This is a genomic window from Ancylobacter koreensis (genome assembly GCF_023016525.1).
GTDB lineage: Bacteria > Pseudomonadota > Alphaproteobacteria > Rhizobiales > Xanthobacteraceae > Ancylobacter > Ancylobacter koreensis.
Genome location: NZ_JALKCG010000008.1, coordinates 111,770 through 198,637, shown reverse-complemented (window position 1 = coordinate 198,637; position 86,868 = coordinate 111,770). Strand labels below are relative to the sequence as shown.

The window sequence follows — 86,868 nt, the reverse complement described above, 5'->3', positions numbered from 1 at the left end:
GCCTCATGTTCTGGTCCTCTCAGTGGGCCAGAACGAACTTCAATCTGGATTAGCCAGGAGGGGCAACGTCACCGCCGATAGCCGAAGCGGCGGCGTTCGCCGGCCACGGCCCTCATGGCCTCCCGCAGACTTGCATCGTCGGGACGGATGCTTCGGTAGCGCACGCTGGTGCGATCGACGCCCAGCGCCTGGCACGCCCGACGCTGGCTCACCCCGTGCGCGACGCAGGCACGAGCCACGGCTTTGCGCCTTGCATCGGGCGTCACCATTTTTTTGAGCTGACATCCCTCAGGATCGCATTGTCCAGCATCTGCTCGGCCAGCAGCTTCTTCAGCCGCGCGTTCTCCTCCTCGAGCGCCTTCAGCCGCCGGGCATCGGAAACGTCCATGCCGCCGTACTTGGCCTTGAACTTGTAGAAGCTCGCCGAGGAGATGCCGTGCTTGCGGCAGACGTCCGCGGTCTTCGCGCCCGCCTCCTGCTCCTTCAGCATCCCGATGATCTGCTCTTCCGTGAACCGTGAGGCTCGCATCGTCCGTCTCCATGATCGACGGACTCTACTCAAATCTGGAGGAGGACTAGGGTCTCAGGTCAGACGTCACCGACCTTGGGGCAGTGGCATGACATCGCAAGGGAGCGACGTCGAGCACATGCATATCGATTGGGAAGAACAGGCTTCGCTGCGGTATTCCTGCATCCGTTTCGAGATGTCCCGTGACGATCTGCAATTCATGGCGACTCTGCTGTAATCACCGGGACCAGAAGGCGCAGCTTATTCCGGTCAGTGGCGGTCCGGGGCAGCTAGCCCGACCGACTGCTTTACGCCGGCCAGGGAGACGATCTCCTCGATGCGAAGAGGAGGAACGAGGATCACGACGTTGGTGCCTTCGATGTTCTTGGTCGACGCATACCGAATCGCGCCGTAGCCGGCCGCACGGGCGCAGTCGGCGACGAACCGCGAGAAGACATATTGCTTCTTCAGCCATCCCTCTCCGCTTCGGGGTGCGGCCAGGAGCGCGGAGCTCGCCAACGGTGCCATCACCTCGTGCCCCGGATCATCCTCATCGATGTCGACGAGATCGAGAAGAACGAGCGGACGGGACGTCACAAGCTCCGCTATCAGACAGGGCTCTCCGGGTGCGCCGATTTCGGCGCCCGCAACCTCGGGCGAACTCGCCAGATAAAGCATCGGCGTGCCGGCATGGTTGAACCGTCCTTCGCCGACCAGCCGTGTCGGCGGCGGTGCGTAGGCCTGGAGATCGCCGACGTCCTGACCTGAAGAAGATATGCTTGCCGCCGTACGTGCGCGGAACAGCGACGTACCGGCAGCCAATGTACCGGCTTTCTCGAAGGCGCTTCGGATGTGCGCCAGCACGCGTCGGGCGAATTCGTGTTCGAGCAGCAGGAAAGGCGTTTCGTTGCCGATCGTCAGCAGTTCGTCGATCTGGCTTTCGATTGCCGCCACGTCGCTGAATGTGTGCTCGTAGATCCATATGTAGCCAGCGACGTATTCACCGCATCTTTCACATCGAACGAAATGGCGCAGGGTCGAGATCTCCGCCGGACTCCAGACACCTGGCAGGCGGGTGTTGTCGACCGCGTAGAACACGCTCATGGACTGGGTCTGGAACTCCATTCTGCGGAACGGCACGTCCGGCCAATGGTCCCTGAAATCGTCGAAGCACGCGTCGCAGCAGCAGATGCTCGATGCGAAATCCGAGTCTACCTCGTCCGAGAACGCATCGTTGAAGCTTTCGATTTCGGCTTCGGTGACGGTCAGGTACGGGCCGATGGCATGCTCGGGCCTGAAAGACTCGTGCTCCGCTGTGTCGTCGGTGATCCACCGAAGCCCGACCCTGTTCAACATGTTCTTTTCGCTCCGTGCAGGCCCTGCACCAGTGGGGTGCTCGTCAGCGCCCCAGCCCCTGAGGCTAAGATATCGGCCGCCAGTCATCTATGCTGAAGTGATCATCGCGTAGCGCGGGCGGCGAGAGATTCGCACATCAGGCGTTCTACCCTCACGCCGCCTCCCACACCTTGTTGAGAATCTGCGCCGCCAGAGCGGCCTTGTCCTGGGGCAGGAAGCGCCCGTAGTGCTTGGCGACCATCTCGGGGGTGTCCTGGATGGCATAGCTCGCCTGCTCGTAGGAGCCGGTCTTCTTCAGGATGTGCGTCGCCAGCACGTCGCGGACATTGTGCGGGCCGTGGGGCAGCAGGCCCTTGATGGCACCACGACCGGTATAGGGGTTGTGGATGCCATAGCGTTGGATCGCGAGGCGCCAGGCCTCATAAAAGGTGTTCTGGCAGTAGGCGGCATCCTTGCTGGTGAGCTTCACCGTCTTGACGAACAGCGTGCCCGGATCAGCAGCGTGCTTGAGCAGCACTCGCCGGTGCCGGTCGATATAGGCCTCCAGATAGTGATAGAGGCTGCCGAGATCCGGCAGGATCAGCCGGAACGGTTTGCTGCCGAAGAAGGACGAGTTCGCGTTCTTGAAGGCGACAGCGGGGATGAGCACCTCCCATCCCTGGTCGCGCTCGCTCCAGCGCAACTCGCCACGCTTCATCTCCGCAAGGCGGCGCTCCGAGGTCGGTAGCCGGCCGCGCGGACAGACGAGCAGCTGACGCAGGTTCTTCTGCCGCAACCCCAGATGCAGGCCGAGCCGCAGCATGAGGAAGGCGCGCACGGCCTCGGCAGCCGCGCGCGGATAGCGCTTCTCGTCCGGCATCAGCCGCAGGATCTCCTCGGTGATCTTGCGATACTCGGCGACCGGACTGTCCGCCTCCAGCACCACCATGATCGGCTCGAAGGGATCCCGATGGATGCGGGCTACGCGCTGCACCTCCCGTGCGCGGGCGAGGCCGTGGCGATGCATCTGCTCGCAGGCTGCGTCCCAGTCAGCACGGGCAGCGGCAATGTCGCGCTCCGTGATCAGATTAGGAATGGGGCGGATGCGTTCCGCCAGCTGCGGGTTCTGCCGCAGCCAGCCTGTCTCGGCGCGGGTGAGCGCGGCAGCGATCCGCAGCATGTCGACCTCCCATGCGGTGTAGAAGCCGCGCCGACGCTCACGCCATTGGATGTACCAGTCCCACACGATCGGGAAGAGCAGCAGGCCGAAGCTCAGATTCTCCAACGGTACGCCGAAGCCATGGACAGCGCCGCTGGGTGAGGCTGCCAAGGCGCCGAACATCAAGCCGATATGCTCGATCTTCTGGGATGCCGTCTCCTCCCCCCAGACACCGTTGCGCTGATAACCGTAGGCGGTCAGCGTCGCCGTCTTGAACCGGACGAGATCGGCCATCTCCTCGGCCAGCTGGGGCGGCGCATCGAGCGCCGCACTCGCGAGGTCCGGATCCGGCAGCGATCCATCCTCTTCCCGGCAAAACCGGTACAGCCCGCGCGGCCGGGAAGACTGATCGAGCAGACCGGGAAAGCGGATTGAGTAGCGCTGCTTCATGGCGGCAGCCTGGAAGCGCCGATAGTCGGTCGTTCCCGTGATCACCACGCGCTGCACCCATTCAAGGATCTCCTCCCTCTCCCTCAACGGGCGCCGATCAAAATCATGCGGCAGGTGCCAGGCAAGGCGTCGCCGCTCGGCTCTACTGATGCCGGCGATTGTCCCCGCCGATGTGCACCGATCTCCGTTCGGCAGCTTCGAACGGAAGTAGCCCAGCGGCAGAAGGTAGCGCCGCTCGATGAGCTCCAGCGCCGCGAGGCTTCGGGAGGCGCGCGGCACCTTAACGCCGCGGCGCCACAGGTTGAGTGCTGTGGCATCGACCTGGAAGGCGCTCGCCTCAAGGACACGAGCGAGATGCTTCGCGGTGTCGCCATAGCGGCGCATGTGAAGATCGAGCGCATCGGCGAATGAGGGCGGGTCCGTCCATGGCCGGCCGTCGCTCTCGGGGAATTCGACAATGGGCTTCGCCCGCGGACCGCGTCGGCGCGGCACAGCGTCTAAGCGGTCGGCATCACGATGGAGCGCGTCCCGCTCCGAGCCGGACGATTGCCGGCGCGCCGCGGCACGCTTCACCGTGACGTGGCCGCGGCGCGCCAACTCACGACGTAAGGCATCAAGGCCGGGCGCCAGCACGGGGCCGGCACGCTGCAGATCGGCGTGATCCACATCACAGGCGTGAGCAATCGCACGCCAGTCATAGTCGCGCTCCGTGAGGGGCGGTGGTACGCGCGCGGCGAGGAGATCGAGGAGCCAGTTCTGGAACAGGTCGGCGTCGCGGGGCAACAGGACGGTTGGTGCACGCTGCTGGCAGAACTTCACCAACATGCGCGCGAAGCTCGTACGGGGCATCGGCGGTCAGTGCAGGCACGTTATGGAGAGGCGACTCGCCTCGGTCAGGGGCGGCGTTTCTGCCGAGAAGCCCTTCTCTCAGCCACGATCCAGAAGTGGCAGGCTTCGCGATCCAAAACCAAGAGGCGATGGTCCGCAGGCCGGCATCAGACGGCAACAATGTGCGGCTAATCGTTCAGCCAACAAGATTCCAGATAAGCCCACACATTGCTCGAGAGCGGCGCAATGTGTTGAGATCTAGAAAATATTCATAGAAATCAACGACCCGACCGCCGCGCAATGTGCGCGCTTTTATCCTGCCCTCAAGCTGCCCCGCCCAGCCGGGCCAAAACGAGATCACCTCACATCGCTGCGATACTATGACAGAGCTGCAGAAAACGCTCCGTGGGCGCCTAGAGCTACCGGCTGTACGGCAAGCTCACTGAAAATGCTACCTCAGACAGGTGCAGGGGCGGCCACCTGGGGCAGCGACGTCACCATTCAGCGCCTTACCTGACGCGAAGCGGCTGTCGGTGACGTGCAGCCGAACCGCTGCAGATCGGCGGGCGCGGTGCAGAGAAGCTGCAAAGGAAATGCGGCCGAACCGCAGTCGGACTGCGCAGAGGTCGCTGTTTCTCGCGCACCTTGCCGCAGCAGATGTGGGACTATCCGGACGTCGGTGGCTTCCGAAGGCGCACACCGGCGCCGCCACCATTCTCGGGGGTAAACTCTATGCCGGCTTGCTCGAGCGCTGCGACGATGGAAGCCAGATTACCCGCGTGTGGAACGCGAACGCCGCGCTCAAAGTCGACAATGGTCGGACGAGACACCTGTGCCGCTGCCGCAAGCTCAGCCTGACTCCAACCGAGCATGCCTCGCGCTCCACGGCATTGGGCGGGCGAAATTTCCGTCACGTTCAAGGCACCGTCAAAGTTTGACTTTTTGAAAAACAACTGCATTCTGAGATAGCCGCCAATGGCAGCTAAGCGGTCGGAAAAGGTGTTTGCGCCACCTCTCCCGACCTGACCACAATCAAGCTGCTTGGAGCTCGGATCATGGCTGATTCTGAGATTAGCACGAGTCTGTCCCGGCCATCCCGGAGGGACGTTCTTTCTGCCGCCCTGATGACGATCGGCGGCACTTCCTTCAACAGTTCGGCTGCGGCCGAACCGCAGGATCATGGCGGAACGGACGCGGCTGTCCTTACATGGAGAGCGTGGCGCGCCGCGCATCGGCGCACACTCGCCCTTTGCCGGAAGCAGCAGCGTCTTGAGTCGGAGCTGGCGCGGACGATCGGCTTTCCGCAGGTGGTTCTGGCTGCAGCCGAGGTGCCGTCTGCGGTGCGCATCGGCTCGCTGCAGCAGTTCGATGAGCTTGCAGTCAATCGGCCGGCGCTTTGCTCACGGCGCGCCGAAATCGCCGAGGCGTTGCGCGCACATCAGCAGCGCTGGGACGACGCAGACCGCGCCATCGGCTATTCCGTCACCCGGCAAGAAGAGGCGGCTGCCTCCGACGATGAGGAGCGCTTGATCGCGAGTCTCCTTGCGGCAGACGCCACGTCCCTGCGCGGTCTCTCCGCAAAGCTCGACGTGCTGATCGCAGTCGGGGCGGATGGCGCCGAGGGGCGGCATTTCCCATGGCCCGAACTGCGGCGCATCCGCCGGGATGTTGCGCGCTTGATGCAGTTGCAGCGTCACGATGCAATCGACCTCACTGCTTGAGGCAGCGCTCCCAATGCCAACGCAGGAAGTGCGGATGCGGAGGCTTGAACGTCTGTTGCGGGGCGAGGGCGTAAGGAGCTGGGTCGCGCCGTTTGCCGACTTTTGGATCGCTCCAGTTTCCGAACGTCCAAACCTCGGCCGCTGACCCCAGGGTCGCTGAGACTTCAATCTGCCGCCGTTACATTTCATAGTCATCGGCGCGACAAGATCTGCAATTGATCGGCCCGGATCGCCGAGTTAGACAGGCCTATGAGGCCAAGGTTGAAAGACGAGGATCTACGGGCGGCTGCCCTGCGGCGTTTGCTAGCCGGTGCCCAGAAGTGCGCCGAAACGCTGGTGCTCGAAGAGCTTGGTCTGACCCATGGGGCATCCCGTGTCGATATTGCCGTCATCAACGGCCACATTCGGGGCGTGGAGATCAAGGCCGAGGCGGACAGCCTCGAACGGCTTCCCCGGCAGGTGCAGGCCTACGGCCTGGTCGTTGATCGCGCGACTTTGATCGCATCGGAGCGGCACCTGCCGGCCGCTCTTGAACTCCTGCCGTCCTGGTGGGGGGTCGTCTCCGCTCGACGTGCAGCGAACGGATCGGTTGTTTTCCGACGGCTTCGGAACGAGCGCGCCAACCGTGAAACCGACGCGATTAGCTTGGCGCAGCTGATGTGGCGCGACGAAGTCCATGCTGTGCTATCGGGCATGGGATGCGCTCCGCAGCTATTGCGAGCACCGCGCGCTTCCCTCTATGCGGAGTTAGCGCGTCGCTTGCCCAAACCGCAGCTGGCGGCGCTCGTTCGCGCTACGCTCAAGAGCCGAACAAACTGGCGAGATCGTCCACGACCTTCGTGATGTGATGGTTGGTCCCGACCCACCGCCAGGTGGTGAGGTTGCCGGTCTTTTCCGTTCTTCCGTGGCAACCGCGAACATAGTCGCTGCCCGCCGAATAGCCGGGTGGGAATGCCCTGCCGGAGTTCACCACGTCGCCGCATCGGTCGCGGAACTGCTCGAATCCGTTGTCGCGGACATTGCTACCCTTGGTGATCAGCCAAGCGTCGTCGATGGTGTAGCGCACGGACGCCGCCGGCTTCAGGAGCCGCATGTCGCCACCAGGAATGTCCACCGAGGAAATGGCATAGTCTCCAAAGGTCGGTGGCTCAAAGCCGTCCGGCAGGCTCGCGATCAGCTGTTTGTAGAGCTTCCATTCCATCCGCGTGACGATCTGGCCCGGGGGTTTTATGTCGCCCATCGACCCGGGAAAAGACGTCCCGATGAGGATGAGGCTACGAACTTCGTCGTAGACCGAATCCGACTGCAGCAGGGCCGACACAAGATCGACGAGGTCGTTGAGCGGTTCAAAATTCTTGGCTGCAAGGTCGATGATCAGGTCGACATCCCCCGTGTCAACACCCAGCTGATCGACCACACTCCTAAACGTGGTCGAGAAGTCAGGATCGGCGATCTCGTCTAGGCTGCACCGCACCGCAATGCCCAAGCCATCGATGAGGATTGCCGCCGCAACTGCGTTGTAGTGGGCCAAATCCCGCTCAAGGCCCGTCACCGGGGTAAGCTGCGCGCCGTCCGAACGAGCGCCGTCCAAAAGGTAGGTCAGGGGATGCCCCCCGTCCGGCATTCGGTCGGTTGGTTTCAGCAGATGGGTGTCCAGGAAAGCCGGCTGGGCACCCCACTTGGCCTTCAAGCGGCGCGCAAAGGGCTCGAGTTGCTGTGCGAGGGTCTTCTTGGCCCGGCCCTCCTCGAAATCCCACTCTGGCGGCGTCACCTCGATTAGGGGAATGACGTGGCGCCGATGGGCCTCGTCCAAGCGCATCAAAGCCTGGTACTCCCCCTGCCGCCATTTCAAGACTGGCACATAATCGAGAGCCGTGATCGCCATGGTGATTCGCTCAGGTCAGCTGCGGCCTGACTTGGCCAGAACCGACCAAGTTGGCCAAAAGGGTGTAGTCGTTCGCCTCTCGGCGGATGCGGCCGGCGACAATCGCGGGGTGGATACCGAGCTTAGCGGCATCCGCGCGCACCGCCCGGTCAGTCTGAGTGAACCGCGACACGCATCTCCGCCATTGGGCAGCGGGAATCAGCGCCTCCTGGGCAAAATTGTCGGCTTCGTCCTCGATCGGAGAGTTCCCCGGACTTTCGATCGCGTCGAAGATCGCGCGGTAAGGCCCCTGTGCGACGTGGAGGCGCAAGTGCGCGACCTCATGCAGCAGGGTGAACCAGAAATTGTCCAGGCGGTCATGGCGCAGAGTCATAGCTACGACGAAGATGTTCGACGTCGTGTGCAGGGCGGCGCCGTCCAGTAGCGTCCCGGGCAGATGAGGTTCGACCACCAGGACGACGCCTGAAGCGCGCAAATGCTCCACCGCGGCCTTGGGACCGTCATCCCGGGCGCTCAAGCGCACGAGATAGTCCAGCCATTCGTGCGAAATCACCTCCTTGCGGAAGGCGACTTGCGGCGCTCGCCGCTCGGCCAGAATGGAGACCCGCGCCTCCCACGCGGCCAGGGCGGCCAGTTGCACATTGCCATGGGCGCGGACCGACCGGCGATGCAGCGCCGTCTGTGTCCAGTCATAGGCAGCATGGCGGAAGAAGTCCGGGATGAGGTGCGCGGCTTCCTTGCGAGCCTGTGCCGCAGAGCCGCTGAAGTCCTCGAAATAGCCCCGCTTGAACATCTCGGTGACCGGGAAGGACCAAGCGCTCTCGGGTCCTGTCTCCGTTGGCGGCGCGGTGCGCAGCTGCGCGCTTTCCTTCACCGTGATGTCGAGCGCCGCCGCGATCTCGGCCAGGCGCTCCAGGCTGGCTGATCGGTAACGCTCAGCCTCGTAGCGTTGGATCTGCTGCTCAGCGACTCCGACAAAGGTTCCAAGGTCGCGCTGGCTCATACCGCGTGCGATCCGCGCCCGGATCAGGAGGTCTGGAAGGTCGACCAAGCCTTCCGCCTCGAATGTGGTCACCGCGCCGGACTGGAGATGCTCGTATTCTTGCACCTGGTCTTCCAGCTCGGCGACTTGACTTTCCAGACCGGCGATCTGGGCGCGCCGCAGCGCCGGATGCACGCCGTCATGTGCGTTTCTCAGATCGGCCATCTCAGCGCCAAAACGTTCGATAGCGGCGCGGGCTGAACGGTATTGCTTTTCGTTGGTGATCATATTGTCGCTCCATGCGCAGGCCTGGGCGAGATTCTGACGATGCCCTTGGGCGCGTCGGAGAATTTTTCCTTTTGGAAGAAGGGCAGCAGGCCGGGCTGGTGCGGCAGCTGCGTCAGAAACATCTCTCCAAAATACTTCGCTTTCTGCGCTGCGCGCATGTTGTCGAAATCAAGCAGAACGGGGTCGAGTGCGTAGGGATCGACGCCGTCCAGATCCCACAGCCCGTCGAAGTCACCGGGATGGGGCTTGGCGGTGATGAAGCTGCCGTCAAGGAAGATCGTCGAGCAGCCCGCAAATCGCAGCGCCTCCACCGCCCTGACAAAGCCCCCGAACAGCCAAGCCCGATGCGGAGTCGTCGCAAAACGCGCCGCCACCTCTTCCAGGGTGGCGTCGTGAATGCCGGGAGGAAGCACCGGCCAGGGCGCCGAAGCGCCGACGCTGACGAAGTCGGGTATCATAAACACAAGATTATTGTTGTGTATGATGATTTGTCAATCAGGTCTCACCGGTGAACGCCAACGATCTCCGCGGACGCTGTCCTATCGCTTATCCGGCGCGGGCGGACGGCACCGGCGAGTTCGCCATGGCTTTTACGGGCGAAGCCGGGCTGCCCGGCTTCGTGAGCGCTTGACCCCGGCCAGTGCTTCCTAAGTCAATGAAATATCAAGAATATAGGTGTTCGCAGTTTCACCTTGGTCGGCGCGCCATTACCGTTTCAAAAATCAGCAATTTGTAAACGAAATGCCGGGAGCGGCCGCGCGCCACTGTCGGCTATTGTCGCCAGCATGTCGCCGCGCTGGTCGGCCCGGTCATCTCAACCGTCCACACCACCGGCACCTGCAACCGCGCGGACACGGCGTGCGCCAATGCTTCCGCCCGCACCGCGTGCCTGCGGGGCCGGCGTCCGCAATCGGCTAAAGCCCAGCCTGCGGTCCTTGCCGCACGCTCGCAGGTCCGAGCACTGCCAGCGCCGCCCCCCGACGTGCGAGAGGCGGCTGTCCGCCAGCGTCAGAAGCGCCACGTCAGGTTTGCCTGCAGGGCGTTCACGGTGACGTTGTCGGAGAACTGGCCGACATAGGACAGGCCGACCGACGCCTGCTCGCTGAGGCGCAGGTCTGAGCCGATCTCGACCAGGGCGGTGTTCTGCGCGAGCGGCACGCCGGCTACCGTGAAATTCGCTCCCGGCGCGCTCAGGAACGCCATCTGCGCTTCCGGCGCGACGTCGCCGAAGGCGTATTGCCAGGCGACCGAGGCGTGGGGCTGCAGCGCCATGCCGTTGGCGAGATCCATCGTCGTCGCCATGCGCAGGCCGAGCGAGGAATAGCCGACACCCATGGAGTTGGCCGAACCCGTCAGGCCGGCGGAGGCGCCGGTCTCGGTGAAACCGTCCGTGTCGACGTAGATATAGGCGAGGCCGGCAAAGGGCTCGAACGCCACCTTCTGAACCGCGACGCTGTAGCCGAGCTCCACGAAGGCCTGCGCGGTGCCGCCGTCATAGTCCGCGCTCGCCTTCTCCGCGTAGCCGGGATAGGCGATGGTGCGGTCCGTCTCGATCTGGTTGAAGGCGTAGGTCGCGCCGAGACGCAGGCCCCACGGCCCGGCACTGGTGCCGGCATAAAGCCCCAGGATCAGGCTGTTCACCTCGGACGAGCTGTCCAGCGCGTCGGCATCCGTGTTGGAACGGGAATAGCCGAGCGCCGCGCCGACCAGCCAGTCGGCCACCTTCACGTCCACGCCGGAGATGATGCCGCCCAGGGTGGCATCGACGCTCGCCGTGCCGGCGCCATCGTCATAGTTGCTCCAGCCGCCGAAGCCCTGTGCCCATACCGTGCCGGCAAAGCTCGGCTCGGGCGCGGGCGCCGCCTTGGTGGGGAAGGGCGCCGGGGATTTGGCCGGCGGCGCATAGGCGAGCGCGGGGCCGCCGAACGCCAACCCCGCCGTCGGGCCGCTGTCGCTGGAATGGCCGCCCTGGCGCAGACGGGCCAGCACGGCCTGCCGGCTGTAGAGGCTGTCGCCCACCAGCACGGACTGCTCGCTGGCATAGGCTTCGCCGGACAGCGCATCGAGCGCGCCGGGCAGCTGGCTCTCGCTGAGCCCGTAGAGGGGGCTCAGCGCTTCCGGCAGGCTGGTCAGCACGTCGGCAGACGTGTTGTTGACGATGCCGTCGATAGCGGCGCCGACCGCGCGCTGGTTGCGCGTGTTGCCCGCAAGGCCTGCCAGATCGGCGGCGACGTTTACCGTCACCGTCGTCGGCGCATAGTCGAGGGTAGCGTCGAACAGGGCCGGAAGATCGGTGGTGAAGGTCCGGAATCGGTCGGCGATCCCGTCCGTCGCGCGCAGTATCGTCGAGGCCTTGGCGAAGCTTGTGCCCTGGAAGTCGACGTCGAGTGTGCCGGCCAGCCGAAGCGTGTCGGTCACGGTGAGTTCGTCATTGCCGTCGGCCATTACCCGCGGGGCGAAGGTGCCGGCGGCGGTCTGCACGAAGGTGCCGCCGAAATAGCTGACGATCTTGAATCCGGTGCCGGTGGCGCCGAGCCAGCCGCTGTTCTCGAAGCGCTTGTCAGCTCCCAGATTTGCGGCAAGGCGCCCGTCTATGACGCCGGTGTTGACGATGATGCTGCCTTCGGTGTCGACCCCAGTGCGCAGGGCATCGGACTCGGCGGTTGCGTACAGCGTGCCGGCGTTCAGCAGCGTGCCGTAGAGGCCGTGCATCTCGACCGCCGCGCCGGCGATGCCGCTGGCGTTGACGGTGCCGGAATTGGTGAGCACGCCATAGGTTTCGCCGCGGATGGCGATGCCGAGATTACCGGTGACGTTGATCGTACCGCTGTTGACGATGTCGTCGCCCTTGCCGCCGTCGAGGGCGGCGGCGTTCGCGTCGGCGAAGTTCAGCGTGGTGGTGTTGGTGATCGGGTTGTAGAGGCCCGGCATCGTGGCGAGGTAGCCATGCACGCCCTCGGCGTCGGTGTACACGCCGACCACCTTGTCGCCATACATGGAATTGGCCGACACGTTTTCCTGGGGTATGTCGATCTCATACCAGGTCCCGTGCCCTAACTCGTTGATGTGAAGGACGGCGGGATGCACATTGCCATCGGCGTCGATCCAGTTCACGACGAGATTGTATTGGCCGCCCCTGCCGGCGCCGGTGATGCCCTCGAAATGCGTGGCGACCGCGCCGGGATGGTCGTAGTTCCAGAAAGTTTCCGTCAGCTGGTCGTAGACATAGCCGTGTTCGGGGCCGATGCCGCCGCCCATCTCGGCCTCGTAATAGCCGCCCGCGATCTTGTCGCCATAGACGCCGTAGATCGTGGTGCTGACCGCACCGGGAGCCTTGTACGTGTCGTAGGTGCCTTCCTTGATGTTGTAGATGAAGCCGTGCCCGGTATCGAGCTGGGTGTCGTAATTGCCGACTGCCTGGTTGCCGAAGGTCGAGTGGGCAATGGTGAACAGCGTCGGCGTTTCCGGGCTCGGGTCCGGAAATTTCAGCTCGACGAGCTGCTCGCCGGGCGCGGCGGCGGCATCGTAGAGGTAGCCGGTGTCGTAGTCCGAGCCCTCAACCTTGTAGCTGCCGACCACGCGGATGACGCCGCCCGGATTGCCGAAGTTCGGCCCGTAGGGAGACGAGCCTACGGCGCCGGGATAATTCGCGCCGTTCGGCGTCGTCACCGGCATCGGCGACCAGGTCTGGGTGGTCATGTTGTAGTAGAGGCCGCCGGTTTCACCGACCCCGGGGATCTTGTAATTGCCGACGATGTTCTCGCCGCGAATGCCGGTCAGGAACGTGTCGTTCTCGCCGAAATCCAGCGTCTGATAGGTGGTCGGCTCCGTTGGGGGCAAGGGACCCGCCTGCACGGCCTGGGCGAACCCGCCGACACCAATACCGAGCGCAACGAGCCCGTGCGTGCGCGCCCTGGACGCGCCGCCGAAAGCCGACCTGAATTTCATGAAATGCCTCGTGCCCCAAAATCATGGCTGCCTGGCAACCTATGCTGCCTGGCAACCTATCGGTCGCCCGAGGCGATAGCGACGACATTTCTTGGGTGCTTCCCGTGGCATTGGCGGCGGGATCGCTCGCTTCTCTGTCGCGGCGCGCACTCTGTTAGGGCGCGCAACGGCGGAACGGCGCGTGCGACGCGGAAGATTGGTCGAACTTGTCCCGGGCGCGGTCGGTCGACAGGAGATCGCAGCTGCGTGGTCTTCAGCCGACGCCAAGCCTGTCACTCGGTCATGCCCGGCGACCTGCTGCGGCGGGACCACCGCTGCAACGCCCACGGCCCCACCGCGACGAAGAGGGCCAGCGCCCACAGAATGAGCGAGATGTGGCTCTGGAACAGGATGCCGAGTTCGCCGCCGCTGATGGCGAGCGCGTTGCGCAGGTTCACTTCCATCACCTTGCCGAGCACGAAGCCGAGGATGATGGGTGCCATGTCGAAGCCGAGCTTGCGGAGCACCCAGCCAAGGCAGCCGATGGCGAGCATCAGCACGATGGATTCGACGCTGGCATGTGTCGAATACACGCCGACCACCGACAGGACGAGAATGCCGGGAACCAGAATCCAGTTCGGCAGCAGCAACAGGCGCGAGAAGATGCCGACGAACGGGATGTTGAGCAGCAGCAGCAGCACGTTGCCGATATAGAGCGAGGCGATCAGGCCGCCGACGATCTCCGGGCGCTCGGCGAAGAGCTGAGGGCCGGGCTGGATATTGTAGAGCATCAGCGCGCCAAGCATGACGGCGGTGGTGCCGCTGCCTGGCACGCCCAGCGTCAGCATCGGCACGAAAGCGCCGGCCGCGCAGGAATTGTTGGCCGCCTCCGGTGACGCCAGGCCGCGCATGTCGCCCTTGCCGAAGGTGCCGTCGCGGTCGGAGACGCGCTTCTCAAGCGTGTAGGACACGGCGCTCGCCACCGAGGCGCCGGTGCCGGGCAGGACGCCGACGACGAAGCCGATGATCGAGCCGCGCAGGGTCGCGCCGATCGTGAAGACGATGTCCTTGAAGCGCACGAAGGTGCGGCCGACCTTGCCGATGACCGAAGCGCCCATGGCGTGGCTCTCCAGCATCAGCATGGCCTCGGAGATCGAGAACAGGCCGATCACCAGCACGACAAAGTCGATGCCGTCGCCCAGTTCCGGGCTGTCGAAGGTGAAGCGGTAGGCGCCCGACGTCGGGTCGAGGCCGACGGTCGCCAGCATCAGGCCGAGCACGCAGCCGATCAGCGTCTTCACCGGCTGGCTGCCGACCATGGAGCCGAGCGTGGCGAAGGCGAAGACCATCAGCACGAAATATTCCGCCGGGCCGAAGCCGATGGCGAGGCTGGCGAGGAAGGGGGCGAACAGGGTCAACCCCACGACGCCGATGATGCCGCCCACGAAGGAGGAAATGCCGCTGATCATCAGCGCCTCGCCCGCGCGGCCCTGGCGTGCCAGCGGGTTGCCGTCGAGCGCGGTCATCACCGCGCCGGCGTCGCCGGGCACGTTGAGCAGGATCGAGGAGATGCGCCCGCCATATTCCGAGCCGGAATAGATGGCGGCGAGCAGGATCATCGTGCTCTCCGGCGGCAGGCCGAGCGTGTAGGCGATCGGCAGCAGCAATGCGATGCCGTTGATCGGACCGATGGCCGGAAGCGCGCCGATGATCGTACCGAGGAAGCAGCCGATAAGGCCGATGAGCAGGTTCTGCCAGCTGAGGGCGACGGCAAAGCCGGTCCAGAGATAATCGAAACTCATGACTGTCCTAGCCCCGACGCGATGCGGCGAAGAGCTCGCCAACCGGCAGATAGACCTCCAGCAGGTAGCCGAAGACGACGTACCAGAGCGCGGCCTGGAGGAACCCGCCAATGAGGGAGGCCTTCCACGAGGCCCCGAAGATGCGGGCGATCCCCGTCGTCATGACGAACATCGAGCCGGCGAAGCCGATCGGTTCGAACAGCAGGGCGGCGATGAGCACCAGCGCGGGCAGCGCGATGCAGCGCATCAGCACCGTGCCCTGCGGCCATGCCTCGCCCTGGCCCGGCGCGAAGAGGTAGATCAGCGACAGCAGGCCGAGGACCGCCGCCAGCAGAAGCGGGAACACCCGTGGCCCAAGCGGATCCGAGGAGAAGGAGAATTCGATCACGCTGCCGGCGTAGCCATACAGGAGGCTGAACAGCAGCAGGACGATGGCGGCGATCCTGTTGCTCAGCCTGTCCTGAGCGGGATTTCGATGGGCGTCCATGGGGCGTTTCCTGGCAAGCGAAGTCCAGCGGCCCCGCCGTGCGCGAGGCCGCTGGCCGTGTCTTTCGGAATCAGAGGCCGGCTTCCTTCGCGAGCGCCTTGAAGCGCTGCACGTCGCTCTTCACCTTGGCGTCGAAATCGGGGCCGATGAGCGTGTAGGGGAACAGGCCGCGGGCGGCGAGTTCCGCCTTGAACTCGGGCGTCGCGACGAGCTTCCTGAACGTGTCCGCCCAGGCCGTGTAGTCGGCGTCGCTCACCTTGCCGCCCGTGTAGTAGCCGCGCCAGATCACCCAGTCGAAATCGTAGCCCTGCTCGCGGGCGGTCGGGATGTCGGCGAGGTCGCCCGCGAGACGCTCGGGCGACATGACGGCGAGGATGCGGACCTTGCCGGCCTGATGGTGCTTGACCATTTCGGAGGCGTCGCCGGCGCCGATCTTGATGTGCCCGCCTTCCAGCGAGGTCAGCACCGCGCCGCCGCCTTCGAGCGCCACATAGCGCATCTTCTTCGGGTCCTGCCCCGCGCCCTTGGCGATGAGCGCGGCCTTCATCCAGTCCTGGCTGCCGACGGCGCCGCCGCCGCCGATGGGAAACTGGCCGGGATTGGCGGCATAGGCGTCCGAGAGTTCCTTCAGCGTCTTGTAGGGCGAGTCGGCGCCGACGACGATGACGCCGTAATCCGCGCCCAGAGCGCCGATCCAGCGCACGGCGTTTTCGTCGTGGTTGCCGAACTTGCCCTGCGCGAGAAGGAGCGCCGAACCCGTCGAAGCGGCGACGATCAAGCTGGGGTCGGCAGCGCGCTTGCCGACGACGTGGTTATAGGCGATGGCGCCGACGCCGCCTTCCATATAGGTGACGGCCATCGGGGTTTCGATCAGCTTGGCGGCCAGCAGCGAGTTGGCGGCGAGGCGGCAGGTCACGTCGAAGCCGCCGCCGGGCTTGGCGCCCGCGAGGCATTCGGTCTTCTGCGGGAGCGCAAGCGCGCCCCCGGTGAGCATGGCGCTGACCACGCCGACCAAGGCGAATTTCGTGAAAATGGCGTTCATGGGCTCGTCCCTCCGAGGACTCTTTGCAGCATCGTGCCTGCGTCACGGTTCGGCGCAGATGGATAGACGTGCGAAGCTGAGCGGCAGCCGGCGGACAAAGGCGGGCTTTTGCCGGACGTTTCTCCATCTGTTTGCGCACCGTCTGCGCAGTGCTTGAGGATGCTTTGCTAGAGGGCTTTCCTGTCATACAGCTGTCTTTGCGACAGGCGCCGAGCCTTGGGAACGAGATGCGCATCCTGCTGGTCGAAGACACGAGGGACGTCGGCGAAGCGATTGTCGGGCGCCTCAGCCGGATCGGCCATGCCGTCGACTGGGAGCTGGATGGCACCGCCGGCATGGAGGTGCTGGGCGCCACGGCTTATGACCTCGTGATCCTCGACGTCATGCTGCCCGGCATGGACGGCTTCAGCATCCTCTCGCAGTTGCGCGCACGGGGATCGACCACGCCGGTGCTGATCCTCACCGCCCGGTCGCGCGTGGAAGATCGCGTGGACGCGCTCGACATCGGCGCCGACGACTATCTGGTGAAGCCGTTCGATTTTCGCGAACTCGAAGCCCGTGTCCGGGCGCTCATGCGCCGCAACAGCGGCGAGGCGACCAACGTGCTGCGCTGCGGCGACATCAGCATAGACCGCCTGACGCGGATGGTGCGGGTCGGCGACTGCGAGGTGCATCTGAAGCGGCGCGAGCTTACGCTGCTCGAAATCCTGTCTTCCCGGCCCGGGCGCGTCTTCGGCAAGGACGAACTGCTCGACCGCATGTTCGGTCATGACGAAGCGCCGGCGCCGAACGCTGTCGAACTCTATATCGGCCGCCTGCGCCGCAAGATCGACGGTGCGCGGGCCCAGATCGTGACCGTGCGTGGATTCGGCTATCAGATGGTGATCGATGGCCCGGCGTGAGCCTTCGCTCTTCATCCGCCTGTTCGCGCTTATGTCGCTGGTGCTGGTGTTCGGTGCGGCGGTTCTGATGACCGCCGCGTGGTACTCGGCCCGCCAGGCGGCGGACGAGGCCTATGACCGGCTGCTGCTCGGTGCCGCCTATCAGATCGCCGACGCCATCCAGATACAGGACGGACGAGCCGAGATCGAACTGCCGGTCTCCGCCTTTGAACTGCTGGCCCTGTCGGACCGCGACCGCATCTTCTACCGCGTGCTGGACCCCGCCGGGCACACGATGACCGGCTATGAGGGCCTCGACGATCCGGCGGCGGAGAGCGAGACGCCGGACCGCGCGGTCGTTGAGAATGCGGAGTTCGACGGCGAGATCGTGCGGGTGACGCGGGTGGCGCGCCGCTTCGACGATGCCCAGATGCGCGGCGACGCGGTCGTCATCGTCGCCCAGACCGTCGAGGCGCGCCGCGCGCTCGCCCGCGAACTCACCCTGCGTTCCTTCATCCTTGTCGGCGCCATGGGGGCCATCGCCATCGGCGGGACGATTTTCGCGGTGCGCCGCGCGCTGGCGCCGATCGGCCGGCTTGAGACCGCAATCCGCCAGCGCGATCCCCTCGACCTGACGCTCGTCGACGTCTCCACGCCGCGCGAACTCGCCCCCTTCGTCGCCGAGATCAACGGGTTCATCGAACGGTTGCGGGGCCGCGTGGAGCTGATGCAGCAGTTCATCGCCGATGCCGCGCATCAGCTGCGCACGCCGCTGGCGGCCCTTGAGGGACAGGTCGACCTGCTCGCCAACGACGAGGTGGCGCCACCCGCGCGCAAGCACCTCGATCGCATCCGCGACCGCACGCGGCAATTGTCGCGCCTCGCCAATCAGTTGCTGAGTCACGCCATGGTGGCGCACCGCGAACGTGCGGTGGCCAATTCCCCGGTCGATCTCACCGAGCTGACGCGGCGGGCGCTCGACGAGGCGATCCCGGACACGCTGGAGCGGGACATTCTGGTCACCTTGCACGCGCCGCCCGAACCGCTGATCGTCAGCGGTGATCCGGTCAATCTCGCGGAAGCGATCAAGAACATCCTGGACAATGCCGTTCGCCACGGTGCCCCGGCGCGGATCACTGTGCGCTTGCTGAGACGGTCGGACCGGGCGGTGATCGAGGTCGAGGATGACGGCCCCGGCATTCCCTCCGGACAATGGCCGCGGGTCGTTCAACGGTTTGGCGCCCCGTCGTCCGATGGCAAGGGGTCGGGGCTGGGTCTTTCGATCACGGCCGAAGTGCTGGCCGCCCATGGCGGTACGCTGTCCTTCGTCGAGAAGGGCAGCTTCGGCTTCGTCGTGGTGATGTCGCTGGCACAGCATGAGCGGGAGGTCGCATGAAAGGTTTCGTCCTTCGTCTCGGCTCCGCGCTTGCTGTCCTGCTGTTCGCCAGCGCCGTCGCGCAGGCCCAGACCACGACGCGCTTTCCCGCGCTCGCAAGTCAGGTCGACACTCTGTCGATCCACGCCGCGACCGATCTTTATGCGCTGGAGCCGCTTATCCGGGACTTTCAGCAGCTGTCCCCCGGTACCATGGTCGAGATCGTGGAATATGTGACCAACGATCTGTTCTCGGCTGCGGCGCGGGTCTGTCACGAGGGCGGCGCGCTCGGCGACGTCTTCCTGTCCTCGTCGGTGGACCAGCTGGTGAAGCTCGCCAATGACGGCTGCGCCCAGCGCATCGAGGGGCAGGACCTTGCCCGCGCCCCGCGCTGGGCGAACTGGCGCGACGAGGTGTTTGGCTTCACCTTCGAGCCCATCGTCATGGTCTATAATCGCGACAGCGTATCTGCAGCCGAGGTTCCGCGTACGCATCTGGAACTGGCGGAACTGCTGCGGCGCGACGCCGACCGCTATCGCGGGCGAGTGGGCACCTACGATGTGCGGCTCTCCGGCATCGGCTACCTGCTGGCGTTCAACGATGCCCGGCAGACGACCACCACTTATGGGCGCCTGCTGGAAAGCCTCGGCCGTGCGCAGGTGGTCGTTCGGTGCTGCACATCGCAGATACTGGACGAGGTGGCGACGGGCCGGCTGCTGATCGGCTACAACATGCTGGGCTCCTACGCCTATGAGCGCGTGCGGCGCGGCCAGCCGATCGGCATCGTCATGCCGTCGGACTACACGCTCGTGCTGAGCCGGGGCGCCATGGTGCCCATCCGCGCGCCCAACCCGAAACTGGCGGCCCGCTTCGTGAACTATCTGCTGTCGGAGCGCGGCCAGTCGGTGGGCCGGAGCCAGTCCTTCTTCTTCGGGCTGGACGGTTCCGCGCCTCCGGGCATCGAGGGGCCCGACGTGGTGACATCGGGCATCGCACGCCCCATCGCGGTCGGTCCTACGTTGCTGGCGGTGCAGGACGCGGCCCGCCGCAAGCGGTTTCTTGAAGACTGGTCGAAATCGATGATCCAGAACACCCCTTAGGACGGGGGATGAGGGCGGTGGAGGCCGCCGCGCCCTCCGCGCTCACATCGTCGCGCCGATCTGCCAGGGCACGAATTCGTGGTCGCCATAGCCCAGCTGTTCGGATTTCGTGCGGCGCCCCGAGGCGACGTCCAGTATGTGCTCGAAGATCTGGCGGCCTTTGTCCTCGATCGGGACGCCGTCGAGAATATCGCCGCAATTGATATCCATGTCCTCGACCATGCGCTCATACATCGGCGTGTTGGTGGCGAGCTTGATCGTCGGCGTCGGCTTGGAACCGAAGGCGGAGCCCCGTCCGGTGGTGAAGGCCAGCACATTGGCCCCGCCGGCGATCTGGCCGGTCGCGGCGACCGGGTCGAAACCCGGCGTGTCCATGAAGACCAGCCCCTTCGCCCTGACGGGCTCGGCATAACGGTACACCTCCGCGAGGGCAGAGAAGCCCCCCTTGGCGGCGGCACCCAGCGATTTCTCGAGAATGGTGGTCAGCCCGCCCGCCTTGTTGCCGGGAGAGGGGTTGTTGTTCATCACGCCGCGGTTGCGCGCGGCGTAGTCCTCCCACCAGTGGATCAGCTCGACCAGGCGCTCGCCGACGGCGCGGCTCGCGGCGCGGCGCGTGAGCAGGTGTTCGGCGCCGTAGATTTCCGGCGTCTCGGACAGGATCGCCGTGCCGCCATGGGCGACGAGCAGGTCTGCCGCGGCACCGAGCGCGGGATTGGCGGTGATGCCGGAATAGCCGTCCGACCCGCCGCATTGCAGGGCGAGCACCAGCTCTGAGGCCGGCACGGTCTCGCGCCGCGCCTCGTTGGCGAAAGGCAGCATGTTGCGGATCGCGGCGACGCCGGCCTCGACGGTCCGGCGCGTGCCGCCCGTCTGCTGGATCGTCAGGCTGCGGAAGCGCTCGCTTTCGGCGATGCCATAAGCTTGCTTCCAGCGGTCGATCTGGAACGCCTCGCAGCCCAGCCCGACCATGATCACGGCCGCCATGTTGGGGTTGGTGGCATAGCCCCACTGCGTCCGCTTCAAGACCTCGAAGCCTTCGCCTTCCGTGTCGATGGCGCAGCCGGTGCCGTGGACCAGCGGCACCACCCCGTCGATATTCGGGAAGTCGGCGAGCACACCCGAGCGCATGATCTCCTCGGCCATAAAGCGCGCCGCCGTCGCCGAGCAGTTCACCGAACTCAATATGCCGACATAGTTGCGGGTACCCACCCGCCCGTCGGCCCGGCGAAACCCCTCGAAGGTCGCGGGCGCTTCGGCCCGGAGCGAGGGGAGGCGGCCGGCGTCCTCCGCGAAACGGTAGTCGCGCTCGAAATCCTTCAGGCCGATATTGTGCTCGTGCAGCCATTCGCCGGGGGACACCGCGCTCAAGGCGAAGCCGATGACCTGGCCGATTTTTATCACCGGCGCGCCAGCGTCGATTGGCGCGAGCGCCATTTTGTGGCCACGCGGGATTCGCTCCACGGCGGCGACGCCATGAACCGCGACGCCGCGCTCGATCGCATCGACGGCCACCGCCAGATTGTCGTGGGGATCGAGCCGAACGCTGCGCGGCGCCACCTTTGCGGCCAGACCCTGCTCACCCATGGCCGATGACCTGCTGGCGCTGGGCGCCGAGCCCGTCAATGCCCAGTTCGACGCGATCTCCCGGCTTCAGATAGCGCGGCGGCCTGTGCCCCATGCCGACGCCCGGCGGCGTGCCGGTGGTTATGACGTCACCGGGCAGCAGCCGCATGAAGCGCGAGACATAGGACACGAGGAAATGCAGCGGGAAGATCATGGTCGCGGTCGAGCCCGTCTGCATGCGCGCGCCATTGACGTCGAGCCACATGGCGAGGTTCTGCACGTCGCCGAGTTCGTCCGGCGTCACCAGCCACGGGCCGAGCGGACCGAAGCCCGGCGCGCTCTTGCCCTTGGTCCACTGCCCGCCGCGTTCGTTCTGGAACGCGCGTTCCGAGACGTCGTGGCAGATGCAGTAGCCGGCGATTACGGTGGGCGCCGCCGATTCCGGAATGTCGTAGGCCGTCTCGCCGATGACGATGGCGATCTCCACTTCCCAGTCGAGCTTGGTCGATCCCGGCGGAACCGGAATCGGATCGTCCGGGCCGGCAATCGAGGATGCCGCCTTGTTGAACAGCACCGGCTCGTCGGGGATCGGCAAACCGCTTTCGCGGGCATGGTCGGCATAATTAAGCCCGACCGCGATGAAGTTGCCGACACCGGCAACGCAGGGGCCGAGCCGCACGGGGTCCGCCACAAGCGGCAGCGTGGCGGGATCGAGCCGCCTCAGCGCCTCGAGGCCGGATTGCGACAGGGCCTTGCCGGAGATGTCCGGAACGATGGCGGAGAGGTCTCTCACGCGGCCCTCGCCGTCGAGCAGGCCGGGGCGCTCTTCTCCGGACGGGCCGTAACGCAGCAGTTTCACGTCGGTGTCTCCAAATGCCCCGCCGCCGGCCGCCTCAGGCGACCGTTCCCTTGCGGATGATGACGTTGCCGTAGAACAGCCGTTCGCCGGTGGCGATCACGGCGAAAGCCTGCCGGGCGCGCTCGTAGAAGGCGTAGCGTTCGATCCGCCTGAGCCGGACCGCGCCGCCCGTCACCTCGCCGAGTATCGCCTCGATCTCGCCGTGCGCCGGCATGAGGGTGTCCGGCTCGCCGATGACCTCCATGCCGAGCACCGGGTCGGGCTCGGATTCGTCGATCGGCAACACGCTCAGCACGGCGCGCAGCATGCGCGGCATGTCGCTCGCCTCCATGCGCACCAGCCGGCGCGCCACCGTCTCGGCGGGAAAGCTGCCATCGGCGATGACGAGTTCGTCGCCGTGCCCCATGGCGCGGAGCGCGTGCAGGATGTCGGGGTTCAGTATGGGGTCGATGCCGATCAGCATGGTGTCCGCCCTCGTTGTGTGGCTGTTTTCACGAGAGATCGTGCAGGTCGCGCTCGGTCGGCGGCAGGATGCGGAACTCCGAGAAGGCGACGTCGAGCCCGCCGCGCTCCGGCGTGCAGGCCATCGGGCCGACGTGATAGGCCGGCGCCACCGGGAACGGCGCCAGGCGCAGCAGCGGCCATGTCGTGCCATCGGTCGAGAACTGCACCCGCAGCGCGCCGCCCTTCACGGTGAGGCGGAGCCGAACGTCGGCGGCATCCCCGTCCAGCCGCGTCACCGACCAGTCTGAGCGGCCGTCAGTGACCACGACGCTGAGGCAATGATGACCGTCGTTGAACTCGATCCCGGCCTTGACCCAGCGCGTCTCGTCGAGACGCAGCATTAGGCCGGCCTGGTCGTACAGCGAGCGGTAATCGGCCTGGACGCGAACCTCGGCGGTGAAGGCCTCGCCGGTCGGCAGGCCGAGGAAATGGCCGTTGTCGCGGACGAAGCCGTAATGGGTCTCCCGCCAGAAGTCGGTCGACGCGTCCGTGGTGAGGTGAAGCGTGTCCCCCTCGAAGGACCATTTCGCAGGCTCGTTGAGCCATTGGCCGGCGGCAAGATCGGTCATGGTGTCTCCGTGTGGCAAAGGCCGAACAGGGGTTCGAGGCGATAGGCGTCAATCGCATTGCGGGCGAACAGGCGGCTCTCGGCCTCCGGATCGTCGGGGAAGCATCGTGCGGCGATATCCTTGACCGCGCCATAGTCGGCGGCGAGCGTCGCGACCGGCCAGTCGGAGCCGAAGATCAGCCGCCGGTCGCCGAAGGCGCGGCGCGCGAGGGCGATGTAAGGGTCGAACGTCGCCGGCGACCGGTCGGCCCAATCGGCCTCGGTGACGAGGCCGGAGACCTTGCACCAGACACGGTCGAACGCCGCGATCTCCTCGAAACGCTCCGCCCATTGCGCATCGAAGCCGCGCGCGATGGGCGGCTTGGCCATGTGATCGAGCATGAAATGCGCTTCGGGGAAACGGCGCACGCAAGCGATCGCCGACGGCAGTTCGCGGGTGCGCACCAAGAGGTCGAACGTGAGCCCGGCCGCGAAGACCGCCTCCAGTCCGCCCAGCACGCCTGGGCGGCTCAGCCAGCCCGGATCGGGCTCGTCATGGACGTTGTGTCGAATGCCGACCAGATGCTCGCCGCCGGGCAGGTCGCGCAGCCGCGCGATCTCGCGGGCGACATCGCGCGCTTCGAGGTCGACCCAGCCGACGACGCCGGCGACGAAGGGCGTCGCGGCGGCGATGCGGAGAAACTCCTCAGTCTCTGCCGCATCGTGGCGACACTGCACGAGGATGGTGGCGTCGACGCCGGAGGCCGCGAGCAGCGGTGCGAGATCGCCGGGCCCGTAAGGCCGACGCAGCGGGGCCATGGAATCGCCGGCCATCCACGGATAGGCCGCGCGCGACGGGTCCCAGAAGTGCTGATGGGCGTCGATGACGAAAGGCCGGTCCGTGTCGCTCATGGTGTGGGCGCCGCCGGATCGATCAGCGCGCGCTCGCGCAATTCTTGCCACAGCGCGGGCGGGATCGGATGGCGGAAGAGCGCCTCGTTCTCGACGATCTCGGCCTCGTTGCGGGCGCCGGTGAGGATGGAGGCGACCGCCGGATGCGCGGCGGGGAACTGGATCGCCGCCGCCTTCAGCGGTACGTCGTGGCGCCGGCACACTTCATCGAGTTCCAGCGCGCGGGCGATGAGCGCCGGGTCGGCATCGGCATAGTTGAACTTGGCCCCGGCGGTCGGGTTCGCCAATATCCCGCTATTATAGACACCGCCGATGATGACGCCGATGCCCTGCTGCTCGCACAGCGGCAGGAAATCGGCCAGCGCGCCCTGCTCCAGAAGCGTGTAGCGGCCGGCCAGCAGGAAGCAGTCGAAGCGCCCGGCGCGGGCGAAGTCGGCGAGCATCTCGCTCTGGTTCATGCCGGCGCCGACGGCGGCGATGGCGCCCTCGCTGCGCAGCCGGTCGAGCGCCCGGTAGGCCCCGGCGACGGCCTCGTCATAATGGTCGTCGGGATCGTGGATGTGCAGCACGTCGATGCGGCCGGTGCCCAGCCGCTCCAGGCTTTCCTCGAAAGAGCGCATCACGCCGTCATAGCTGAAGTCGAACACCGGCCGCTCCGGCGGCGTTGCCTTGTAATAGGCATCCTCGCCCACCGCCTCCGCCGGCCGGCGCAGCAGCCGGCCCACCTTGGTGCAGAGCACGTAGCTGTCGCGCGGCTTGGCCGAGAGGAAGCTGCCCAGCCGGCGCTCGGAGAGCCCGTTGCCATATTGCGGGGCGGTGTCGAAGAAGCGCAGGCCGAGGTCCCACGCCTTGGCGATCGTCGCCTCGGCGGCCTCGTCGCTCACCGGCTGGTAGAGCCCGCCGAGCGGCGCGGTGCCGAGCCCCAGTGTCGTGGTGCGGAGCCCGGTCGAACCGAGCGGCGCTGTTTCCGTGGCGAGGGGCATGCGTGTTCCCGTGGATCGCGTTGCGGATGGTGAGGCAGATGTCGCCGTCTATTGCCGATATGTCAAACAATTTTTCGTATATGAAATTTATGTTGCCAATCGGATATCGGCTTGGCATCATCCTGACCTGCAAGGCGCCTCAAGCTCCGCCTCAACGCCGCCTGAAACCCGCGCAGGACATTCGACGCATGACCTCCGACGCTGATGACTTCTCCCTAGGCGCCGCCTTCGTCGAAGGCCGCTATGTGCCCGCGAGGGAAGCCCGGGTCTCGCTCCTCGACTGGGGCTTCACCCGTTCGGACGTGACCTATGACGTCGTCCATGTCCGCGAGGGCGGCTTCTTCCGGCTGGACGACCATCTCGACCGGTTCGAGCGCTCTCTGGCCGGCTTCCGTCTGACGCCCCCCTACAACCGCGCCGAGATCGCGGCGATCCTCGATCGCTGCGTGGCGCTCACCGGCCTGCGCGACGCCTATGTCGCCATGATCTGCACCCGTGGCCGTCCTCGGGTCTTCGGGTCGCGCCGGCCGGCGGACTGCGACAACCTCTTCAGCGCCTACGCCATTCCCTGGATCGACGTCATACCGTTGGACGTCCAGGCGCGCGGCGCGCGTCTGCACATCGCCTCGGTGCCGCGCATTCCGGCCGCCTCGGTCGACCCCACCATGAAGAACTATCACTGGGGCGACCTGACGCGCGGCCTGTTCGAGGCGCACGATGCCGGGGCCGACACCGCCGTGCTGCTCGACGCCGAGGGCTTCGTCACCGAAGGGCCGGGCTTCAACGTGTTCATGGTGCGCGGCGGCGAGGTGCTTACCCCGGATCGCGGCGCGCTGGAGGGCATCACCCGCCGCTCGGTGCTGGAGCTGTGCGCGATGACCGGGGTGCCCGCCCGCATCGCGCCGCTGCGCCGCGAGGACCTGATGCAGGCGGACGAGATGTTCTGCACCACGACCGCGGGCGGCGTGATGCCGGTCTCGCGCGTCGATGGGCACATCATGAGCAACGATGCCCCCGGGCCGCTGAGCCTCCGGCTGAAGGAGCTCTACTGGCAGAAGCATGCCGAGGGCTGGCACCGCACCGACGTGAATTATGCCGGCGCAGAAACAGTGCCTGCGTCTCCGGCCGCGTGAACGGACAATCCGAGAACAATCCAGAGGACGACTTCCATGCACAGACGCGATTTCATGACCGGCGTCACCGCCGGTCTTGCCGGCCTGCTTTTGTCCAGCGCCACCCTGCCCGCGACGGCTGCCCCCAAGGAACTGCGTGTTCTCACCTGGGAGGGCTATGCCGACGAGCCGTGGGTCAAAGCCTTCGAGGCCAAGACCGGGGCGAAGGTGAAGATCACCTATACCGGCAGCGTCGACGAGATCTTCGCCAAGATGACCGCCTCGAAGGGCGAGGATTTCGACGTCATCGCCATCGAGACCTCCTCCTACAAGCGCCTCACGCAGGAAAAGCTGATCCAGCCGGTAGACCTGACCAAGGTGCCGAACGCGAAGAACCTGCTGCCGGCGTTCCGCGAGGTCTCCGCCATCGTGTTCGACGGCAAGCCCTACGCCGTTCCGTTCGCCTGGGGGTCCATCCCGCTGATCTACGACAAGAAGGCCTTCCCGCAGCCCCCCGCGAGCTGGAGCGTGCTGTGGGATGACAAGTACAAGGGCCGCATCATCGCCATGGACGACGCCAACAACGCGATCGTCACCACGGCACTGCTGCTCGGCTACAAGGATCCGTTCAACCTGACGGACGCGCAGTTCGCCGAGATCAAGGCCAAGCTGCTCGACCAGAAGCGCTATGTCTCGACCTATTATGCCGGCTTCGACGACGGCGTCAGCATCTTCGCCCAGGGCGGCGTCGACCTGATGATGTCGATGGGCGAACCGCAGGCGCCGATGCTGCAGAAGAAGGGCGTCGATGTCGGCCTGACCATTCCGAAGGAGGGCGCCATTGGCTGGATCGACTGCTGGGCGATCAGCGCCGGGGCGCGCGATCCTGCCCTTGCCCTGGCGTTCATCGATTTCATGCTGGAGAAGCAGGTGGGAACCTACATCAGCGAGAAGACCGGCTACGGCAACACCACCAATGCCGACGCCAACGCGGCCATCGGCCTGACCTATGCCGACAAGCTGGTGTTCCTGCAGGCGCCCGAGAATTTCGCCCGGCGCATCGATCTGTGGAACGAGATCAAGGCGACGCCGGTCGAATGATCGGCGCCCCCAGCACCGGAGCAGATGCCGGCATGAGCTTCCGCAATCTCATCCATCTTGCCGGGGTCGGCAAATCCTATGGCGCGGTGAACGTTCTGAAGCCGGTCGACCTGACGATCGGCGACGGCGAGTTCCTCACCATCCTCGGGCCCTCGGGCTCCGGCAAGACCACCATCCTGCGCATGCTCGGCGGCTTCACGCCGCCGAGCACCGGCCGCATCCTGCTCGATGGCGTCGACATCACCGACATGCCGATCTTCGAGCGGCCGTTCAACACCGTGTTCCAGGACTACGCGCTCTTCCCCCATATGAGCGTGGCGAAGAACGTGGGCTACGGGCTGAAGATGCGCCGGCGTCCGCGCGCGGAAATCGATGCCAAGGTCGCCGATGTGCTCGCCATGGTCGAACTGTCCGACAAGGCCGGCCGCTATCCGGCCGAGCTCAGCGGCGGGCAGCGCCAGCGCGTCGCCCTTGCCCGCGCCATCGTCTGCGAGCCCAAGGTGGTGCTGCTCGACGAGCCGCTCGGCGCACTCGACGCCGAGCTGCGCCGTTCGATGCAGGACTTCCTGAAAGCCCTGCAGCGCCGCATCCGCACCACCTTCGTCTTCATCACCCATGATCAGGAGGAGGCGATCTCCATGTCGGATCGCATCGTGGTCATGGATCACGGCAAGGTCGAGCAGGTCGGCACGCCGAAGGACATCTACTATCGCCCGCAAAGCGAATTCGTGGCGAAGTTCTTCGGCGAGAACAACATATTGCCGGCGCGGCTGACCGCCGGCGCCGATCCGGCTATCGAGAGCCCGCTCGGCGGACACGCCCTGCACGGCGCGGCGCCCGCCGGCACCTGCTCGGTCGCCATCCGGCCGGAGAGCTTCAGCCTCGGCGAGGCCGCCAACACAGCCGCCGGACAGCGTTCGATGGTCGGGCGGCTGGAGAGCCTCACCTTTCTCGGCGCCACGACCCAGCTGGTGGTGCGCCTGGGCGACGGCTCGCCGCACACCGTCAAGGTGCGACTGCCGACGCCGGATCTGGGCGAGGGTGTCGGGATCGGCGAGGCGGTGTCGCTGCGCTGGTCGACCGCCGATGTCAGCGTCCTGAACGCGTGAGGCGCTCCATGACCGATCTCTCGCTCGCCGCCTCCGGCGCCGATCCGGCGATCGCCGGGGCGCGCGCCCCGCATCGACGGTGGCTGCGCCGGACCGCGCTCCGGCTGGCGGTCTATGGCGTGCCGGCGCTGCTGATACTGGTGCCGCTGGCGACCTTCCTTGTCTACAGCTTCTGGACGACGGTCGACGGCCGGGTGGTGCAGAGTTTCACCCTGGCGAACTACGTCGATTTTCTCGCCAAGCCGGTCTATCGCGGCGTCTTCACCGGCACCCTGTGGCTCGCCAGCATCGTGGCGACCACCAGCCTGATCTTCGGCTATATCATCGCCTATCTCGTGTGGCGGCTGGAAGGCCGGCTGCGCTACTTCCTGCTGCTGCTCAGCGTGATCCCGCTGGCGATGAACTACATCGTCAAGATCTACGCGATGCGCAACATCCTCGGCTATAACGGCTCCCTGAACTGGCTGCTGGTGCATGCCGGCCTTATCGAGGCGCCGAGCAAGCTGTTCATCTTCAACCAGACCGCGGTGATGATCACCATGGCGGTGATCTATCTGCCCTATGCCATCCTGCCGATCTTCCTGTCGCTGGAGCGCGTCTCGCCATCCTTGCTGGCGGCTTCCGCCGATCTCGGCGGCCGGCCGGGCCAGACCTTCCGCAACGTGGTGCTGCCGCTCAGCCTTCCCGGCTCGATCGTCGGCGCGCTCTTCGTCATGGTGCTGGCGCTGGGCGACTACCTCACCCCGCAAATGGTCGGCGGCAATCAGGGCTTCACCTTCGGCCGCGCCATCTGGAGCCAGTTCGGCATGGCCTTCAACTGGCCGTTCGGCGCCGCGCTTGCCGTGGTGCTGCTGCTCTCCGTCGTGCTCATCATTCTGGTCGCCGCCGCCATCTCCCGCCATGCGAGGGTGAAATGACAGCCGCCGAGCGCATCACCATCACGCTGCTGTGGGCGGTCGGCGCCCTCGTCTTCGTGATGCTCTACGGCCCCGCCTTCATGGTGGTGGTGCTGTCGTTCTTCGACATCAGCCGCGACGGCATCGACTGGGGCAGCTTCGGCTTCCAGTGGTACGCCCGGCTCGGCGACAATCCGCAAATGCTGGCGGCGCTCGGCAACACGCTGCTGGTCGGCGCCTGCGCCGTGGTGCTCGCCACCGCGCTGGCGCTCGGCCTCGCCTATTATATGAAGACCGGGATCCGCCGTGGCCGGCCCCTGCTGGAATTCGTGATTTTCCTGCCGTTCGTCCTGCCGGCTATCATCACCGGCATCTCGCTGCTCGTCGCGTTCCGCGAGCTGGGACTGGAACGCAGCCTGATCACCGTCACTATCGGCCACGTCGTGCTGATCCTCGCCATCATCTACCGGATGGTGATGATCCGGCTGGAAAGCCTTGAGGACAGCCAGATCGAGGCCTCGCTTGATCTCGGAGCCAATGGCTGGCAGACCTTCCTGCACGTGGTGCTGCCGCAGCTGCGTTCGGCTCTCGTCACCAGCGGCCTGCTCGCCTTCACCTTGTCGTTCGACGAGACACTGGTGACGTTCTTTCTGGTCGGCGGTGAACCGACCCTGCCGATCAGGCTTTGGGCGATGATGCGGGTGGGCTTCACGCCGGAGGTGAACGCCCTCGTCTCCATCGTTCTCCTTGTGACAATCACACTTGCCGTTCTCGGTGCCATGTCGCTTAAGGAGACGATGGCGCGCAGATGATCGCTCTTCTCAGGCAACCGCATATCAGTAGGACGTGACGTGGCAGATCAGGACCCTCCGACCGCCAGTGAAGCTCCGGAACTCGGCAAGTTGCTGCGCGACCGCCGCGCGCATCACAACTGGACGCTTGCGGATGTGAGTTCGATGACCGGCATCTCCACTTCGACGCTGTCGAAGATCGAGAACGGCCTGCTGTCGCCCACATTCGACAAGATCCTGCAACTGAGCCGGGGTCTTGGCGTCGAGATCGCCGACCTGTTCGATCCGCCCGCAACGGCCAAGAATGCCCCGGCCTTCGTCGTGGCGCGCCGCAGTGTCAGCCGGCACTATGACGGGCAGCAGCTGGACACCAAATATTACACCTACCGCTACCTCTGCTCGGACGTCGCCCACAAGCGCATCATTCCGATTTACGTCGAGATCCGCGCCAAGACTCTCGAAGAAGCCGGTGAGATGACCTCCCACGTGGGCGAGGAATTCGTTCACGTGCTGAAGGGCGGCATCATGCTCTATACGGAATACTATGAACCCATCGAGCTCGCGGCCGGCGACAGCGTTTATCTCGACAGCACCATGAAGCATGCCTACGTCTCACTGACCGATGCGCCCAGCGAGATCATGATCACCTGTTCCAGCGCGACGCCGAACCTTGCCCAGACGCTGCGCGAGATCATCAAGGACAAGATACTGGCGGAAGGCGGGAAGGCTGCGGCGCTGCCGGAGCCCGCCGGCCAATCCCAGAAGAAGCCCCGGACGCCCCGGCGCTGACGCCGAGCGCGACCAACGGGATTGTGCTTCCTGCGCCCGACGACCGTTCACATCCCGACCGTTCACCGGGCCGGACGCAACCAAAGTCGCTCGATGAGCGCATCGACGGACAGAAGGCCCGGCCCGCGCGCGATCAGCAACAGGAAGCAGGTCGCCCACACGCCATGGGTCGGCCAGGCATCGGGATAGACGAAAATCTCGATCACCAGCGTCATCGCGAGCAAGGCGGCGGCGGAGAGGCGCGTGGCGAGGCCGAGCACCAGCAATACCGGGAAGAAATGCTCGGCGAAGGCGGCGAGATGCGCGGCGAGCCACGGATCGACCAGCGGCAGCCGGTATTCCTCCTGAAACAGCGCCACCGCGCCGTCGGTGACCCGCCAGCCCTCCACCTTGGTCTGACCGGACTGCCAGAAGACGGCGGCCGGGAAGAGGCGGGCGCAGAATGTCAGCACCGACATCGGGATGGCGTCGAGCCGCTCGCGCAGCCGCAGCAGCGACGCAACGAGGCCGGAGCCGGGGAAATCCGCCGGTCCGGCGGCGTTGGAGGGTCGGGTGGCCATATGCGGGGTCATGTCAAAGACTCCTCCGGGAGGTGAATTTGGATCGCAAGCGCGCCGCCGATGAGGTCGAGGAGCGCGGCGGTGGGGTTGAAGGCCGGATCGGCGGCACTGGCCGAGGTCGCGGCGTCGCCAAGCGGGGCGTCGGCTGCGAGCGCGGCGAGGAAGGCGGCGGTGCCGACCGGGAGCGGGCGCATCACCACGTCGAGATGCGGCCGGTCGATCAGCACCGCCTGCGGCGTCCATTCCGTCACGTCGCCCGCCCCGCTCGCAGCGGCAAGGATGTCCCATACCGGGTGGATCGAGCGGACGACCGTCGCGGCCGGGTGCAGCGTGATACGCAGCCGCTCCAGCGCGTCCGGGGGCAGGGCGGCGAAGACGGATGCGTCGAGACGCGCCAGATCGGCCGCGTGATAGGCCCGCGTGCGTGCCGCCTCGATGCGGGCGATGTCGGCGAGATAGGGCAGATCGGCGGCGGGCTCGAAGCCGGCGAGGAATCCCGGAAGCTCGTCGCCGAACCCCGCCAGCACGGGCGAGGCCGGCGGATGGCTGCGGATGAAGTCGCGCGCCATGGCGCCGAAGAATTCCTCGCCGACCAACGAGCGCACGGCGGGAAACCGCGTCTCCAGCGCCCGGATCAGGCCCACCGCGACATTGTTGCGGTAGACCGCGAAGCGGCGTTCGGACGGCCCGGCCAGCCCTGCCGGCGGCCGCCGTTCCGGCGCGGTGAGGCCGGCGGCGAAGATGGCGAATCCGCTCATGGCTCAGGCCGCCCGGCTGCGGAGGTGGCGGGCCAGTACCGTTCCGGCGCGCGCGGCTTCGGCCCGCAGGATCGGCCATTCCGGTACGTCATTGTCCCATTCGATCAGGCTCGGCAGAGGCCCGGTGCGGGCGATCACCTCGACGAACAAAGTCCACACCGGGTCGGCGACGGGGCTGCCATGGGCGTCGATCAGCAGCGGCGCGCCGGTCTCGTCGGCGTCCTCGTCATGGCCGCCGAGGTGAATTTCGCCGACCGCCTCGAAGGGGAAGTCGGCGAGGTAGGCCCGTGCATCGGTCCCGTGGTTCACGGCCGAGACGAAAACGTTGTTCACGTCGAGCAGCAGACCGCAGCCGGTGCGGGCGACCAGCGCGCCAAGGAAGTCGACCTCACGGATCGTGCTTTCCGCGAAGCGCACATAGGTCGACGGGTTCTCCAGCAGCATGCGCCGGCCGAGCGTGTCCTGGACGCGCGAGATGTGGCCGGCGACCCGCGCCAGCGTTTCCCGGGTGTAGGGCAGCGGCAGCAGGTCGTTGAAGAAGGCTCCCTCATGCGTCGACCAGGCGAGATGCTCGGAAAAACTCTCCGGCCGGTAGCGGTCGATCAGCCGGCGCAGGCGGGCGAGATGGGCGGCATCGAGCGTCTCGCCACCGATGGAGAGGCCGACGCCGTGAACGGAGAGGGCGAAGCGCTCGCGCAGCATGGCGAGCTGGGCGTGCGGCCTTCCGCCGTCGCCCATGTAGTTCTCGGCATGGATCTCGACGAAGGAGAGGGGGCTCGCCTCATCCGCGAGGATGGCGTCGAAGTGCTCGGGCTTGAAGCCGACGCCGGGGCCGGCGGGAAGCGTGGCGGGCATGGAAACCTCCTTGGCGGGGGGAGGGCGCCGAGGGGCGCCCTCCCTTGGTCCGGGCCTCAGCCCGGTGGCGCGATCTCACATGGGCTGCAGGTGGCCCATGCCCTTCGGGGTCTTGATGGTCTCGCAGGTGCCCTTGGCGACGTATTTCCACGCCTTGGCGTCGTAATTGACCTTCGAGGTGCCGGCGCAGGTGGTGCCCGCGCCTGCGGCGCAGTCGTTCTGGCCGGCCATCGAGATGCCGTAGCACTTGTCCATGGTCGGCTGCGGCGCCACGGGGCCGGCGGCGGCGCTGGCGACCATGCCGAGGGCGGCGGCGAGCGAACCGGCAAGGGTGGCCGCGGCGAGGGTGTTCTTGCTGAAGGTCGTGGTCATCGGGGGATTTCCTCTATGAAGGGTCTGTCCGGTGCCGGGGCGTTCGAGCCCAACCGGCGCCATCTCCTTCTTCGGAGGCACCCGCCATTGCGTTACGGCGGCGAGCGACGAAATATGCGGCCGTAAGAATTCGCTTCGGTCGCTTCACCCGGTGTAACACCGGGCCCCCGGCTGACGAATTGACCTTCGGGAACGTGCGGATGGACGAGCGCGAGCGGCGCTGGGCGCAGTTGATGCAAGGCGCACTCGCCGGCGACAGCGCTGCCTATGAGCGGCTGCTGCGCGAGATCGCGCCGGCGCTACGTCTCGTGGTGCAGCGCCGTCTGGCGCGCCTTGGCGCGCCGACGGCGGAGTGTGAGGACATCGTGCAGGAGACGCTGCTCGCGGTTCACCTCAAGCGCCAGAGCTGGCGGTCGGGCGATCCGCTCGGCCCGTGGCTCTGGACCATCGCGCGCAACAAGATGATCGACCATCTGCGGCGGCGCGGTCGGCGGGTCGAGGTGTCGGTGGAGGATTTCGCCGAGGTGCTGGCGGCGCCCGAGGAGCGGCCCGGCACCGAGGCGGCGGAGGTCGAGAAGCATCTCGCCCTGCTGCCGGAAAAGCAGCGCGATGTGCTGCGGGCCGTAGCGGTGGAGGGGAGCTCCATCGGCGAAACCGCAGATCGCATGCAGATGACGCAGGGCGCCGTGCGCGTCTCCCTGCACCGGGCCTTCGCCAGCCTTTCGGCCCGGCTGAGAAACGACGGATGAGGGACGAGCGGGCGTGAAGACGGACGATCTGATACGCGGCCTTGCGGCCGATGCCCGCCCCACGCGGGGGCTGGGGACGGGGCTTGCCCTGGGGCTGGCCGTCGGCCTCGCCGGGGCGTTGGCCCTGTTCGCGCTCATATTGGCGCCGCGCGCCGGCATGCCGGGCCTCCTCGTCGAGCCGCGCATTCTCCTCAAATTCGCGGTCACGCTCTCGCTTGCCGCTGCCGCCGGACTGACCGCGCTGCGTCTGGTGCGGCCGGGCGCCCGAGTGGGGGAGGGAGCCTGGCTGCTTCTGCTGCCGCTGGCGGTGCTTGCGGCGGGCGTCGTGGCGCAACTCCTCGTCACACCGCCCGAGAGCTGGATGCCGGGGCTTATGGGCCATTATGCGCTCTACTGCGCGACGCTGGTGCCGCTGCTGTCGGCGCCGCTGCTCGGGGCGGTGCTGCTGGCGCTGCGGCGGGGCGCGCCCTCCCATCCTGCGCTCGCCGGCGCCGCCGCCGGACTTCTGGCCGGCGGGCTCGGCGCGGCGCTTTATGCCCTGCACTGCATCGACGATTCGCCGCTCTTCGTGCTGGCCTGGTACGGTATCGCCATCGCCATCGTCACCGCCGCAGGCGCGCTGATCGGGAGGCGCCTGCTGGCGTGGTGAGCGGGACGCACACTTCCCATTCCGGGAGTTTGGCGCCGTTGATCTCAACCACCTCGTTCCACCAGCTCATGGCGCCTTTTGAGGTGACGGCCCTTCCATCTCGCCGGACGCGACTCCGATGGCATGACGTGCGGCGATGTAGGCGAAGGTCATGCCGGGGCCCAGTTGCCCGCCGGGTCCCTGATACTCGCCTCCCATCGCGGCGCTCATGTCGTTGCCGCAGGCATAAAGTCCGGGGATCGGCCGGTCCTCGGCGTCGAGCACCTGCGCCTGCGTATTGGTGGCGAGGCCGAGGCTCGTCGCGACGGGCGTCGGATAGACCAGCACACCGTAGAGGGGCGGCTTCTCCAGCGGCGCCATGCATGGGTTCGGGCCGCGGGCGGCATCGCCATTGGAGCGGTCATAGAGATTGCCGCCCTTCCCGAAATCCTCGTCGTGCCCTTCGGCGCACATCGCGTTCCAGCGGGCGATGGTCGCCGCCAGCCCGCCGGCATCGACGCCGAGAGCCTCGGCGAGCTGCGCGGGCGTGTCGCCGCGCTTGAGATAGCCATTGGCGAGATGGGGACGCAGCCGCAGGCTCATCGGGCGGATCATGCCGAGCCCGTAGCGCCAGAGGAAGCGGGCATCGCAGACGAGCGCGGCCGGAAGGGTCGGGCGGCTCGCCTCCGCCTCCCGGATCGCGCGCGAGAACCGGTCATAGGAGGCCGCCTCGTCGGCGAAGCGCCGCCCGGCGCGGTCGACCGCGATCAGCCCCGGCTTGGCGCGGTCGAGCACGATATGAGGATAGACGGCGGTCGAGCCGTCGCCGCGCGGGGCGATGGAACTCGGGAACCACACTGCGTTGCCGCCGCCCGGGGCGCGCAGCGCGGCGCCGGCGTCGAGCGCCAGCTGCAGGGTCTCGCCGAGGCAGGACGGGCAGGCCGGGCTGTGCGTGGGCACCGGGGGCGGAATGTAGCGCCGCCGCCAGTCGGCATTGGCGGGAAAGCCGCCGCCGGCGAGGATCACCCCGTCGCGCGCCGCGATGCGGCGCAGGCCGGAGCCGGTCCGCACGCTCACGCCACATACCCGCCCCTCGTTCACGAGCAGGGCGGCCGTCTCCTGTCCGCACCGCACCTCCCCGCCGCGCTCCAGCAGCGAGGCCAGCAGCCGGGCCACCAGCGCGTTGCCGAGAACGAGCCGCGTGCCGCGCCGGCGGCGCAGCCGGTCGCGGCCGTAGCGGGCGATGAGCCGGGCGGCGAGCGCCAGACCGTCGAGCGAGCGCCACGCCTTCAGCAGCCGCGCCGCCTCGCCGCGGGTGACCATCATGCCGCCGAACAGCATCAGTTCCGGAATCGGGTCGCGCAGCCGGGCGAAGTCGGGGCCCAGGGTGCGGCCGTCGAAGGGCAGGGGTTCATGAGCCTGCCCCCCGGCGCTGGCGCCGGCCAGCTCCTGATAATAGTCGGGGCTGGTCGGGTAGGTGCGGAACGCTGCCTGCGTGCGCGCGGCGAGATAGCGCATCATCCGCGGCCCCTCGCGCAGGAAGGCCAGCCGCATCTCGCGCGGCGCCTTGGCGCCCACGAGAGCGTCGAGGTAATTCAGCGCGTCGACGGAGGCGCGCTCCTGCTCTTCCGGCGCGGCGAAGCTGCTGAAGCCGGGCACCCACAGCGTGCCGGAGGAATAGGCGGTGGTGCCGCCGATGCGCTCGGTGCGCTCCAGCACCAGCACCCGCCGCCCTTCGACCGCGGCGACGACGGCGGCCGTTAGGCCAGCGCCACCGCTGCCGAGCACGACGATGTCGGCGCTTTCGTCCCAGTCCCCGCTATTGTCCATCGTCGGCTCAGGCCGTTTCGCGCAGCCGCTCGGCGAGCGCCGCGCGCATCCCCGTCGGCGCGGTGAAACCGAGTAGCCGCGCCGCCCCCGTCATGTCGAAGATCGGCGCGTGGGGATTTTCCTCGTAGAGGCGCGGATCCCGGATCTCGGGCAGGTCGCCGAACAGGGCGCGGGCGCGTTCGAGCGTCGGCTGGGGATGCAGGGTCTCGCCGGCCATCACGAACGCCTGTTCGAAGGGCTGCGTCATCGGCGCGTCCACCGCCTGGCGGAAGGCGCGGGCGGCGTCCTCGGGCGTTACATAATGCCAGAACGGGCCGCCACCCGCCTTGGGCGACACCGGGTCGGGCGGCGGGACATAGCTGGCCGGATCGCGGGCACGGCGGAGCACTTCGTCGACGACGCGCGGATAGAGGACATAGACGGGCCGCAGCGCCATAACTTCCATATTGCCGCGGTCGGCCATGCAGCGTCCCGCCTCTTCACCCAGCTTCTTGCTGAGACCGTAGGCCTCGGTCGGATGGCAGGGATGGTCGATGTCGATCGGCAGATAGCGCGGCGGCTTCATGCAATCCGGCCGCACGGTAAGGCCGGTCACGGAATCGCTCGAGCACAGCACGACGCGCCGGACGCCCGCGGCTTCGGCGGCTTCGAGGACGTTCCAGGTGCCGACCGTATTGACGCGCACGATCTCCGAGGGGGAGCCGGCGAAGATGTTCGCCATGGCGGCGAGATGGATGACCGCATCGACCCCCTCGCAGGCTCGGCCGAGGCTGTCGGTGTCGAGCACACTTGCGCGCCATACGCGCGCCGCGCCGGGCGGCGCCGGCGTGTCTTCCCCCGCAAGGTCCAGCGCGGAAACGGTGCCGAGCGCGCAAGCCTCGCGCACCACATGCCGGCCCAGATGGCCGAACGCCCCGGTGACAAGGATATTCCGGCTCATGATCGCTCCGTGCCCCATCCTGTGACGGCGCGACGCTATCTTTTCAAAAACTCGGATGTCAATCTATATTGTCGGAAGCATTCGATGGGAGGTGGCGTTGCAGTCGAAAGGCGTTCTGGCGATCTGGCACGATATCGAGCCGGCTTACGAGACGGCGGTGCTCGAATGGTACAATCGCGAGCATCACATCGAGCGTGTGTCGATCCCCGGATTCGTGCGGGCGCGCCGGCACAGCGCGCTGGCCGGCGCGCCCGCGCTTTTCATCTATTACGAGACCGTCTCGCCGCAGGTTCTGGGCAGCGCGCCCTATCTCGCCCGCGTGAACGCGCCGACCGAGTGGACACGGCTCTGCATGCCGCATTTCCGCGCCAACTCCCGCACCGTGTGCCGCGCAAGCCTTGTCCTGCAAGGGCCGGAGGGCGGCTGCGTGCTCACCCTGCGGCTGCGGCCGGAGGCCGGTCGCGAAGAGGATCTGAGGCGCCATGTGGGCGAGGAACTGTTCCCCCGTCTGCGGGAGGAGCCGCTCTTTCTCAGGGCCGAGCTGTGGGAGGCGGTGGACGACATCACGACCATCCGCTCGACGGAGCGCGTCATCCGTGGGGCCGAGGACCGCACCGAAGCCTGGACGCTGGTGGTCTGGGCTTCCGACCCCCTCACGATCGCGCGGATCGCCGCCCGGCTCGCCGATGCGCAGGAGCTTAAGGCGGCCGGTGCCAGCCCGGAGATGCAGTGCGGCCAATATCGGCTCGATCTCGCACTGGAGCGGGAGTTTATCCCACAATGAGAGTTGACATGCTAAAATAAGAAAATAGACTTCCCTCATCGGAAGGAGACGGACATGCGACGCATCCGGCTGGCAACCATCGGCACAGGCTTCTTCGGCCGGTATCACTACGAGGCCTGGAATCGGATCCCGGAGGTCGAGCTGGTGGGGCTCGCCTATGCGCGGAACCGCGAGCGGGCCGAAACCTTCGCGGCCGAATACGGGGTCGCCGCCACCTTCGGCGACGCCGAAGCCATGATGGACGCGCTGAAGCCCGACCTCGTCGACATCATCTCACCGCCCGAGACGCACCTGCCTCTGGTGGAGGCGGCGCTGCGGCGCGGCATTCCCGCCATTACCCAGAAGCCTTTGGCGCCGACCCTGCCGGACGCGCTGCGCATGGTGGAGATCGCGCGTGCCGGCCCGGTTCCGGTGGTGGTGCACGAGAACTGGCGCTTCAAGCCGTGGTTCCGCGAGATCCGCCGCCTGATCGAGGGGGGCTCGCTCGGCGCCGTCTACAATATCGCCTTCCGCATGCGTCCCGGAGACGGGCAGGGGCCGGCGGCCTATCTCGATCGCCAGCCCTATTTCCAGCAGATGCCGCGCTTCCTCATCCATGAGACCGGCATTCACATGATCGACGTGTTCCGTTTCCTCGTCGGCGAGATCACCGGCGTCTCGGCTCGCCTGCGCCGGCTGAATCCGGCCATCGCCGGGGAGGATGCGGGCTATGTCATCTTCGATTTCGCCGGTCCGACGGCCGGCCTGCTCGACGGCAACCGGCTGGCCGACTGCGGCGCGCGCAATCCGCGCCTCACCATGGGCGAATTCGCGCTCGACGCAGAGCACGGGGCGGTGCGCCTCGACGGCGAGGGCCGCATCTTCGTGCGCCGGCGCGGCGAGGAAGAGCGCCAGCATCCCTATGAATGGCACGACCGCGGCTATGCGGGCGACGCGGTCTACGCGCTGCAGCGCCACGTGATCGACCATCTCACGCGGGGCGCGCCGCTGGAGAACCGTGTCGAAGACTACATCCGCAATGTGATGGTGGAGGAGGAGGTCTACCGCTCGGCGAGCGAACGGCGCCACATCGCCATGGACGAGATCGAACGCCGGCAGGCCGCCTGAGGCAACGCCTCGCACGTCTGCCGGAACGAAAAAGAACAGGAAACGGGACCCAAGGACATGCATCTGGGAAAAGTCGCCGTCACCGGCGGCAGCGGTCGCCTCGGCCGCTTCGTCGTCGATGAACTCGCCGGCCGCGCCGACGTCACCGTCATCGACATCCGGCCGCCGGTTCAGAAGGACGTCGCCTTCATCGAATCGACCGTGCTCGATTTCGAGGGGCTGAAGCGCGCCTTCGCCGGCCACGACGCGGTGATCCATCTCGCGGCCATCCCCAACCCGCGCACGGCGCCCGCGGACATCACCTTCAACACCAATGTGCAGGGCACCTGGAACGTCCTGCAGGCGGCGGAGGATGCCGGCGTCAAGCGTGTGGCGGTGGCGTCGAGCGATGCGGCGACCGGGCTTCATTACAACCCGCCGGACTGGGATCCCCAGTACCTGCCGGTCGACGAGGCGCATGTCCTGCGCCCGATCGAGTTCTATTCGCTCAGCAAGGAAGTCACCGAGGTCATGTGCCGCTGCTATGCGGTGCGCGGCAAGATGTCGGTGATGGTGATCCGCCCCACCCATATCGTGTTCGAGCCGGAATGGCCCGAGCTGGAAGCGCGCGGCGCGGACCCCCAGAACTACCACTTCTGGGCCTATGTCGAGCCGGAGGACGTCGCCCAGGCCTTCCGCCGCAGCCTGGAGCTGCCCTCCAGCGCCCGCCACGACACCTTCTTCATCGCCGCCGCGGATTCGCTCGCGGCAAAGCCGACCCTCGACATGATGCGCGAGCGCATCGGGCGCGATCTTCCGGTCAAGAACGCTGCGGTGTTCGAGAAGGACCCCTACGCCTCGATCTTCGACATCAGCCACGCCCGCGAGGTGCTGGGTTACGCGCCGAAAAGCGACTGGCGCAAGCTTTACGCAAAGGTGCCGGAAGCCCGGCGCTGGGGGCCGAAGGCGCCTGCCGCCTGACGCCTTTCCCCGCCCGCCATGACGCCCGGAGAAAACCGATGGCCCGCTCCGACTACGTAATCAATCTCTATTCCTACACGCTGAACCGCACGGCGCAGCAGGCGATGACCGAGCTTGCCGATCTCGGCTTCAATGCCTTCGAATTCATGATGTATCCCGGTCATCTCTGGATGCCGGACATGGACGCCGCGGCCCGTGACGGGCTGCGCCGCTTCATCGAGGGCCGTAATCTCCACATACAGTCGGTCAACCAGCCGAACATCGACATCAACATCGCGGCGGCCGCGCCCGAGATGCGTGATCATTCGATCGCGATGATGGCCCGCATGATCGAGTGCGCCGGCGCGTTCGGGGCACGCCAGGTCATCATCGGTCCCGGCAAGGTGAACCCCCTCATGCCCATGGCGCGCGAGGCGCTGATCGGCCATTTCCACCGCGCGCTCGACGCGCTGGTGCCGCTCGCCCGCAAGGCCGGCACGCAGGTTCTGGTCGAGAACATGCCCTTCGCCTTCCTGCCCGACGTCGAGGGCCTGCTCGCCGCCGTCGAGGATTACGGGTCGGACGAGGTCGGCATCCTCTACGACCTCGCCAACGGCGCCTTCATCAAGGAGGATATCCGCGCCGCGCTGACGCGCTGCGGCGACCGGCTCAAGCTGGTCCATCTCTCCGACACCGGGACGCAGGTCTACAAGCACGACCCGATCGGTCACGGCACGATGGATTTCGGCGCGCTGATCGAGGATCTCGCGGCCATCGGCTGGACCGAGCGCCCGGTGCTCGAGATCATAGGCATCTCCGAACAGCCGAGCGCCGAAATCCTCGACAGCATCCGCCGTCTCGAAGAAGTCGGCTGGGCGAACCGCTTCGCGGCCTGAGCCGCGCCGGGCCAGCGCCCCACGCCCATTGACGATCATCTGATGTCCCGCCGTGAACGGCGACGGGCAGGAGGGAAGTTCATGCCTCGCATGAAGGGAGCCGAAATCATCGCGGACACGCTCATCCAGGAGCAGGTCCCCTATGTCTTCGGCATTTGCGGCCACGGCAATGTCGGCATGCTCGACGCGCTCTACGACCGTCAGGACCGGATCAAGCTGATCTCGCCGCGGCACGAGCAGACGGCGGGGCACATGGCCGATGCCTATTTCCGCGTCGCCCACCGTCCGGTGGCGACGCTCACCTCCTGCGGCCCCGGTTCGGCGAACATGCCGATGTCGCTGGCCTGCGCGCAGGCGGATTCGTCCGCCTTTCTGGCGATCACCGCCAATGTGCCGACCTCGCAGTTCAACCGCGCACCATTCCAGGAATCCTATCACCACCATCAGGCGGATTTCCCGTCCGTGGTGCGGCCCTATGTGAAGCGCAGCTTCCAGCCGAGCCGGGTCGACATGCTGCCGACGGCGATGCGCCAGGCCATGCATCTGATGACGTCGGGCCGCCCCGGCCCGGTCAATCTCGACGTGCCCTACAACGTCTTTCAGGAAGAGGACGACGTCGAGCTGCCGGCGCGCCGCGCGCTCACCGGCGCCAGCCGCACGGGGGCAAGCGAGGAGGGCGTGGCGCGTACCGTCGACCTGCTCCTCGGGGCCGAGCGGCCGCTCCTCTTCGTCGGCCACGGCGTCACCCTCTCGGAGAGCGGCACGGAGCTGACGGCTCTTGTCGACGCGCTCAATATCCCGGTCGCTATGTCGCCGAACGCCATGGGCACGCTGGACATGGCCCATCCCCTCAGTCTCGGCTTCATCGGCCGCAACGGCACCTGGGCCGCCAACGAGGCCGGCCGGCGCTGCGACGTGCTGCTGACGATCGGGGCGCGCTTCGATGACCGCTCGTCGAGTTCCTGGGTGCCCGGCTACTCCTGGAACATCCCGCCCACGCGCCTCATCCATGTCGACATCGATGTCGCGGAGATCGGCCGCAACTATGAGCCGGAGCTCGGCATCGCCGCCGATGCGCGCACCTTCCTGCGGCAGGTGCTGGCAGAACTCGGCCGGCGCGGGGGGGTAGAGGGAGCCCGCGCACGCACCCGTGCCTGGGGCGAGCGCATCGCGGGATGGAAGCGGGAATGGGAGCGCCACACCGCGCCGCAATTCGCCCTCGACACCAGCCCGATGCGTCCCGAGCGCGTGGTGGCGGATGTGCAGAAGGTGGTGCCGGACGACACCATCCTGGTCTGCGACTCCGGCGTTCACCACAACTGGTTCATGCAGTACTGGTGCGCCCGCCGGCCGCAGCGGATGCTGAATTCCTGGGGCTTCTCGGCCATGGGCTTCGGCGTCTCCGGCGTGCTCGGCGCCAAGCTCGCCGCGCCGCAGAGCCCCTGCGTCGCGGTGGTCGGCGACGGCGGCTTCACCATGACGCCGCATGTGCTGTGCACCGCCGTCGAATACGACATCCCCGTGGTCTGGGTGATCTGGAACAACTATGCCTGGGGCGCCATCCGCGACCTTCAGCTCGGCGCCTTCGGCGGGCGCGAGATCGGCACGAGTTTCCGGCACGGACCGAACGGGGCCGCCTACAATCCCGATTTCGCCGCCATGGCCCGCAGTTGCGGCGTGGAAGGGGTGAAGGTCGGCCGCTCCGACGACTTCGCCGACGCGCTGAAGCACGCCATCGCGGCCAACCGGCCCTTCGTCATCGACGCGGAAGTCGACGCCGATGTGAAGCCGACCTCGGTCGGCACCTGGCAGCTGCCGCCGCTGCCCCACCCCGAGCCGGCCTTCGGCCAGCCCTGGCGTCCGTAGCCGGAAGGGAGCCGTACATGACAAATGCCCCGTCTCGCGAACCTGCCGCCGCCCCCACCGGCGAGCCGGTTCTGGCCGTCCGCCACCTCGTCGGCGGCGAATGGCGCGATTCCGACACCCATGCCGAGGGCCGGGATCCGTATCGCGGCGAAGTCGTCACCCGAGTGCCGCAAGGCACCGCCGCTCTCGTCGACGAGGCGGTGGGCTGCGCCGTCGCCGCGGCGCCGCAGGTGGCGGCGCTGGCGGCCTACAAGCGCGCCGCCATTCTCCAGCGCGCCGCCGAGCTGATCGTCGAGCGGGCCGACCGGATCGGGCGCCTGATGGCGCGCGAGACCGGCAAGGCGGTGAAGGACGCCATCGGCGAGGTACGCCGCTCGCAGGACACGATGACGCTGTCCGCGCAGGAGGCGATCCGCATCGAAGGGGCCCACATCCCGCTGGACGGCAGCGAGATGGGCGCGGGCAAGATCGCCTTCATGCTGCGCTTTCCGGTCGGCGTCGTCGGCGCGATCACCCCTTTCAACGCGCCGTTCAACCTCGCCTGTCACAAGGTCGGACCATCCTTCGCGGCGGGAAATGCGACGGTGCTGAAGGCGCCGCCGCAGGCGGCCGGGGTGGTGCATCTTCTCGCCGAAATCCTCGTGGACGCCGGCATGCCGGCGGGCGCCCTCAACGTCGTTCACGGCGGGCGCGAGGCCGGGCAGGCGCTGGTGCGCGATTCCCGGGTCGATTTCGTCACCTTCACCGGCTCGACGCCGGCGGGGGCGGAGATCAAGGCGGCGACCGGCCTTCGCCGGGTGGCGCTCGAACTCGGCGGCAACGGCCAGACCATCGTGCACGAGGATGCCGACATCGACGCCGCCGCGAAGGTCTGCGCCCGCAATGCCATGCGGCTGGCCGGGCAGAGCTGCATCTCGGTGCAGTCGGTCCTCGTCCATCGCTCGCGCTACGAGGCCTTCGTCGCGGCGGTGGTCGCGGAAGTGCGCCAGCTCAAATGCGGCGATCCGCTCGACCCGACCACCGATGTCGGCACGATGATCGACGAGGCCGCCGCGCGGCGCGTCGAGAGCTGGATCGGGGAGGCGGTGCGCGGCGGTGCCACGCTCCACGCCGGCGGTGCGCGCGAGGGCGCGCAACTGACCCCGGCGGTACTCACCGAGGTGCGCCCGGACATGAAGATGTTCTGCGACGAGGTCTTCGGCCCGGCCGTCAGCATCCTCGCCTATGACGATCTGGACGCGGCCTTTGCGCTGGTGAATGCCGGCGCGTTCGGCCTCCAGACCGGCATCTTCACCCGCTCGAACGAGGTAACGATGCGGGCCGTGCGCGGCCTGCGCACGGGCGGCGTCATCATCAACGGCTCGTCGACCTGGCGGACCGACCAACTCGCCTATGGCGGCGTCAAGAACAGCGGCATCGGCCGTGAAGGCCCCCGCTATGCCATCCGCGACATGACGGACGAGCGTCTCGTCCTGTTCAACATGTGAGGCAGCGATGCGGGTTCTGGTGACCGGAGGGGGCGGTTTCGTCGGGGCGGCGCTGGTCCGCCGGCTGGCGGCGCGCGGCGATACCGCAATCGCCTTCGACCGCGGCTTCGCGCCCGATCTCGAAAAGGGCGCGGACGGGCGGATCATCATCGTCGGCGGCGATATTACCGATGCCTTCAGCATCCTGTCGGCCGTCGAGCAGCACCAGCCGGACGCCGTGATCCACTGCGCCGCTATGGTCGGCGTGCTCGCCTCGCTGTCGCCGGCCGAGATGCTGCGCGTGAACATCGGCGGCAGCGTCAACCTGTTCGAGGCGATGGCCCGTCGCGGCATTCGCCGCGTAGTGCATCTGAGTTCGGAGGAGGTGCTCGGGGATTTCCTCGTGGACCGGGCCGACGAGGACCACCCGACGCGGCCGGTGATGGCCTATGGCGTGAGCAAGCTGGCGGTCGAGGGGCTGGGGCGCACCTGTCGCGCCACCCACGGGATCGAGTGCATCAACCTGCGGACGTCGTGGGTCTACGGGCCGGGGCTGCCGCGCTCGCGCGTGCCGAAGAACTTCATCGATGCGGCCCTCGCCGGGCGAGGCCTGCATCTTCCCCGCGGGGCGGATTCGGCCATAGACCACACCTATGTCGACGACCTCGTGGACGGCGTTCTCGCCGCTCTCGACCAGCCCCGGCACGCATTTGACACCTACAACATCGCCAGCGACAGCGCGCCCACCGTCGGGCGCATCGTGGAGATCGTGCGCGAACTGGTGCCGGGCGCCGACCTTTCCATCGGGCCGGGCCGGCTGCACCATCGCGACGACATTCCCGTGGTGCGCAAGGGCGCGCTCGCCACCGACCGGGCGCGCAGATGCCTCGGCTATTCTCCCCGTTTCGACATCGCGCGCGGGCTCGCCGCCTATGTGGCGGCGCTGCGCGCCCAAGCTTTCTCCAGCCAGGACGCGGCAGCATGAGCACGGAACAGCGCAAGGAACAGCGCAAGGCGACGATCAGGCGGGGTGCGGAGGTCTTCTGGGAGGAGCCGCCCGCGCATTTCGGCGCCTATTCCAAGATGCTGGTGCGGCCCGAGAACGCCGACACAAGGCTGATGGACTTCCGCATATCGAGCTACCAGCCCAAGGGCTATGTCGGGCCCCACAAACACGCCGTCCAGGAGCAGATCTATTACATTCTGGAAGGCGAGGGCCTGATGGAGATCGACGGCGAACGCACCGTCGTCCAGCCCTGGACGGTGATCTTTCTGCCGCCGGGCGTCGAGCACGCCATCTACAACACCGGCATGGTGGATCTCAAATTCGTGGTGGTGACCACGCCTCCGGACGACACCGCGCCCGAATGAGGGCTCCTTTGCGTCGGCGACCGCACCCTGTATGTTGACCTGAGAGGTCTTCCCATATTGTCGTAAAGAGGTGCTCGATGCCCAAGGTCAAATCTGCCGACGCCGAGCTCGACGCCGCCATCGTCGGCGTTACCGGGGGGGTGCAGTCGCTTCACCGGGCGATGGCGATCCTTCAGTCCGTGGCGCGGGCCCGGCAGGGCATCGGGCTGGCGGAGCTGAGCAAGGAGGTGGGCCTGCACAGCAGCACGACCTTCCACCTCGCCAAGACGCTGGTGACGCTCGGCCTCATGCGGCAGGAGCCGGAGAGCAAACGCTACCGGGTCGGCCCACGGCTCTTCAGCCTGGCCTCCGGTGCGCTGGACGAGCTGGAACTGCTGAATGCGGCGACGCCCTTCCTCACCGCGCTGGCGGATGAGACGGGAGAGAACAGCCACATCGCGGTGCGCGCCGGCCGGGAGGTGGTGATCATCGGCAAATGCGACGGCACGGCCTCCATACGCCTGGCCGAACGCATCGGCTCGGCCCGCCCGCCCCATGCCACGGCGATCGGGAAGATCCTGCTTTCCGCCCTTTCCGATCCGCAACTCGACGCCTTTCTGGCCTCGATCTCGCTGACCGCGATCACCGCCAAGACGATCGTCGACGCCGATCTGCTGAAGGCGGCGATCCGCGAGGCGGGGCGCAATGCCATCGCGTTCGACGACGGCGAGTTCGACCCGGACGTGCGCTGCCTGGCGGCGCCCGTGTTCGACTTCCGGAACCGGATGATCGCGGCGATCGGCATTTCGGCGCCTGTCTGGCGGCTGGGCCTGAACCGCATCGGCGAGATTTCCGCGCTGGTCCAGCAGGCCGGGCGCGATCTGTCGGTCCAGCTCGGCCATGTGTCCGATCCGACCAAAATGACCGCGGGGTGAGAGATCGCCGCGCTGCCTTCGCCGGCCGGCGAAAGGCAGGAATTTTCGATGTCTATTTCTTCTTATGAATTGACTTTCTATAATATCAGAATAGCCTTCGACTTTAGGGTGAGACGAGTCCGCAGAGACCCGCCCGCCGGAAGCGGCCGTAGAGCCGGACATCTGGGAAATCCGCATCTCGGGCGCCGAAGCCGTCTGCAGAGCGGAGAGGAGGAAACGCCATGATTATACGTCCTAGCTGGGTTCAGGCGCTCGCGGGTGCCGTCGTCACCCTCGCACTTGCCGTCCCCGCCCATGCGCAGAACTGGCCGAACCGTCCGATCGAGGATTCTGTCTGGTCGTCGGCCGGCGGCGCGACCGATCTTGTCAACCGCCTCATGGCGAAGGCGCTGGAGCCGCATCTCGGCGTCAAGGTGAACGTGGTCAACCGCACCGGCGGCGGCGGCGCGGTGGCGATGAATTATGTGTGGTCACAGCCACATAACGGAAATTACTGGCTGGGTGCCTCGGAGGCGATGCAGACCACGGCCGTCATGGGCTTCCACCCGACCAAGACCAAGGACTGGCGCTGGTACATGGTCGCCGGCGCGCCGGGCAGCCTGGCGGTGCCGGTGAATTCGCCGTTCAAGACGGTCGATGATTTTCTTGCTGCGGCGAAGGCGGACCCCGGCAAGGTCAACGTCTCGCACAGCGCGCTCGGTTCGGTGTGGCACCTGAAGGGCGTCGCCCTCGCCAACGCGACCGGCACGCAGCTCAATCTCATCCCGTATGAGGGTAGCGCGCCCGCCATGGTGGCGGCGATGTCCGGTGAGACGGCGGCGGTCATCTCCAGCGTCTCCGAGCAGGCGGAATACATCAAGGGCGGGCGCCTGCGCTCGCTCGGGCTGGTCGAGATGACCGATCAGGAGTTTCCGGGCCTGGGCAAGATATCTGGCATTGGCAAAGCATATCCGAAATTGAAGGATATTCCGGCCCGTCAGTGGGTGGGCTTTGCGTTGCCGGGGGATGTGCCCGCGGAGGTCGTGAAAAAGGTCGATGCCGCCTTCGACCTTGCCGTCAAGGATCCTGAACTCAAGAAGATCGCCGACGACAAGCTCCTCACCATCTTCGGCACGCGCGGCGACGCCTCGCAGAAGGAGCTGCAGGAGATGGAAAGCGCGCTGAGCTGGACCCTGTGGGACCTGAAGGTCGGCAAGGTCGACCCGACCACCCTCGACATCGCGCGGCCCTGACGGCGCCAGCCGAGCCGGGGCTCGCGTCCCGGCTCTCCCCCTTCGTGCGATCACGGAGCCGAACACATGTCTTCCGAGAGGCCGCTCAGAAAGGCCGATTTCGTCACATCGATCGCCTTCATGCTGCTTGGCACCGTGATGATCGTCGCGGCGAGCCGCATGCCCTGGATCGTCCAGTCGGGCGGGTTGCAGCAGGACTGGTACCTTTCCCCCGGGCTGTTCCCCGCTGTCCTCGGCGTTCTCCTCATCCTCTTCAGCGCCAACGTACTGATGCACGCCGTCCGGGCCGGAGGCCATCGCGGGCTCGGCCAGGTCGCGGCGCAGGGACTTCGGGCGATCGGGAGCAACCGCGACCTCCACCGCATGGCGGCGGCGGCGGCGCTGGTGGGCCTCTACGTCTTCGTCGGTATCGGCAGGTTCGAATACCACGTGGCCTCGACCACCTTCCTGTTCGTCACCATGCTGGCCTTTCACCGCGCACCCGATAGGCCATTCACCGTGTGGGCCGTGCTCAAGATCGCGCTGATCGCGCTGATCGCGCCGGCCGTGATCGGGTACATCTTCACCGAATTCTTCCAGGTCCCGATGCCCTGAGCCCGACGGCCCGTCGAGGGAGACCCAGCATGTACTTCATCGAATTCCTCCATCAGGTCGTCGCCACCGTCACGCCCATCAAGATGGGCATCCTGTTCGGCGGCGTGATGCTCGGCATCATCTTCGGTGCTCTTCCGGGTCTGACGGCGACGCTCGCCGTCGCGCTGCTGAGCACCGTCACCTTCAACCTGCCGACCGACGTGGCGATCATCGCGCTGATCGGCGCCTATGTCGGCGCGGTCTATGGCGGGTGCCAGTCGGCCATTCTGATCGGCATTCCCGGCACCTCGGCGGGCGCTGCGAGCGTTCGTGACGGACACCAGCTGGCCAAGCAGGGCCGGGCCGGCGAGACGATCGCCAACGCCACGCTCGGCTCGGCCCTCGGGACGATCTTCGGGCTGACCATGATGCTGCTCGTCATGCCGCTCATGGTGGCGCTGGCGCTTCAGTTCACCTCGATCGAGTTCTTCCTGCTCGCCGTCTTCGGCGTGCTGATCTGCGGCTCGCTGACCTCCGACGATCTGCCTGCCAAGGGATGGATCGCCGGCATTCTCGGCCTTGCGATTTCAACCGTCGGCATCGAGACCATACAGGGCTACAGCCGCTTCACCTTCGGCGTTCCCGAACTTGCCGGCGGCATCGAGTTCGTTCCGGTCATTCTCGGCGCTTTCGCCATTCCGCAGATCATCCGGGGCTTGCGCGATTCCGACGGTCGCCTCGAGCGCAGCACCCTGCTGTCGAAGGTCTGGCCCGACTTCAAGTTTTTGGGCAAATGCAAGATGCTGATCGCCCGCTCGGGCCTCATCGGCGTCGGCGTCGGTGCCATTCCCGGCGTCGGCGAGGACGTTGCCGCCTGGAGCGCCTATGACGCGACCAAGCGCGCGGCCAAGGATCCCGAGACCTATGGGCGGGGCAATATGCGCGGCGTCGTCGCTCCGGAGGTCGCGGCCAATGCCTGCATCGGCGGCGCCATCGTGCCGGTACTCACCCTTGCCGTGCCGGGTTCGCCGCCCGCCGCCATGCTGCTGGGCGCGATGTGGCTGCACGGGCTGCGGCCGGGGCCGATGCTGGCAATCGAATCTCCCGAGGTGATCCCGCAGATCGCGGCCTTCCTGTTCTGGTCGGCCATCGCCATGGCGATTTGCGGACTGGCGATGGCGCGTCTGTCCGTTCTCGTCCTGCGCCTGCCGCCCTTCATCGTCCTGCCGATGGTGGCGATGATTTCGATCCTCGGCTCCTATTCGCTGGGCCTGAACGTCTTCAACGTCTATCTGATGTTCGGCTTCGGCCTGCTGGCCTTCGTGCTGGAGGAGATGGAGTACCCGGTCGCGCCGCTGGTAATCGGGCTGATCCTCGGACAGATGGCGGATATCGGCCTGCGCCGGGCCCTGCTCTCCGCGCACGGCGATGTCTTCTCGTTCTTCGAGCGGCCCCTGGCGCTCGTCTTCATGGCGCTGATCCTCTACTCGCTGTTCGGTCGCAGCCGGATCGTGCGCCAGGCTTTCGGCGCGGTCTTCGGTCCGCTCCGGCGCAGAAAGGCCTCCGAGGTCTGAGGGCGGCGATTGGCGCTCGGGCGGCCGTTCGCCCCCACTGCGGCCGCCCGACAGGGCCGTCTCGCTCCCGGGACGACGAGCGGTGCGGCGCTGTCCCGGGATGCACGGCGCGTCAGTAGACGGCGCGGGACGCCGGCCTCGGACGCCGAATATGCGAGGCGTTCGGATCGCCCTCCGTGCCGGCGATGGAGGCGACGTTGACGATGCCCGCCCTCACTCAGCCCGCCGCGACGGTCTTCTGCCTCTGTTCGCCGAGGCCGGAGATGGCGAGGTGCATGGTCTGGCCGGGCGTGAGATAGGCGGGCGGCTTGAGGCCAAGCCCGACGCCCGGCGGCGTGCCGGTGGTGATCAGGTCGCCCGGCTGAAGGCTCATGAACCGGCTGATGTAGGAGACGATGGTCGGCACGTCGAAGATCATGGTGCGCGTCGAGCCGGTCTGCCGGCGCACGCCGTCGACCTCCAGCCACATGTCGAGCGCGTGCGGGTCGGCAATCTCGTCGGTGGTCACGAGCCAGGGGCCGACGGGGCCGAAGGTGTCGCAGCCCTTGCCCTTGTCCCAGGTGCCGCCGCGTTCGAGCTGGAAGGCGCGTTCGGAGACGTCGTTGACGATGCAGTAGCCGGCGACATGGTCGTAGGCGTCCTCGACCGACACGTATTTCGCCGGCTTGCCGATGACGATGCCGAGTTCGATCTCCCAGTCGGTCTTGGTCGAGCCGCGCGGGATCTCGACGTCGTCATTCGGGCCGACGATGCAGCTCGTAGGCTTCATGAACAGCACCGGCTCCTCGGGGATCGGCATGCCGGCCTCCGCAGCGTGGTCGGTGTAGTTGAGCCCGACGCAGACGAACTTGCCGACCTGGCCGACGCAGGCGCCCAGGCGCGGCTGACCGTCGACCGCCGGCAGGCCGGCGTGATCGAGCGCGCGCAGCCGCGCGAGGCTGTCGGGCAGCAGAGCGCCGCCGGCGATGTCCGGCACGAGGCCGGAGAGATCGCGCAGCACGCCCGAGGCGTCGATCAGGCCGGGCCGCTCATGGCCGGCTTCCCCGTAGCGGACGAGTTTCATTGAGGTTTCCTCCTGGTCTGTCGCGGGAGCCACGTGTCGGGCTCCTCGGCACGAATGGGCCCTGGGCGGGGCGCGAAGGGAGTCGCGGGGGCATTGTTGAAGGGGCGAGGGCGTCGGGATCGAGGATAACACCGAGGCCCGGCCGGTCGGGAATGCGCAATTCGGCCTCCGCACCGACGACGTAGGGATCGGCGACGATGCCATCGACATAGAGGCTGCCGCCGATGAACTCCACCAACCCGCATCGCGGCAGAGCGCTCGCGAGTTGCAGATCGGGCGAGGCGGAGAGGGATATTCCGCCATGGCCGATAGGATCGATGCCGAACTTGCCGGGGGCACGCGCGGGTTCCGGCGCGTTCTCGCCGCGCCAGAACCGCGCTAGCCCGCGAGGATACGGTAGGGACCGAAGGGCAGGCCCGTGTCGGGCAGCAGTGCGCCGTCGAAATGTCCGGCGAGCTCGCACAAGGCCCAGGAATGCCCGTCCGCGGGCACCGCCAGCGTGGCCGCCTTCATCGCGGGATGCGCCGCCAGCATCGCCTCCTGCGCGCGACGCTGGCGCGGCGTCGGCATGGTGCGTCCTTCGAGGGTCAGCGCCAGCGCGGAGCGGCCGGTCCAGAACAGCACGTCGACCGCTACCGGGTCGGCATCGCCGGGCATCGCGACATGGACCTGCGGCACCGGCAGGAGCGCCGAGAACACCCAGTCGCGATAGGTGGGGAATCCGTCATCGGCCGGCAGGCCGAGGGCGCGCAGCCGCGCCTCCAGCTCGTCGCGTCGGCGCTCCACTTCGGCGACCGCGAAATCGACATAGGCGGAGAGGAAGGAGCGCAGCGCCAGCGCGAAGACCGACACGCGGTTGAGCAGGCGCGCGCGGCAATACTCCGTCAGCGCCTGCGTTCCCGCCACGCCCTGCACGATGTCCGGCCCGGCATTGATCCAGCCGGGACTGTTGAGCCGGAAGGCCGGCGTGCCCCCGGCGATGGTCGCCGCCATCGGGCCGAGGCCGCCATTCCCCGCCGGCCTCGCCGCCTCGCGCGCAAGTGCGGCCGAGGGGGATTCGATGATTCCGTAGACAAGGCTGATCATCGGCATCCCGCCTTCGCGCCCTTACCGCCTCAGATATCGGCCTCCAATATGTAGAGGCCGCCCGACCAGCGGTCGCCGGAATAGATGACGCCCCGCTCGTCGACATAGATCTCGTTCATCTGCGCGGTCGGCACGGGCGAGCCGGCCGGGCCGGGCGGGATGAAGCAGGCGATCTCCTCCGGCCGGTACGGGTTGCGGATGTCGAAGATGCGCACGCCCGCATTGAAGAAGCAGCCGAAAATGATCTCCTCGCTGCGGAAGGAGGGACCGGGCCGGTTCTCGTGAATGTTGTGCGAGCCGAACCGCCCGCCCTTGTGGCCGAACTCCTCGACCGGCGGCATGGGGAAGGTGGCGATCGGCACGAGGTTCGATTCCAGCCGCGCATCGACCATCCAGGTCAGCTTCGGCCAGTCCTCGGCATCGTCCAGCACGCACTCGTCCGTCACCACGAGCAGCCCGCGCTCGAACAGCGGCATCACCGTGTGGGTGAAGCCGGGGTAGGGCGGGTGCGGGTTCCACGAACCCACCACCTTGGGGCTCGCCTTGTCGGCGATATCGAGGATGAAGGCGCCGCCGTCGATATAGCCGATATAGGCCCGGTCGGGATGGTCGGGATAGACGTTGGCATTGTGCAGGCGGAAGGCGTCCGGCCCGCGCAGCGAATCGAGCGGCCGGGCGCGCACGCGGGCCGGTGGCGGCGCCGCATCGCCCTGTCGCGTGCCGGGATACCACCAGCGCCCGCATTCGCGCGGGCGGGCGGGATCGCGCACGTCGATGATCTGGTAGAACTGGTCGTCGCGCGGGTGGGTCGGCACGAAATCGGCCGAGCCGCTGGAGGCGTGGATATATTCGCCGTCGACGAACCACAGGCAGTGGACGCCGCGCGAATGCGGGCCCGACGTGTCGAAGAACGAGATCGAGCGCGGTTCCTCGGGCACCGAGACGTCGAACAGCTCGATGCCGGCCGGCTTGTCGCCCGGCTTGTTCACCTGATAGGCGACCGCGAGCAGATTGCCGCACACTTCCAGGGAGTTGGACCGCATCCGGGGATGCGGCAGGTCGAGCTGGCAGACGACGCGCGGCGCGCGCGGATCTGACACGTCGACCCCGCTGAAATTCTTCGGCGCCCCTTCATGGGCGATCCAGAGGATGCGGCGCCCGTCGGGTGCGATCTGCAGGCTCATACCCTCGCCGACACCGCCGAACCCCCGCAGCGTATCCTGTGACAGCAGCTTGATGTTCTTCTGTACTGCGCCCTGCATCGCGTCCTCCCGGCTGATGCAGTCCATATAAATAATCGCAAAGGATGCAGCAATTTATAAATTAACTTGACTTGCCGCAGGGCCGCCCGCTTAACTGAAGGACGCTGGAACGTGCTGACAAAGGCGCGGCAGCGAAAGGGAAACGCTCGGAGAAAAACGATGATGCGCGCGATCAAGCTCGCAGCAGGCGCCTGCGCGCTGCTGACGACCCTGAGTCTGGCTTCCGCCGAAGATGCCTCTCGTTGGCCTGAAGGTCCGATCGAATTCGTTTGCGCCACCAATGCGGGTTCCGGTGCCGCAAACTGGTGCCTGCTGATCTCGGAAATCGTCGGCGCCGAGCTCGGCAAGCCGATCTCCGTGCTGTTCAAGCCCGGCGGGGCGGGCAATGAGGGGGCGAGCTATGTCGATAGCCGCCCGGCCGACGGCTACACCTGGCTCCAGCGCAACACCTCCTATGCCGGTTACATGAACCTGCCGACCTTCCGGCCGAACCCCGATGATTTCGAAGTGGTGGCGGATGTCGAGAAGTTCCTCTTCGTCGTCGCCGTGCCGGCCAGCAGCAAGTACAAGACCTTCCAGGACCTGATCGCCGACATGAAGGCGCGTCCCGGCCAGGTTACGGTCGCCGCCAACAAGCCCGGCTCCGCCCATCACCTGCACCTCGACAAGCTGTTCCGCGCCGCCGGCGTGACCTGGAGCTACGTGCCTTATGACGGTGCCGGCGACGCCATGAAGGACGCGCTGGGCGGCCATGTGGACGCCGCCATCGGCCCGCCCGGCATCTGGCAGCCGCATGTCGATTCCGGCAATGCCCGCTACCTCATACTGATCAACGAGGAGCACGTGCAGCAGCCGGGCCTGAAGGACGTTCCCATCCCGGCCGATCTGGGCCTCGTCTATCCCATCACCCATCAGGTGCAGGGCATCTTCGTCAAGAAGGGCACGCCGCCGGCCATCGAGGCCAAGATCGCCGCCGCCGTGACCAAGGCGATCGGGAGCCCGCGCTACAAGGACTATCTCGAAAAGAACAGCCACGTCGTTCCGGCGCTGAACACGGACGCTGCGGCCGCCACCAAAGCGTTCCAGGACGAGCGCAAGACCATGGGCGACACGCTCAGGGCCGCCGGCCTGCTCAAGTGACGCACGCCTCGGGAGCGCCGACGGGCGCTCCCGACGATCCCGCTTTCCGCAAAGGCGCCGCCGTCCCATGTCCGCCCAGAAAGCCTCCGTCCAGAACCTCATCCTCTACGGGCTGTTCGCCCTGTTCGCGGCGTGGGTCTTCTCGCTGACCGCCGACTTTCCCCAGCCGCTGCTGCCGGGCTACCCCGGTTCGGCGATGTTCCCGCGCTTCGCGGTGGTCCTCATGGGCGTGCTGAGCCTCATCGGGATCGCGCGCGAAGTGCTGCGCCTTTTCTCTGCGCGGGCCGGCGCGGTGCCGGTCCCGGCCGAGGGCGAGCCGGACGCGTCGTTGAACGTGCGGGACGTGGTGCTGAGCTGCCTCGCGCTCGCCGCCTTCGCGGTCGCGCTGGAATATCTCGGCATGGAGGTCGCGGTGTTCGGCTTCTGCGCCGCGATGACCTATGTGGCGACCCGCCATGTCGTCGCCTCGCTGGTCTCCGGCGTCGGCTCGGTCGCGGTGGTCTACATCGTCTTCGTACAGGGGCTGTCGGTCTTCCTGCCGCTGACCTTCCTTCCCCGCCACATCGCCTGGTGACGACGGATGATCGAGCAATTCATTCCGGCCTTCTGGCTGGCGGTCGACCCGGTCAACATCGCGCTGATCGTGCTGGGCGTATTCATCGGCACCGCCTTCGGCATCCTGCCGGGCTTCGGCGGCTCGCAGGCGCTCGCACTGATGTTCCCCTTCACCTATTTCATGGAGCCGGCCGGCGCCGTGATGTTCATGCTCAGCATCTATTCCGGTGCCGAGTATGGCGGCTCGATACCGGCCATCCTGATCAAGACGCCGGGCACCAGCGCCGCCATCATGACGATGCTCGACGGCTCGCCCATGGCGATGAAGGGCCGGCCGCGCCGCGCGCTGCAGATCTCGAACGTGTCGGGCGTCGTGGGCGGGCTGCTCTCCAGCGTCATCTTCATCTTCACCGCCAGCGGCCTCGCCTGGGTGGGCCTGCAGTTCGGCCCTTCCGAGCTGTTCGCGGTGGGCATACTGGGCCTGACCATCGTCGGCGGCTTCGTCGGCAAGGAACCCATCAAGGCCTTCATCGGCTGCGCGCTCGGCCTGCTGCTCTCCACCGTCGGCGATTCCTCCTTCGGCGGCACGCGGCTGACCTTCGACCAGCCCTTCCTCTATGACGGCATCCCGCTGATCGTCATGATCATGGCGTTCCTCGCCGCGCCGGAAGGGCTGCGCCTGATGCTGGCGGCCTTCGAGGCGCGGCGGGAGGGCGCGGGCAGCCATACGCCCTCGGCCGACGACCTCATCAGGTCCGGCGCCGATGACGGCTTCGGGCTGCGCGACTTCGTGAAGATTCTGCCGGCCTCCATCCGTGGCGGTCTCATCGGCACCGCGGTCGGCGCGTTGCCGGGACCGGGGCCGACGGTGGCCGCAGTGCTGGCCTATAATGAGGAGAAGCGCTGGTCTAGGGACCGCGACCTGTTCGGCACCGGCGTCGACGATGCCATCGCCTCCCCGGAATCCTCGAACAACGCGGTGGTCGCCGGCGCCCTCGTGCCCGCGCTCGCGCTGGGCGTGCCCGGCACCGGGGCCATCGCCATCCTGCTCGGCGTGCTGGTGAGCAAGGGCATCGTGCCCGGCCCGACCCTGTTCAGCCAGGGCGGCCCGCTGGCCATGGCGATCTTCATCGGCCTCGTGCTCTGCAACATCGCGCTGTTGCTGGTCGGCTGGTTCGGCATCCGCTTCTTCGTGCCGATCGCCTATGTGCCGGCCCGCATATTGGCGCCCTTCGTGCTGACGCTGCTGATCGTCGGCGCCTATGCCTATGACAACTCCATCGTGCAGGTGGTGATGTTCCTCGTGCTCGGCGGGGTCGCCATCGCGCTCGACAAGGTGGGCTTCTCGCCGCTGCCGGTGATCCTCGGCTTCGTGATGGGGCCGATCATCGAAACCAATCTCGGCCGCGCGCTCATCATCAACCGCGGGGACTTCGTGGCGGCGATGAGCCATCCCATCGCGCTCGGCCTGCTGGCGCTGGCGGCGATCATCGCGGTCGCCTCATTCTTCTCCCTCAGCCGCAAGAAGGCTTGAGGCGATGGCGGCCGGCGACGACACGGTGGAGGTCTTCCTGCTGTCGGGCTTCCTCGGCAGCGGCAAGACGAGCCTGATCCGCCGGCTGCTGAACGAGCCCGCCCTTGCCGACACCGCGCTCATCATCAACGAGTTCGGCGAGATCGGGCTCGACCAGCTCTTCGTCCGCAGCGCCGTGGAGAACACGCTGCTGCTGGAGAATGGCTGCGTGTGCTGCTCGATACGCGGCGACCTCACGGACACCATAGGCGAACTCTTCGTCCGCGCGGGGAACGGGGAGATACCGGCCTTTTCGCGCATCATCGTCGAGACGACGGGGCTCGCCGATCCCGCTCCCGTGGTCGCGGAGCTTCGGCGGCTTTCCGGCACGCCCCGCCCGGTGCGGCTGGCCAAGGTCATCGTCACCGTCGACGGCGTGCTGGGTCCCGAGCATATCCGCACCTGCGACGAAGCGGTGGCGCAGATCGCCCAGGCGGATCTCTGCCTGATCACCAAGGCGGACATCGTCGACGCCAACATCGTGAACGCGCTGGCCGACAGCCTGCGCGGCATGAACCCGGCCGCCCGGGTCGCGATCCTCGATCCGGGCGCGCTCGACATCGCCTCGCTGCTGGCGCCCGAACCCGTGCCGCCGGCGCCGCCGCGCGCCTACCGGCTGCGGCAGGGGGGAGCCGCCGCGCGCCATCGCGGGGTCGCCACCTGGTCGCGGGAGGTCGAGGAGCCGCTGGGCTGGGCGAAGCTGCGCGACTGGCTGGATCTGCTCTATTCGCTGCGGGCGCCGAATCTCATCCGGATGAAGGCGCTGCTGAACCTCGAAGGCGCGGCCGGGCCTGTGGTGATCCACGGCGTCGGCCCGCTCTTCGGGTGGCCGGAGCCTCTCGATTCGTGGCCCACGGCCCGCCCCCTGTCGCGCCTCGTGGTGATCACCCGCAACATGCCGGTTGACGTCGTGGGGCGGTCGTTCGAAGCCATCGTGACGGGACACCCCGCAGGGGTCGAGAACGGCAGATAGACATGGCGCGCAAACCCGACACCGGTGCGGAAAACATCGTCCCCCTGAAGGCGGTCAAGCCGGCTTCGCTGGCCGCGCTGGCCTATGATCAGGTCTATACCGACATCATGAACGGCAGCCTGGAGCCGGGCCGCAAGCTGCTGGTCGCCGACCTGCACGCCGCCTACGGCATCGGTCTCAGCCCGCTGCGCGACGCGCTCAATCGTCTCTGCGCCGACGGCCTCGTCCGCAAGCACGAGCAGAAGGGCTTCTTCGTCGCCGACCTCGACGAGGCCGAGTTGCTGGAGATCACCAATGTGCGGCTGGTGCTGGAGGAGACGGCGCTACGCCTGTCCATCCTCCATGGCGATACGGCGTGGGAGGAGCGGATCGTCATTGCCTTCTACCGGCTCTCCAAGGCCGCCTCGACGGATGCGGGCGACTATCTGCTGACGCCGGCCTGGTCGAGCGCCCATCAGGAATTCCATTTCGCCCTGCTGGAGGCCTGCCGCAACGACTGGCTGATCGGCTTCTGCCGCAAGCTCTACGAGCAGCTCACCCGCTACCGCGCGCGCCGCCGCTCGATTTCCGCGATGAGCTCGCCGTTGCGCACCACGCTGGTACAGGAGCACAAGGACATTCTCGACGCCTGCCTCGCCCGCAACGCCGACGAGGCCTGCCGCCTGCTGGTCGAGCACTACAAGCGCTCCTTCGAACTCGTGGTGAACACGAAATTCCGCCTGCTGGAGAATCCGCTGCGGCTCGAAACGCTCGATCCCCGGCCAGAGGAGGGCAGGGCGAAGGGGGCGGTGCCTGCGGACACGGCGGCTCCGCCGCGCAAGGCCGGCACGCCGGGCGGCCGTTCCAGGCGGAGGTCGTGAGGCCGTGAACATGCGTGCCGCCCGCCCGGAGCCGCCGGCCGGATCTTCTTCCGGGCCGGCGTCCAATCTGAAATGGGTCGTCCTCGGCGCCGGCGTCCTCTCGCAGGCGTCGATGTCCTCGCTGCATCACGGGCTTCCCTCCATCGGGCCGCTGCTGCGCTCGGGCTTCGAGCTGTCGCTGGCGCAGACCGGGCTGGTGCTCGCCGCCGCCAATATCGGCACCATGTCGATGATGATCCTGTGCGGGCTGGCGACCGACCGCTTCGGCGAGCGTCTGGTCAGCGGCGTCGGGCTCGGCACGGCCGGGCTGCTGATGGTGCTCGCGGGCTTCGCCGATTCCGTTCTCGCGGTCGGCGCGCTGCTGTTCCTGGCCGGCGGGCTCAGCGCCGTCACCATCTCCGCGTCGGGCCGTTCGGTGATGGCGTGGTTCTCCCGCCGCGAGCGCGGGCTGGCGCTGGGCATACGGCAGATGTCGGTCACGCTCGGTGGCGCGCTGGCGGCCATGGCGCTTCCCTTCGCCGCCACCCAATGGGGGGTGCGAGGGGCCTTCGTCACCCTCGGTGTCTTCTTCATGTTCGGAGCCATCGTCGCCGCCATCGGCCTGCTGCCGCCGCCGCACCGGGTCGAGGCGCCGCGCGCGGCGGGCCTGCCGTCGCCGCTGCGCGACCGGCCGCTGTGGAGGCTGGCGCTGTGCGCCGGCCTGTTCTCCTGCGCGCAGACGGCCGTCGGCTCGTTCACGGCGATCTTCCTCACCGAATATCGCGGCTTCTCGCTGGCGGCGGCGGCGACCGCTTTCGCCTTGATCCAGATCGGCGGCGGCGCGGCGCGCGTCATCGCCGGCCGGCTGTCCGACCGCACCGGCGAACGTGTGCCGCAGATGCGCCTGCACGGCTTCGTGCTGGTCCTGCTGCTCGGCTCGACGGCGCTGCTTGCCAACGGCCCGACCATGCCGCTGGTCGCGGCGCTGCTGCTGGCCGGCATCTTCACCCTGTCCTGGAACGGCCTCGCCTTCACCGCCACGGCGGAGATGGCGGGTTATGCCCGCTCAGGGCAGGCGTTGGGGCTTCAGGGTACCATCATGCGCATCGTCAGCGCCGGGGCCGGCGTCGGATTCGGGCTTGCGGTGACGGCCTTTTCCTGGCCGGTCGCGTTCGTCCTGCTCGCGCTGTTTCCGCTTGCCGGGGCGCTGCTGCTGACGCCGCTTATCGCCGAGGAGCGCCGCCGCTCCGCCCACACCGAGGTGCCGGTGCGCATTTCCGATTCATAGGGAGAACGACATGTCCGACAACCCCAAGGGAGCCATACTGCGCCCCGACGAGATCCGCCCCGCCGACCGCGGCAACGGCGCCCGCACCATTCCGCTGGTGCATCCCGGGCTCGGGGCGAAGAGCCTCATCAACGGCATCACCATCTTCTCGCCCGGCGCGAAGATCGCACTGCACAGCCATAATTGCGAGGAGAGCGTGATGGTGCTCTCGGGCGACGCCATCGCCGTCATCGACGGCGCCGAGCACCGGCTGAAGGCGATGGACACGACCTGGATCCCCGCCAACGCGCCGCACCGCTTCATCAACGCCTCGGAAACCGAGGAGATGAGCATCTTCTGGACCTATGCCGACGTCGAGGCGACGCGCACCAATCTGGAGACCGGCGAGACGCGCCCGGTGGCCTCCGAGCACGCGAAGAGGATGTGATGAGCGCGACGCCCCTTCCGGCCGCCCGCGCGGACGGCCCGCAGCCGGCCCCGGTGCTGGTCGACTTCATCGTCCGCGCGCTCGTCGCGGTCGGGTTGCCGCCCGAAGACGCGGCCACCGTCGCGAAGCTGATGGTCGAAGCCGACCTCACCGGCGCCGACGCGCACGGCATCTTCCGCCTGCCGCAATACATCGCGCGCATCAAGGCCGGTGGCACCAATGTGCGGCCGTCGATCAAGGTCAACCGTTCGGCGGCTTCGACGGCGCTGGTCGACGGCGACAACGCCATGGGCCATCTGGTGATGAGCCGGGCGGCCGAGACCGCCATCGAGATCGCGCGCGAGAACGGCATCGGCTGGGTCGGGGCGCATCACTCGAACCATGCCGGCCCGGCCGCGATCTATGCCGCCATGCCGATTCCGCACGGCATGATCGGCATCTACTCCGCGGTCGCCAGCGCCAATCACATGGCGATCTGGGGCAGCAAGGAAATGCTGCTCGGCACCAATCCGCTCGCCATCGGCGTGCCCGGCGGCGCCTCGGGCCCGCTCATCCTCGACATGGCGACGACGGTGGTCTCCTACGGCACGGTCAAGAAGCACGTGCTGCTCGACAAGCCGATGCCGGAAGGCTGGATGGTCAACCGCGACACGGGCGCGCCGATCACCGATCCCGCCGAGAGCAAGCAGGGCATCCTGCTGCCGGTCGGCGGCTACAAGGGCAGCGGCCTCGCTTTGATGCTGAGCCTTCTGGCCGGCACGCTGAACGGGGCGGCCATCGGCAAGGACGTGATCGACTTCAATGCCGACAATGCCAGCGTGACCAATACCGGTCACTTCATCCTCGCGCTCGACATCTCCCGCTTCGTGCCGTTGGAGCTCTTCCAGCGCGAGGTCGAGCGGCACGTCGCCGATCTGAAGGACGGCGAGACGCTGCCGGGCTTCGGCACGATCCGCCTGCCCGGCGAACAGCGCGCCGAACGCCGCCGCCGCCGCGCGGAGGAAGGAATTCCGCTGCCCGACGAATTGCTGGCAAAGCTCGACGACCTCGCCCGCCAGCTCGCCATCGCCCCGCTCGGCGCCTGACCCGTCACGGAGAGAACCATCATGATCATGGAAGTTGCCGAACTCACCATCCAGCCCGGCACGGAGGCGGAATTCGAGGCCGCCGTCGCCAAGGCGGCGCCGCTGTTCCTGCGGGCGCGCGGCTGCCACGGCCTCTCGCTGCAGAAGGTCATCGAGACGCCGAACATCTACCGGCTCCGCGTCGTGTGGGAGACGGTGGAAAACCACATGGTCGACTTCCGCTCGTCGGAGGATTTCCAGGGCTGGCGCGGCCTCGTCGGCGGCTTCTTCGCCGCGCCGCCCTCCGTGACGCACGAAACCGAGGTCAGCCGTTTCTGACCCGGCAGGCGGGCGTTCCGGCGCCCGCCTGCCATGGCCTCGATCCTCGCTGCCGAGGGTTGACTTTGTCGCGGTCGTATTAGAACGTTATAAGACGTTATAGTCTTCTGGGGCGTTCCATGTTCGATTCCGTCAATCCCGCCACCGGCGCCGTGCTGCGCAGCTATGCCGAGCTTTCCCCGGCCGATCTTGAACGGCGTGTGGGCGATGCGGTCGCCGCGCAGCGGGGCTGGAAGCGCACGCCCATCTCCGAGCGCGCGGCTCTGCTGCTGCGCCTCGCGAGCGTGCTGCGCGAGGGCGTCTCCCGCTGGGCGCCGCTGATCACGCAGGAAATGGGCAAGCCCATCGGCGAGGCCGAGGCGGAAATCCTGAAATGCGCCTGGTGCTGCGAGTTCTATGCCGGCAAGGCCGAGGAGTTCCTCGCGCCCGAAAGCGCCCCTAGCTTCGCCAGCGACAGCTACGTCGTGTTCGAGCCGCTCGGCGTGCTGCTGGCGATCATGCCGTGGAACTTCCCGTTCTGGCAGTTCTTTCGCTTCGCTGCGCCGGCGCTGGCGGCCGGCAACGGCATGCTGCTGAAGCACGCCTCCAACGTGCCGCAATGCGCCGAGGCCATCGAGCAGGTCTTCGCCGAGGCGGGCGCCCCGGCAGGGCTGATGGCGAACCTGCTCGTCCATCATTCGAAGATCGCGGCGCTCATCGAGGATTCCCGCGTCGCGGCGCTGACGCTGACCGGCTCCACCGAGGTGGGCAGCCTCGTCGCCGCGCAGGCCGGCCGCGCGCTCAAGAAGCAGGTTCTTGAGCTGGGCGGTTCAGACCCTTTCATCGTGCTGGCCGATGCCGACATTCCCACAGCGGCGGCGTTCGCGGTGAAGGCGCGTTTCCATAATGCAGGTCAGAGCTGTGTCTGCGCCAAGCGCTTCATCGTGGAGGAGGCGGTGGCGGACGCCTTCGTCGCGGCGATGACGGCCGAGATGGACGCCCTGACGATGGGCGATCCGTCCGAGCGCACCGTCCATGTCGGGCCGATGGCGCGGGACAATCTGCGTCGCGATCTGGCCGGGCAGGTCGAACGCTCCATGGCGGCCGGCGCCGTGCTGCGCCGGGGCGGGGCGCCGGTGGACGGGGAGGGCTTCTTCTTCGCGCCGACGCTGCTCGACCACGTGACCCCCGACATGGCGGTGTTCCGCGAGGAGACCTTCGGCCCGGTCGCCGCCATCATCCGGGCGCGCGACGCCGACGAGGCCATCGAACTGGCCAACGCGACCGAATTCGGCCTCGGCGCCGCCCTGTGGACCGCCGATGTTCCCCGCGCCCGTGCGCTGGCCCGCGAGATCGAGGCCGGCGCCGTGTTCATAAACGGGCAGGTGGCTTCCGATCCGCGCCTGCCCTTCGGCGGTATCAAGCGCTCGGGCTATGGCCGCGAGCTCAGCGTCTACGGGCTGCGCGAATTCACCAACATCAAGACCGTCTGGATCGGCCCGGCACGCCCCGCCGCCTGACCGCGCCGCACCGGAGCGAGAACCCGCTTCGCCGATTGACGGGCGCCGCAGGAGCCGATACCAAGATTAAAACGTCATAAGACGTTATAAGATAAAACCAAGGAGGAGACGCCAATGATTGCCACCCATCTCTCGCGTCGATTGCTTCTCGCCGGTGTCGCGGCGGCGGCCGGCCTCGCATCCGGTATTCTGCCGGCGGGCGCGGTTGAGCCGCGCGCCCCGACCGGACCCATCGAGGTCACGGTCGGCACCAGCGCCGGCGGCACGCCGGACGTCATGATGCGCCGCATGGCGCAGGTCCTGCAGCAGACCGGCATCGTCAAGGAACCGCCGATCGTCGTCGTGAACCGCACCGGCGGCTCGTGGATGGTGGCCAGCAACTACGTGCTCGGCAAGGCCGGCGACGAGAACACCTATCTCGCCATCGCCCAGCCCATGCTGACCACGCCGATCACGCAGGGCCTGCCCAACACCTTCGAAAAGCTGACCCCGCTCGCCCTGTTCGTGCAGGCCGACCTCGTGGTCGCGGTGCGTCCGGAGTTCGAGGCCAAGAGCTTCAAGGAGCTGGTCGAGATCGCCAAGAAGAAGCCGCGCAGCGTGCGGCAGGCCGGCGCGCAGGTCGGCTCCACCGACTACATGGTGACGGGCCTGATCCAGAAGGCCGGCGGCGTCGAGATCAACTACATTCCCTTCGACGGCGGCGGCTCGGCGCAGACCGCCTTCCTGGGCGGCAATGTCGACATGATCGTGCTCACCATCGACGAGGCGCTGCCGCTGCAGAAGGCCGGCAAGGCCCGCATCCTCGGCGTGCTCAACGAGAAGCGCCGCACCGATGCCGAGCTGAAGGACATTCCGACCGCGCGCGAACAGGGCTTCGACGTGGTGTGGGGGCAGGCCTGGGGCCTGATGGGCGCCGCCAATCTCGACCCCGCCGTGGTCGCCTGGTGGGACGACAAGCTCGGCAAGATGGTCCAGACGCCCGAGTGGAAGAAGATGATCGCCGACAACTATCTGCGCAGCGAATACACCGACAGCGCGCAGACCAAGGTTCTGCTCAAGAAGATCTACGAGGACCACCTCGCCCTTCTGCGCACCCTGGGCCTGTCCAAGCAGTAGCCCGGCCGGGAAGCTTGCCGACCGTCCGCCCCGGCGGGCGGTCGGATCAAGCCCTGCCTGACCCCAAGACCTTAGTGACCATAAGACCTGCCTGACCTCCTAAGAAAAGGCACGCGGCCGGCGGCGGCGCGCCCCATTGGCAAAGAGGAAGACCGTCCATGCGACTGGCAACGGGAATGCCGCGCTACATCGCGCTCGCCATGCTGCTGATCTACGCCGGGCTGCTGTTCGCCGGCATCGACCTCGTCTACTGGGACGGCTATGCGCCCGCCTCCGGCTTCGCGCCGGTCTGGGTCGCCATTTCCGGCCTGATACTCGCCACGCTGATGCTCTTCGACATCGGCGCCGAGCCCGTGCTGGAGGACGGTCCGATCCTGCCGAGCCGGGAGGAGTTCCGCCGCGTGGTGCTGGCGCTGGCGGCGCTCTGGCTCTTCGTCGTGGCCGCGCCCTTTCTCGGCATGATCCCGGCGGCGCTCGCGCTGATGCTGTTCCTGCTGCTTGTCGTGCTCGGGCGCCCGCTGCTGCCCAGCCTCCTGACGGCCTTCGTCACCGACGGCCTGATCTACCTCATCTTCATCCACTGGCTGAACGTCCAGCTCCCGCGCGGAATCTTCGGTATCTGAGGTCAATTCGAGCAGTCTGGACGATCACATGATGGATACGCTCTCCCTGCTGGCCCACGGCTTCAGCATCGCCTCCACCCCGACCAACCTGCTCTTCGTGCTGGTCGGCGTCTTCCTCGGCCAGGTCATCGGCCTGCTGCCCGGCATCGGGCCGGCGGCCGGCATGGCGCTGCTGCTGCCGATCACCTTCGGCCTGGAGCCGACCAGCGCGATCATCATGCTCGCCGGCATCATGTATGGCGGCATGTATGGCGGCACGCTCACCTCGGTGCTCATCAACGTGCCGGGCGAGGCCGCCAGCGTCATGACGGCGGTCGACGGCCACCAACTCGCCCGGCAGGGCCGGGCCGGCGCGGCGCTCAGCATGGCGGCCATCGGCTCCTTCCTCGCCGGCATCGGCGCGGTGATCGCGGTGGTCTTCCTGACGCCGGTGCTCTCCTCGATGGCGCTGAGCTTCAACGCGCCGGAATACTTCCTCATCGCCGCCTTCGGCATCATCGCCACCGCCAGCATGGGCACCAGCTCGGCCGTGAAGGCGCTGCTGGTGGCGGTGTTCGGCCTCGGCATCGCGCTGGTCGGCACCGATCCGTTGCTGGGCACCTCGCGCCTGACCTTCGGCAGCCTCGACCTGCTGGAGGGCATCGACTTCCTGCCCGTCGCCATCGGCCTGTTCGGCATCGCGGAGGTGCTCGTCTCCATCGAAAGCCGCGAGGAGATGGAGCCGATGAAGACCCGGCTGCGCGACCTGTGGGTGACCAAGACCGAGTGGCTGTCCTGCCGCATGGCGATTCTGCGCGGCGGGCTGATCGGCTTCGCCACCGGCGTGATGCCGGGCGCCGGGCCCACGGTGGCCTCGCTGCTCGCCTATGTGATCGAGAAGCGCTGGAGCAAGAACCCCGAACGCTTCGGCCGCGGCGCCCTCGACGGGCTGACCGCCTCGGAATCGGCCAACAACTCGGCGGTGCACGGCGCGCTCGTCCCGATGCTGGCGCTGGGCATTCCCGGCTCGGCCTCCACCGCCGTGCTGCTCGCCGGCCTCATCCTGCTGGGCATCCGTCCCGGCCCGATGCTGATGAACGAACAGCCCGACCTCGTCTGGGGCCTGATGGCGAGCATGTTCATCGGCAATGTGATGCTGCTGGTCATCAACCTGCCGCTGGCGCCGGTCTTCGCCTCGCTGCTGCGCATCCGCTACGCCTATCTGGCACCGGGCATCCTCGTGCTGTCGCTGATCGGCGCCTATGGCGCGACGCTCAGCCTGTTCACGGTCGGCACCACGCTGGTCTTCGGCATGATCGGCTACGCCATGATCAAGCTCGACCTGCCGCGTCCGCCTCTCGTGCTGGCGCTGGTGCTGGCGCCGCTGATGGAAACCTCGCTGCGCCAGTCGCTCATGCTCTCGCAGGGCAGCATGAGCATCTTCATCGAGCGCCCGCTCTCGGCCGTCCTCACGGTCGCGGTGGTCGGCATGCTGCTGCTTCCGGTGATCCGCATGCTTCTCGCCCGCCGCCGCCCCGGCATCGCCGGGGCATGAACACCCGGCACGGAGCGGACGCCTTCCGCCCCGTGCCTTCCCGATCCGAATCCAACCGAGACAGGTCTTCCATGACAGCGTCCCCCGTGAGTCCCCCGGTCATCGACGTGCACGCCCATGCGATCACGGCCGACGCCTTCCGAGCTCTCGCCCGCGAGACGCCTTCGATCGGCCTGCGGCTGACCGACATCGACGACCGTTCGCTCATCCTGGCGATCGGCGGCGTGGTGCAGAACCCGTTCCCGCGCTCGGCCATGGATCTCGACCTGCGCTTCGCCGATCTCGCGCTGGCGGGCATCGACCTTCAGGTCATCTCGCCCTCGCCGCACTTCTTCCTCTATGACGAGCCCGCCGCCGTGACCGCCGCCACCTCGGCCATCGTCAATGACGAGCTGGTGGCGCTGGCCCGCGCGCATCCCGACCGCTTCCTCGTCCTCGGCACGGTGCCGCTGCAGGATCCCGCCGCCGCTGTCGCCGAACTGGAGCGCATCATGCGGCAGGACTGCGTGCGCGGCGTCATCGTCGGCACCAACATCCACGGCGCCAATCTCGACAGCCCGGGGCTGGAGCCGTTCTGGGAGGCTGCCGCCGCGCTTGGCGCCTTCATCCTGGTGCACCCGCATAAGATCGCCGGCGGCGACCGGATGACCTCCTATTATCTCAAGAACGTCATCGGCAATCCGCTGGAGACGACCATCGCCGCCGGCTGCCTGCTCTACAGCGGCGTGCTCGACCGCTATCCCGCGCTCAAGGTCTGTCTGTCGCATGGCGGCGGCTTCCTTCCCTACCAGTCGGGCCGCTTCCGCCATGGCTGGAACGTGCGCCCGCAGGATCGCGGCCGGGCGACGGGCGGTCTCGACGCCGGCCTCGGCCGGCTGCTCTACGACACCATCCTGCACGACGAAGCCAATCTTCAGTTCCTGGTCGATCAGGCCGGGCCGGCGCGCGTGATGCTCGGCAGCGACTACCCGTTCGACATGGGCACGCTGGAAGGTGTGCGGCAGGTGCGGCGCCTCCCCATCGGCGAGGAGGCCAAGGGCGCCCTTCTGCGCGGCACGGCCGAGCGGCTGCTGGCGAAATCGCCGGTCGCGGCGCTGGCCTGAGCGGGGAGGGGCGCGAGATGGCCGACAAGGGTGCGGGCACCGAGGCGCGGCGCTTTTCGGCCGATACCCTCACGCGGTTCGCCACCGAGGCGATGCGCGCCTGCGGCCTGCCGCAGGCCGACGCCGCGCAGGTCGCCGACCTGATCGTCGAATCCGACCTCAACGGCGCGGATGCGCACGGCATCTTCCGCATCCCGCAATATGTGCGCCGGCTGCGCGGCGGGGCGGTGACGACCCGCCCGAACATCGTCGTCGAGCGGACCGGGCCCGGTACGGCGCGGGTCGACGGCGACAATGGGATGGGCCATCTGGTGATGCACCGGGCGGCGACGATGGCGGTGGAACTCGCCCGCGAGGCGGGCATCGGCTGGGTCGGCGTGCGCCGCTCCAACCATGCCGGCCCGGCCTCGCTCTATGCCTCCATCCCGCTCGCCCACGGCATGATCGGCATGTACAGCGCGGTGGCGAGCGCCAACCACATGGCGGTGTGGGGCGGCTCCGAGCCGCTGCTCGGCACCAACCCGCTGGCCATCGCCATCCCCGCCGGGGAGGAGCCGCCGGTGGTGCTCGACATCGCCACGACGGCGGTCTCCTACGGTACCATAAAGTCCTACGCCCTCAACGGTCGCCAACTGCCGGAGGGCTGGATGATCGAGCGGGCGACGGGGCTTCCGCTCACCGATCCCGCGCGCAGCGACGAGGGCGTGCTGGAGCCGATCGGCGGCTACAAGGGCAGCGGCCTTGCCCTCGTGCTGGGGCTTCTGGCCGGCACGCTCAACGGTGCCGCCTTCGGGCGCGAGGTGGTCGACTTCAACGCCGATTCCTCGACCGAGACCAACACCGGCCATTTCATCATGGCGCTGGATGTTGCCCGCTTCCTGCCGCTCCCCGCCTTCAGGGCCGCCGTCGACGCCCAGCTCCGCAGCCTGCGCGACACCGCCCGCCTGCCGGGGGTCGAGGCCATCCGCCTGCCGGGCGCCGACCGTGTGCGCCGTTATCGCGAGCGCAGCGGAGCCGGCGTGCCGGTCCCCGCGCCGCTGCTCGCCCGGCTGGACGGCGTGGCGCGGGAGCTTGCCATCGCGCCGCTTTCCCTCCCGGCGGCGGTGGCGTGAGGGCCAGTTTGGCGTGGACAGGTCCTTCTAAGACGTTCTGCCCGGTTGATGTTGCCTGCCGCCTGTCGTCAGTAGAGCCGACATTCCGAAGGTCTGCCGCATGCCGGGAGGCCTTCTCCCCGCACTCTTCCGGGAGGCCGTGAAGCGTTCGAACGATATGGGCCCAGACAAGGAACTCGTTCTTCCCCCGCTTCGCGCTGCGGTTGGCTCGCCCCTGTGGCTGCAGCTCAAGCACGCGCTGCGCGACCTCGTGACCTTCGAGCTCAAGCCCGGCGACCGCATCCCCACCGAGCCGGACCTGTGCCGCCACTACGGGCTGTCGCGCATCACCGTCAGGCAGGCCGTCACCTCGCTGGTCGACGAGGGGCTGCTGAAGCGCCAGCAGGGGCGGGGTACCTTCGTGCTGGCGGCGCGGCTGGCGCAACATCTGGGCGATGCCGACCATTTCCTCAACAGCGGCTTCGACGCCGAGCCGGCCGAACATGTGCAGCTCTTCAGCGCTGAGACGGCGCCCGCGCCGGACTGGCTCGCCCACAAGCTCGGCATCGCGGCGGGGAGCGACGTCTTCAAGATACGCAAGGTGCTGGCGCTTCCCGCCGCGCCGCCGGTGGCTTTCCGCACCACCTTCATCGCCTCGGCGCTCGCCCCGAACCTGTTGCGCCTCAACCTGTCCGTTCCGATGTATGCCGTGCTCGAACGCGACTTCGGCATGAGCATCGTCAGCGCCGACGAGATCATCGAGTTCATCCTCGCTGACGACTTCCGCTCCTCCATGCTGAGCGTGCCGGTCGGCCATCCGCTCATCCTCGTCGAGCGCATCACCTATCTGGAATCGGGCGCCGCCGTCGAATGCTCGCGCGCCTATTACCGCGCCGACCGCTTCCGCTTCGAGCACCGGCTGCAGCGCTCCGGCAATGCCCAGCGTTCGGCGGTGTCCGTGACATAGGCCACCGGACCCGTACGGTTTCGGTCCCGGCGGCGCGGCGGCGGTATTGCTGCGTTGCGAAAGATTGACGCGCGAGGCGGAACTTCTGCCCTTCCTGCCGGCTTTATCCTGCGGCGCCAGACGCCCCGCGAACCGCACAGGATGGAGCCCGGATGCATCGACGACAGCTGCTGCTTGGTGCTGCCCTGCTGCCGCCGCTGCTGGCGGCGGGTTTTCCGCTGTCCTCACGCTTCTTCGACGTCGCCGAGGCCCAGGGCGAGGCGTCTGGCGAAGCCCTGCCGTTCGATCCGGCGACGGTGCGCAAGATGGCGCGCGACCTCGCCGCCAAGCCCTTCGCGAAGCGCGACCAGAGCCTGCCCAAGTCGCTCGATCAGCTCAGCTACGACGACTACCGCAATATCCGCTTCAACACCGACCGCGCGCTCTGGCGGGGGCAGGGCCTGCCCTTCGAGGCGCAGCTCATGCACCGGGGCTTCCTGTTCCGCGACCGCGTGGACCTGTTCGTCGTAGCGGAAGGCAAAGCGCAGGCGATCCCCTACAACGCCGACCTGTTCCGCTTCGACCATGGCGTCGCGCGGCCCGATCCGAAGCTCGATCTCGGCTTTTCCGGCTTCCGGCTGCACGGCCCGATCAACCGCCCGGATTATTTCGACGAGTTCGCCGTCTTTCAGGGCGCGAGCTACTTCCGCGCGATCGGCAAGGGGCATGTCTATGGCTCCTCGGCGCGCGGGCTGTCGGTGAAGACCGGCGATCCCGGCGGCGAAGAGTTCCCGGTCTTCCGCGCCTTCTGGATCGAGCGGCCACGTCCGGGGGTGAATTCCATCGTCGTGCATGCCCTGCTCGACAGCCCGAGCGCCGCCGCCGCGCACCGCTTCACCATCCGTCCGGGCGACTCGACCGTGTTCACGGTGGAGATGGCGCTCTACCCGCGCACCGACATGGACCAGGCGGGCCTCGCCTCGCTGACCAGCATGTTCCTGTTCGCCCCGAACGACCGCGACGGGATCGACGATTTCCGCCCGGCGGTGTGCGACGCGCAGGGGCTTGCCCTCATCAACGGCAATGGCGAGCGCGTCTGGCGCCCCCTCGTCAACCCGAACCGCCTGCAGATCAGCTCGTTCTCCGACACCAATATGCGCGGCTTCGGGCTCATGCAGCGCCAGCGCTCCTTCTTCGACTATCAGGATCTGGAGGCCCGTTACGAGAGACGGCCGAGCGTCTGGGTCGAGCCGATCGGCGACTGGGGCGAGGGGGCGGTCCACCTTGTCGAAATCCCGACCAAGGAGGAGGTGCACGACAACATCGTCGCCTTCTGGCGGCCGAAGGAGGTGCTGCGCAAGGGTGGGGAGTATTTCCACACCTACCGCTTGCACTGGACCTGGGACACGCCGGACGTTTCCCCGCTCGGACGGTTCGCCGCCACGCGCGCCGGCGGCAGCACCGATCACCGGCTGTTCGTGCTCGACCTCGTCGGCGAGCGGCTGAAGGGCCTCGCACTGGACGCCGTTTCCCCGACCGTTTCGGCCAGTGCCGGCGCGGTGTCGAATGTGGTGCTCCAGTCCAATCCGGAGATCGGTGGCCTGCGTCTTTCCTTCGCCTTCGAGCCGCGCGGCGCCGAGCTGGCGGAGTTGCGGGCGCAGATCGCGCAGGGCGAGGAGCGCCTGAGCGAGACCTGGATCTACCGATGGACGCCGTGACGGCGGCACCCGCGTATCCCGAGGCCGCCCGGCTCGCGGGGGGCAGTACCGGCTTCGCGCCCGCTCTGCCGGAGGAAGCACCGCTCGACATGCCGGTGCAGTCGCTGCGCGACGTACCGCCGGCGCGCCGGCTGCCGGCTTCGGCGGGCCTGCTGCTGCGCCGGGCCTTCGTCATCGGCGGTGCGGGGGCGCTCACCGTCATCGGGGCGCACGAGATGTACCGGGTGCTCGATGTCGGCGGCCTCACGGCGCTGGAAGGCGTGGTGCTGGCCCTTTTCGTCCTGCTGTTCGCCTGGATCGGCTTTTCCTTCACCAATGCCGTCGGCGGGGTGATCGCCATGATGGCGCCGGCCGTCGGGCTCGGCATCGATCCGCAGGCGCCGCTGCCGGTTTTGCGCACCCGCACGGCATTGCTGATGCCGACCTATAACGAGGCCCCCACCCGCGTCTTCGCCGGCCTGCAGGCGATCTACGAATCCCTTGAGGCGACCGGCGCGGCCGAAGCGTTCGACGTCTTCATCCTCAGCGACACCACGGATGCCGATATCTGGATCGCCGAAGAGGCCGCCTTTCTCGCGCTGCGCGAGCGCACCGGCGGCGGGCGCCTCTTCTATCGCCGCCGCCCACGCAATACCGACCGCAAGGCCGGCAACATCGCGGAATGGGTGACGCGTTTCGGCGGCCGCTACGAATCCATGCTGGTGCTCGACGCCGACAGCCTGATGAGCGGGGAGTGCATCGTCCGCCTTGCCGCCGCCATGGAGGCGAATGGGCAGGTCGGGCTCATCCAGACGCTGCCGGTCATTGTCGGCGGGCGCAGCCTCTTCGCCCGCGCGCAGCAGTTCGCCGGTCGCCTCTACGGGCCGCTGATCGCGCGCGGCCTCGCCTGGTGGCACGGGCCGGACAGCAATTACTGGGGCCACAACGCCATCATCCGCACCCGCGCCTTTGCGGAATGCGCGGGGCTGCCGCATCTCAAGGGTCGCAAGCCGTTCGGCGGCCACATCCTCAGCCATGACTTCGTGGAGGCGGCGCTGATACGGCGGGGCGGCTGGGCGGTGCACATGGTTCCGGCGCTCGCCGGCAGCTACGAGGAGGGGCCGCCCTCGCTCACCGATCTCGCCATACGCGACCGGCGCTGGTGCCAGGGCAACCTCCAGCACACCGCCGTGCTGCCGGCGCGGGGGCTGCATCCGCTTAGCCGCCTGCATCTGCTCACCGGTATCGGCTCCTACATCACCGCGCCGCTGTGGCTCGCCATGCTGCTGGCGGGCCTGCTCATCGCCCTTCAGGCGCGTTTCGTGCCGCCGGACTACTTCCCCTCGCAATTCTCGCTGTTTCCCGCCTGGCCGGCGCAGGACCCCGCGCGCGCCGCGCGGGTGTTCGTCGGCACAATGACGATCCTGCTGCTGCCCAAGCTGATGGCCTATGCGATGACCATGCGCGAGGCGTCGGCGCGCCGGGGCTTCGGCGGGGCCCTGCGGGCCTTTGCCGGCATCCTGGTGGAGACGCTGATCTCCGGCCTCGCGGCGCCAGTGATGATGGTCACGCAGTCGGCAGCGGTGGTCGGCATTCTCGCCGGCCGGGACGGCGGCTGGTCGCCGCAGCGCCGGGGCGACGGCAGCGTGCCGCTGCGCGCGACGCTCAGGCATTTCGCGCCGCACACGCTGTTCGGCCTCGCAATGGGCGGCGCGGCGCTGGCGATCTCGCTGCCGCTGTTCCTCTGGATGAGCCCCGTCGTCCTCGGGCTGGCGATTGCCGCTCCGCTCGTCGCCTGGACCGCCCGGAGCGCGGCGGGCGCACGCTTTGCCCGCTGGGGGCTGCTCGCCACGCCCGAGGAGCGCGAGCCCCCGCCGGTGCTGCGCCGGGCCAACGAGATCGCGGATCAACTCGAAGCCGCTACGCTCCCGGGCGATGCCGTCCATGCGCTGTTAAAACGCCCGGAACTGCTTGCGGCCCATCTGGCGATGCTCCCCCATGGCGGCCGGCGCCTTGCGGGCGACCACGCGCCCGAACGCCTCGTCGCGCGCGCCAAGCTCGATGACGCCGGCTGTCTCGACGAGGCCCTCGCCGCGCTGACCCCGCGCGAGACGGCGGCGGCGCTCGGCGATGCCGAGGCGCTCGACCGGCTGCTGCGGCTTCGCGACGGTGAAACGGTCGCGACCTAAGCGTCCCGCCGTGCGGGCCGGAAAGCGCCGCGCCTTTGCGAAAGAGCGCGGGCGTATCGCGGCGTAGCAAGGGCCGTCGCCGGAGGTCTCGCCATGAGCCAGTTTACCATCACCCTTGAGCGCACCGTCACCATGCGTGAGGTCGGCCACGTCACCGTGGAGGCCACCGATCTCGGCGAGGCGGAGCGCATCGCGCGGGACCGCGTCCAGCACGCGGCGGCGCTCAATGTCGACTGGCAGGTCGAGATGGAGGATGCGGGGCGGGCGGTCGTGGTGGATGTCGAGGAGTTCGACGCCGCCGCCTGACAGTGCCCGTGCGATGCTGCAATGCAGCATACCGTCGCGTGGAGACGGGGTGATGAAAAGCCGGAATTTCCTTAAGTAATTTCGCCGGCTGACGATTCCGTCTTTCGCGGGGAATCCGGGCCGCCGCTTTCATGTTGTGGTGCAGCATGGAGCGGAATAGGGTACGCCGTTCCTCCTGCACAGGCGTGCCCCATGGCCCGAGCGACGACGCCCCGCGCAAAAACCTCTCCCGCGAAATCTCTCCCGCCCGCTCCCGCCCCTGCGGCTGGTCCCGGCGCCGAAGCGCCGCCCGCTGGCCGCGCGCCCGTGCTGGTCGACCTCGCCTTGCAGGGGGGCGGCTCGCACGGCGCCTTCACCTGGGGGGTGATCGACCGGCTGCTGGAGGAGGAATGGCTCCGCATCGACGGCGTCTCCGGCACCTCGGCGGGAGCGATGAACGCGGCGGTGATGGCCGACGGCTATGCCGCCGGCGGCGCGGAGGGCGCGCGCGCCGCGCTCGACGCCTATTGGCGCCATGTCGCGGATGCCGCCCGCTTCTCGCCCTTCCAGCGCGGGCCGCTCGACGTGCTGCTGGGGCGCTGGACGCTCGACAATTCGCCGCTCTTCGTCGCCATGGACCTGATGTCGCGGCTCTATTCGCCCTACGACCTCAATCCCGGCGGCTCCAACCCGCTGCTGGCCATACTGGAGAAGGCCATCGACTTCGATCGGCTGAAGGCCTCGCCGGTCAAGGTCTTTATCACCGCTACCAATGTGCGTACCGGGCGCGGCCGGGTGTTCCGCAACGCCGAGATCACGCCGGAGGTGCTGCTCGCCTCCGCCTGCCTGCCCACGCTGTTCCAGGCTGTGGAGATCGACGGTGAGAGCTACTGGGACGGTGGTTATGCCGGCAACCCGACCATGACGCCGCTGGTGCGCGAGCTCGATTCCGACGACACCATCCTCATTCCGATCAACCCCATCGAGCGGCCGGGCACGCCGCGCACGGCGGCCGAGATCCTCAACCGGCTTAACGAGGTGTCGTTCAACTCCGCGCTGCTGAAGGAGCTGCGCATGATCGCGCTGCTGCGGCAGGTGGCCGATCCCGGTCATAGCGAGGGCGCGCAATGGGCGAAGATGCGCATCCATCTGGTGCGCAACTCGATCATGGGTACGCTCGGCTATTCCTCCAAGCTCAACGCCGAGTGGGACTTCCTCACCATGCTGCGCGAGGAGGGCCGCAAGGCCGCGACCGCCTTCCTCGAGGCGGATGCCGACAATATCGGCAAGCGCTCCTCGGTCGATCTCGATGTGCTGCTCGAAGGGGTGTGAGCTATGGGGCTCCTCGGCATCCTTCTCGGCCTCGCGCTCCTCGTCTGGTTCGCCTATCGCGGTTGGAGCGTGCTGCTGCTGGCGCCGCTCTCGGCGATGGTCGCGGCGTTGCTGTCGGGCGAGCCGCTGCTCGCCAACTGGACGCAGACCTTCATGGGCAGCGCGGCGAGCTTCGTCGGCCAGTTCTTCCCGCTGTTCCTGCTCGGCGCGCTGTTCGGCAAGCTGATGGAGGATTCCGGCTCGGTCTCGGCCATCGCCGACTTCATGACGGCGAAGCTGGGCGCCGGGCGGGCCATCCTCGCGGTCGTGCTCGCCGGCGCCATCGTCACCTATGGCGGCGTCAGCCTGTTCGTCGCGCTGTTCGTGCTGGCGCCGATGGCGCAGGCGCTGTTCCGCGTCGCCGACATTCCGCGCCGGCTGATGGCGCCCGCCATAGCGCTCGGTACCTTCACCTTCACCATGATGGCGCTGCCCGGCACGCCGGCGATCCAGAACGCCATCCCGATGCCGTTCTTCGGCACCACGCCCTTCGCGGCGCCGGGGCTTGGCCTCATCGCTTCCGCCATCATGCTCGGCTTCGGCCTGTGGTGGCTCGGGCGCGCCGAGGCGGCGGCGCGCCGGGCGGGGGAGGGGTTCGAGGGCGATGCGCAGCCGGTGAACGCCCATCTCGACGACACGCTGCTGCGCGAGCGGGCGACGGTGGCGCGCGAGTTCGACCCGGCCGAGATCGCCCATGGCCATCAGAGCGCCGAGCGGCCCTCCATCGCGCTCGCGGCGCTGCCGCTCGGGCTGGTGATCGTCGTCAACCTCGCCATGTCCTTCGTCATCCTGCCCCGGCTCGATTTCGGCTTTCTCGCCGAGGAGCGCTGGGGCGGCATCCCGCTGGCGGCGGTCAGCGGCGTGTGGTCGGTGGCCGTGGCGCTGATCGTCGCCATCGTGGCCACGGTCGTGATCAACCGGCGCCGGCTGCCCAAGCTGCGCGACACCATGGATGCCGGCGCCAATGCCTCGGTGCTGCCGATCTTCTCGGTGGCGAGCCTTGTCGGCTTCGGCGCGGTCGTGGCGGCGCTGCCGGCCTTCGCGCTGGTGCGCGACTGGGTGCTCTCCATCGGCGGTGGGCCGCTGGTCTCGCTGGCGGTGGCGACAAATATCCTCGCGGCGCTCACCGGCTCGGCCTCGGGCGGGCTCACCATCGCGCTCGACGCGCTGGGGCCCGTATTCCTTCAGCGCGCGGGCGAACTCGGCATCGACCCGTCGCTGCTGCACCGCGTGGCGGTGATGAGCGCGGGCACGCTCGACAGCCTGCCGCACAGCGGGGCGGTAGTGACTCTGCTCGCCGTCTGCGGCACGACGCCGAAACAGAGCTACCTCGACATCGTCATGGTTGCTATCGTCGGTGCCATAGTGGCGCTGGTGGCGGTCATCGCGCTGGGATCGGCCGTCGGCAGCTTCTAGCCGGCGGGTACGGAGTGACGATGACGGCGATCAGTGTTTCGGGCCTGCTGACCTTCACCATCGCCATCGTCGTCTTCTTCGCCGGCTCGGGGATCAACCGCGCGATCCCGCCGCTGCGCGCCTGGAACATACCCGAGGCGGTGACCGGCGGCCTGCTGGCGGCGCTGACGACCTTCGTGGTCTACCGCTTCTTCGGCGTCGAGATCGGCTTCGCGCTCGAAGCCCGCGACATGCTGCTGCTCTATTTCTTCACCGGCATCGGCCTCAATGCCCGCATCGACGACCTGCTCGCCGGCGGACGTCCGCTGGTGATCCTGCTGGCGCTGACGGTCGCCTTCCTGGTCATCCAGAACCTCGTCGCCCTCGGCTCGGTCGCCCTGCTCGGCCTGCCGGAGGGGCTGACCGTGTTCCTCGGCTCGGCCTCGCTGATCGGCGGCCACGGCACCACCATCGCCTGGGCGCCGCTGATCTCCGAGCGCTTCGGCGTGGCAAGCGCGATGGAGGTCGGCATCGCCGTGGCGACGCTTGGGCTGGTGGTGGCGAGCCTTGCCGGCGGCCCGATCGCGCGCTACCTCATCGCTCGCCACGGGCTGAAGGGCCCGCCCGGCGAGGAGGCCATCGTCGGCCTGCCGGCTTCCGTGGGCGGGCCGGCCTCCGACGACATCAGCCATGTCAGCCTGCTGCGCACCGTGCTGGTGCTCAACGTTGCCATCCTGATCGCCTTCGCGCTGGAAGGCGCGGTGGAGAAGACGGGGCTCAAGCTGCCCATGTTCGTGGTGTGCCTGCTGGTCGGCATCGTGCTCACCAACACCGTGCCGCGCCTGTTCCCGCAGCTGCGCTGGCCGACGCGCACGCGGGCGCTGGCGCTGGTCTCCGACCTCGCGCTCAACGTCTTCCTCGCCATGTCGCTGATGAGCATGCAGCTCTGGACGATCGGCGGGCTCGGCCTTGTGCTGGTGCTCGTGCTGGCGGTGCAGACGGTGGTGGCGGTTGCCTACATCATCTTCGTCGTGTTCCCGGCGATGGGGCGCGACTATCAGGCGGCGGTGATCTCGGCCGGCTTCACCGGCATCAGCCTGGGGGCCACCCCGACCGCCATCGCCAACATGACCGCCGTCACCAAGACGCACGGTCCCGCGCCGCGCGCCTTCATCATCCTGCCGCTGGTCTCGGCCTTCTTCATCGACATCGTGAACGCGGCGGTGATCGGCTTCCTCGCGCGCTGAACGGGCTCAGTCGGCGCCGGGGTCCTCGGCGGTCTCGGTCACCGTGCGGCCGAAATTCTCCACCTGGCCCTGATAGGTGCGGCGCGTCGCCGGGTCGACGACGGCCAGCGGCGCGCTGAGCGCAAGGCCCGCCGCCCCGCCGACCGCCTGCCCGACGCCCATGGCGCCGGCGGCGATGCGGTCGCCCAGGCTCACTTCCGAATCCGTCACGGTCTGCCCGTTGATCAGCCGCTGGCCGATGAGCTGCACGACCTCCGGCGAGGCGGCGAAGCGGCCATGGTTGAGCGCGTCGTCGCCGGTGCGCATCGCGGTCAGGTCGATCACCACGATGCCGGACTTCTCGAGGTCGGCGTAGTATTTCTGCGCGTCGATCAGGCCCAGCCGGTCGACGCCGCCGGCGATGCGGCGCGAGACCTGCAGCGCCCGGTCGTCGCGCGAGACGAACAGGGTGAAGCGCGCCTGCGGGCCGTTCAGCGCCCGCCATTGCGAGGCGAACACGTCGACGTCGACATCGGGCGAGGCCAGGATGACGTTGCTGATCTTGCCTGGCAGCTTGCCGCGCCGGATCGCCATCTGCCGCAGCCCCTCCATGGCGAGCCACGCCCCCATGGAGTGCGCCATGATGGTGACGTCCTCGACGCGGGGGTCGCTCGCCACCTGCCAGACTGTCTCCTCGAAGGCGTCGCGCGAGAAGATGGTGCTCTCGCGGTCGAACAGATAGTCGAACACCCGCGCCCGCGAGGGCCAGGTGAACAGCACCGGCGCCACTTCCGAGCCGGAATCGTGGACGATCTGCGCGAAGCGGAAAACGGCGTCCTCGAAGCGGTTGTTGAAGCCGTGCACGAAGATAAGCACGCGCCGGCTCGGCGGCAGATGCGAATCCAGCCAGCCCTTGGCGGCCTTCACGCTCGGCAGCGGCTTCACGTTCACCGCCGCGAAATCGGTCGCGGGGTTGGGCGGCAGCTGGCGCGGCCACTGTACCTGCCCGACGACGCGGCGGTCGTCCGGCGGGATCGAGACGGTGAAGGCGCTGAGCGAGACGCCGGAGCCGCGCTCGCCTGTGTAGACGATGCCGGCATTGTCGGAGGGCGCGCGGGTGGTGGCGACCAGAAGGTCAACGGTCGAGGTGTCCGGCGCGGCGGCCGCGACCGGCTCCAGCACGCCCACCGGGCGGCTGGCACATCCGGCGCTCAGGGCGCAGGCCAACGCAACAACGACCAGACGCATACCGCCTCCGCCGGGCACCTTCCCGGACGCTTCCGGGCAGCAATATCGCGCCTGCGCCCCGCTGACCAGACGCGACACGGACACAGGCCGGGCGGAAATCGCTACGGCGCGAGGCTCAGCGCGCCCGCCAGCGCCAGCACGAGGGCGACCAGCGAGAGCCCGGCGATGGGCCAGCGGCGCAGCACGGCGTCGAGCCGCTCCATGCCGGCGCCGAGCGCGCGCACCAGCGGCGCGGCGCGTTCGGCCAGCACCACGACGTCGCCCTCCGGCACGCGCGGCAGGCGCCGGCCGAAGCCGAACAGAAGCACGGCGAGGGCGCCGCCGAGCAGGATCGGCCAGCTCGCCGCCCACAGTGCGGCTGGTGCCAGCACGTTGGCGAGCGTATAGCCGGTCGCCGGGCCGAGCAGCGCCCAGCCGGCGACGAGCGAGGCGAGCGCGGTGGCCGCGAAGGGCAAGGCCATGCCGGTGGGCGCGCTTTCCTCAGGGGCGGCTTTCGAGGTCGACGCCACGAGACGCAGGAAATGCAGCATCAGCAGCGCGCTGCCGGCCGCCGAGAGGGTGGCGAGCGTTGCGGCCAGCCCGTCGCCGAAGGGGGCCTTGGCCGCGTATTTGGCGAGCGCGCCTGACGTGAAGGGCAGGCCGGCGAGGCTCAGCGCCATCACCGTCATCACGGCCAGCACCGGCAGCCGGCGGGCGCTCCCGGTGACGGCGATGACGCCGACGCCGAGAAACAGCGCGCCCTTCACCAGCATGTGGTGCAGCGCGTAGTAGGCGAGGAGCCCCGTCACCCCGGTATCGCCGATGGCCAGGCCTGCGCCGGCGATGGCGGCCACCAGCCCCATCTGGCTCACCGTCGAATAGGCCAGCACGGTCTTGGGATGCTGCTGGGTGATGCCGATGGCGACGCCATAGAAGGCGGTGGCGAGGCCGAGCGCCATCAGCGCGCCGCCCCAGTCGGCCAGCGGCGTGCCGAAGGGCAGGAAGCGGATGAGCCCGATCACCCCCGCCTTCACCACGATGCCGCTCAGCACCGCCGAGGCCGGCATCGGGGCGACAGGATGGGCGAGCGGCATCCACACATGCAGCGGCGCCAGCCCCATCTTCAGCCCGAAGCCGAGGATCAGCAGGGTGAGCGTCGCCGCGCGCCAGGGCGAGGCGTCGAGCGTCGAAACCGCATCGGCGATGAGCTGGTTGCCCACCGGGCCGGCGGTGGCGAGCAGCACGAAACCGAACAGCAGGCAGGCTTCGCCGAGCAGCGCCAGCGCGATGTAGAAGAAGCCGGCCCGCTCCGCGCGAGCCGAACTCTCGTGCATCACCAGCCCGTAGGCGGACAGGCTGACCAGCGAGAACATCAGGTAGAAGCTGGTCATGTCGGCGACGACGAAGACGCCGAGGCTGCCCGCCATGGTGAGCAGCCACCAGATGGCGAAGCCGGCGCGGCCGGTCTCCTCGCGCATGTAGGCGCGGGCATAGAGGCCGGCGGCGGACCACAGCAGGGCGGCGCCGCCCAGCAGCAGGGCGCCCGGCGCGTCCAGCGCCAGCACCAACCGGAACGGCGCCGGCGCCAGAAGCAGCGTGCCGCCCGGCGCGACGAGCGCCGTCGCCAGCCCCGGCAGTGGCGCCACCGCCAGCAGCCCGAAGACGCGGCACCGGAAGGCGGGCAGCAGGCACAGCCCGACCATGGCGAGCGGGGTCGCGAGGGTGGCGAGGAGCAGCAGGCCGGAAAGCGTCATCGCGTCCTCCTCACGGCCGGCCGATGGCGAGAAGTTCGAAGGGCTGCAGCGGCACCAGGCCGAGCGCCACGGCGACCAGCGCCAGCGTCAACGCGGTCAGTTCGCGCGAGAGCGCCACCGGGCGGGTGGCGAGCGGCGCCGGCGGCGTCGCCATGGCGCGCTTGAGCACGCGGGTGACATAGGCGGCGGCGAGCAGCCCGCCGACGCTGATCACGGCGGCGATCCACCACGCGCCGGCCAGCGTCGCCGCATTGAGCAGCAGCAGCTTGGCGACGAAGCCGCCGCTCGGCGGCAGGCCCATCAGCGACAGGCCGGCGAGGCCGAAGGCGAACACGCTGACCGGCGCGGCGCGCCCGGCGCCGGCGAGTTCGGCGATGCGGTCATGGCCGAGCGCCTCGGCGATCATGCCGGCGGCAAGGAACATCGCCGCCTTGGCGAAGGCGTGCGAGACGAGCTGGAGCATGCCGCCGGTCCAGCCGATGGTCTGCCACGCCGGCACGCCCGGCTCGGCGGTGAGCCGGAACATGAGGAATAGATAGCCGATCTGCGCCACGGTGGAGTAGGCGATCATCAGCTTCAGCCGCTCCTGCCGCAGCGCCACGACGCTGCAGATGAGGATCGCCGCCGCGCCGAGCCCGGCCAGCACCTGCGCCGCCGGCAGGCTCGGCGGGCCGGGCAGCACGTCGAACCACAGCCGCACGATGAGGAAGAACGGCGCCTTCACCACCAGCGCGGAGAGCACGGCGCTGGCGGGGGCCGGCGCGCCGGCATGGGCGGGCGGCAGCCAGATGTGCAGCGGAAACAGAGCGGCCTTCGCCATCAGCCCGCCGATCATCAGCGCCACCGCCGCATGGGTGGCGAGATCGGGTTGGGTGAGTTCGCGCAGCGTGCCGATGTCGAGCGTGCCGTAGCGGCCATAGAGCAGCGCCGTGCCGAGCAGGTAGAGCGCCGAGCCGATCAGCGCGAAGACGAGATAGCGCAGCGCCGCCTCCAGCGTCGCCGCCCGCCCGTCGAGGCAGACCAGCGGCACCGCCGCGAAGGTGAGAAGTTCCAGCGCCACGAAAAGGTTGAACAGGTCCTCGCCGACCAGCACGAGGTTGAGCGCGCTCCACAGCCCCATCAGCAGCGACCAGAAGGCGAAGGCGCGCCGGCCGTCCGGCGTCGCGTCGTCGGCACAGAACAGCGCGCGGGCGTTGAGCGCCACGAGGGCGACGACGAGAGCCGCCATCGCCAGCATGACCGCCGACACGCCGTCGGCGCGCAAGGCGAGGCCGAGCGGCGGCGCCCAACCGCCGACGACATAGGTCAGCGCCTCCCCGGTCTCCGCCACGGTCGTGGCGATGGCGCCGGCCACCGCCAGCCCGGCGACGAGGACGGGGAAGGCGACGAACTCCACCCGGCGCAGGCCGATGAGCGCCGTCACACTCATCCCCAGCAGGCCGATGACCGGCACGACGAGGGCGAGCACGAGGAGATATCCGGCGGGGCTGGAGGCGGCCATCAGCCGTGCTCCGCCGGGGCAGACGAGGCGGCGGCGGCCGCTTCCTCCGCCCGTGTCTGAGCGAGCCGGCGCATCAGCATCACGGCGAGCGCGGTGGCGGCGAAGGCGACGACGATGCCGGTGATGACGAGCGCCTGCGGCACCGGATCGCCGGGCAGGCCGGCCGCCGCGCCGCGCCGGGCGGCGACGCCGAACATCAGGAAGACGCCGGCGCCCATGAGGTTGAAGGCCAGCACGCGGCGCAGCGGCGAGGCCTGCGCCAGTACGCCGTAAAGGCCGAGCCCGACCAGCAGCGCGGCGGCGAGGCCATAGAGCGTTGGCCCGCTCATGCGCGCGGCCTCCGAGCGCCGGGGCCGAGCACGATGAGCGCCAGCAGGACGGCGAGCGAGGTGGTGAGCGCCACCTCGATGAGGACGATCACCGGCTTGGCGAGGCCCTCGGGCCAGGCGAGGAAGCTGCCCGGCACCAGGAAGCCGAGGAGGCCGAGGGCGAGGAACAGCGCCGGCCCGCCGACGACCAACGCGCGCAGCCGCGTATTTCCCAGCTTCGGCGCCGGCGCGAGCCCAGCCATCAGCACCAGCAGTCCCATGGCGGCGATCAGCGTCGCCGCCTGGAACTTGCCGCCGGGTGCGTCGGCGCCGATCCAGAGGATATGCACCGCGACGACGAGCCCGACCGGCGGCAGCAGGCGGGCCAGCAGGCGCAGCGGCGGGCTCGGGGCGTCGGCTCCCGGAACCATCGGCGCGCCGCGCCAGTCGGCATCGGGGGCCAGCGACCAGATGCCGATCAGCGCCAGCACCACGACGACGGTCTCCAGCAGCGTGTCGAGCGCGCGATAGGCCAGCAGCACGGCGGTGACGGGGTTGCCGAGGTCGAGCGCCGCCAGCGGCTCCACCGCCGCCGCCGCGAGGCTCGGCGCCGGATCGGGCGCCTCCAGCACGAGGAAGGCGAGGCCGCCCGCCACCAGCGCGCACAAGCCGGCGAGGGCGAGGCGCAGCGGCCGGGACGGCTGGGCGGCGGGGGTCGCGAGCGACGTCGCGCCGAGCAGCAGCAGGCCGGTAAGCGCGCCGACCGCCGCCTCGGTCAGCGCCACGTCGACGGCGCCGAGCCGCACCCAGACGAGCGCCAGCACCAGGCCGAAGCCCATGAAGCCGATGGCCGACGCGCGCGCCTGCCGTGCGGCGAGGCTGAACAGCGCCAGCACCAGCAGCGTCGCGACCAGAACGGCGTCGAGCGCGAGTTTCATCAGCCGCGCCCGTCCCGCGCGGCCCGTGCGATGAGCTGGCCGGCAATGGCGCCGGAGAGCAGCGCGATGAGCCAGATCGCCAGCAGCTTCAGAGCGGCGAGCGGGCCCGGCGCCTGCGCCATCAGCCCCAGCACGATGAGGCCGAGGCCGAGAGTGTCCGCCTTGGTGAGCGCGTGAAGGCGCGACAGCGTGTCGGGAAAGCGCAGCAGCCCCGCCGTGCCGGCGAGGAAGAAGAACAGCCCGGCGACGACCATCGCGCCGGTGAAGAGGTCGGCCAGCGCGCTCACCGCTTCTCCTCCGCGACACCGGCGGCGTGGAGAGCGGCGGAAGCGAAGGCGGCGAGCACGGCGAGGGTGAGCGCGACGTCGGTGAGCGAGGCGATGTCGAGCGCGCCCGCCAGCAGCAGCGCGATCGCCGTACCGCCGGTGCCGGCGAGCTGGACGATCATCAGCCGGTCGGCCCCGCCGGCGCGAGCCGGGGCGCGCAGCAGCGCGGCGAGGCTGGCGAGCACCATGAGCGCGACGAGCAGGGCGGCGAACAGCAGGAACTCAGCCATTCCCGTGCTCCCGCTTCGGTTCCCGCGCCAGCGCCGCGAAGGCGGCCTCGCCCGCTGCATAGTCCTCGGCGACCGGCTGGGCCGTGTCGAGCGCGTGCACCAGCGTCGTGGCCGCATCCGCCGCCACCGGCAGTGTGCCGGGCTGGAGGCTGTACCAGGCGTGGAACGCCTCGCGCGCCGTGCCTTCCGGCAGGCGGGCGGGAACCGCGACGAGGCCGGGCGCGAGCTTCGGATGCGGGGACAGCGCGCGGCGCGCCACGTCGAGCCCGGCGCGCAGCGACTGCACGGGGAAGGCAAGGGCGAGCCGCGCCAGCGCGCCGAGGTCGAGCCGGCGGCCGGAGGGCGGCAGCAGGCGCAGGCTCAGCCCCGCCGCCGTGACGGCTGCCAGCACGCCGACCGGCAGGTCCTTCGGCGCGGCGCCGTGCAGCGCCAGCCAGAGCAGCAGGAATCCGGCGGCGCGCGCGAGGCCGCTCGCCAGCCGTGCCGGCCGCGGGCGGCGCGCTGATTCGCGGCGCGAAAGATGGCGCGGGGCCTTCGGCACCAAGCGGATCTCCTGTGGGGCGACGCTCCAGCCTCGCCGACGGTGCTACTGTGCCGAGCGAAACGGGTGCGGCGCAATACGGCTCGTTCCGGTCTTTTGTCGATCCGCTGACGAAAGACGCAGCCGGCACCCACCGCGAAAGGTTCCTTCGCACCGTCGGCGGGTATAATGTCGGAGCCGTCGACGGACCGGGCCGCAGGGGCGCGTCACCGTGCCGTGACGATGCCGTGTCAGCCATGGATACGGGAACAGCGTCCCTATCGCGGCCCGCCGAGCGTGGCCCGTTTTTGAGGAACCACCTCCACATGACGACGACCGGAATGCCCTGGATGGGTTGCCTCGCCCTCGGTGCGAGCCTTCTTCTCGCGGGTTGCGGGCAGGAGCAGGAGGCGCAGGCGCCCCAGCCCCGTCCCGTGCGCGTGGTCACGGTGGAGAAGGGCGAGGGCGGCCAGCTCGTCTCCTTCACCGGCGAGGTGCTGGCGCAGGACGAGGCCTCGCTCGCCTTCCGCGTCTCCGGCCGGATGATCGAGCGCAACGTCAATGTGGGCGATCAGGTCAAGGCCGGTCAGGTGGTCGCCCGGCTCGATCCGCAGAACGCGCTCAACACGCTGCGCTCGGCGCAGGCGGCGGTCGCCGCCGCCGAGAGCCAGCTCGTCACCGCCGCCAACACGTTCGACCGGCAGGAGCGCCTGCTGGTCAACGGCTTCACCACCCAGGCCAACCACGACGCTGCGCGCACCGCGCTGCAGGCGGCGCAGTCCTCGCTCGACGACGCCGAGGCCCAGCTCAAGATCGCCACCGACAATGTGAGCTACACCGATCTCGTCGCCGACGCCCCCGGCACGGTGACGGCGCGGGGCGCGGAGCCCGGCGAGGTGGTGCAGGCTGGACAGATGATCGTTCAGCTCGCCCGGCAGGGCGGGCGCGACGCGGTGTTCGACGTGCCGGCCAACATCCTGCGCACGGCGCCGCCCGATCCGCTGATCCGCGTCGCGCTCAGCGACGACCCGAGCGTCACCGCCATCGGCCGCGTGCGCGAGGTGGCGCCGCAGGCCGATCCGGTCACCCGCACCTTCCGCGTGCGCGTCGGCCTCGACAACCCGCCGGCGGCGATGCGGCTCGGCTCGACCGTGGTCGGGCAGGTGCGGCTGGAGAACGATCCGGTCATCGACATCCCGGCCTCGGCGCTCACGGCGGTGAACGACCAGCCGGCGGTGTGGGTGTTCGATCCCGCCACTCAGACCGTGGCGCTGCGCAACGTACAGCTGCGCAGCTTCTCGCAGGCCCGCGTCGCGGTCGAATCCGGGCTCACCCCCGGCGAGGTGGTGGTGACGGCGGGCGTGCAGGCGCTGCATCCCGGCCAGAAGGTCCGCCTGCTGGGGGCGGGGTCGTGATGGGATTCAATCTGTCCGAATGGGCGGTGCGCCAGCGCTCGCTCGTCATCTATTTCATGATCGCGGTCGTTGGCGCCGGCGTGTTCGCCTATACGCGGCTCGGCAGGGCCGAGGACCCCTCCTTCATCATCAAGACGATGGTGGTGCAGGCCGCCTGGCCGGGCGCCGGCATCGAGGACACGCTCCAGCAGGTGACCGAGCGGCTTGAGCGCACGCTGCAGGAAACGCCGCATCTCGACTTCATCCGCAGCTATACGCGGCCCGGCCTCACGACCATCTTCGTCAATCTGAAAGGCAGCACCACCGCCGAGGAGGTGCCCGACGTCTGGTACCAGGTGCGCAAGCGCGTCGGCGATATGGCCCACACCCTGCCGCGCGGCGTGGTCGGGCCGGGCTTCAACGACGAGTTCGGCGACACGTTCGGCCTTATCTACGGCTTCACCGCCGACGGCTTCACCCATCGCGAGCTGCGCGACTATGTGGAGCGCGCCCGCTCGACGCTTCTGAACGTGCCCGACGTCGCCAAGATCGAGCTGCTGGGCGAGCAGGACGAGCAGATCTTCGTCGAGTTCTCCGTGCGCGAACTCGCCAATCTCGGCATCGACCGCTCCGCCC

The 86,868-nt window shown here is 68.1% G+C and carries 82 protein-coding genes and 1 pseudogene (1 of these 83 running past the window's edge); 49 read left to right on the top strand and 34 right to left on the bottom strand.

Features of this window, described 5'->3' with window-relative positions:
• Window positions 1-71: 71 nt before the first annotated feature.
• The 4 genes and pseudogenes from MWN33_RS17215 to MWN33_RS17200 all read right to left on the bottom strand — a co-directional run.
• Window positions 72-529, bottom strand: a pseudogene (locus MWN33_RS17215) (transposase); the annotation flags it as partial.
• 249 nt (window positions 530-778) lie between these two features.
• Entirely contained in the window at window positions 779-1,864 is a 1,086-nt protein-coding gene (locus tag MWN33_RS17210; protein ID WP_247202272.1) for an RES family NAD+ phosphorylase, read from the bottom strand.
• Window positions 1,865-2,015: 151 nt separating this feature from the next.
• On the bottom strand, window positions 2,016-4,277 hold the full coding sequence (locus MWN33_RS17205) for a hypothetical protein (protein ID WP_247202271.1): 2,262 nt from the start codon (window positions 4,275-4,277) through the stop codon (window positions 2,016-2,018).
• Window positions 4,278-4,945: 668 nt separating this feature from the next.
• Complete coding sequence (locus MWN33_RS17200; protein WP_281493829.1) at window positions 4,946-5,239, bottom strand: helix-turn-helix domain-containing protein; 294 nt, start codon at window positions 5,237-5,239, stop codon at window positions 4,946-4,948.
• Window positions 5,240-5,335: 96 nt separating this feature from the next.
• On the opposite strand from MWN33_RS17200, the gene MWN33_RS17195 reads away from it, so the two are divergent.
• Window positions 5,336-6,001: a hypothetical protein gene (locus MWN33_RS17195; protein WP_247202270.1), complete on the top strand. Its 666-nt coding sequence runs from the start codon at window positions 5,336-5,338 to the stop codon at window positions 5,999-6,001.
• A gap of 249 nt (window positions 6,002-6,250) precedes the next feature.
• Entirely contained in the window at window positions 6,251-6,844 is a 594-nt protein-coding gene (locus MWN33_RS19220) for a sce7726 family protein (RefSeq protein WP_425532022.1), read from the top strand.
• Here the strand turns inward: MWN33_RS19220 and MWN33_RS17185 are convergent.
• The 7 genes from MWN33_RS17185 to MWN33_RS17155 all read right to left on the bottom strand — a co-directional run bounded on the left by MWN33_RS17185 (window position 6,801) and on the right by MWN33_RS17155 (window position 16,414).
• Window positions 6,801-7,886: a beta family protein gene (locus tag MWN33_RS17185; protein ID WP_247202268.1), complete on the bottom strand. Its 1,086-nt coding sequence runs from the start codon at window positions 7,884-7,886 to the stop codon at window positions 6,801-6,803. The genes MWN33_RS19220 and MWN33_RS17185 overlap by 44 nt on opposite strands.
• A gap of 10 nt (window positions 7,887-7,896) precedes the next feature.
• Window positions 7,897-9,156, bottom strand: a complete 1,260-nt coding sequence (locus MWN33_RS17180; RefSeq protein WP_247202267.1) for an XRE family transcriptional regulator — start codon at window positions 9,154-9,156, stop codon at window positions 7,897-7,899.
• The gene (locus MWN33_RS17175) at window positions 9,153-9,614 is read right to left on the bottom strand and encodes a DUF6932 family protein (RefSeq protein ID WP_247202266.1); all 462 of its coding nucleotides are present in this window, start codon (window positions 9,612-9,614) and stop codon (window positions 9,153-9,155) included. Before MWN33_RS17175 ends, MWN33_RS17180 begins: the two co-directional genes overlap by 4 nt.
• A gap of 550 nt (window positions 9,615-10,164) precedes the next feature.
• On the bottom strand, window positions 10,165-12,996 hold the full coding sequence (locus MWN33_RS17170) for an autotransporter family protein (protein WP_247202265.1): 2,832 nt from the start codon (window positions 12,994-12,996) through the stop codon (window positions 10,165-10,167).
• 380 nt (window positions 12,997-13,376) lie between these two features.
• Window positions 13,377-14,885: a tripartite tricarboxylate transporter permease gene (locus MWN33_RS17165; RefSeq protein ID WP_247202264.1), complete on the bottom strand. Its 1,509-nt coding sequence runs from the start codon at window positions 14,883-14,885 to the stop codon at window positions 13,377-13,379.
• Between the two features lie 7 nt (window positions 14,886-14,892).
• Window positions 14,893-15,372, bottom strand: coding sequence for a tripartite tricarboxylate transporter TctB family protein (locus tag MWN33_RS17160; protein ID WP_247202263.1), 480 nt, complete (start codon window positions 15,370-15,372; stop codon window positions 14,893-14,895).
• Between the two features lie 70 nt (window positions 15,373-15,442).
• Window positions 15,443-16,414: a Bug family tripartite tricarboxylate transporter substrate binding protein gene (locus MWN33_RS17155; protein ID WP_247202262.1), complete on the bottom strand. Its 972-nt coding sequence runs from the start codon at window positions 16,412-16,414 to the stop codon at window positions 15,443-15,445.
• Between the two features lie 227 nt (window positions 16,415-16,641).
• Here MWN33_RS17155 and MWN33_RS17150 point away from each other — a divergent pair, with 227 nt between their 5' ends.
• The 3 genes from MWN33_RS17150 to MWN33_RS17140 are packed head-to-tail and all read left to right on the top strand — an operon-like array spanning window position 16,642 to window position 19,770.
• A complete protein-coding gene (locus MWN33_RS17150) occupies window positions 16,642-17,316 on the top strand; it encodes a response regulator transcription factor (protein WP_247202261.1) in 675 nt (224 codons plus the stop codon).
• Complete coding sequence (locus MWN33_RS17145; RefSeq protein WP_247202260.1) at window positions 17,303-18,691, top strand: sensor histidine kinase; 1,389 nt, start codon at window positions 17,303-17,305, stop codon at window positions 18,689-18,691. The genes MWN33_RS17150 and MWN33_RS17145 overlap by 14 nt, the downstream gene beginning before the upstream one ends.
• Entirely contained in the window at window positions 18,688-19,770 is a 1,083-nt protein-coding gene (locus MWN33_RS17140) for an ABC transporter substrate-binding protein (RefSeq protein WP_247202259.1), read from the top strand. Before MWN33_RS17145 ends, MWN33_RS17140 begins: the two co-directional genes overlap by 4 nt.
• A gap of 42 nt (window positions 19,771-19,812) precedes the next feature.
• On the opposite strand, the gene MWN33_RS17135 is transcribed toward MWN33_RS17140, so the two are convergent.
• Genes MWN33_RS17135 through MWN33_RS17110 form a run of 6 tightly spaced genes read right to left on the bottom strand, consistent with a single transcriptional unit; the run spans window position 19,813 to window position 25,138 of the window.
• Entirely contained in the window at window positions 19,813-21,354 is a 1,542-nt protein-coding gene (locus MWN33_RS17135; protein ID WP_247202258.1) for a UxaA family hydrolase, read from the bottom strand.
• Window positions 21,347-22,192 (bottom strand): fumarylacetoacetate hydrolase family protein, encoded by an 846-nt coding sequence (locus tag MWN33_RS17130; protein ID WP_247202257.1) that lies wholly within the window; start codon window positions 22,190-22,192, stop codon window positions 21,347-21,349. The genes MWN33_RS17135 and MWN33_RS17130 overlap by 8 nt, the downstream gene beginning before the upstream one ends.
• A 34-nt stretch (window positions 22,193-22,226) precedes the next feature.
• Complete coding sequence (locus MWN33_RS17125; RefSeq protein WP_247202256.1) at window positions 22,227-22,655, bottom strand: RbsD/FucU family protein; 429 nt, start codon at window positions 22,653-22,655, stop codon at window positions 22,227-22,229.
• Between the two features lie 28 nt (window positions 22,656-22,683).
• Window positions 22,684-23,265, bottom strand: a complete 582-nt coding sequence (locus MWN33_RS17120) for a DUF1349 domain-containing protein (RefSeq protein WP_247202255.1) — start codon at window positions 23,263-23,265, stop codon at window positions 22,684-22,686.
• Window positions 23,262-24,155, bottom strand: coding sequence for an amidohydrolase family protein (locus tag MWN33_RS17115; protein WP_247202254.1), 894 nt, complete (start codon window positions 24,153-24,155; stop codon window positions 23,262-23,264). The genes MWN33_RS17120 and MWN33_RS17115 overlap by 4 nt, the downstream gene beginning before the upstream one ends.
• Window positions 24,152-25,138 (bottom strand): aldo/keto reductase, encoded by a 987-nt coding sequence (locus MWN33_RS17110; protein ID WP_247202253.1) that lies wholly within the window; start codon window positions 25,136-25,138, stop codon window positions 24,152-24,154. The genes MWN33_RS17115 and MWN33_RS17110 overlap by 4 nt, the downstream gene beginning before the upstream one ends.
• Before the next feature lie 188 nt (window positions 25,139-25,326).
• Between MWN33_RS17110 and MWN33_RS17105 the strand changes: the two genes are divergently transcribed.
• The 6 genes from MWN33_RS17105 to MWN33_RS17080 are packed head-to-tail and all read left to right on the top strand — an operon-like array spanning window position 25,327 to window position 30,936.
• A complete protein-coding gene (locus MWN33_RS17105; RefSeq protein WP_247202252.1) occupies window positions 25,327-26,271 on the top strand; it encodes an aminotransferase class IV in 945 nt (314 codons plus the stop codon).
• Between the two features lie 36 nt (window positions 26,272-26,307).
• The gene (locus MWN33_RS17100; protein WP_247202251.1) at window positions 26,308-27,351 is read left to right on the top strand and encodes an ABC transporter substrate-binding protein; all 1,044 of its coding nucleotides are present in this window, start codon (window positions 26,308-26,310) and stop codon (window positions 27,349-27,351) included.
• 32 nt (window positions 27,352-27,383) lie between these two features.
• The gene (locus MWN33_RS17095; protein WP_247202250.1) at window positions 27,384-28,460 is read left to right on the top strand and encodes an ABC transporter ATP-binding protein; all 1,077 of its coding nucleotides are present in this window, start codon (window positions 27,384-27,386) and stop codon (window positions 28,458-28,460) included.
• Window positions 28,461-28,468: 8 nt separating this feature from the next.
• The gene (locus MWN33_RS17090) at window positions 28,469-29,377 is read left to right on the top strand and encodes an ABC transporter permease (protein ID WP_247202249.1); all 909 of its coding nucleotides are present in this window, start codon (window positions 28,469-28,471) and stop codon (window positions 29,375-29,377) included.
• Window positions 29,374-30,168, top strand: coding sequence for an ABC transporter permease (locus MWN33_RS17085; RefSeq protein WP_247202248.1), 795 nt, complete (start codon window positions 29,374-29,376; stop codon window positions 30,166-30,168). Before MWN33_RS17090 ends, MWN33_RS17085 begins: the two co-directional genes overlap by 4 nt.
• Window positions 30,169-30,207: 39 nt before the next feature.
• On the top strand, window positions 30,208-30,936 hold the full coding sequence (locus MWN33_RS17080; RefSeq protein ID WP_247202247.1) for a helix-turn-helix domain-containing protein: 729 nt from the start codon (window positions 30,208-30,210) through the stop codon (window positions 30,934-30,936).
• Window positions 30,937-30,998: 62 nt separating this feature from the next.
• Here the strand turns inward: MWN33_RS17080 and MWN33_RS17075 are convergent, their stop codons facing one another.
• The 4 genes from MWN33_RS17075 to MWN33_RS17060 form a co-directional block, all read right to left on the bottom strand.
• Window positions 30,999-31,508, bottom strand: coding sequence for a DoxX family protein (locus MWN33_RS17075; protein ID WP_247202246.1), 510 nt, complete (start codon window positions 31,506-31,508; stop codon window positions 30,999-31,001).
• Window positions 31,505-32,254, bottom strand: a complete 750-nt coding sequence (locus tag MWN33_RS17070) for an HvfC/BufC N-terminal domain-containing protein (RefSeq protein WP_247202245.1) — start codon at window positions 32,252-32,254, stop codon at window positions 31,505-31,507. The genes MWN33_RS17075 and MWN33_RS17070 overlap by 4 nt, the downstream gene beginning before the upstream one ends.
• A gap of 3 nt (window positions 32,255-32,257) precedes the next feature.
• A complete protein-coding gene (gene bufB, locus MWN33_RS17065) occupies window positions 32,258-33,109 on the bottom strand; it encodes an MNIO family bufferin maturase (protein ID WP_247202244.1) in 852 nt (283 codons plus the stop codon).
• A gap of 75 nt (window positions 33,110-33,184) precedes the next feature.
• Window positions 33,185-33,481 (bottom strand): BufA1 family periplasmic bufferin-type metallophore, encoded by a 297-nt coding sequence (locus MWN33_RS17060; RefSeq protein ID WP_247202243.1) that lies wholly within the window; start codon window positions 33,479-33,481, stop codon window positions 33,185-33,187.
• A 200-nt stretch (window positions 33,482-33,681) separates the two neighbouring features.
• Here MWN33_RS17060 and MWN33_RS17055 point away from each other — a divergent pair, with 200 nt between their 5' ends.
• Window positions 33,682-34,230 (top strand): sigma-70 family RNA polymerase sigma factor, encoded by a 549-nt coding sequence (locus MWN33_RS17055; RefSeq protein WP_247202242.1) that lies wholly within the window; start codon window positions 33,682-33,684, stop codon window positions 34,228-34,230.
• 13 nt (window positions 34,231-34,243) lie between these two features.
• Window positions 34,244-34,879, top strand: coding sequence for an NrsF family protein (locus tag MWN33_RS17050; protein WP_247202241.1), 636 nt, complete (start codon window positions 34,244-34,246; stop codon window positions 34,877-34,879).
• Between the two features lie 66 nt (window positions 34,880-34,945).
• Here the strand turns inward: MWN33_RS17050 and MWN33_RS17045 are convergent, their stop codons facing one another.
• Both MWN33_RS17045 and MWN33_RS17040 read right to left on the bottom strand, forming a co-directional pair.
• Window positions 34,946-36,688: an FAD-dependent oxidoreductase gene (locus MWN33_RS17045; RefSeq protein WP_247202240.1), complete on the bottom strand. Its 1,743-nt coding sequence runs from the start codon at window positions 36,686-36,688 to the stop codon at window positions 34,946-34,948.
• Window positions 36,689-36,695: 7 nt separating this feature from the next.
• A complete protein-coding gene (locus MWN33_RS17040; RefSeq protein ID WP_247202239.1) occupies window positions 36,696-37,628 on the bottom strand; it encodes an NAD-dependent epimerase/dehydratase family protein in 933 nt (310 codons plus the stop codon).
• A gap of 97 nt (window positions 37,629-37,725) precedes the next feature.
• On the opposite strand from MWN33_RS17040, the gene MWN33_RS17035 reads away from it, so the two are divergent.
• From MWN33_RS17035 to MWN33_RS16980, 12 genes are all read left to right on the top strand, one after another.
• On the top strand, window positions 37,726-38,412 hold the full coding sequence (locus tag MWN33_RS17035; protein WP_247202238.1) for a hypothetical protein: 687 nt from the start codon (window positions 37,726-37,728) through the stop codon (window positions 38,410-38,412).
• A gap of 54 nt (window positions 38,413-38,466) precedes the next feature.
• A complete protein-coding gene (locus MWN33_RS17030; protein ID WP_247202237.1) occupies window positions 38,467-39,519 on the top strand; it encodes a Gfo/Idh/MocA family protein in 1,053 nt (350 codons plus the stop codon).
• 57 nt (window positions 39,520-39,576) lie between these two features.
• Window positions 39,577-40,479, top strand: a complete 903-nt coding sequence (locus MWN33_RS17025; RefSeq protein ID WP_247202236.1) for an NAD-dependent epimerase/dehydratase family protein — start codon at window positions 39,577-39,579, stop codon at window positions 40,477-40,479.
• A 38-nt stretch (window positions 40,480-40,517) separates the two neighbouring features.
• Complete coding sequence (locus MWN33_RS17020) at window positions 40,518-41,354, top strand: sugar phosphate isomerase/epimerase family protein (RefSeq protein ID WP_247202235.1); 837 nt, start codon at window positions 40,518-40,520, stop codon at window positions 41,352-41,354.
• A 90-nt stretch (window positions 41,355-41,444) separates the two neighbouring features.
• Window positions 41,445-43,220 carry a thiamine pyrophosphate-binding protein gene (locus MWN33_RS17015; protein ID WP_247202234.1) on the top strand — a complete coding sequence of 592 codons (1,776 nt, stop codon included), beginning with the start codon at window positions 41,445-41,447 and terminating at the stop codon, window positions 43,218-43,220.
• 17 nt (window positions 43,221-43,237) lie between these two features.
• Window positions 43,238-44,707, top strand: coding sequence for an aldehyde dehydrogenase family protein (locus MWN33_RS17010; protein ID WP_247202233.1), 1,470 nt, complete (start codon window positions 43,238-43,240; stop codon window positions 44,705-44,707).
• A 7-nt stretch (window positions 44,708-44,714) separates the two neighbouring features.
• Complete coding sequence (locus MWN33_RS17005; RefSeq protein ID WP_247202232.1) at window positions 44,715-45,671, top strand: NAD-dependent epimerase/dehydratase family protein; 957 nt, start codon at window positions 44,715-44,717, stop codon at window positions 45,669-45,671.
• Window positions 45,668-46,057 carry a cupin domain-containing protein gene (locus MWN33_RS17000; RefSeq protein ID WP_247202231.1) on the top strand — a complete coding sequence of 130 codons (390 nt, stop codon included), beginning with the start codon at window positions 45,668-45,670 and terminating at the stop codon, window positions 46,055-46,057. The genes MWN33_RS17005 and MWN33_RS17000 overlap by 4 nt, the downstream gene beginning before the upstream one ends.
• A 77-nt stretch (window positions 46,058-46,134) precedes the next feature.
• Window positions 46,135-46,971 carry an IclR family transcriptional regulator gene (locus tag MWN33_RS16995; protein ID WP_247202230.1) on the top strand — a complete coding sequence of 279 codons (837 nt, stop codon included), beginning with the start codon at window positions 46,135-46,137 and terminating at the stop codon, window positions 46,969-46,971.
• A 221-nt stretch (window positions 46,972-47,192) separates the two neighbouring features.
• Window positions 47,193-48,203, top strand: a complete 1,011-nt coding sequence (locus tag MWN33_RS16990; protein WP_247202229.1) for a Bug family tripartite tricarboxylate transporter substrate binding protein — start codon at window positions 47,193-47,195, stop codon at window positions 48,201-48,203.
• Between the two features lie 66 nt (window positions 48,204-48,269).
• Window positions 48,270-48,797 (top strand): tripartite tricarboxylate transporter TctB family protein, encoded by a 528-nt coding sequence (locus MWN33_RS16985; RefSeq protein WP_247202228.1) that lies wholly within the window; start codon window positions 48,270-48,272, stop codon window positions 48,795-48,797.
• Between the two features lie 29 nt (window positions 48,798-48,826).
• Window positions 48,827-50,350 (top strand): tripartite tricarboxylate transporter permease, encoded by a 1,524-nt coding sequence (locus tag MWN33_RS16980; RefSeq protein ID WP_247202227.1) that lies wholly within the window; start codon window positions 48,827-48,829, stop codon window positions 50,348-50,350.
• Window positions 50,351-50,567: 217 nt separating this feature from the next.
• Here the strand turns inward: MWN33_RS16980 and MWN33_RS16975 are convergent, their stop codons facing one another.
• The 3 genes from MWN33_RS16975 to MWN33_RS16965 all read right to left on the bottom strand — a co-directional run bounded on the left by MWN33_RS16975 (window position 50,568) and on the right by MWN33_RS16965 (window position 53,761).
• Window positions 50,568-51,413, bottom strand: a complete 846-nt coding sequence (locus tag MWN33_RS16975) for a fumarylacetoacetate hydrolase family protein (RefSeq protein ID WP_247202226.1) — start codon at window positions 51,411-51,413, stop codon at window positions 50,568-50,570.
• Between the two features lie 378 nt (window positions 51,414-51,791).
• Window positions 51,792-52,499 carry a hypothetical protein gene (locus MWN33_RS16970; protein WP_247202225.1) on the bottom strand — a complete coding sequence of 236 codons (708 nt, stop codon included), beginning with the start codon at window positions 52,497-52,499 and terminating at the stop codon, window positions 51,792-51,794.
• 29 nt (window positions 52,500-52,528) lie between these two features.
• Entirely contained in the window at window positions 52,529-53,761 is a 1,233-nt protein-coding gene (locus tag MWN33_RS16965) for an LVIVD repeat-containing protein (protein ID WP_247202224.1), read from the bottom strand.
• Window positions 53,762-53,920: 159 nt separating this feature from the next.
• On the opposite strand from MWN33_RS16965, the gene MWN33_RS16960 reads away from it, so the two are divergent.
• The 22 genes from MWN33_RS16960 (at window position 53,921) to gltS (ending at window position 78,055) form a co-directional block, all read left to right on the top strand.
• Window positions 53,921-54,901, top strand: coding sequence for a tripartite tricarboxylate transporter substrate binding protein (locus tag MWN33_RS16960; RefSeq protein ID WP_247202223.1), 981 nt, complete (start codon window positions 53,921-53,923; stop codon window positions 54,899-54,901).
• A 67-nt stretch (window positions 54,902-54,968) separates the two neighbouring features.
• On the top strand, window positions 54,969-55,475 hold the full coding sequence (locus tag MWN33_RS16955; protein ID WP_247202222.1) for a tripartite tricarboxylate transporter TctB family protein: 507 nt from the start codon (window positions 54,969-54,971) through the stop codon (window positions 55,473-55,475).
• Between the two features lie 6 nt (window positions 55,476-55,481).
• The gene (locus MWN33_RS16950; RefSeq protein ID WP_247202221.1) at window positions 55,482-56,990 is read left to right on the top strand and encodes a tripartite tricarboxylate transporter permease; all 1,509 of its coding nucleotides are present in this window, start codon (window positions 55,482-55,484) and stop codon (window positions 56,988-56,990) included.
• 4 nt (window positions 56,991-56,994) lie between these two features.
• Complete coding sequence (locus tag MWN33_RS16945) at window positions 56,995-58,002, top strand: CobW family GTP-binding protein (protein ID WP_247202220.1); 1,008 nt, start codon at window positions 56,995-56,997, stop codon at window positions 58,000-58,002.
• Window positions 58,003-58,004: 2 nt separating this feature from the next.
• Window positions 58,005-58,862: a GntR family transcriptional regulator gene (locus tag MWN33_RS16940; protein WP_247202219.1), complete on the top strand. Its 858-nt coding sequence runs from the start codon at window positions 58,005-58,007 to the stop codon at window positions 58,860-58,862.
• A gap of 10 nt (window positions 58,863-58,872) precedes the next feature.
• Window positions 58,873-60,129: an MFS transporter gene (locus MWN33_RS16935; RefSeq protein WP_247202283.1), complete on the top strand. Its 1,257-nt coding sequence runs from the start codon at window positions 58,873-58,875 to the stop codon at window positions 60,127-60,129.
• Between the two features lie 10 nt (window positions 60,130-60,139).
• Window positions 60,140-60,556 (top strand): cupin domain-containing protein, encoded by a 417-nt coding sequence (locus MWN33_RS16930; RefSeq protein WP_247202218.1) that lies wholly within the window; start codon window positions 60,140-60,142, stop codon window positions 60,554-60,556.
• Window positions 60,556-61,641, top strand: a complete 1,086-nt coding sequence (locus MWN33_RS16925) for an Ldh family oxidoreductase (RefSeq protein WP_247202217.1) — start codon at window positions 60,556-60,558, stop codon at window positions 61,639-61,641. The genes MWN33_RS16930 and MWN33_RS16925 overlap by 1 nt, the downstream gene beginning before the upstream one ends.
• A gap of 21 nt (window positions 61,642-61,662) precedes the next feature.
• On the top strand, window positions 61,663-61,959 hold the full coding sequence (locus tag MWN33_RS16920; protein WP_247202216.1) for an antibiotic biosynthesis monooxygenase family protein: 297 nt from the start codon (window positions 61,663-61,665) through the stop codon (window positions 61,957-61,959).
• A 119-nt stretch (window positions 61,960-62,078) separates the two neighbouring features.
• Complete coding sequence (locus tag MWN33_RS16915) at window positions 62,079-63,458, top strand: NAD-dependent succinate-semialdehyde dehydrogenase (protein WP_247202215.1); 1,380 nt, start codon at window positions 62,079-62,081, stop codon at window positions 63,456-63,458.
• Between the two features lie 114 nt (window positions 63,459-63,572).
• Entirely contained in the window at window positions 63,573-64,574 is a 1,002-nt protein-coding gene (locus tag MWN33_RS16910) for a tripartite tricarboxylate transporter substrate binding protein (protein ID WP_247202214.1), read from the top strand.
• A 158-nt stretch (window positions 64,575-64,732) separates the two neighbouring features.
• Window positions 64,733-65,197 (top strand): tripartite tricarboxylate transporter TctB family protein, encoded by a 465-nt coding sequence (locus MWN33_RS16905; RefSeq protein ID WP_247202213.1) that lies wholly within the window; start codon window positions 64,733-64,735, stop codon window positions 65,195-65,197.
• A gap of 28 nt (window positions 65,198-65,225) precedes the next feature.
• On the top strand, window positions 65,226-66,731 hold the full coding sequence (locus tag MWN33_RS16900) for a tripartite tricarboxylate transporter permease (protein WP_247202212.1): 1,506 nt from the start codon (window positions 65,226-65,228) through the stop codon (window positions 66,729-66,731).
• Window positions 66,732-66,802: 71 nt separating this feature from the next.
• The gene (locus MWN33_RS16895; RefSeq protein ID WP_247202211.1) at window positions 66,803-67,834 is read left to right on the top strand and encodes an amidohydrolase family protein; all 1,032 of its coding nucleotides are present in this window, start codon (window positions 66,803-66,805) and stop codon (window positions 67,832-67,834) included.
• Window positions 67,835-67,851: 17 nt separating this feature from the next.
• Window positions 67,852-68,946 carry an Ldh family oxidoreductase gene (locus MWN33_RS16890; protein ID WP_247202210.1) on the top strand — a complete coding sequence of 365 codons (1,095 nt, stop codon included), beginning with the start codon at window positions 67,852-67,854 and terminating at the stop codon, window positions 68,944-68,946.
• Window positions 68,947-69,085: 139 nt separating this feature from the next.
• Entirely contained in the window at window positions 69,086-69,892 is an 807-nt protein-coding gene (locus MWN33_RS16885; RefSeq protein ID WP_247202209.1) for a GntR family transcriptional regulator, read from the top strand.
• A gap of 152 nt (window positions 69,893-70,044) precedes the next feature.
• Complete coding sequence (locus MWN33_RS16880; protein ID WP_247202208.1) at window positions 70,045-71,589, top strand: OpgD/OpgG family glucan biosynthesis protein; 1,545 nt, start codon at window positions 70,045-70,047, stop codon at window positions 71,587-71,589.
• Window positions 71,577-73,757: a glucans biosynthesis glucosyltransferase MdoH gene (gene mdoH / locus MWN33_RS16875; RefSeq protein WP_247202207.1), complete on the top strand. Its 2,181-nt coding sequence runs from the start codon at window positions 71,577-71,579 to the stop codon at window positions 73,755-73,757. Before MWN33_RS16880 ends, mdoH begins: the two co-directional genes overlap by 13 nt.
• A 93-nt stretch (window positions 73,758-73,850) precedes the next feature.
• A complete protein-coding gene (locus MWN33_RS16870; protein WP_247202206.1) occupies window positions 73,851-74,063 on the top strand; it encodes a hypothetical protein in 213 nt (70 codons plus the stop codon).
• A 324-nt stretch (window positions 74,064-74,387) separates the two neighbouring features.
• Complete coding sequence (locus MWN33_RS16865) at window positions 74,388-75,374, top strand: patatin-like phospholipase family protein (RefSeq protein WP_247202282.1); 987 nt, start codon at window positions 74,388-74,390, stop codon at window positions 75,372-75,374.
• Between the two features lie 3 nt (window positions 75,375-75,377).
• Window positions 75,378-76,829, top strand: coding sequence for a GntP family permease (locus MWN33_RS16860; RefSeq protein ID WP_247202205.1), 1,452 nt, complete (start codon window positions 75,378-75,380; stop codon window positions 76,827-76,829).
• A gap of 20 nt (window positions 76,830-76,849) precedes the next feature.
• Complete coding sequence (gltS, locus tag MWN33_RS16855; protein WP_247202204.1) at window positions 76,850-78,055, top strand: sodium/glutamate symporter; 1,206 nt, start codon at window positions 76,850-76,852, stop codon at window positions 78,053-78,055.
• 6 nt (window positions 78,056-78,061) lie between these two features.
• Here the strand turns inward: gltS and MWN33_RS16850 are convergent, their stop codons facing one another.
• The 8 genes from MWN33_RS16850 to MWN33_RS16815 form a co-directional block, all read right to left on the bottom strand.
• Window positions 78,062-79,282: an alpha/beta hydrolase gene (locus tag MWN33_RS16850; RefSeq protein ID WP_247202203.1), complete on the bottom strand. Its 1,221-nt coding sequence runs from the start codon at window positions 79,280-79,282 to the stop codon at window positions 78,062-78,064.
• 101 nt (window positions 79,283-79,383) lie between these two features.
• On the bottom strand, window positions 79,384-81,015 hold the full coding sequence (locus MWN33_RS16845; protein ID WP_247202202.1) for a complex I subunit 5 family protein: 1,632 nt from the start codon (window positions 81,013-81,015) through the stop codon (window positions 79,384-79,386).
• Between the two features lie 10 nt (window positions 81,016-81,025).
• Window positions 81,026-82,516, bottom strand: a complete 1,491-nt coding sequence (locus MWN33_RS16840) for a complex I subunit 5 family protein (RefSeq protein WP_247202201.1) — start codon at window positions 82,514-82,516, stop codon at window positions 81,026-81,028.
• A complete protein-coding gene (locus tag MWN33_RS16835) occupies window positions 82,516-82,845 on the bottom strand; it encodes an NADH-quinone oxidoreductase subunit K (RefSeq protein WP_247202200.1) in 330 nt (109 codons plus the stop codon). The genes MWN33_RS16840 and MWN33_RS16835 overlap by 1 nt, the downstream gene beginning before the upstream one ends.
• Window positions 82,842-83,762 (bottom strand): hydrogenase subunit MbhD domain-containing protein, encoded by a 921-nt coding sequence (locus tag MWN33_RS16830; RefSeq protein ID WP_247202199.1) that lies wholly within the window; start codon window positions 83,760-83,762, stop codon window positions 82,842-82,844. The genes MWN33_RS16835 and MWN33_RS16830 overlap by 4 nt, the downstream gene beginning before the upstream one ends.
• Window positions 83,762-84,049, bottom strand: a complete 288-nt coding sequence (locus MWN33_RS16825; RefSeq protein WP_247202198.1) for a cation:proton antiporter — start codon at window positions 84,047-84,049, stop codon at window positions 83,762-83,764. Before MWN33_RS16825 ends, MWN33_RS16830 begins: the two co-directional genes overlap by 1 nt.
• Window positions 84,046-84,318: a multiple resistance and pH regulation protein F gene (locus MWN33_RS16820; RefSeq protein WP_247202197.1), complete on the bottom strand. Its 273-nt coding sequence runs from the start codon at window positions 84,316-84,318 to the stop codon at window positions 84,046-84,048. Before MWN33_RS16820 ends, MWN33_RS16825 begins: the two co-directional genes overlap by 4 nt.
• Complete coding sequence (locus MWN33_RS16815; RefSeq protein WP_247202196.1) at window positions 84,311-84,859, bottom strand: Na+/H+ antiporter subunit E; 549 nt, start codon at window positions 84,857-84,859, stop codon at window positions 84,311-84,313. Before MWN33_RS16815 ends, MWN33_RS16820 begins: the two co-directional genes overlap by 8 nt.
• A 305-nt stretch (window positions 84,860-85,164) precedes the next feature.
• On the opposite strand from MWN33_RS16815, the gene MWN33_RS16810 reads away from it, so the two are divergent.
• Window positions 85,165-86,253 (top strand): efflux RND transporter periplasmic adaptor subunit, encoded by a 1,089-nt coding sequence (locus tag MWN33_RS16810; RefSeq protein ID WP_247202195.1) that lies wholly within the window; start codon window positions 85,165-85,167, stop codon window positions 86,251-86,253.
• A protein-coding gene (locus MWN33_RS16805) for an efflux RND transporter permease subunit (protein WP_247202281.1) crosses the window boundary here: on the top strand, window positions 86,253-86,868 show its beginning. 2,423 nt of this gene lie beyond the right edge of the window; only the first 616 of its 3,039 coding nucleotides appear in the window; it begins with the start codon at window positions 86,253-86,255; the stop codon falls past the right edge of the window. The genes MWN33_RS16810 and MWN33_RS16805 overlap by 1 nt, the downstream gene beginning before the upstream one ends.

Coding starts and splice junctions, on each gene's coding strand:
- MWN33_RS17210 (WP_247202272.1), bottom strand. CDS start 1,864: ATGTTGAACAGGGTCGGGCTTCGGTGGATCACCGACGACACAGCGGAG.
- MWN33_RS17205 (WP_247202271.1), bottom strand. CDS start 4,277: ATGTTGGTGAAGTTCTGCCAGCAGCGTGCACCAACCGTCCTGTTGCCC.
- MWN33_RS17200 (WP_281493829.1), bottom strand. CDS start 5,239: ATGCAGTTGTTTTTCAAAAAGTCAAACTTTGACGGTGCCTTGAACGTG.
- MWN33_RS17195 (WP_247202270.1), top strand. CDS start 5,336: ATGGCTGATTCTGAGATTAGCACGAGTCTGTCCCGGCCATCCCGGAGG.
- MWN33_RS19220 (WP_425532022.1), top strand. CDS start 6,251: ATGAGGCCAAGGTTGAAAGACGAGGATCTACGGGCGGCTGCCCTGCGG.
- MWN33_RS17185 (WP_247202268.1), bottom strand. CDS start 7,886: ATGGCGATCACGGCTCTCGATTATGTGCCAGTCTTGAAATGGCGGCAG.
- MWN33_RS17180 (WP_247202267.1), bottom strand. CDS start 9,156: ATGATCACCAACGAAAAGCAATACCGTTCAGCCCGCGCCGCTATCGAA.
- MWN33_RS17175 (WP_247202266.1), bottom strand. CDS start 9,614: ATGATACCCGACTTCGTCAGCGTCGGCGCTTCGGCGCCCTGGCCGGTG.
- MWN33_RS17165 (WP_247202264.1), bottom strand. CDS start 14,885: ATGAGTTTCGATTATCTCTGGACCGGCTTTGCCGTCGCCCTCAGCTGG.
- MWN33_RS17160 (WP_247202263.1), bottom strand. CDS start 15,372: ATGGACGCCCATCGAAATCCCGCTCAGGACAGGCTGAGCAACAGGATC.
- MWN33_RS17155 (WP_247202262.1), bottom strand. CDS start 16,414: ATGAACGCCATTTTCACGAAATTCGCCTTGGTCGGCGTGGTCAGCGCC.
- MWN33_RS17150 (WP_247202261.1), top strand. CDS start 16,642: ATGCGCATCCTGCTGGTCGAAGACACGAGGGACGTCGGCGAAGCGATT.
- MWN33_RS17145 (WP_247202260.1), top strand. CDS start 17,303: ATGGCCCGGCGTGAGCCTTCGCTCTTCATCCGCCTGTTCGCGCTTATG.
- MWN33_RS17140 (WP_247202259.1), top strand. CDS start 18,688: ATGAAAGGTTTCGTCCTTCGTCTCGGCTCCGCGCTTGCTGTCCTGCTG.
- MWN33_RS17135 (WP_247202258.1), bottom strand. CDS start 21,354: ATGGGTGAGCAGGGTCTGGCCGCAAAGGTGGCGCCGCGCAGCGTTCGG.
- MWN33_RS17125 (WP_247202256.1), bottom strand. CDS start 22,655: ATGCTGATCGGCATCGACCCCATACTGAACCCCGACATCCTGCACGCG.
- MWN33_RS17120 (WP_247202255.1), bottom strand. CDS start 23,265: ATGACCGATCTTGCCGCCGGCCAATGGCTCAACGAGCCTGCGAAATGG.
- MWN33_RS17115 (WP_247202254.1), bottom strand. CDS start 24,155: ATGAGCGACACGGACCGGCCTTTCGTCATCGACGCCCATCAGCACTTC.
- MWN33_RS17110 (WP_247202253.1), bottom strand. CDS start 25,138: ATGCCCCTCGCCACGGAAACAGCGCCGCTCGGTTCGACCGGGCTCCGC.
- MWN33_RS17105 (WP_247202252.1), top strand. CDS start 25,327: ATGACCTCCGACGCTGATGACTTCTCCCTAGGCGCCGCCTTCGTCGAA.
- MWN33_RS17100 (WP_247202251.1), top strand. CDS start 26,308: ATGCACAGACGCGATTTCATGACCGGCGTCACCGCCGGTCTTGCCGGC.
- MWN33_RS17095 (WP_247202250.1), top strand. CDS start 27,384: ATGAGCTTCCGCAATCTCATCCATCTTGCCGGGGTCGGCAAATCCTAT.
- MWN33_RS17090 (WP_247202249.1), top strand. CDS start 28,469: ATGACCGATCTCTCGCTCGCCGCCTCCGGCGCCGATCCGGCGATCGCC.
- MWN33_RS17085 (WP_247202248.1), top strand. CDS start 29,374: ATGACAGCCGCCGAGCGCATCACCATCACGCTGCTGTGGGCGGTCGGC.
- MWN33_RS17075 (WP_247202246.1), bottom strand. CDS start 31,508: ATGACCCCGCATATGGCCACCCGACCCTCCAACGCCGCCGGACCGGCG.
- MWN33_RS17070 (WP_247202245.1), bottom strand. CDS start 32,254: ATGAGCGGATTCGCCATCTTCGCCGCCGGCCTCACCGCGCCGGAACGG.
- bufB (WP_247202244.1), bottom strand. CDS start 33,109: ATGCCCGCCACGCTTCCCGCCGGCCCCGGCGTCGGCTTCAAGCCCGAG.
- MWN33_RS17060 (WP_247202243.1), bottom strand. CDS start 33,481: ATGACCACGACCTTCAGCAAGAACACCCTCGCCGCGGCCACCCTTGCC.
- MWN33_RS17055 (WP_247202242.1), top strand. CDS start 33,682: ATGGACGAGCGCGAGCGGCGCTGGGCGCAGTTGATGCAAGGCGCACTC.
- MWN33_RS17045 (WP_247202240.1), bottom strand. CDS start 36,688: ATGGACAATAGCGGGGACTGGGACGAAAGCGCCGACATCGTCGTGCTC.
- MWN33_RS17040 (WP_247202239.1), bottom strand. CDS start 37,628: ATGAGCCGGAATATCCTTGTCACCGGGGCGTTCGGCCATCTGGGCCGG.
- MWN33_RS17030 (WP_247202237.1), top strand. CDS start 38,467: ATGCGACGCATCCGGCTGGCAACCATCGGCACAGGCTTCTTCGGCCGG.
- MWN33_RS17025 (WP_247202236.1), top strand. CDS start 39,577: ATGCATCTGGGAAAAGTCGCCGTCACCGGCGGCAGCGGTCGCCTCGGC.
- MWN33_RS17020 (WP_247202235.1), top strand. CDS start 40,518: ATGGCCCGCTCCGACTACGTAATCAATCTCTATTCCTACACGCTGAAC.
- MWN33_RS17015 (WP_247202234.1), top strand. CDS start 41,445: ATGAAGGGAGCCGAAATCATCGCGGACACGCTCATCCAGGAGCAGGTC.
- MWN33_RS17010 (WP_247202233.1), top strand. CDS start 43,238: ATGACAAATGCCCCGTCTCGCGAACCTGCCGCCGCCCCCACCGGCGAG.
- MWN33_RS17005 (WP_247202232.1), top strand. CDS start 44,715: ATGCGGGTTCTGGTGACCGGAGGGGGCGGTTTCGTCGGGGCGGCGCTG.
- MWN33_RS17000 (WP_247202231.1), top strand. CDS start 45,668: ATGAGCACGGAACAGCGCAAGGAACAGCGCAAGGCGACGATCAGGCGG.
- MWN33_RS16995 (WP_247202230.1), top strand. CDS start 46,135: ATGCCCAAGGTCAAATCTGCCGACGCCGAGCTCGACGCCGCCATCGTC.
- MWN33_RS16990 (WP_247202229.1), top strand. CDS start 47,193: ATGATTATACGTCCTAGCTGGGTTCAGGCGCTCGCGGGTGCCGTCGTC.
- MWN33_RS16985 (WP_247202228.1), top strand. CDS start 48,270: ATGTCTTCCGAGAGGCCGCTCAGAAAGGCCGATTTCGTCACATCGATC.
- MWN33_RS16980 (WP_247202227.1), top strand. CDS start 48,827: ATGTACTTCATCGAATTCCTCCATCAGGTCGTCGCCACCGTCACGCCC.
- MWN33_RS16975 (WP_247202226.1), bottom strand. CDS start 51,413: ATGAAACTCGTCCGCTACGGGGAAGCCGGCCATGAGCGGCCCGGCCTG.
- MWN33_RS16970 (WP_247202225.1), bottom strand. CDS start 52,499: ATGATCAGCCTTGTCTACGGAATCATCGAATCCCCCTCGGCCGCACTT.
- MWN33_RS16965 (WP_247202224.1), bottom strand. CDS start 53,761: ATGCAGGGCGCAGTACAGAAGAACATCAAGCTGCTGTCACAGGATACG.
- MWN33_RS16960 (WP_247202223.1), top strand. CDS start 53,921: ATGATGCGCGCGATCAAGCTCGCAGCAGGCGCCTGCGCGCTGCTGACG.
- MWN33_RS16955 (WP_247202222.1), top strand. CDS start 54,969: ATGTCCGCCCAGAAAGCCTCCGTCCAGAACCTCATCCTCTACGGGCTG.
- MWN33_RS16950 (WP_247202221.1), top strand. CDS start 55,482: ATGATCGAGCAATTCATTCCGGCCTTCTGGCTGGCGGTCGACCCGGTC.
- MWN33_RS16945 (WP_247202220.1), top strand. CDS start 56,995: ATGGCGGCCGGCGACGACACGGTGGAGGTCTTCCTGCTGTCGGGCTTC.
- MWN33_RS16940 (WP_247202219.1), top strand. CDS start 58,005: ATGGCGCGCAAACCCGACACCGGTGCGGAAAACATCGTCCCCCTGAAG.
- MWN33_RS16935 (WP_247202283.1), top strand. CDS start 58,873: ATGCGTGCCGCCCGCCCGGAGCCGCCGGCCGGATCTTCTTCCGGGCCG.
- MWN33_RS16930 (WP_247202218.1), top strand. CDS start 60,140: ATGTCCGACAACCCCAAGGGAGCCATACTGCGCCCCGACGAGATCCGC.
- MWN33_RS16925 (WP_247202217.1), top strand. CDS start 60,556: ATGAGCGCGACGCCCCTTCCGGCCGCCCGCGCGGACGGCCCGCAGCCG.
- MWN33_RS16920 (WP_247202216.1), top strand. CDS start 61,663: ATGATCATGGAAGTTGCCGAACTCACCATCCAGCCCGGCACGGAGGCG.
- MWN33_RS16915 (WP_247202215.1), top strand. CDS start 62,079: ATGTTCGATTCCGTCAATCCCGCCACCGGCGCCGTGCTGCGCAGCTAT.
- MWN33_RS16910 (WP_247202214.1), top strand. CDS start 63,573: ATGATTGCCACCCATCTCTCGCGTCGATTGCTTCTCGCCGGTGTCGCG.
- MWN33_RS16905 (WP_247202213.1), top strand. CDS start 64,733: ATGCGACTGGCAACGGGAATGCCGCGCTACATCGCGCTCGCCATGCTG.
- MWN33_RS16900 (WP_247202212.1), top strand. CDS start 65,226: ATGATGGATACGCTCTCCCTGCTGGCCCACGGCTTCAGCATCGCCTCC.
- MWN33_RS16895 (WP_247202211.1), top strand. CDS start 66,803: ATGACAGCGTCCCCCGTGAGTCCCCCGGTCATCGACGTGCACGCCCAT.
- MWN33_RS16890 (WP_247202210.1), top strand. CDS start 67,852: ATGGCCGACAAGGGTGCGGGCACCGAGGCGCGGCGCTTTTCGGCCGAT.
- MWN33_RS16880 (WP_247202208.1), top strand. CDS start 70,045: ATGCATCGACGACAGCTGCTGCTTGGTGCTGCCCTGCTGCCGCCGCTG.
- mdoH (WP_247202207.1), top strand. CDS start 71,577: ATGGACGCCGTGACGGCGGCACCCGCGTATCCCGAGGCCGCCCGGCTC.
- MWN33_RS16870 (WP_247202206.1), top strand. CDS start 73,851: ATGAGCCAGTTTACCATCACCCTTGAGCGCACCGTCACCATGCGTGAG.
- MWN33_RS16860 (WP_247202205.1), top strand. CDS start 75,378: ATGGGGCTCCTCGGCATCCTTCTCGGCCTCGCGCTCCTCGTCTGGTTC.
- gltS (WP_247202204.1), top strand. CDS start 76,850: ATGACGGCGATCAGTGTTTCGGGCCTGCTGACCTTCACCATCGCCATC.
- MWN33_RS16850 (WP_247202203.1), bottom strand. CDS start 79,282: ATGCGTCTGGTCGTTGTTGCGTTGGCCTGCGCCCTGAGCGCCGGATGT.
- MWN33_RS16845 (WP_247202202.1), bottom strand. CDS start 81,015: ATGACGCTTTCCGGCCTGCTGCTCCTCGCCACCCTCGCGACCCCGCTC.
- MWN33_RS16840 (WP_247202201.1), bottom strand. CDS start 82,516: ATGGCCGCCTCCAGCCCCGCCGGATATCTCCTCGTGCTCGCCCTCGTC.
- MWN33_RS16835 (WP_247202200.1), bottom strand. CDS start 82,845: ATGAGCGGGCCAACGCTCTATGGCCTCGCCGCCGCGCTGCTGGTCGGG.
- MWN33_RS16830 (WP_247202199.1), bottom strand. CDS start 83,762: ATGAAACTCGCGCTCGACGCCGTTCTGGTCGCGACGCTGCTGGTGCTG.
- MWN33_RS16820 (WP_247202197.1), bottom strand. CDS start 84,318: ATGGCTGAGTTCCTGCTGTTCGCCGCCCTGCTCGTCGCGCTCATGGTG.
- MWN33_RS16810 (WP_247202195.1), top strand. CDS start 85,165: ATGACGACGACCGGAATGCCCTGGATGGGTTGCCTCGCCCTCGGTGCG.